Here is a 109,578-nt window from a genome sequence, read left to right on the forward strand (position 1 = left end):
CTTCCTGCACACCTACAACCACCACCGCTGCCACACCGCACTCGGCGGCCACCCACCCATCACCCGCGTGAACAACCCTGCGGGTCAATACACCTAGGACCCAGGCCCGATGCGGGGCGGGCCCCGGGCCCGATCCGTACCGTCCGCTCCCCCGGTAGCGTCCGGCGCATGAAGATCACCAAGCCGGCCCGTGCCCCCGAGCAGCGCAAGCGCGATCTCCTGGTACGTCTGGAGAAGGAGATGGACGTCTGGGTGGCCACGGCCGACACGGACGGGGTGCCGTGCCTGGTCCCGCTGTGGTTCGTATGGCACGGCGAGTGCCTGTGGCTCGCGACCAGGCTGACTACCCCGACGGGTCGCAACCTGCGCGACGGCCGACGGGCGCGGCTGGCGCTCGGGGACACGCTGGACGTCGCCATCGTCGACGGCGACACGGAGATGTACGCCGCCGACGAGGTACCGGCAGCGGCGGCCGAGGCGTTTCTCGCCAAGACGGGCTGGGATCCCCGGGCGGACGAGGCGCCGTACATGTACTTCCGGGTGCGTCCGCGGGTGGTGCAGGCGCGCAACGGCGAGCACGAGATGCGCGGCCGATATCTCGTGCGGGACGGGGTGTGGGTGGTCTGAGGTCGCCGGCGCGGCGGGCGTCCGCAGCCGGGTGTGGGTGGTCCGAGCCGGGCGTACCGCTGCCCGACATTCTTTTCGCGCACGGGAGTTACCTGGGAGTAACCGCCGGTGGTTTGATGTGCGGCGCCACTCAGCCCCTCACCCTCAGGGAGATCCAGTGACGCTCTTCGCCCCGCGCCGCACCCCGGGCGCGGCCGTGCTCGCCCTCGCGCTCGCCACCACCGGGCTCGCGGGTGCGGCGCCGGCCGCCTCGGCCGCTACGGCCGCTACGGCCGCATCGACCTCCTCGACCGCCGGGCAGGTACCGCTCCTGCGGGTGCTGTCGTACAACGTCTTCCTGTTCAGCAAGACCCTTTACCCGAACTGGGGCCAGGACCACCGGGCCGCGGAGATCGCGAAGACGCCGTTCGTGCAGGGCAACGACGTGGTCGTCCTCCAGGAGGCCTTCGACAACTCCTCCTCGGACGTGCTGAAACGAGCCCTCGCAGGCCAGTACCCGTACCAGACCCCGGTGGTCGGGCGGAGCCAGAGCGGCTGGGACGCGACCGGCGGCGCGTACTCGGCGACGACGCCCGAGGACGGCGGGGTCACGGTCCTCAGCAAGTGGCCGGTGCTGCGCAAGGAGCAGTGGGTCTACAAGGACGCGTGCGGGGCGGACTGGTGGTCCAACAAGGGTTTCGCATATGTGGTGTTGAACGTGAACGGCACGAAGGTGCACGTCGTCGGCACGCACGCGCAGTCGACCGACCCGGGCTGTGACGCCGGTGAGGCGGCCGCGGTGCGCAGCCGGCAGTTCAGGGCGATCGACGCGTTCCTGGACGCCAAGAACATCCCGGCGGGCGAGCAGGTCCTGGTCGCCGGTGACATGAACGTCGACTCGCGCACGTCCGAGTACGCCTCGATGCTCGCCGACGGCGGGCTGGTGGGGGCCGACGCGCGCACCGGGCACCCGTACTCATTCGACACCCAGGAGAACTCCATCGCCCGCGACCGCTACCCCGACGACCCGCGCGAGGACCTGGACTACGTTCTCTATCGCGCGGGACACGTCCGTCCCTCGGTCTGGAAGAACGAGGTCGTCAAGGAGCAGAGCGCGCCCTGGACGGTGTCGAGCTGGGGGACGGACTACACGTACACGAACCTCTCGGACCACTATCCGGTGACCGGGTACACGGGCTGAGCGAGGCCGAGGCCGCCGCCCCGGGTTCGGCTCAACCAGCTTGAATTCTTGCCGCGTTGAGCCGGGCCAGCTCGTCTTCGGAGAGGCGCAGGGCGCCTGCGGCGATGTTATCGGCCAGGTGGTCGGGGTTGCCGGTGCCGGGGATGGCGAGGACGTTCGGGCCCTGGTGCAGGGTCCAGGCGATGCGCACCTGGGCGGGGCTTGCGCCGTGCGCCCGGGCGACGGCGAGGACCTCGTCGTCGTGGGTGGTGGTCGCGCCCCGCTCGGCCGTGTCGCCGGCCACGGCGTAGAACGGCACGAAGGCGATGCCCTGTTCGCCGCACCGGCGCAGGAGCTCGTCGGCCTGGGGATCGGGCCGGTCGAGCGCATACCGGTTCTGCACGCTCACCACGGGCGCGATGGCCTGCGCCTCGGCGAGATGCCGTGGCTCCACGGCGGAGATGCCGAGGTGCCGGACCAGGCCCGCCTCGCGCAGCTCGGCCAGCGCGCCGAAGTGCTCGGCGATGGAGTCCTGCCCCATGCGGCGCAGGTACACGAGGTCCAGGTGGTCGCGGCCGAGCTGGCGCAGGTTCTCCTCGACGTGGCCACGGAGTTGGTCGGGGCGGGCCGACGTGCCCCAGTCGCCGTCGTACTCGCGGTGGGGGCCGACCTTGGTGGCGATGACCAGGTCGTCCGGGTACGGCGCCAGGGCGGTGTTGATGAGTTCGTTGGCGGAGCGGAGGGCGGAGAAGTAGAAGGCGGCCGTGTCGATGTGGTCGACGCCCAGGTCGACCGCCTTGCGCAGGACGGCGATCGAACGGTTCCGGTCGCTCGGTGTCCCGTGGTGGAAGGCGGCGCTGCCCGTGAGCCGCATCGCGCCGAAGCCGAGGCGGCTCACGGGCAGGTCGCCGAGCGTGAAGGTACCCGAGGCCTTCGCGGTGATCGTTTCGGAGGTCATCGGCGGAGTCTCGCACACCTCTAGGACCCCGCGGATGGCGTCAGCAGTACAGGTTGCCGCCCGGCGATACACCGAGGATCTGCGTGAAGCGCTGGTAGGCGTTGACGCGGCTCTGCACCTGGGCGGGGTTCTTGCCGTCGCACTCCAGGGAGCCGTTGATGGAGCGGATCGTCTGGCCGAAGCCGGCCTGGTTGACCATGGCGTTGTGCGGGGTCATGGTGCCGGGGCCGCTCTGTGTGTTCCAGTACCACAGGCCGGTCTTCCAGGCGACGGCCGACTCGTTCTGTACCCGCCAGGGGTTGCCCAGAAGGTCGATGCCGAGGGCGTCGCCCGCTGCCTTGTAGTTGAAGTTCCAGCTGAGCTGGATGGGGCCGCGGCCGTAGTAGGCGTCCTGGCCGGCGGGACAGCCGTAGGGCTGGCTGCGGTCGCAGTAGTGGGGGTAGTTGGCGGTGTTCTGCTCGACGATGTGGACCAGGCCGCCGGTCTCATGGTTGACGTTGGCGAGGAAGGCGGCCGCCTCCTGCTTCTTCACGGTGTCGCTGCCGGTGTTGGCGAAGCCGGGGTAGGCACTGAGGGCAGCGGTGAGGCCGCTGTACGTGTAGAAGGGGTTCCGGTTCGGGAACATCTGGTTGAACTGCGACTCGCTGACGACGAACCCGGCGGCGGACGCGCTCGGGGCCGGCTGGAGCAGCAGCGCGGCACTGCCCAGGGCGAGGGAGGACAGCAGAGCGGCTATGCGGCGCCTCGACACAGGATCAACTCCTTTGCGGAGCACGGCCGCACCCGGCCAAGGGCAGGGCGAAGCAGAGCCTTGTGCGCACGCGCCGACGGGGTCGGCCACGGCGTGGGGGCGGCCGTGGTGGGGGGTGTGGAGACACACTCAACCGCTTTGGTCTGTACCAGTCAATGGTGCAGACCAACCAAACTCCAAGTTGACTTGGGAGTGTTGGAGCGGAGGAGGCTTCGGCTCATCGGGCCGCTAGGCCCGCGTACGCGCGGACATCGGCGTCGGGGTTGGGGTCGGGGTCGGGGTCGGGGTCGTCGACCGTGCTCTCCAGCGCCGTGCTGGCGTCGTCGTGCACGGCACGGCGCACCGCTCCGAGTACGGCGGCCTTGCGCATCGGCGTCGGGATCCTTCAGCAACTCGGCGAGAACGGGCTCACCGTGGTCCTGGTCCGGCGCGGCGCCGCCAAGGGCGGTCTCGGCCCCGCGCGGGCCTTGCCAGGCCGGGTCGATGAGCACCACCGAGGCAACGGCGAGGAATTGGCCGGGTACGCCAAGGACCCCAGGACCTCCAGGACAGCGGCGCGCACCAGAACGTCGGCATCACGGATCAGGCCGGACAGGGCAACCGAGGGGTCCTCGCCCGCCGCCGCGGGCCGGCCGAGGTCGATGTGCGAGGCCAGGGCCGCGGTCCCGCTCGCCGCGGCCGCCCGTACTTCAGGCGCCGTGTCCACGGCCACCGCCGACAGGGCTTCGACCGCGTCCACCGAGACCAGGGCGCGTACGGCGGCCAGGCGCGCGTAGGCGTCCGGGGAGGCCAGGCGCCCCGGCGAACAGGGTGGCGTCGCCGAGGCGCGGGGCGCTCAGCACGTCCAGGGCCACGCTGCGGGCCTTCGGATCCGCCACCGCCAGGGCGGACACCAGGGTGGCACGCAACTCCTGTTCCACCGGGAGGACTTCGGCCAGGTCGCGGGCCAGGGCGGGGCCCGCTCCGGGTGGGGCCGTCTCGGTCGGCACCCTGACGGCTTCGAGACGTACGGCGGCGTCCGGATCCTTCAAGTAGGGCTCCAGCGCCTGGAGTTGGGGGTTCCCCCTCGGTGGGCGCGACGAGTTCGAGGAGGAGCCGTTCCCGACTGGATTCCGAGGCACCGCGCGTCGCACCGGCGGATGGTCGACACAGAGCATGCAGGCGTCGATGCACTTCGACTCGTCGACGGTCACGGGCACGTCGGCCCGCTGAGGCACCAAGGGCATGGCTGTCTTCAGCGAGGTACTGCGAGGGGCGAAGGAAACGCTGCGTGGATCGCGGGCTGCCCGCTCATCGCGATGCGCGGCAGGTCGAGGGCATGCCGAACGGTGTTGCGTGACACCTGATGGTCGGCCGCGAGGACGTCCTCGTGCGGCAGGGCCCCCCTGAAACCCCCGGTCAGGATGCGGTGACCGTACCGACGGTTCCCGCTCCGTGGTGTTGCTGCATCATTGCGCCACCCGAGTCCCCGTCTTCCGGCCACTGACCTGCTGTTTCCTATGACCCCGACCAGGTTTCGCCACCCGGTCCGCCACGGGGCCGTCCCGTGCGGACGGTACGCGGACGCTCTACACATAAAGAAGAAATAAGCGCAGAATGGCCCTAGGCGGCGCTTACCGCACACCGCACCAGACGCGGTCAGGCCTGCGAGTCAAAGGAGACGAGTCATGGCCAACGTCTCGCCCACCAGAGGTGACATAACAGCTCACCCTGATGTATCCGAAATGCGGGATCGCTACGCCCGCATGCTCGGCGGTCGTGATGTGGCGCTCGTGGACGGACCGGTGTTCCTGCTCGGTCTGTACTGCGCCGTATCCCCTTGGATACTCCACTACACGACGAGCCAGCCCGCGCTCGTGACCCACAACCTCATCATGGGTATCGCGATCGGCCTGCTGGCCCTCGGATTCACCCGGGCCCCGGAACGCATGTACGGCCTGAGCTGGGCCTTCTGCGCGATGGGCGTGTGGATGATCATCGCGCCGTGGATCGTCGGGGACAGCCCGGACGCCGGCGTCATCGTGAACAACATCGTCGTCGGCGCGCTGGCCGTATGCCTGGGGCTGCTGTGCGCCGGTACGGCGGCGAAGAGCGCCCCGAGGCCGTAGCGGCACACCCGAGAGGAGACCCGTCGGCCGGTCCGCACCCGCGGGCCGGCCTTCCTCCGCCCCCCTCCGCCCCACCCCCGGCAACCCGGTTCAGCGGGTCGGCATCAGCCACGGCTCCCGCGGCAGGACATGGCCGGTCTCCAGCAGCGACTTGAGGTTGGACAGCACGGCCGGCCAACCGGCCGACACGTCCGCCCGGGCGCTCTCGTCCGGCAGGTCCTCATGGGTCACGGTGAGCCGGACGATCTCGGCGTGCCGCTGGATGTCGAAGGTGACCCTGGAGTACTTCTCCTCCCGCCCCTTCTCGTCCGGCGCCACCCAGGTGGTGACCAGACGGTTCGGCCGCTCGCTCTCCACGACGGTGCCGACCACGTCGGCGATGCCCGAACCGTCCGTACGCACGTGGGCCCAGCGGGATCCGGTCCGCCAGTCGGAGACATTGCTGTGGCCCCAGTAGGCGGCGGTCAGGTCGGCGTCGGTGAGTGCGTCCCAGACCTTCTCGGGCGTGCTCTCGATATAGGTGACGTAGACGAATGTGGGCTTGTCGGTCATGGCTTCCTCGGCTCGTCGTTTCACGGCCCCGAGCACCCGCAGGCGCGGGCTCTCGAACTTGTCGATCCAGCGCTCCTGGATCTCGTGGAGCGGAACCGGATTGAGGTAGTGCAGCTTCTCCCGCCCCCGCCGCACCGTGCCGACCAGGTTGGCGGCCTCCAGGACGGCAAGGTGCTGGGTCACCGACTGGCGCGCCATGCCGATACCGGCGCACAGCTCACCCAGCGTCTGCCCGTTGTCCTCGTGCAGCCGGTCCAGCAATCGCCTGCGCGTCTCGTCGGCCAGCGCCTTGAAGACCTTGTCCATCCCGGGACCACTCTCCGCTCGCACACTCAAAGTTATGCAGGTAAATACCTGCATGTCAATCGGTGCGGATTTTCCCTTTTGCGGCGTATACGCCGAACGACTGTTACATGACGTACGGGAACCCTTGACGGGCGGTCCGTAGCTTCGAACGCGTCGGAACGAACCGCCATCGAAGGAACGACTCACTGATGCGTACCCCCCGCCCCCTGCGCTCCGCCCTCGTCGCCGCCGGTGTCATCGCCGCGCTGGGCATCTCGGCCGCCGGCGCCTTCGCCGTCGACGCCTCCACCGCCACGACCGGCACGTCCGCGGGCCGGCCGGGCAAGGCCCAGCGCGTCCATGTGCAGACGGTGAGGCTCGCGGACGACGTCAGCCGGGCGAAGATCTACAAGGCCGGCGAGGACCGCGACCGTTACGAGGCGGAGATCTGGGCGGAGGGCCGGCAGTACGGGGCCCTGTACACCCAGGGCATGGCCGCGCACGCCCAGAACAACGGGCTGCACATCACCCTCCACCCGGACGGCAAGGTCACGTCCTGGGTCGAGCGGGCCAAGCCGAAGCCCAAGGCCGTCGTCAACCGCGTCCTGGTCGGTACACCGACCCTCGCGGACGGGAGGACGACGGCGAAGCTCTACCGGGTGGCCGCCGACCACTACGAGGCCGACATCCTCGCGGACGGCGTACGGCTCGACACCCTCGTCGCCGACGGCCGCGCCGCGCACGGCGAGCACAACGGGCTGCGCGTCGCCCTCCAGCCGGACGGCCGGTTGACGTCCTGGGTCGACGCGGCCCGGTGACCTGACGCCTCCGCACCCAGCCGCAGCACGCGCCGCGTCAGCGCAGGAAGATCTCCAACTCGGCCCGGTGATCGGTCACCCAGGCGTATGCGCCGCGCACCTCGTCCACGACGCCGCGTGCCCGCAACCGCACCATGGCCGGCTCACCGCGCACGGCCCCGGCCTCGATGCCCCGCAGGCAGCGGTCCTGCCACCACAGGATCACGTCGACGATTCCCGCGCCGTCGGCGACCGGCCCGTACGCGTCGCGGACGAGCGCGATCCGCCGGGCCGTCTCGAACACATCGGTGACGCCCGGTCCCAGATCGAGGTACTGCCAGCAGACATGGGCGAGGTCGTGGACGCGTTCGCCGGGTGCGGCCAGGTCCCAGTCGATGAAGGCGGTCGCCCACCAGTCGGCGCCGTCGATCGCGTAGACGGTGTTCTTCGGGGCGAGATCGTTGTGGCACACGACGTCCTGGTCGCCGGCCAGCGGCGTGCCGTGCGTCAGGTCGTGGAAGGCGCGCACGAGTCGGGCCACCCGCACGAGCCCCGCGTCCGTGCGTGCCACGGCCCGCTCCCGCGGGGTGAGAGCCGCACGCCCCTCCAGGTATCCGAACACCTCTCGGCCCTGCTTGTCGTACCCGATGTACGTCGGGGCTCCTTCCCACCCCCGACGCTCGAAGTGCGTGAGCAAGTCCCGCACATATGCGGACCGTTCATGGGGCGTACGCCGCACGGTCGTCCCGACCCGCACGACCTCGTTGACGGTTCCGCCGCCGAGCACCCGCTCCTCCATCCGCACCTCCGCGATCGATCAGCACACGCCAAAACCACTCGCCAAGCATGCCCGTGCCCGGGCACGCTTCCCGCATGGATCATGCGGAGGTACTGCTCATCGGGGGAAGAGCCGGGGTCGGCAAGACCACCGTCGGCTGGGAGGTCTCGGCCCAGCTGCGGGCCGTCCCGGTCGCGCACGCGGTGATCGACGGCGACTTCATGGGAGCCGCCCATCCGGCACCGCCCGGCGATCCGCACCGAGCCGGCATCACGGAGCGGAACCTGGTCGCCGTGTGGGGGAACTACGCCGCGCTCGGATACCGGCGTCTCGTCTACACGAACACCGTGAGCGTGCTCGACGACGCCGCGCCCATGTTCCGCCGGGCCATGGGGGACGGCGTACGTCTCGTGCGCGTCCTGCTCACCGCCACCGACGAGACGGCCGAGCAGCGCCTGACCGGACGCGAGCTCGGCTCCGAGTTGGAGCAGGAGGTGCGCGGCAGTGCGCGCAAGGCGCGGCTTCTTGAGGAGCGGGCGGCCGCGAACGTGGTGCGGGTGGTGACCGACGGGCGCAAGGTGATCGACATCGCCAAGGAGGTGCTGTCCGTCACCGGATGGGCCACCGGTTGAAGCGGAACGGACTGTCCCTCTCTCCTGGGGGAACTCGAACCTGTGCGGGGACAGGAGGAAGAGGGGCGAAATGGAGATCTCCGGCATCATCAGTGCCATAGTGATCGGCATCGTCATCGGTGTGCTCGGACGTCTCGTGGTTCCGGGCCGTCAGCGCATCGGGGTCCTGTGGACCATCCTCGTCGGCATCGTGGCCGCGCTCATCGGTTCGGCCATCGCCGCCGGGCTCGACGTGGGCGACACCGACGGCGTCGACTGGATCGAGTGGCTCATCCAGATCGGCCTCGCCGCGGTCGGCGTCGCCGCACTGGACCGGGCGAAGGCGCGCCGCTGACGCGTTGAAGTGAGGACATGAGAGGACGGCGCGACCGTCATGCCAGTCCCGCGGCGGCCCGCATCGCGGCGAGGCCGTCGCGGGCCGTCGGGTGGGCGGGCGTCCAGCCGAGCTCCCGCTCCGCCTTCGCCGTGGAGACCCGCAGCGTCGACGCCGTCATGGCGTGCGCGTACGACATGGGCCGCATCAGCCACAGCGGTACCGTCATCGGCTTCGGCAGCCCGAACTCCTCGGCCACGCACCGGACATGGTCACCGAAACCCATCGGGACACGGTCGGCGATGTTGTACGCCTGACCGGGGCGCCCGCGTTCGACGGCGGCGACGACCGCGCGGGCCGCGTCCGTGAGCTCGATCCAGGGCAGGACCCGGCCGTGGTCGGCGGGGACCGGCAGTTGCCGCCTGCGCAGCATGGGCAGGAGGGCGTCCGTGCCACCAGGACCGTAGAACAGACCGAAGCGAAGCGCGATGCCCTCCAACCCCGCCGCACCGAAGGCGAGTTGTTCCTTGACGCGCATCCCGGCGAGGTGCCGCTCCAGCTCCGGGGTGCGGCCGTGCGGACCGAAGGGTACGTCCTCGGTGATCACCTGGCCGCCGTGGTCGCCGTAGCCGTATCCGAAGACCATCGACTCGGCGACGAAGCGTCGGGCGCCGGTGGCCCGGGCGGCCTCGATCAGGTGGGCGGTGCCGTCGGTGCGCAGCGCGTCGGTGGCGTACATGTCGCGATGGCGCATGGGCGGCTTGCGCAGCGCGGTCGCGGCGTGGATCACCGTGTCGAAACGGTTGCCGTCAACGGCACGCAGCAGGGCGTCGCGGTTCATCAGGTCGGCCTGGACGTCGTTGCGCGGGCCGCGTCCCAGGCCGGTAACCTTGTGGCCCGCCTCGGTCAGGGCACGGGTGATGTGCCGGCCGAGGACACCTCCGGCGCCCGCGAGCAGGACGCTTTGGCTGTGGCTGCTCTCATGGCTCTCGTTCGTCGTCATACACGTGCGACGGGCCGGAGGAGCGCGGATGTGACATCCCGGTCGGGGACCCTCTTACGGTGTTCTCCCCGCTACGGCGTGTACACGTACGGCGTGGTCGTGGTCAGGGGCTCGAAACCGATCCGCTCCAGGATCGGACGGCTCGTGCTCATGGCGTCGACCTGGAGGTACCGGTAGCCACGGTCCGCGGCGGCTCGGGCACGGTGGGCGACCAGTGCGCGGTAGATGCCGCGGCCCCGCCAGCCCTCGACGGTCCCGCCGCCCCAGAGCCCGGCGAACCGGGTCCCCGGCACCAGTTCCATCCGGGCGGCGCTCACCGGAGTGTCACCGGCCATGGCGACGACCGCGACCACCGTGTCCGGGGCGGCCGTGAGCTGGGCGAGCAGCTGGTGCCGCCACCGGGTGCCGTCCGTCCCGAAGGCCTTCTCATGCACGTCCGCCACGAGATCGACGCCCGCCCGGTCGGTCACGGGAAGGAGGCGGACACCGTCCGGTGGCTCGGCGTCCAGGGTCAGGTCGGCCACCTCGCCGATCATCAGGGTCTCCTCGGGCTCGGACGTGAAACCGGCGTCCCTGAGCCGCCGGCCGAGGTCCACCGGGAGATCATGGCCGTACAGCTTCCACTCGAACTCGCGCCCCAGCCGGGAGAAGTGGGCGATCTGCTCGGCGATGGCCGCGTCGGCGTCCGCCTCGTCCAGGTCGGACCACACGACGCCGTTCCAGCCGTGCACGGAGGACACCTGGCGCACGACACCACCCACCCGCTCCACCAGGGCGTCGGGGCCGTCCGGCCGCGCGCCTTCACGTATGTCCCGGTCGAAGAGGGCGAGTACCGCAGCATGATCCATGGGAGGACTCCATCACCGACCCAGCCGCCGGACAAGCCATTTACGCCCCGGCCGCACCCTCCTCGCCCAGGGCAGCCGTCTGCGGGGAGCAGCTCCTGTTCCTCTTTTCCGCCGTACGTCGGCGAACCTAGGGTGCGTGGGGAAGATCGCGCGCGAGGAGGGCCGTACGCCATGGTCGTGAAGGACGTCGAACTGCCACACCTGCGCCGCAGCGTCGCGCTCGCGGCCGAGGCGCTGGAGGCCGGGGACGAGCCGTTCGGGTCGGTGCTGGTGGGGGCGGACGGCGAGGTCCTCGCCGAGGACCACAACCGTGTGGCCTCGGGCGACCGCACCCGGCATCCCGAGTTCGAGCTGGCCCGCTGGTCGGCCGCCCACCTCACGCCCGAGGAGCGTGCGGCCGCCACGGTGTACACCTCCGGCGAGCACTGTCCGATGTGCGCGGCCGCGCACGCCTGGGTGGGCCTGGGGCGCGTCGTGTACGTCGCCTCGTCGGAGCAGCTGACCGGATGGCTGGCCGAACTGGGCGTGCCGGCCGCGCCGGTCCGGCCGCTGCCGATCCAGCAGGTCGCGCCGGACGTCGTCGTGGAGGGGCCGGTGCCGGAGCTGACTCAGGACGTCCGCGCGCTGCACTTCCGGTTCCACCGGCGCACGGGCTGACCGGCCGACCGGACGGCGTTCGCTGCCCGTTATCCGAGTTCCAGCGTGGTGACGCCGAAGACCCGCTCCCGGGCGTACGGCCGGACCGGGCCCGTGTACATACGGGCGGTTTCGAAGGAGGGGGTGAAGCCGGCTCCCTCGGCGAGCGCGACGCCCGCCGGGTTGTTCTCGGGCACGTCGACGGCAACCGTGCGTCCGGCCGCCTCGGCGGTCAGGGCGGCGAACAGGGCCCGGGCGTCGTCGGCGGTGTCGGCGAAGAGTGGTCCGATGCGCGGGCAGTCGTGGCCGGGGCGGATCACACCGTAGCCGGTGACGCGGTCGCCGCTGCGGCGGACCACGGCGTGGTGTCCGGGGCCGGTGAGCCAGTGCGCGACGAAGCGGGGGCGCTCGGCGTGCGTGCAGGTGGCATCGTAAACGGTGATGTCCTCGACGTCCTCGGACCGTACGACCCGGATGTCCCGCGGCGCCTCGGCGGCGGGCGCGGTTCCGGTGAACCGGACGGTGCGGTGGGCGGACTCGAAGCCCGACCGGCGGTAGTTGTCCTGCTGGGCGACGACTCCGTCGAGGCCGATCGTGCGGTTCCCGGCGTGGGCCAGGGCGGTCTTCCAGGTGGTGAGGCCGTGGCCGCGGCCGCGCAGGTCGGGGCGGACCAGGTAGTGGCCGAGGAAGGCGTAGTCGGTGCCGTGACGGACGACCGAGATCGCCGAGACGACTTCGCCGTCGATCCGGCCGAGGAAGAACCCGTCGGGATCCTGCGCGAAGAACGCCCGGGCGTCGGAGAGCCCCGGGTTCCAGCCCTCGTCGGCGGCCCAGCCCTTGATCACCGACCAGTCGTCGAGGCCGGCACGAGTGACGACAAGGTCTTCGGGGGCCGCAGAGGCCATGGTGCGCTCCATTCCGTTTTTTTTGGGGGGGGCCGCGTGCGCACGGTGATCGACCGTGCGCACAGCATCCTTTCGGATCTCGAGGGCGGGCGTCACGGCGTGATCAAGCCGTTGGGGCGTCCGCCGGGGGCGTGAGTGGACAGGTGGCCACATGCCGAAGGCCCCACCGCCCGCCCGGTGGGGCCTTCCTTGCCGTGCGGGGCGCGGGTCAGCGCACCGCCTGCGGGCGGAAGCGCCGGTACAGGACGGCCCCGCCCAGCACGAGCAGCGTGCCGCCCGCGGCGGCGACGAGGGTCTGGTCCGCCCCCGTGTGCGCGAGCGAGCCCTCGGGTCCGCCGTGCGGGACGAACGCGCGCGGCACCGGGCGCGGGTGTGCCCTGGACGGCGTGGACGGCTTCGGCGCCGGCTTCGTGGTGCGGGATGGGTGGTCTGGGCCGTTGACCGACTCGTTGCCGGTCGCCGGGTTGCCGACACCGACCACGTTCACGCTGTTGCCGCTGACGTTCACCGGCAGGTGAACCGGGAGCTGTACGACGTTGCCGGACGCGAGGCCGGGCGAATCCTTTCCGCGGCCCTCGGCGGATGCCCCGCCGTGCGACGCGGCGCCCGGCTTGCGGCCACCGTCCTCGTTGGCGCAGCTGTTGCCCGCCGCCGGATTGAGCAGCCCCACCACGTTCACGGTGTTCCCGCACACGTTCACGGGGACGTGCACCGGGAGCTGAACGGTGTTGCCGGAGAGCAGCCCCGGCGACTCGGCCGCGGCACCCTCCGCCGCGGAGGCGCCATCTGCCGCGAACGCGGCGGCCACCGGCATCGTCACAGCCATCGCGCCCGAGGCGGCGACGGCGATCACACCGTATCGGGTAACCCGTCTCATAGGTTCCCTGCCCTTCCAGACATGGTCGCGGGCACTCACCCGCACCGGATAAAACGCAGGCGAACCATCCGAGTTATGGCTTATCGGCCATTCACCCCATCGAGCGTCAGGGTTGTCGAACTAGCGGTAAAGACTTCCGACGGCAACGCGAAGGACGGAGGGTAGGGCAGCCCGGGCGATCGTGCACGTCGGGCGGCCCATGAGCTCCGGAGGCGTGCGTTGCGGGGCCCGCTTATCGTGAGCGGGACGCCGTTTCCCGGTCCGCGACGGGCGCCCCTGGAGGCAACGATGCCGGCCCATCTGTCCACGCTGCCCACGCTGCGGCGCTGCGCGGTCGCCGGCGCGGTCGGACTGGCCCTGCTCGGCACCGGGCTGACGGCGGGCGAGGACAGCGCCGAGCCCGATCTGAGCCGCTTCTACGAGCAGAAGATCCGCTGGGCGAAGTGCCCGGGCGAGGGGACGCCGAAGGATCTCCAGTGCGGCAAGGTCACCGTCCCCCTCGACTACGCCGAGCCCGGGGCAGGGACGCTCGATCTGGCGCTCGCCCGCTACCGGGCCACGGGCGAGAAGCGGGGTTCGGTGCTGCTGAACTTCGGCGGGCCGGGCGGCGCCGGCGTCCCCGAATTCGCCACCGGGGGCAAGGACTTCATGGAGCTGACGGACAGCTACGACATCGTGACCTTCGATCCGCGCGGTGTCGGCAGGTCCTCGCCCGTCAGCTGCGGGGACGCCTCCGTGCAGGACGACAGCACGGAGATCGACCGCGATCCGCAGTCCGTCCTCGAGGGGATCAAGAAGGCGGCCGACACCTGTGCCCGCAACTCCGGGCCGGTGCTCCCCTACATAGGCACGATCAACGCCTCGCGCGACATGGACGTGATGCGCGCGGCCGTGGGCGACAAGAAGCTCAACTACCTGGGTTTCTCCTACGGAACGCGGCTCGGCGCCGTGTACGCCGCACAGTTCCCCGACAAGGTCGGCCGGTTGGTCCTCGACGGCGTGGACACCCTGACCGAACCGCTGACCGAGCAGGAACTGGTGGGCGCCCAGGGGCAGCAGAAGGCGCTGGACGAGTTCATCAACTGGTGTGTGAAGGACATCGGGTGCCCGTTCGGGCAGGACGCGCGCGAGGCCCGCAAGAACGTCGTACGACTGGTCGACTCGCTGGACGCGGATCCGGTGCCGTCGGCCTTCGGTGAGCCGTTCACCGGGCAGGACCTGGTCGGCGCCCTCGGGCAGGCGCTCTACAGCAAGGACTTGTGGCCCTCCCTGGAGCGCGCCCTCGCCTCGCTGGTCAACGACGGCGACACCCACGCCATCGAGGCCTTCGCCATGGGCGGAGCCGCGCCCTGGAGCCGCGACGAGACCGAGGACCCCGACGGCGGCCTGGTCGACGAGCAGGACATCCCGCTCGACAACCTGTCCGCGGCGCTGATGGCGATCAACTGCGCGGACGACCCCGACCGCCCCAGCGGCAAGCAGATCATCGGCGGTCTCGACCGGCTGCGCGCCGAGTACGAGGAGGCATCGCCGGTCTTCGGGCCGTACCGGCTCACCGGGGTGCTGCTGTGTTACGGCCGCCCCAAGGGCACTGACTTCATACGCGACGAGGTGAAGGACGTGGACACGCCGAAGATGCTCCTGGTGGGCACGCGCGGCGATCCGGCGACGCCGTACCGCTGGACCGAGGAGACGGCGAAGCGGCTCGGCTCGTCGGCCGTGGTCCTCGACAACAAGGGCAGCGGCCACACCGGGTACGCCTCGTCCAAGTGCGTGCACCGCAAGGTCGACACCTTCCTGCTGTACGGCACGCTCCCCGCCGACGGAAGCTCCTGCGGGCCCGAGGACGACCGCGCACAGGGGCCGGGATCATGAACGGGATTGCCCCTAATGCCCGATCGGCGAATCAGTCCTATCGTGCTGTTATGGAGCACGCACTCAGTCCCACCACTCTCACCGAGCTGCGGCGCCCGCGCCCCTATCCGGCCGTGTCCGTGCTGACGCCCACCCACCGCCGAGAGCCCTACCGGGCCCAGGACCAGGTCCGGCTGCGCAATGTCGTGGCCGAGGCCAAGAAGCAGCTGGAAGCCGATCCCTCGGTCACCCGCGAACGACGGGCGGACGTCGAGCGCCAGCTCGACCAGGCCCTCGCCGAGGTCGATCTCACCTATGCCGAGGACGGCCTGGTGATCTTCGCCGCCCCCGGCGAGCACCAGGTGTGGTCGCTCGCCCGGTCCGTGCCCGAGCGCGTGGTGCTCTCGGACACCTTCCTGACCCGCAACCTCGTCTCCGCGCAGGCCGCCGAGCGGCCCTACTGGGTGCTGTCGGTCTCGGCCGACCGCGTCACCCTGTGGAACGGCAGCCTGGACCGCGTCGCCGCGGCCCGGGTGGGCGGCTTCCCGCTGACACGGGCCGCCGAGAACTTCGACCCCGAGCGCCGGGAGCAGATCGGCGACAACCCGAGCAAGTTCCGCGACGAGGACACCCGCCACTTCCTCAAGGACGCGGACTCCGCCATGAGCTCGATCCTCAGGGCGAACCCGCGGCCGCTGTACGTCACCGGCGAACCGGCGGCGCTGTCGCTGCTGGACGAGATCGGCGGCGTCACCAAGGACGCGGTGCACATTCCGCACGGCGGGCTCGCGCACGGCACCCGCGAGGCGGTGTGGCAGGCGATCCAGCCGCTGATCACCGCCGAGGACCGCCGGAACACCGACGCCGTGGCACGGGAACTCGTATCCGCCCGTGGCCGCAAGGCGTTCGCGGCCGGCGTCGACGAGGTCTGGCGCAGCGCCCGTGAGGGCCGGGTACGGCTGCTGGCCGTGGAGGAGAACTACCGCATCACCGTGCGCGGCGAGGACGGCGACCATCTGATCCCGGCCGAGACCGGCGAGCTCGACGCCCGCGAGGACATCGTGGACGAGATCGTCGAGCAGTGCCTGGAGACCGGAGCCGAGGTCCGTTTCGTCCCCGACGGCACGCTGAACGACGCCCAGGGCATCGCCGGGGTACTGCGGTACTGAAGGCGGTACCGAGGCCGGAGCGACGAGGAGGCACAGCGGCGGCCGGCCCTGTCGCCTCCTCTCCTCACACGCCGCCGAACAGCGCGCTCAGCCCCCGTTCCACGACCGCGCCGAGGTCCTCCTCGCCGGCCGCGACGACCGCGTACGTGCGCAGCAGGAAGCGGTGCAGGCAGGCGGTGTCGAACTGGAGCAGGGCCATGCCGTGGGGCGAGTGCAGCTCCACGACCGTACGTTCCTGGCCGCAGGGCCAGATGTGCACGTCCCCGTCCCCGGCCGGCCCGCGCAGCCCCGCCTCCAGCAGGGTGCGCGCGAAGGTCCAGGTGGCCCCTTCACCATCGAGGGAGACATCGCCCGGGAAGTCGATGTACACCGCCAGCGGGTCCGTTGAGGCGTAGCGCAGCGTGGCGGGAACGGAGAGTTCACGCTCCTCGCCGGTGATGAGACGGGCGCTGGCGGGCTGCTCGAGGGCGATGTCCATGGGCGGTCTCTCCCTGCGGGTCGACGGTCGGACGGTTTTTTGCCGCTGTGCCTTTACGACCCCGCAGATGCCACTTGCATTACATCGAAGCGGACATCATTTTTGTGATCTGCATCACTACCGAGGAGCGCAGCCCCACGAACGCCGCCACCTGCCGCGCCACCCATGGAACACGTGGCCGTCGAACACGCGAATGACCGCCGTGCAATCGCGTCCCTCGACCGCCAAATCGCGTACGCCGCCTACGACTTGACCCGTTCATCGACGTACGCCATTCGCACCGGGCGATCCCTCCATGGAGACTCTGGCATATGCCGGACGCACCACCGTATCGGGTGTTGCCAAATCCCTTACAGCGAGTCGCGGGCTGTGCGACAGTCGTAACGGTCCTTCCGTCAGCCTTGGTCGTACCGTCCCCGCATCGGAGTGCGTCATGCCACCCCATCTCTCTGCGGACCGCCCCGCCGCTCAGCCGCCCGGACGCGGCTCGGTCGACGCGCTCATCACGCAGACGCGACGGCTCAAGGGCGACGTCGACGCCGTGCGGCGGGATGCCCAGAGCGACGGTTCGGATCCTCGGGAACGGTGGCAGCGGGCGCTGTGCGATCTCGCGCTGCACCAGCTCAACGACCTCGACGAGCACCTGGCGCAGCTGCGGGACGGCCCGTCCCCGGCCTCCCCGGAACCGGCGGCCACACCCACCGGGCAGGCAGTACCGCCCGCTCCCCGGCGCGGCTCGTTGCTCAGCCGGGTCGGCAGCGCGGAGTGGAACCTGCTGACGGACGAGGCCAGTTGGTCCGGTGAGCTCTTCGAGATCCTCGGGCGCGATCCCTCAGCTCCCCCGCTCACCCTCGACGAGCTGCCGTCCCTGGTGCTCGACGAGGACCGGCGGCACCTCACGGCGATGGTGACCGACTGCCTGATCGACGCCAAGCCCATCGACGGCGAGTTCCGGATCGTGCGGCCGGGCGGCGAGGTCCGTACGGTGCACATGATGGGCGAGCCCGTGCTCGACACTGACGGCAGCACGGCCTCGATGTGGGCCGTGCTGCGCGACGTCAGCGAACTGCGCCGCAGCCAGCGCACCGTGAGCGAGACCCGTGACTCGCTCCAGCGCCACCGGCACCACGCGCAGAGCGAGCACCGGCTCGCGGTCGAGTTGCAGGAGGCCGTGCTGCCGCCGTGGCGTGGCTCCCTGCGGCTCCCGCGCCAGGGCCCGAGGACACTGGATCTTTCGGCGCACCATCTGCCGTCGTCGACGAGCACGCTGATCGGCGGCAACTGGTACGACGCGCTCGAACTGGCCGACGGCGCAACGCTGTTGAGCGTCGGCGATCTCACGGGGCACGGCGTCGCCGTGGCCTCGGGCATGGCGACCCTGCTGGGCGCCGTACGCGGCATGGCGATGGCCGGCACCCAGCCGGGACAACTGATGTCCTGGCTCAACCAGTTGCTCGACGCCACCGTCCAGCCGGCCCTCGGCAGCGCCGTCTGCTGCCACTACCGGCCGGAGACCCGCACCCTGACCTGGGCGCAGGCCGGACACCCCGCCCCGCTGCTGTTCCGCGACGGGACGGGGCGCAGGCTGAGCGCGCCGGACGGCGTCCTGCTCGGCGCCACCTCGGGTGCCGTCTACGCACAGGCCGAGGAGACCCTTGAGGTGGGCGACCTGCTCCTGCTGCACACCGACGGACTGGTGCCGGGGCACAGCGGGGCGGACTCCGTGAACCCTCTCCTCGGCCTGGCCTCCCGCTTCGGCGCGGCGCACAGCGCACAGGACTGCGTACGGCTGGTCGTGGAGGAGTTCGGTGAGAGCGAGCGCGAGGACAGTGCCTGTGTGCTCGTGGCCAGGGTGACGTCCTAGTACGTCCGCGTATCGGTCAGGCGCACAATCCCCCTATGCCTGTGCGCTGTTGCCACCGCCCGGCTTCCTCGGCTTGGGCAGTGCCGACCGGATCTCCTCCCGCAGTTCGTTGATCCTCGGGTAGCTGGAGTACTCGGCGGTGAGCCGGTACATCTGGCGCAGCCGGTCCCAGGTACGGCCGGACGAGTTCGAGCCCATCGACATCAGGGCCAGCCGTGCGTACCGGTCGGCCTGTTCGGGGTCGTCCGCGATGAAGCAGGCGGACGCCATGGACAGGTTGTCGAAGATCCTTGAACGCTCCTGTGCGTCGACGCGCAACGCCAGGGCCTTCTCCGCGTAGTGCTGGGCGTGAGCGGCCGCGCCCGGCTCGAACTCCGCCAGCGTCCGGTAGGACAGAGCCTGCATGCCGTACAGGTCCGCCTCGTTGAACAGTTGCATCCAGCTCGGTGGGGGCACGTCGCTCTTGTCGGAGACGAAGAGGTCCTCCGCCTGTCCCAGGGTGCGGCGCATGGCCTGGCCCCTGCCCATCGAGGCCTGTGCCCAGGCCTCGATGGTGTGGAACATGGCCCGGGTGCGCGGCAGCACCTCGTCGCCCGAGCCGGACTGGGCGAGCTTCATGAGGTCGAGTGCGTCGTCGGGCCGGCCCAGGTGCACCATCTGGCGAGCCGCTCGGGAGAGCGCCTCCCCGGCGCGGGGCCGGTCGCCGCCCTCTCGGGCCGCGTGGGCGGCGATGACGAAGTACTTCTGTGCCGTGGGTTCCAGGCCGACGTCGTGCGACATCCAGCCCGCGAGCACGGCGAGGTTGGCGGCGACGCCCCACAGGCGCCGCTGGAGATGTTCGGGGTGACGGTAGGCGAGCATGCCGCCCACCTCGTTGAGTTGTCCTACGACCGCCTTGCGCTGGAGCCCGCCGCCGCGGGCCGCGTCCCAGGCCCGGAACACTTCTACCGAGCGCTCCAGTTCCTCGATCTCCTGCGACCCGATCGGGGCGGCCTCGTACCGGTCGAACCCGGCGGGGTCGGCGTGCAGAGGGTCGTCGAACTGAGGGGCGTCGGCCTTGAGGGCCGGGTCGGTGTGCAGCCAGTCGTGCATGGCGCTGCTGAGTGCGGATCCCGCGGCGAGCGCGGCACCCGCGCCCACCAAGCCGCGTCGGTTGAGCATGAGGTCCATTCCCGTGAATTCGGTGAGGACCGCAGCAGTCCGTTCGGGCGCCCACGGCACACCGTCGGGATGCTCCACACTCCCGCCGTCCTGCCGTTTCCCTGCACGCCCGTGCCGGACCAGACCGAGGTCCTCGATGGTCACGACACGGCCGAGACGCTCGGTGAACAGGGCTGCCAGCACCCGCGGCACCGGATCGCGCGGGATCTCTCCCATGTCGATCCACCGCCGCACCCGCGAGGTGTCGGTCGACAGCTGGGGGTGGCCCATGGCCGCCGCCTGCCGGTTGACCAGCCTCGCGAGCTCGCCCTTTGACCAGCCGGCCAGGCCGAACAGGTCCGCCAGGCGGGTGTTGGGTTCTCCGCTCACGTCAAGCCCCCAGGTTCTCGGCTGAGTTGACAGTAGCCCGGTGGGAGGTGCCTCGGGACTATTCGCCAGGGTTCGCCAGGGTGCGCCAGATGGTGTGCCACTGGGCATCGGGTGTCAGGTAGGAATGCGCCACCCCGACCCGGTTCGCCGAGGGACATTCCCCAGGGTGCACCCGGGCGGCCGGATCGGGCAGCGCTTTGTCGTCGCAGGCACACGAAGGGATCTGTCTCTCCCATGTACGCAGCATCGTCCTCCGTGTCCGCCCCGCCCCGGTCGCTGCGTGCCCGCCCGGCGGGCAGCGGCCCTTACCTCGACCCCGCGCGGCCGACGGCCGCCCCCGTGCTCGGCGCGGGCCGGACGCTGCGCGCCGCGGGGCCCGGCACCCAACCGCTCAGCGGGAGACTCGACTTGTCCGGCCCTCAGGGCGCCCAGCTGCGCACCGCCATCGCGTCGGTGCACCGGATCTGCCCGGAGTTCGCTCCGGTGCAGGTGCTGCGCCGCAGCGGGCGGTCCGTCCTTCTGGTCGGCACGACCGGGCGCAGCACGGCCGTCGCCAAGTGTTTACTGGACCACTCCCCAGTGTGGGCCGAGCGGATCCGGCACGAAATAGCGGCATACCGCTCGTTCGTCCGGCACCGCCCTCCGGTGCGCGTGCCGAGGCTGATCGCAGCGGATCCGGACAACTGCACACTCGTCATCGAGCGGATGCCCGGCCGGGTGGCGGCGCTCCAGCGGCATCCGCTGGAGGTCCCGCCGCGTGCGGACATCAGAGCGGCACTCGGCGCGATCTGCCGGCTCAACGCGTGGCGGCCGCCGGCGGGCACGTTCGACGCACCGCTGGACTACGCGACCCGGATCTCCCGGTACCACGAGCTGGGGTTGCTCACCGACCGGGACATGGGTGATCTCCAGAAGCTGCTGCACGGCATCGCGGCGACCGCGGGCCGGCAGGGCATGGGCCAGTTCTGTCACGGCGACGCGCTGCTCTCGAACATCCTGCTCTCACCGGCCGGTCCAGTGCTGGTGGACTGGGAGCACGCGGGCTGGTACCTGCCGGGCTACGACCTGGCGACGCTGTGGTCGGTGCTCGGGGACGCGCCGGTCGCCCGCCGCCAGATCAGTCAGATCGCCCAGTCGGCGGGCCCGGCCTCCCGGGACGCCTTCCTGGTGAACCTGATGCTGGTGCTGACCCGGGAGATCCGTACCTATGAGACGGCCGTGCAGCGTTCGATGCACGAAACGGCCCCGGCGGCACCGGGAATGGCCCACCCGGGTGCTGCGCCGTCCGGCGAGGAACAGCGGCTGCTGCTGAGGCGGCTGCACGACGACTGCCAACTGGCCCGACGGGCCGTGCGTGCGGCGGTCGGCACTCGCTGACGGGGACGATGGTCCGCGGTTCGCCCTGGAGACAGCGGCGTACCGCGGACCTTCGTGTGTCCGGCGGCGGCGCGTTCCTCCAGATGGCCACGAAACTCCCGGGAACGCCGGTTGACAAGGGAAATCGCCTCACCCTTGGCATGATTGACGGATCGTCGGACAGCCGGTACCACAGGGTCACGTCCGGCCCGCACGGCTCAGCGCGCCCGACCGTCCCAGGAGGCTGCATTGCGAGGATCCGTCACCGCCCTGGCCGCTGCGGCACTGCTGTTCCCGCTGCTGGGCGCGGCCCCGTCCGATGCCCGGGGCTCGGGGAACGGCCTTCAGTCGGCCTTCGCCTCCGCGGCCGCCGACTACCACGTGCCGCAGAGCGTCCTGCTCGGCGTCTCCTACCTCCAGTCCCGCTGGGACACGCACGCCGGGGCGCCCAGTGTGACGGGCGGCTACGGCCCGATGCACCTCACCGACGCCCGCACCGCCCTCGCAGAGGCGGCGCCGCACCACAGCGACGGCTCGGAGGACCCGCGCGGCGACAGCGCCCGCCCGCCCCTGCTCCCCGCGGCGAAACTGCCGCGGACCTCGGCGATCCCGGCCCGTCTCAGGACGTTGCCGAAGGCGGCCGCACTGACCGGGCTGAGCGCGAAGCGGCTGCGTACGGACCCGGCGGCGAACGTGGCCGGCGGCGCCGCCCTGCTCGCCGCCGCGCAGCAGGAGCTGGGCGAGCCGCTGAGCTCCGACCCCGCCGACTGGTACGGCGCGGTGGCCCGCTTCTCCGGCGCCGACGACACCGCCACGGCGGCGGCGTACGCGAACGACGTCTACGACGTGCTGCGCTCCGGTCAGGAGCGGCACACGGACGCGGGCGAACTGGTCGCCCTGTCCGCCCAGCCACGCCTCTCCCCCGACACCACGCAATTGCGGCAGGCGGGCCTGCGCACGCTCAGGGCAGGTGAGACCGAGTGCCCGCCGACAGTGGCCTGCGAGTGGATCCCGGCGCCGTACGAGAAGTTCGGGGACGACGACTACGGCAACCACGACCTGGGCGATCGTCCGGCCTCCGCGGACATCGACTACATCGTCGTCCATGACACGGAGGGCGCCTGGGAGGGTGTCCTCACCATGGTGCAGGACCCCACCTATGTGTCGTGGCAATACACACTGCGCTCCACCGACGGTCATGTCGCCCAGCATGTGAAGGCCAAGGACGTGGCCTGGCACGCGGGCAACTGGTACGTCAACGCCAAGTCGATCGGCCTGGAACACGAGGGTTTCCTGGCGAAGCCGGACGCCTGGTACACGGAGGCGATGTACCGGTCCTCGGCCCGTCTGGTGACCTACCTCGCGAAGAAGTACGGCATTCCGCTGGACCGGCAGCACATCCTCGGCCATGACACCGTGCCGGGCGCGACCACGTCGACGATCAGCGGAATGCACACCGACCCGGGCCCGTACTGGGACTGGCGGCACTACTTCGAACTGCTCGGGCGTCCCCTCGCGCCGACCGCCGGCCCGAACGGCGGCCTGGTGACGATCCGCCCCGACTACGCGACCAACCGGCCCCGGTACACGGGCTGCGTCTCCGCGGACCGGGCCTGCGCGGACCACGGCTCCAGCGCGGTACGGCTGTACTCCGGGCCCGGTGAGTCGTATCCGCTGATCAAGGACATCGGCTTGGGCTCGGCCCCGACCACCGGTGTGAACGACCTCTCCTCGCGGGTCTCGACGGGCCAGCAGTACGCGGTCGCCGGCCGGGACGGTGACTGGACGGCGATCTGGTACCTGGGCCAGAAGGCATGGTTCAAGAACTCGAAGAAGAGCCCGGCGGCGGTGGACGCGGCCGGTCGGGTGGTCACGCCGAAGGACGGCCTGAAGAGCGTTCCGGTGTACGGGCGCGCCTACCCCGAGGCCTCCGCCTATCCGGCGGACGTTCCCGTGCAGGCCGTGTCGCCGCTGCCGTACACCTTGCCGGCCGGCCAGCGATACGCGGTCGGCGGCAAGGTGCCGGGCGAGTACTACTACGCGGTGACCTTCGACGAGGCCTCGCACCGGGTCGTCGTCGGCAAGGACCAGTACTACGAGATCCAGTTCGGTCACCGGGTGGCGTATGTGCGGGCGGCGGATGTGCGGGAGCTGGCCTCGGGGGCGTAGCGCGTCAGCCCTGCCTGTCCCAGGTGTACCGCCGCCCGGCGACCGCCCTGAAGGTCAGCTGCCCGTCCGCGAACAGGTCGCTGCGTAGGGTGAGTTCACGCGTGCGTGCCGCCTTCAGGGCGATGCGGGTCGCCCGGCCCTGCGCCCACGCGATGTCGACGGTGGCGCCGCCGCGGGCGCGCAGGCCGCGCACCGAGCCGGTCGGCCAGGCGGCGGGGAGGGCGGGCAGCACCTCGACGACGTCGTACTGGCTCTGTAGGAGCATCTCCAGGATGCCGGAGGTGGCGCCGAAGTTGCCGTCGATCTGGAACGGCGGGTGGGTGTCCCACAGGTTGGGCAGGGTCGAGGACTTGAGCTGCTCGCCGAGCATCTTGTGCGCGTGGTCGCCGTCGCGCAGCCGCGCCCAGAAGTTGATCTTCCAGGCCTTGGACCAGCCGGTGCCGCCGTCGCCGCGTGCGGTGAGGGACACTTTGGCGGCATCCGCCCACTTGCTGCCGGGTTCGATCTGCCGGCCGGGGTGGAGCGCGAACAGGTGCGAGACGTGCCGGTGGGTGTCGGTGGGGTCGTCCAAGTCCTCCTTCCACTCCTGGAGTTGGCTCCAGGAGCCGATGTGCAGGCCGGGGTCGAGGCGGTTCAGGGCCTCCTCGACACGGCGGCGGAAGCCGGGTGTGTCGCCCAGGATCCGGGCGGCTTCGAGGGTGTTGGTGAACAGGTCGTGGACAATCTGCTGCGACATCGCCGCGCCGGCGGTGAAGTCGCCGTGTTCGGGTGAGTAGCTGGGGGTGACGACGAGGGTCCCGTCGCGCGGATCGGTGCGCAGGTTGTCGAGCCAGAACTCGGCGGCCTCCTTCATCACCGGATACGCGGTGGTGCGGAGGTAGTCGGTGGAGCCGCCGAATCGGTAGTGCTCGTACATCTGTTGGGTGAGCCAGGCCGCCGCCTCGGGGAACCAGAACGAGGTCGCCCAGTTGTGCACGCCGGTGAAGCCGTACGGGTTGGTCTCGTTGTGCACGACCCAGCCGCGCGAGCCGAACATCTCCTTCGCGGTACGGCGCCCGGGCTCACGCAGGGCCTCGACGAAGCGGTCGTACGGCGCCGTCGTCTCGGCGAGGTTGGCGGCCTCGGCGGGCCAGTAGTTCATCTGGATGTTGATGTTGGTGTGGTAGTCCGCCGCCCACGGGGGCGTGGTGCTGTGGTTCCAGACGCCCTGGAGATTGGCGGGCAGGGAGCCCGGGCGGGAGGAGGCGATGAGCAGGTAGCGGCCGTACTGGAAGTAGAGGGCTTCCAGGGCGCGGTCCGCCGCGCTGGTGCCGTCGGTGTACGCGGCCAGCAGCCGGTCGGTGGGGACGTCGGCGGGCAGTGACTGGCCGATGTCGAGGCCGACGCGGCCGAACAGGGCCCGGTGGTCGCGGACATGCCGGGCCGACAGCGCCTCGTAGCGGTCGCCGGCTCGCTCCACGGCGCGGCTGACGGCGGCGTGCGGATCCGGACCGCGGTAGTCGGGGTAGGTGTCGGCGTAGTCCGTGCCCGCGGCCAGGACGAACCAGGCGCTGTCGGCGCCGGTCACGGTGATGGTGCCGTCGGTGTGGGAGGTGACGGTGCCGCCCCGAGCGCGCACCCGCACCTGTGCCTCGAAGCGCAGCCCGTTGTCGGCGAGCGCGCCCCGCACGGTCAGGGTGGCGTCGTTCGCGGTGGCGGTGAAGTCGGCGCGGGGCGAGGTGTAGCGCAGGGTGAAGGTGACCCCGCCGGGCCGGTCGGCGCCGAGCCGTCCCACGATCACACCGTCGGGGTGGGAGGCGAAGAACTCCCTTTGGTGGCGGACGCCTTGGTGGGTGTAGGCGACCGACGCGACGGCGTTGTCGAGGTCGAGTTCGCGCCGGTAGTCCGCCGGCGGCGTGGTCGGTGCACCGGGCAGGTCGAGGTGGAGGTCGCCGAAGGTCTGGTAAGCACCGTAGCCCATCCGTGGCTGGCCCAGCCGGGCTGCGACGGACTCGGGGGCGAGGGTGACCCGCGCGTCGAGGTCGTCCTGTACGGCGGTGATCGCGTCGGGGCGGGGTGCGGGCCAGTTGCCGTGGTTGTAGCCCTGTCTGGAGCCGGGGCCGCCGGTCCAGAGGGTCTTCTCGTTGAACTGGAGCTGTTCGGAGGCGAGGGTGCCGAACACCATGGCGCCGAGCGCGCCGTTGCCGATGGGCAGGGCCTCGCGTTCCCAGTCGGCGGCGGGAGTGACGTACCAGAGCACTGACGACTCCCTCGATACATCGGAGGAATCAGCGGCGGCAACCTCGGAGGCCCCAGCCCCCAGAGCGAGCGCACCGGCGCCCGCACCAGCGGCTACCGCTGCTGCCTTCAGTGTCGTCCTGCGAGTGATCTCATGCGGCTCAAGCGACTCATACGACATGACCCCTGACGCTAGAGGTCCGATGACTCTGGCGACAAGGGTCATGACAACATGTGCGGAACCCCGAACGGCCGGGTTCCGGACGGGAGGACTCAGCCCTGCTGGAAGAGCTCCGCGGGCAGCGGCTTGAGGAGGGCGTACAGATCGTCGGTGATGGGGCGGTCCCAGGCGGCGATGGTGACCAGGACGTTGTCGCTGCGGTCGAACTGCACGCAGGAGATCCGGCTCTCGGAGAGCTTCAGGCGACGCACGATCAGCAGGTTGTCGCCCTGCATCACGGGGACGTCCTCGCCGCCGACGACGGTGACCTCCTCGTCGTTCTCCAGAGCCAGCAGCAGCTGAGCGACCTCGAACGGGATCTCGCCCTCGTCGACCTCGCGGGCCGGGGAGCCCTCCGGCAGATTGCCGATGATCATCGCGGGGCCGCGGCCGCCGAAGAGGTCGTAGCGCAGGAAGACACCCTGGCAGCTGCCGTCGGGGGCGGGCAGCAGCCCGGCGCCCAGATTGCCGGGCCAGTCGCCCGGGTCCATGGCCAGTACGTCGAAGTCGGGCCCGGCGGGCGTGGCGCTGCGGCGGCGGAGGAACGACATGTCGCCATGGTACGTGGCCGGGCGCGTTGCATGACGTGTGGGCATGGGTGCGAGGGCTGTTCCCTGGCGCGTGGGCAGGCGGTGCCGTCGGGCTCCGTCGGACCATCGGATGCCGCCCCTGCCTGCCGACGGCCGCGATATTCCGTTGCCCTCCCGCGAAGGACCTCCTACGGTCCCGATCATGCTGCCCCCCGTGGAGACCGACGAGGAATGGGACGCCGTCGTCCCCGACGAGAGCGTGATGCGTCCCGGAGCGGAGGAACTGTGCGCCCGCCTCGGTCTGACCGGCCGCCCGCTGACCCGTTTCCCGGACGGGTCACAGCCGGTCTACGCCGTCGGCGACGAGCATGTCCTCAAGCTCTTCCCCGGCGCCGCCGCCCGGGACGGCGAGGCCGAGGGCCGCGTCCTGTCCCATGTCCAGGGGCGCCTGCCCGTACCGACTCCGCGCGTGCACGACGCCGGCCCGTACGAGAACGGCTGGCGGTACGTCCTGATGTCCCGGCTGCGCGGCGAGAACCTGGCCGGCGCCTGGTCCCGCGTGCCGCACGCCGACCGTGAGCGGCTGGTCGCCGAGATCGGTGAGGCCCTGGCCGTGCTCCACCGTCTCGATCCCGGTCCGCTCGGGGAGTTCCTGGGGCCCGGGGACTGGGGCGCGTTCGTGGACCGGCAGCGTGCCGGGGCGGTGGAGCGGCAGCGCGGGCACGAGCTGTCCGCCCGGTGGCTGGAGCAGATCCCCGAGTTCCTCGCCTCGGTCCGGCTGCCGTGCACCCCGCGCCCTTCCCTGCTGCACACCGAGGTCATGCAGCAGCATTTCCTCGTCGATCCCGACGGCTGGCGGCTGACCGGGCTCTTCGACTTCGAGCCGGCCATGATCGGTGACCGGGCGTACGACTTCGTCGGTGTGGGCCTGTTCGTCACCCGCGGCGATCCGCGCCTCCTGGCCCGCCTCACCCAGGCGTACGGCGCCGCCTTCGACCCGGCAGAGCTGCTCGCGTACACGCTGCTGCACGTGTACAGCAACCTCCCTTGGTATCTGAGGGAGTTGGGCGCGCCTGCCGATGGCACACTGCCGTCGCTGGCCGAGGCCTGGTTCGGCACCGCCTGACGAAGCGCGGGCGCCTACTCGTCCGCCGGCGTGGCCGGCACCACCGCCACCGCACTCGCGGCATGCAGCAGCACCGCGTGGGTCACCGAGCCCATCATGCGGGCGGGCGCCAGGAGACGGCGTCTGTGGCGGCCCACGACGACCAGGTGCGCGCCCCTGGAGGCGGCGACGAGGTGGCCGGCGGCGTCCCCCGGGGCGACGTAGGGCTCGGCGTGCACGTCCGGGTGGCGCTCGCGGTGCGGGGCGAGGAAGCCGTCCGCGAGGGCGCGGGTCTCGGCCTCGACGGCGTCCTGGTCGTGGGACGGCGGCACGACCTGGGCGGTGGCGGCAGTCCAGATGTACAGGGGCCAGGTGTAGGCGGCGACGACCTGGAGCCGGGCGCCGCGCAGAGCGGCCTCGGCGAAGGCGAAGGACAGGGTGGCGTCGTCGGGGCTGTCGACCTGAAGACCGACGACGACCCGCAGCCCCGGTTCGATCGGCCTCTCGTCGTGAACCTCGCGTCCGGGCTTGGGCACCACGACGACCGGGCACCCGGCATCCCGTGCGACGGCCATGCCTGTGGAGCCCAGCAGGAGACTCGCGAAGCCGCCGCGCCCCCGCGAACCGAGGACCAACAGCTGGGCGGCGGTGCCCAGTACGGGCAGTGCCGTGGAGGCCGCGCCCGCGAGGGCCACGAACTCCGTCGCCGGGCGCTCGACCCGCCCGTCCAGATAGCGGCGCACCCGGTCGAGCACCGGGTCGTCCTCCGGTACCGGCCGCCCGGCGGGCAGGACGTCGGGCCTGGCCCAGGCGGCGTACTGCTGCACATGGACCACTCGCAGCGGCGCCTCGCGGACCAGGGCGGCGTCGAAGGCCCAGTCCAGCGCGACGAGGCTGTCGTCGGAACCGTCGACCGCCGCGATGACCGGCAGGGTGCTCATGGGTTCTCGCCTTCCCGGAATACGACCTTCCCCTCCCCGGGGTCAGCCTGGCCCAGGCGTCGGCCCCAGGGGGGTTCTCAAGGTCGCGTGTCCGGAAATACGGGCGGAACACACCCGGATCGGCCCGAAGGCAGGTGTCAGGTCAGGTCGAACTCGCCCTCCCTCGCGCCCGACACGAACGCGCCCCACTCGGCAGGTGTGAAGATCAGGGACGGGCTCTGTGGGCTGCCGCTGTTGCGCATCGCGATGAACCCCTCGACAAAGGCGATCTGGACATCCCCCAGGCCACGGCTGCTCGAGTGCCAATCGGCGTTGCTGAGGTCCAGCTCCGGCTTCTCCCAGCCCGTGAACGGCTGCTGCTGGATGGTGCTCTCGGCCACGTCCGTGCTCCTCCCGATTCGTCGTCCGCGGGCCAGCCTAGCGATCGGTTCGGAGTGCCGACAGGCCACGTGAGGGGGACCTTTGCGGAGCCGTCTCCCCCGCCGTACGGGAGTGTTCTCAGGCGTCCGGGGGCTCGGCGCCCACGAGCCACATCGAGAAGAACTGCGATCCGCCGCCGTAGGCGTGTCCGAGCGCCCTGCGAGCCCCGTCGACCTGGTGCTCCCCGGCCTGTCCGCGCACCTGGAGGGCCGCTTCGGCGAAGCGGATCATGCCGGAGGCGCCGATGGGATTGGTGGACAGGACGCCGCCCGACATGTTGACGGGCAGGTCGCCGTCCAGTTCGGTGGCCCCGGCCTCGGTGAGCTTCCAGCCCTCGCCCTCGGCGGCGAATCCGAGGTTCTCCAGCCACATGGGCTCGTACCAGGAGAACGGCACGTACATCTCGACGGCGTCGATGTCCCGGCGCGGGTCGGCGATGCCGGCCTGTCGGTACACGTCGGCCGCGCAGTCCTTGCCGGCCTGCGGCGACACGGCGTCCTTGCCGGCGAAGAGGGTGGGCTCGCTGCGCATCGCGCCGCCGAGCATCCAGGCGGGCGGCCGAGGCGCACGGGCGGCCCCGGCCCGATCGGTGAGGACCATCGCGCAGGCGCCGTCGGACGACGGGCAGGTCTCCGAGTAGCGGATGGGGTCCCACAGCATGGGCGAGGCCTGGACCTTCTCCAGGGTGATGTCGTGCTCGTGGAGGTGCGCGTAGGGGTTCTTCAGCGCGTTGCGCCGGTCCTTGTACGCCACCAGCGAGCCGATCGTGTCGGGCGCGCCGCTGCGTCGCATGTACGCGCGCACGTGGGGGGCGAAGAAGCCGCCCGCCCCGGCCAGCAGGGGCTGCTGGAAGGGGATCGGGAGGGACAGTCCCCACATGGCGTTCGACTCGGACTGCTTCTCGAAGGCGAGCGTCAGGACGGTGCCGTGGACGCGGGCGGCGACCAGGCCGGCGGCGACGAGGGCGGTGGATCCGCCGACCGAGCCGGCCGTGTGCACCCGGAGCATGGGCTTGCCGACCGCGCCGAGCGCGTCGGCGAGATACAGCTCCGGCATCATCACGCCCTCGAAGAAGTCGGGCGCCTTGCCGATGACGACGGCGTCGATGTCCGCCCAGGTCAGCTCGGCGTCGTCCAGTGCCCTTCGGGCGGCCTCCCGGACGAGCCCGGCGATCGACACGTCCCGTCGCGCCGCGACGTGCTTGGTCTGACCGATGCCTACGACGGCCACGGGCTCCTTGCTCATCGCGGATCCCCTTCGAGTACGGCGACCAGGTTCTGTTGGAGGCAGGGGCCGGACGTGGCGTGTGCGAGCGCCCGGTCGGACTCGCCCCGGTGGACACGGGCTGCGGCCTCACCGATGCGGATGAGCCCGGCGGCCATGACCGGGTTCGCCGCGAGCGCCCCGCCGGACGGGTTGACGCGCACACCGTCGTCGAGCTTCAGCGCCTTGCGCAGGACGACCTCCTGCGAGGTGAACGGCGCGTGCAACTCGGCGGTGTCGACGGGACGTTGGAACACTCCGGCCTTCTCGGCGGCGAGGCGGGTCGAGGGCGAGTCGGTCAGGTCGCGCACGCCTAGCCCGTGGGCCTCGATGCGGTGGTCGATGCCACGGATCCAGGCGGGCCGGTCGCACAGCTCACGGGCCCGGTCCCCCGCCGCGAGGATCACGGCGGCTGCTCCGTCACCGATGGGCGGGCAGTCGCCGGTACGCAGCGGTCGTACGACGTACTCACCCTGGGGAACCGAACCGCGCAGCTGAGCATGGGAGTTGGCGGTGGCGTCGGCGCGGCTGCGGGCGGCGACGGCGGCGAGCGCGGGTTCGTCCGTGTCGCCGGCGTCGATGAGGGCCTGGGCCTGGAGGGCGGCGAGGGCGACGGAGTCGGGCCAGAGGGGGGCGACGTAGTAGGGGTCGAGCTGGCGGGTGAGAACGTCGCGCAGCGGACCCGGCGAGGACTTGCCATAGGAGTAGACGAGCGCTGTGTCGGCGTCCCCGGTCAGCAGTTTGGTCCATGCCTCGTACAGCGCCCACGCGCCGTCCATCTCGACGTGCGACTCGGAGATCGGCGGCCAGGCGCCGACGCCGTCCAGGGCGAGGGTGAAGGAGAAGGCGCGGCCGGCGAGGTAGTCGCTGGAGCCGGAGCAGGTGAAGCCGATGTCGGCAGTCTTCAGGCCGGTCTGGGCGAGCACCTCGTGCAGGACCGGCATCAGCATCTCGACCTCGGAGAGCTCCTCGCTGGTACGCCGGTGCTCGGTCTGCGCGAAGGCGACGACGGCGATCTCGCGGTTCACAGCAGCTCCCTGTAGGTGTCGTAGTCCGCGTCGGGCTCGCCCGTCGGCCGGTAGTGGTCGGGGTAGCGGGCATCTTCCGTCCACACCGGTTCGACCCGCAGGCCCATCCGCACCTGGTCGTAGGGGATGCCGCCGATCCGGCCGTGCAGGGCGAGGCCGGCACCGTCGAGGGCGATGTGGGCGTAGACGTAAGGCACCTCGATGTCGAGGTTCTTCGCCTTGATGTTGACGATGCAGAACGTGGTGACTGTGCCGTGTGGACCTACCTCGACCTGTTCTGATGTGGCGAGGCCACATGTGGGGCACGCACCCCTCGGCGGGACGTACACCTTGCGACAGGACGGACAGCGTTCGCCGACGTTGCGCTGGTCGGCGAGGGCGTTGATGTAGGCGGTCTGGGCGCGGCCGGGCGAGTAGGTGTAGTCGAGTCGCGCGGGGGCGACGATGCCGGTGACCGGGTCCTCGAACTCGCCGGTGTGGCCGGTGCGTTCGGCCTGACCACCGGCGAACGGCTCGAAGCAGGCGATGTCCGTGATGGCGCCGGTGCGCTCCTCGGCCCAGCGGATGCGGACCCGCATGCCGGTGTGCACGGCGTCGGGGCCGGGTGCGTCGAGGGCGTGCAGGAGAGCGGTGTCGGCACCGTCGAGGCGGACCAGGACCCAGGCGAAGGGGGTGTCGAGGGGCTGGTCGCGGCGGGGGGCGTGGTTCCAGGCCCAGGTGGTGACCGTGCCGGTGGAGGCGACTTCGACCAGGTCACGGATCTCCTCGGCGGTGACGGGGTCGTACTCGACGGGCGGAACGAGCGTACGGCCGTCACCGGTCCGCACCCCGAGCACCACACGTTCGCGCAGCCCGGTGAGGAAGGCGCTCTGGACCGGGCCGAGGGAGCGGGTGAAGGGGAACTCGACGACAAGGGGAGCTTTGAGGACTTCGGGCATCGGGGGCGTGCCTCCTTGAGAGGTCGGTGCGAGGAGCGCCGCGTAAGGGGCGCGGGGCTGTGACATTTGCGGCTCCGCCGCGTGGGCGCGACCAGCCACATTCGACCCGCGGCTTTGAACCGGACAGGCCGGCGCAGCGCCTACGCCCGCTTGTAGACAGGCGGTCGCTTCTCCGCAAACGCGCGGGCGCCTTCCTTGGCATCCGCGGTGTCGAAGATCGGCCACCCGCGCTTGAGTTCGGCGGCGAGACCGTCGGTCTCGGACATCTCCGAGCTCTCGTAGACCGACGCCTTGACGGCCTCGACGGCCAGTGGGCCGCACGCGTTGACCTGTCCGGCGATGTCCAGGGCCTTGGCCAACGCGGTGCCGTCCGGGACGACGTGTCCGATCAGGCCGATGCCGGCGGCCTCGCGAGCGCTGTACGGGCGTCCCGTGAGCAGCATTTCCAAGGCGTGGGTGCGCGGGACCTGCCGTTGCAGACGGACCGTGGAGCCGCCGATCGGGAACAGGCCGCGCTTCACCTCGAACAGCCCGAAGGTGGCCGACTCTCCCGCGACCCGGATGTCCGTGCCCTGGAGCATCTCGGTGCCGCCCGCGACGCAGTACCCCTCGACGGCTGCGATCACCGGTTTGCGCGGCCGGTGGTGGCGGAGCATCGCCTTCCAGTGCAGGTCGGGGTCGGCCCTGAGCCTGTCACGGTAGTGCTCGCCCTCCATGCCGTTCCCGGCGAGGGCCTTGAGGTCCATGCCGGCGCAGAAGCAGCCCCCCGCTCCCGTGAACACGATGGAGCGGATCGAGTCGTCGGCGTCGGCCTCGACCCAGCCGTCGTAGAGACCGACCAGCATCGGCAACGAGAGCGCGTTCTTCGCCTCGGGCCTGTTGAGCGTGAGCACCAGTGTGGCGCCCTCGCGCCGCACGGCGAGGTGTTCGGTCCCAGCCATGACCAGTCTCCCCTCTGACAGAACGAGAACAGGTTGCAGGAGGGGCGAAGGCACTTCAAGGGTTTTCTGACAGTCAGTCAGATTCTTTTGCGCGGAGGCTTCACAGTTGTGCCGCCCTTTGCTCTGATGACCGGCGAACCGTTGGTGAACCGTGCCCTGTCGAGGTCAGGAGGAACGGTGGAGTACAACCTTGCCGACCTGTTCGAGTCGGTCGTCGACGCGGTTCCCAACCGCGAGGCGCTCGTGTACATCGACCACCCGGGCACGGGCGCGGAGCGCCGTCTGACCTATGCGCAACTGGACGCGGCCGCCAACCGGATCGCCCACCATCTGATCGACAGCGGGATCCGCCCCGGCGAACACCTCGGGCTCCACCTCTACAACGGCACCGAGTACCTCCAGACGGTACTGGCCTGCCTGAAGGCACGGATCGTGCCGGTAAACGTCAACTACCGTTATGTGGAAGAGGAGTTGGTGTACCTCTACCGGGACGCCGATCTGGTGGCCCTGGTCTTCGAGGCGGAGTTCACGCAGCGGGTGGCGGCGGCGCTGCCGCGAGTGGAGGGGCTACGGCATCTGGTGCGCGTGGGCACCGTGGCTCCCGGTGCGGTGCGCGCGCCGGTCGTGCCCGCCGTGGCCTTCACGGACGCCGAGGCCACCGGGTCGCCCGAGCGTGGGTTCCCGGAGCGGTCGGGCGACGACCAGTTCATCATCTACACCGGCGGCACCACCGGGATGCCCAAGGGCGTGATGTGGCGCCAGGAGGATCTGTTCTTCTCGGGGCTGGGCGGGGGCGCGCCGACCGGTGAGCCGGTGAAGAAGCCGGAGGAACTCGCGGAACGCGTGGCTGCGGGCGGCGACGGCATCACCTTCTTCCCCACCGCCCCGCTGATGCACGGCACGTCCACGCTGACCGCCTTCATCGGCTTCAACTTCGGCCAACGCATCGTGATCCACCGCAAGTTCGCCCCTGAAGAAGTCCTGCGGACGATCGAGAAGGAGAGGGTCACCAGCGTGTCGCTGGTGGGCGACGCGATGCTGCGGCCGCTCGTCGACGCGCTGAACGGGCCGATGAAGGGCACCGACTGCTCGTCGATGTTCAGTGTGTCGTCGTCCGGGGCGATCATGTCCGACACGGTGCGCCGGCAGTTCCAGGAACTGGTCCCGAACGTCATGCTGCTGAACAACTTCGGTTCCTCGGAGTCCGGCTTCAACGGCACGGCGACCGAGGACTCCGGCCCCGAGCGCGGCTTCCGCATCCGCGTCAACTCCCGTACTCAGGTGGTGGATCCGGCAACCCACGAGGTGGTCGCCGCCGGTGAGGTGGGCCGGGTCGCGCAGTGCGGCCATGTGCCGCTCGGCTACTACAACGACCCGGGGAAAACCGCCGAGACCTTCTTCGAGAAGAACGGCCGACGGTGGGTGCTGCTGGGCGACATGGCCACGGTCGACGAGGACGGCGTCGTCACCGTGCTGGGCCGCGGCTCGCAGTGCATCAACACCGGGGGCGAGAAGGTGTACCCGGAGGAGGTCGAGCAAGCACTCAAGTCCCATCCCGACGTGTACGACGCGCTGGTGGCCGGCGTGCCGGACGCGAAGTGGGGGCACCATGTGGCGGCCGTGGTGCAGTTGCGCGCGGGCGCGGTGCGGCCGTCGCTGGCGGACATCCAGACACACTGCCGCTCCCATCTCGCGGGATACAAGATTCCCCGCCAGCTGGTGATCACGGACTCGATCAGGCGCTCGCCCAGCGGCAAGGCGGATTACCGCTGGGCCCGCGAGGTGGCGGCGACTGCGGACGGGTGAATTCCGGGCAGGTCCGATTGAACCTAAGGTGACGTGCGGACGTACTTGTGGTGGCAGGCTCGGTCATCGGGCGCTGTTTGCCATGCCATCGCAAGACCGCACGGGAGGACCTCCGGGTGTCGCAGGAGGCAGCAGAGCAGGTAGCACAGGAGACGACGGAAGAGACAGGGACGGCAGAAACGGCCGAAGAGGCCGGAAGGCCCGAAGAGGCCGAGGCGGCCGACGGATCCAAGGCTGCCCACACCGCGGAGCCGTCCAGCTCCTCCCTCTCCCCCGGCTGGTTCGGCTGGCGCCGCCGCTACCCCCGTACGGCACGAGGCGTCACCATCGGGACGTCCGTCCTGGCCGGGGCCCTCCTGCTCTTCGCGCTCCTCGTGCCGAACCAGCTGGAGCAGCTCGACGCCGAGGCGTTCTTCCGTCTCCCCGCCGAGGGGATCCTGCTCGCGGGCCTGCTGCTGGCGCTGCCGCCGCGGTCACGGCGGCTGATCGCGGTGGTCTCGGGTGCGCTCCTCGGGCTGCTCACCGTGTTGAAGTTCGTCGACATGGGCTTCTACCAGGTGCTGGCCCGCCCCTTCGACCTGGTCCTGGACTGGATCCTGCTCGATGACGCGGCGGAGTTCGTACGGGAGTCCTTCGGCCGGACCGGCCAGGTGCTCGCGGTGGCCGGGGGGATCGTCCTGGTCGTCGCAGTGCTCGTCCTCATGACGCTCGCGATGGTGCGGGTGACGAACCTGATGGTCAGCCACCGTGCCGTCGCCGCCCGCACGACGCTGGTCCTCGGCACCGCGTGGATCACCTGCGTGACGCTGAGCATCCAGATCACCGGCGTCCCGCTGGCCACCAAGGGCAACGCCGATCTGGTCAACAACCGTGTCGAACAGGTACGGGCGGGCCTCAGGGACGGACGCGTCTTCCAGAAGCAGGCCGCCGTGGACGCGTTCGCGAACACACCGCCGGACCAGTTGCTCACCGGGCTGCGCGGCAAGGACGTCCTGTTCACGTTCATCGAGAGCTACGGCCGTGTCGCGATCGACGACCCGGCGATGGCACCGCAGGTCGACGCGGTGCTCAAGGAAGGGGCAAGCAACCTCAAGTCGGCCGGATTCCAGTCGCGCAGCGGCTGGCTGAGGTCGCCGGTGACGGGGGCCGGCAGCTGGCTCGCCCACTCCACCTTCCTGTCCGGGCTGTGGATCAAGAACCAGCAGCGGTACCGGAGTCTGACCACCAGCGACCGCGCGACGCTCAACAGCTACTTCCGCAAGACCGGCGCATGGCGCACGGTCGGCGTCGTCCCGGGTGTGCGGCGGGCCTGGCCGGAGGGCAAGTACTTCGCGCTCGACCACATCTACGACTCCGAGCACCTGGGCTACCAGGGCCCCTACTTCAGCTGGACGCCCGTGCCCGACCAGTTCAGCCTGGAGGCCTTCCAGCGTCTGGAGCACGGCAAGAAGGACCGCGAGCCGATCATGGCGGAGATCATCCTGGCCTCCAGCCACAACCCCTGGTCCCCCATCGCCCGCATGATCGACTGGGACGACCTCGGCGACGGCTCGGTCTTCCATCAGATCAAGAAGGAGGGCACGGACCCCGCGGAGGTCTGGAAGGACCCCGAGCGCGTCCGCACCGAGTACCGCCGCGCCATCGAGTACTCGATCCACAGCCTCACACAGTGGGTCGAGCGCTACGGCACGGACGACACGGTCCTCGTCTTCCTCGGCGACCACCAGCCCGTCCCGACCGTCACCGCCGGCAACACGAGCAAGGACGTCCCCGTCACGATCGTCGCCCGCGACCAGAAGGTCCTCGACAGGATCACCGACTGGCACTGGACGGACGGCCTCAAGCCGGCCGAGAACGCCCCGACCTGGGGCATGGACGAGTTCCGTGACCGTTTCCTGACGGCGTACGGACCGGGAAAGGACTGAGACCGCCGGCACCGAGCGGGTTCGCCCTCACCTCGCCACCGCGTTGTCCTCCTCACGGCGCTCTCACGGGCAGAAAGTCCGGCCCGCCCCCTTGCCTGATCAATCCGCGCCTGGATTACTGATCCCGAAGACCCGGACCGAATGATCGGTCGTCCGGATTGGCGCGGTTGGCGAGGGAAGGGAGAAGTCCCCATGGCGGATGCGACGGAGCTGCTGGACTCGGGGGAACGGCTCGCCCCGGAGGCGCTGCGGGCGTTGCAACTGGAGCGGCTGCGAACCTCGCTGCGGCACGCGTACGACAACGTGCCCTTCTACCGGGACTCCTTCGACAAGGCCGGAGTACGGCCCGAGGACTGCCGTTCGCTCGCCGATCTGGCCCGTTTCCCGTTCACGGCCAAGGCCGACCTGCGGGAGAACTACCCGTACGGGATGTTCGCCGTGCCCCAGGACCGGATCCGCCGAATCCACGCCTCCAGCGGCACCACCGGGCGCCCCACGGTCGTCGGCTACACCGACGCCGACCTCTCCCTGTGGTCCGACATGGTGGCAAGGTCCATCCGGGCGGCGGGCGGGCGGCCTGGCGACAAGGTACATGTGGCGTACGGCTACGGGTTGTTCACGGGTGGGCTGGGCGCACACTATGGGGCCGAACGGCTCGGCTGTACGGTCATCCCCGCGTCCGGCGGCATGACGGCCCGCCAGGTCCAGCTCATCCAGGACCTCAGGCCAGAGATCATCATGGTGACGCCGTCCTACATGCTCACCCTCCTCGACGAGTTCGAACGGCAGGGCGTCGATCCCCGCGGCACCTCCCTGCGCGTGGGCATCTTCGGCGCCGAACCCTGGACCGAGCGGATGCGCCACGAGATCGAGGAGCGGTTCGCGATCGATGCCGTCGACATATACGGCTTGTCCGAGGTGATCGGGCCCGGGGTCGCGCAGGAGAGTGTGGAGACCAAGGACGGACTGCATGTGTGGGAGGACCACTTCTTCCCCGAGATCGTCGACCCGATCACCGGCGAGGTGCTGCCAGACGGCGAGGAGGGCGAACTGGTCTTCACCTCGCTCACCAAGGAGGCCATGCCCGTCATCCGGTACCGCACCCGGGACCTGACGCGCCTGCTGCCGGGGACGGCCCGGGTGTTCCGGCGGATGGAGAAGATCACCGGTCGCAGTGACGACATGGTCATCCTGCGCGGGGTCAATCTCTTCCCCACCCAGATCGAGGAGATCGTGCTCCGGACCCCGGGCGTGGCACCCCACTTCCAGCTGCGCCTGACGAGGGAGGGCCGTCTCGACGCCCTCACCGTGCGCGCGGAGGCCCGCCCCGACGCGTCACCCGAGGTCCGGGACGCCGCGGCCCAGGCCATCGCCGCGGCCGTGAAGGACGGCATCGGGGTGTCGGTCGCCGTGGACATCGTCGAGCCAGAGTCACTGGCACGGTCCGTGGGCAAGATCCGGCGCATCGAGGACCTACGGCCCCACTAGGCCCTGTCGTTTGGATCACCCCGGCGTCGCGGGGCCTAGCCGCCGCCGAGCCGGCCGTCGTCGATCCCGCCCCTACTCAGCTGCGAACCGGTCCCGCAGCTCCCGCTTGAGGATCTTCCCGCTCGCGTTGCGCGGCAGCTCGGTCACGAACACCACCCGCTTCGGCGCCTTGAAGCGGGCGAGCTTCTCGCGCGCGTGCTCGATCAGTTCGGCCTCGCTCACCTCACCGCGCGGGACGACGACCGCGGTGACGGCCTCGATCCACCGCTCGTCGGGCAGGCCGATCACGGCGACCTCGGCGACCGCCTCGTGCGTGTACAGCGCGTCCTCGACCGCGCGTGAAGCGATCATTACGCCACCGGAGTTGATGGCGTCCTTCACCCGGTCGACGATCGTGTAGTAGCCGTGCGCGTCGCGCACCGCGAGGTCGCCGGAGCGGAACCAGCCGTCGCGGAAGGCCTCGGCGGTCTCCTCGGGCTTGTCCCAGTAGCCCTCGCACAGCTGCGGGGAGCGGTAGACGATCTCGCCGGAGGTGCCGTCGGGCACGTCCTCGCCGTTCTCGTCGACGACCCGGGCGTCGACGAAGAGGACGGGACGGCCGCAGGAGTCCATCCGGCCCTTGTGTTCGTCCGGGGCCAGCACCATGGCCAGCGGGCCGATCTCGCTCTGTCCGAAGCAGTTGTAGAAGGCCAGGTCGGGCCATCGCTCACGCAGTCGTTCCAGGACCGGCACCGGCATGATCGAGGCCCCGTAGTACGCCTTGCGCAGCCCGTCGAGCTCGCGGGTCGCGAAGTCGGGGCGATTGGCCAGGCCGATCCACACCGTGGGCGGAGCGAACAGGCTGTCCGCACGGCCCGTCTCGATGAGATCGAAGAGCCGGTCGCCGTCGGGCGACTCCAGGATGACGTTGGTGGCGCCGACGGCCAGATACGGCATGAGGAACACGTGCATCTGTGCCGAGTGGTACAGCGGCAGTGAGTGGACGGGGCGGTCCCCGGCGCTCAGGTCGAGGGCGGCGATCGCGCTCAAGTACTCGTGGACCAGGGCGCGGTGGGTCATCATCGCGCCCTTCGGCAGGGCCGTGGTGCCGGAGGTGTAGAGCAGCTGCACCAGGTCCTCGCTGCGCGCCTCCGGTCCGTCGTGTGCGGGCGCCGCCGCCTGTCGCGCCAGCAGTGAGTCGTCGGCGTCGCGCAGCGGCATCGTAGGGACGCCGTCGGGGAGCCGGCCGGCGAGGGCGGGGTCGGTGAGGATCAGGGAGCTGCCGGACTGACCGAGGATGTAGGCGAGGTCGTCGCCGGTGAGGTTGTGGTTGACGGGGACATGAACGAGGCCCGCGCGGGCGCACGCCAGGAAGGCGATGAGGTACGCACAGGAGTTGTGGCCGTAGGCGGCCACCCGGTCGCCGGGGGTAAGGTCCTGGTCGAGCAGGACGCTCGCCGCGCGGGAGACGGCGTCGTCGAGTTCCTCGTACGTCCACGCGCGTCCGCGGTCCTCGACCGCGATGCGTGCCGGGGTGCGTCGGGCGCTGCGGCGCAGTACTCCGTCAACCGTGCTGCCGTGTGCTGGCGTCATGACACATGATCCTCGGTGTCTCGCAGAGACGGGTCAAGGCAGCGGCCGGACACCCGACCGGGGACACATACCCGTTGGTATGCTCAACGGCTCCTCCCCTGGCGGAAGCTGACGACCAAGGTGCCGGCGGCCCGGCGGCGGAAGATGCCGTTTCTCGGCGGCGGACCTGGTGCGAGGACCATCCGCATACGCGAACGCCGAGTCACTGTGGTCCCGTTCCACATGGGGCGGGACCACATATGAGTGACCTAAGGGATGCGCTGAGAATGCGCCATGCGTCAACGGCCGTTCACCGCATGCTTCTTTTGCTTCCGCATGCTCCCGTGCGCCCCTTTGGAGAAAGGTTTCGGGAAACCAAGAGCCACTTGGACTGGGCAGGACTTGTCTCAAGTGTTCAAGTCCGTGGCACGTTCACCAATTTCCCGTGCCGCGTATGGCAGGAGGATTTCATGAGCCATGCTGTGCCTGAACGAAAGCGTACATGGAGGACAGGAACTGCTCCAGGCATATTCCCCGTCCTCGGCCACGGTATCTCCTTATACCGACAGCCGCTGGCGTTTCTGAATTCTTTGCCCGCGTACGGCGACCTGGTCGAGATACGGCTGGGCCCCCAGCGCGCCTGGATGGTGTGCCATCCCGAGCTGACCCACGAGGTGCTCATGGATCCGCACACCTTCGACAAGGGGGGGCCGCTGTACGACAGGCTCGGGAAGCTGATGGGCGACGGCCTCGTCACCTGCCGACAGCCGACGCATCGGGACAAACGCAGGCTGCTACAGCCTGCCTTCCGCCCTTCCCATGTCGCCCGATACACGGACCTGGTCACCGAGGAGGCCGCGGCGGTGTGCCGCGCGTGGCCGGTCGGTCAGGACGTTGCCGTCACCGAGGCGATGATGGCCCTCACGACACGGGTGACCAGCCGTGTCCTCCTCTCCGATTCCCTGGACGACCGGACCACCGCGCAGGTGCGGGACTGTCTCGGCGCGGTCGTGCGCGGCCTGTTCGTCCGCACGGTCGTACCGATCGACGTCCTGTTCCGCCTCCCCACCCCCGCCAACCGCCGCTATCGCCGCGCGCTCTCCCGCCTGCACGAGATCATCGACACGACGATCACGGAGCGTCGGCGGGGCGCCGACCGCGACGACGTGCTGGGCACACTGCTGAAGGCCGCCAAGAGCGACGGCTCGACGGCCGCGGTCACCGACCAGGAGGTTCATGATCACCTGATCACTCTGCTGCTGACGGGCGTCGAGACCCAGGCACTGGCCCTGACGAGCGCCTTCAGCCTGCTGGCCCGCCATCCGGAGGCGGAGCGGCGTCTGCACGCCGAGCTCGACTCCGTCCTCGCCGGAGGCCGGCGGCCCACTCCCGAGGATCTGCCGCAGCTCGTCTACACCCGGTGCGTCGTCTCCGAGACGCTGCGCCACTCCTCGCCCGGCTGGCTCTTCACTCGCGTCGCCACCAAGGAAACCGAGCTCGCCGGATGCCGTCTGCCCAAGGGTGCCGCCGTCCTGTACAGCCCCCACCTCCTGCACCACGATCCCTCGTCGTTCCCCGACCCCGAGCGTTTCGACCCCGGCCGATGGTTGCCGGGGCGGCCCACCGCCGAAGAGCGCCGCGCGATGATGCCGTTCTCCGCGGGCAACCGCAAATGCCTCGGTGACGAGTTCGCGATGGTGGAGGCCACCCTCGCGCTCGCGACCATCGCCGCCCGCCGGCGCCTGCGTCATCTGCCCGGGTATGTCGACCGGAAGCCGCGCCCCGGGATCACGATGGGGCCGCGTTCCCTGGTCATGACGTGCGCGCCCCGACCTCGTATGCCCTCAGCCGCCCCGCCCGCGCACCGAGTGACCGCCGCCCCGTGCACATCGGACAGTGGAATGGCAGGTGACGACGTTGTCGACGACGCATGAGGAAGTCACCCTCGGCCTACCGGACGCAATGCCGGTCGCCAACCTCCGGGACCTGATCGACACCAACCTCCACATGCCTTTCCCGTTCCGGCGCAACCCTCATGAATCCGAAGCCGCCGTCGGCGTCGACGCATGGCTGAGGGTGTGGGGGCTGACCGACGAACCTGATGTGGCGGCGATGATCGCCCGCACTCGCCCCGCCGAACTCGCGAGCTACACCAGCCCCACCGTGGATTCTGGTGTCCTGCAGATCGTGGCCCACCAGATCGCCTACCAGTTCGTCTTCGACGACCTCGCGGAGGACCTCGGTCGACGTTCTCCGGGCAGGCTGCTGCCCATGCTGTGCGAGAGTGTCGCGATCCTGCGGGACGACCGGCAGCCCAGCACTCCCCTCGGAGCCGCCCTGGCCGATCTCCACCGCCAGGTCCGGGAGAGGTGCACACCCGCACAGGCCGCGCGATGGGCCTGGCAGAGCTGTGAATACGTGCACGGCTTGTTGTACGAAGCCGTGGCCCAGACCCACCCCGTCCTCCTGCGCACCGGGGACTGCACCTCCATTCGGTCGCTGACCGCGGGCGTCGAGCCGTTCTACCCGCTGTACGAAGGCGCCCGGGCACAGGAGCTGACCGCAATCGAGGTGCATCATCCCGTCGTCCGGCGACTGAGCCGGCTGTCGGCCGACGTGGCGGTGTGGACGGCCGACCTGTTCTCGGCGGTGAAGGAACAGCGCGCAGGCGAAATGATCAACCTTGCCCTGGCCCACCAGCGCGAACAACGGTGCTCGCTGCCGGCCGCCGTGCTCCTGGCCATCGAGGAGATCAACAGCACGATCGAGAGGTTCCAAAGGCTCCACGACGGGATCAAACCGGAGTTGAGTCCCGCGGGCATCCGCTATGTGGAGGGCATGATCGGCTGGATCCGCGGGTGCTACGACTGGGCACGCGCCGTGCCTCGGTACTCGGATGTGACGTCGGTGCCCGCCGTGCCGTAGACCTCCCGCCACGCACCGGTATCAGCCCCACCCGGGAGACGTCCATCCGTGTCCACTACCCAGCGGGTGGGCGTTCTCCCACCTACCGTTCACGATTCACCCTATGGTGCTCAATTCAGCCTGCCTCGTCTCCCCGAGGCGTACGCTCGGCTCCTCCGAGCCGAACGACAGAAGGCGGTACGGCACATGGCGATGGAGCCTCGGAACCCGGTCACGGAGCAGCGGACCTTGATCGAGCGCCGACGGGAACTTCAGGCCCTTGAGGCCGCTTTCAAGGAACTGCGACGCACCGCGGACGGTGTGCCGCAGGCAAGGCGCCGGGGACTGCTCGCCTTCAGCGGACCGGCCGGACTCGGCAAGACGGCGCTCATCACGCAAGCCCGTCAACGGGCCATGGCCTCGGGATTCACCGTGCTGTCGGGGAGAGGCGGGGAGAAGGAACAAGGGTCGGCGTTCCGCGTGGTCCGCCAGCTCGTACAGCCCTTGCTGGCGCGGATGGAGGGAGCCGAACTCCGGGCCCTCCTGGGCAGCTGGTACGACGTCATGGCCGCCGTGCTCGGTCTCGAGGCGAGAGGCCCCGCCCCCGCACCCGACCCGACCGGGGTCCGCGAAGGTCTCGACTGGGTCATGACCTGCCTCACCATCAAGAAGGCGCCCGTCGTCCTGCTCCTGGACGACCTGCACTGGGCGGACGCCGAGTCCTTGAACTGGCTCGATTCCTTCGCGTCACGGGTCGATGACCTCCCCCTGCTGATCGTGGTCGCCTACCGGCCCGACGAGCTGCCCTCCGCGGCGGGCGAACTGCGCACCCTCGTCGGACATCACGGCGACCGCCCCCACGACCTCGCGTGCCTCACCGCCGACGGGGTGGCGCAGATCGTCAGAAGCCAGGTCGGTGACGGAGCCGAGGACGTGTTCTGCAAGGAATGCTGGTCGGCCACCGGGGGGAGCCCGTTCGAGACGGTGGAGCTCGCCATCGGCCTCGCCGAGCGGAAACTGAGCGGCAGCGATGACGACCTGCCCGCGATGCGTGAGCTCGCCGCGGCCATCAAGGGCCCGGGGCTGATCGAACGTCTGGAAGGCCTCGACACCGCGACCGTCCGTTTCGCGCACGCCGCCGCCGTGCTGGGGTCGCCCTTCTCACCACAGCTCGCCGCGACCATCGCGGTCCTCGGCGACGAGACCGTCACCGAGGCGACCCAGCAGCTCCGCGCCGCCCGGATCCTCACCGACGGCCACGGCCCGGAGGGTGATCTCGAGTTCGTCCACCCGCTGATCACCACGACGATCTACCGGTCCATCCGCTCCGGCTTCCGGGCCGGTCTGCACAACGCGGCCGCGAACGCCGTCCTGAACGCGGGCTATGGCCCCACCGCCGCCGCCCGGCATCTGCTGGAGGTGCCGTGCGAGGGCAACCCGGAGACGGTCGAGTGTCTGCGCGAGGCCGCTCGCGAGTACCTCGGCGCCGGGGCGACCGAGGCCGCGCGGCGCCTGCTCACCCGTGCGCTGCAGGAGCCGCCCCTCCCGGAGGAGCGCGCCGCGGTCCTGCACGAACTCGCGTGCGCCACGTTCCTGATCGAGCCCACGGCCACGGTGCGGCATCTCCGTCAGGCGCTGGCGGAGCCCGATGTCGAACCCGACCTGCGCGCCTCCATCGTCTATCGGCTGACGACAGCGCTCGCCCACACCGACCGGATGGACGAGGCCGTGACCGTGGCCGCCGAGGAGGCCCGGGAGGCCACGAATCCGCGCGTCAAACTGCGGATGCAGGCCGACCAGTTCGTCTGGAGCACGATGCGCGCCGACGATCCCGACTCCCCCGCGCGTTCCCGGAGACTGGCGAGGCTGGCCGAGCAGTTGCCCGGCCGCAGCCTGGAGGAGCGCTACATCCTGGGGCTGCGGGCCTGGGACGCCGTGTTGCGCGGCGAACCACGGCAGACCGCGCTCGGTTACGCGGAGAAGTCCCTGCGCGGCGGCATGAGCTGGACCGATGAGAACCGTGGCTTCGAGGTGCCCCTTTCGGTAGCCCTGGTGTTCATGTACGGCGACCAGCCGCGCCGGGCCGAGGAGTTGTTCGAAAAGGGCATCGCCGAGTGCGTGGGCAAGGGCTGGCACGGCTCCCACCTGGCCTTCGGCCAGACCATCGCCGGCTATGTGCGCTACCACCGCGGGTGTCTGGCCGAAGCCGAGGACCTGGTCCGGGAAGGCCTGCGCATCGCCGACAAGGTGGAAGGCGTCGTGGCCGCCCAGTGGTACGGCGTCAGCGTCCTGATCCAGACATTGCTGGCCCGTGGGCGCGTCACCGAGGCGCGCGCCCTCGCCGACGACCACCACTTCGGTGAGATGGCTCCGAACGCCATCATCTATCCCGACCCGCGCACCGTGTACGCGGAACTGCTCCTGGCGGAGGGCCGGCACGCGGAAGCATCGACGCTGCTGTCCGCGGTCGGGGACTGGCTGGACGGCCGGGCCTGGCGCAACCCGGCCTGGTGCCCGTGGCAGCTGCGGCTCGCGACCGCGCTCGCCCACACCGCCCCGGACGAGGCGATCCATCACGCCCAGGACGCCGTCAAGCGCGCCCGGGACTTCGGCGCCGCGTCCACCATCGGCCAGGCCCTCCACACCCTCGCCGAGGTGACCGGCGGGCCGGCCGCACTCGACCTGTACGCGGAGGCGATCGACTGCCTGGAACAGTCCCCGGCCTCGTACGAACTCGCTCGCGCCCAAGTCGGCCACGGCTCCGCGCTGTCCCGCCACGGGCGGCTCCAGGAGGCCGCCGACCGGCTCTACCAGGGCCTGGAAGGCGCCGTCCACTGTGGGGCCGAGGCGCTCGCCGCCCGCGCCAGGGAGGAGCTCTCAACGGCCGGGCTGCGCCCGCTGCCCCTGCGCTATGTGCAGGCGGACACGCTCACCGCGCGCGAACGCCGGACGGCCGAACTGGCCGTCGAGGGAAGCCCGGTGGCATCGATCGCAGCGGCTCTGCACCTGACCGAACAGGGCGTACGGCAGCTGCTGTCCAGTGTCTACCGCAAGATCGGCACCGACGCGGCAGGTCTCGCCAGAGCCCTGGAGGCTCCTCCGCGTATGCGTCCCTGACGTCACACGGGCCTGGTGCGCCCCTCCCAGTACGGGTCGCGCAACCGCCGCTTGTACAACTTGCCGTTGGGATCCCGCGGCATCTCGGAAACGAAGTCCACGCTCTTGGGCCGCTTGTACCCGGCGAGCTGCCCCGCGCAGTGGTCGAGGATCGTGGTGGCGAGGCCGGGGCCCGGCTCGTGGCCGGGGGCCGGTTCGACGACGGCTTTGACCTCCTCGCCCCAGTCGTCGTGCGGGATACCGAAGGCGGCGGCGTCGGCGACGGCCGGGTGGGCGAGCAGGACGGACTCGATCTCGGCCGGGTAGATGTTGACCCCGCCCGAGATGATCATGTCGATCTTGCGGTCGCGGAGGAAGAGGTAGCCGTCCTCGTCGAGGTAGCCGAGGTCTCCGACGGTGAAGAAGTCGCCGATGCGGTTCTTCTCCGTCTTGGCCTCGTCCTTGTGGTAGGCGAAGCCTCCGGTGTTCATCTTGAGGTAGACGGTGCCGAGTTCGCCGGGCGGAAGCCGGTTGCCGTCGTCGTCGAAGATCGCGAGTTCGCTGATCGGCCAGGCCTTGCCCACGGTGCCGGGCTTCTTCAGCCAGTCCTCGGCGGTCGCGAAGGCGCCACCGCCCTCGCTGGCGGCGTAGTACTCCTCCACGCAGGGGCCCCACCAGTCGAGCATGGCCCGCTTCACGTGGTCGGGGCAGGGGGCGGCGCCGTGGATGGCGTGCCGCATGGAGGAGACGTCGTAGCGGGCCCGGACGTCCTCGGGGAGGGCGAGGAGGCGGTGGAACTGTGTGGGGACCATATGGGTGTGTGTGCACTTGTGGGTGTCGATGAGGCGGAGCATCTCTTCCGGGGTCCATTTGTCCATCAGCACCAGGCGGTGGCCTATGTGCAGGGACGCGCCCGCGAACTGGAGTACGGCGGTGTGGTACAGCGGCGAGCAGACGAGGTGCACGTTGCCGTCGAACGGCCTGATACCGAAGATGCCGAGGAAGCCGCCGAGGTAGGACTCCTCGGGGGTCTTGCCGGGCAGGGGACGCCGGATGCCGCGCGGGCGGCCGGTGGTGCCCGAGGTGTAGTTCATGACCCAGCCGAGGGTGCGGTCGGCGGGCGCCGACTCGGGTTGTCCGTCGAGGAGTTCGGCGTACGGCCGGAAGCCCTCGACCGTGCCGATCGCGTACCGGTGGGTGCCGGGCAGACCCGCCTCGTCGGCGGCGTGGCGGGCGGGGGCGCCGAAGCGTTCGTGGGCGAGGAGCACCTTGGCGCCGGAGTCTGCGACGATCCAGGCGATCTCGGGGGCGACGAAGTGGTGGTTGACGGGGACCAGGTAGAAGCCGGCCTGGCTGGCGGCGAGGTACGCGGTGAAGAACTCGGGGCTGTTGGGCAGGACGACGGCGAAGGCGTCGCCGCGTCGCATCCCGGCCGCGCGCAGGCCGTGGACGAGGCGGTTGGCGGCGGCGTGCAGTCGGGCGGCGGTCCACTGCTCGCCGTCGGGGGCGACGAGGACCGTGCGGTCGGGGTCGGCCGCTGCCTGGGCCCAGAAGCCCGTGGGGGGTGTGCTCGTCACTGGCCGCTCCTTCCGGCGATGCGGTTGATGCGGTCGACGGACTGCTCGAAGCCGCGGGTGAGGTCGTCGAAGACGGCCTGGACACTGCGTTCGCTGTTCATCCGGCCGACGATCTGGCCGACGGGCGTGCCGAGCAGCGGCTCGACCTCGTACTTCTGGATCCGGGAGACGGCCTCGGCGACCAGGAGGCCCTGGAGTGGCATGGGGAGGGTGCCGGGCCCGTTCGGGTCGTCCCAGGCGTCCGTCCACTCGGTGCGCAGTTGGCGTGCGGGCTTGCCGGTGAGGGCGCGAGAGCGCACTGTGTCGCCGGAGCCTGCGGCGAGCAGTTTGCCGGTCAGTGCGGGGGAATGCAGATCCGCCTCTGTGGTGGTCAGCCATATGGAGCCCAGCCACACGCCTTGGGCGCCGAGGGTGAGTGCCGCCGCCACCTGTTGGCCGCTTCCGATCCCGCCGGCCGCCAGGACGGGCAGCGGGTCCACCGCTTCCACCACCTCGGGCGTGAGCACCATGGAGGCGATGTCACCGGTGTGGCCGCCCGCCTCGTAGCCCTGGGCCACCACGATGTCGATGCCCGCCTCCTGGTGCTTGCGGGCGTGCCGGGCGCTGCCCGCGAGCGCGGCGACGAGCACGCCCCGGTCGTGAGCGCGCTCCACGACATCCGCTGGCGGTGAGCCGAGGGCATTGGCGAGCAGCTTGATCGGGTAGTCGAAGGCGACGTCGAGTTGGGTACGGGCGACCTGTTCCATCCATCCGGTGATCCGCCAGCCGGCCGCTTCGCCCTCGGCCAGCTCGGGCACGCCGTACTTGGCGAGGGTGTCCTTGACGAACTGCCGGTGGCCTTCCGGGATCATCGCCTCGACATCGGCTTCCGTGACGCCCTCGACCTTCTTCGCGGGCATGACGACGTCCAGGCCGTAGGGCCGGCCGTCGACATGTGCCTCGATCCAGTCGAGGTCGCGTTTGAGGTCGTCGGGGGCGGTGTAGCGGACCGCGCCGAGCACTCCGAAGCCGCCGGCCCGGCTGATGGCCGCTGCGACGGCGGGGAACGGCGTGAAGCCGAAGATGGCGTGCTCGACTCCCAGTTTCTTGCTCAGCTCCGTCTGCATGGGCGCAGGATGCCGCAGACCTCCGGACGACGGAAGGCCCTTTCTGATAGTCCGTCAGATCTCTTGGGTCGCTGCCCCGTTGACACGGCCCTCACCTGACACGAAAGTTTCACCACGCAAGGTGATCCCGGAAAGATACTTTCAGCCTGCGCGGCGGGAGGAACCTCGATGACCGATGGCAGAAGCGGACTGAGCAGGCGTCAACTCGCCAAGGAAACACTGGCTCTGGGGGGCGCGTTGGCTTTCGCCCCCTTGCCGGCCGGACCGGCGGCCGCCGCCTCCTCCTCGGACCGCACCACCCTGCGCCCCGGCTCCCCCGAGCGCGCCGGCCTCCTGGCCGCCCCCCTCCTCCGCCTGGTCACCGACGCCGAGAAGTTCCTCGGCCCCTCCCCCGCGCACCCCTGGTACGCGGGAGCCGTCCTGCTCGCCGGGCGGGGCGGCACCGTGGCGCTGCACGAGCCGATCGGGATGGCGGTGCGCTACCAGGCGTACGACGAGAAGACCGACACCGGGGTCGAGTTCCCGGCCGAGCAGCAGATCCCGATGGCCGAGGACACCGTCTTCGATCTGGCCTCGGTGTCCAAGCTGTTCACCTCGGTCCTCGCCGTGCAGCAGATCGAGCGGGGTGCGCTGGGGCTGGAGGCGGCGGTCGCCTCGCATCTCCCGGACTTCGGCCGCGCGGGCAAGCAGGACATCACGATCCGTCAGCTGCTCACGCACACCTCCGGGTTCCGCGCCTGGATCCCGCTGTACACCGCGCCGACGTACGAGGGGAAGCTCGAACTCATCTGGAACGAGGCGCCGCTGAACCCTCCGGGCAGCACGTACCTCTACTCGGACCTGAACCTGATCTCCCTCCAGCTGGTCCTGGAGAAGATCACCGGCCGCCGTCTCGACACCCTCCTCCACGACGAGATCACCGGCCCGCTCGGCATGCGCCGCACCCGCTACAACCCGCCCGCCGCCTGGAAGCCGAGGATCGCGGCCACCGAGGACGCCCGGGGGCCCTGGTCCGGCCTGGACCGGGGGCTCGTGTGGGGCGAGGTGCACGACGAGAACGCCTTCAGCCTCGGCGGAGTCGCCGGCCACGCGGGCGTGTTCTCGAACGCGTGGGACCTCGCGGTCCTCGGTCGGACACTGCTCAACGGCGGGTCCTACGGCAGGCAGCGCATCCTGGAGCAGGAGTCGGTGGACCTGATGTTCACCGACTTCAACACCGCCTTCCCGGGCGACGAGCACGGCCTCGGCTTCGAGCTCTACCAGCACTGGTACATGGGCGCGATGGCCACCCCGCGCACCGCCGGGCACACCGGCTTCACCGGCACCTCCCTCGTGCTGGACCCGACGACCGACTCCTTCCTCGTCGTGCTAGGCAACTCGGTTCATCCGGTGCGCAGTTGGCGATCCGGTTCCGCGCCCCGGGTCGCGGCTGCCGACAACATGGCGCGCGCCGTACCGGTCCGCCCGCGCCACGGCAGAACCGCATGGTTCTCGGGCGTGGCGACCGCCGCCACCGCGACCCTCGCGCTCCCCGCGCTCGACACGTCCGCCGGCGACATATGTCTGCGCTGCGCCCTGTGGTGGGACACCGAGCCCCGGGCGGACCTCCTCGTCCTGGAGTCCACGACGGACGGCGGAGCGACCTGGCAGCCGCTCCCCTTCACGACCACCCGCCACGGCGAGCGCCCGCAGGACCACGCGACCGGCATGGTCACCGGCTGGTCGGGCCGCGTCTGGCACCGTCTCACTGCCCGGCTCCCCGCTCACCGGCAGCTGGTGCTCCGCTGGCGGTACGCCACCGACCGGCTGTACGTGGGCCGCGGGGCGTACGTCGACGGTCTGCGCGTCGAGGCGGCGGACCGCGTCCTGTTCGACGAGGCCCGGCCGGCGGACGCGGCCCGTATCGCGGCGAGCGGCTGGAGCGTCTCTGCCGACTGACCACCCGTCAGCCGACGGGCTGCTCCAGCACCGCCATCGCCGCGTTGTGCCCCGGCACCCCGCTCACCCCTCCCCCACGCACCGCGCCCGCCCCGCACAGCAGCACGTTGGCGTGGGAGGTCTCCACGCCCCAGCGGCCGGTGCCCTCCTGGGCGTACGGCCAGGACAGCTCACGGTGGAAGATGTTGCCGCGGGGCAGGCGCAGGTCGCGGTCCAGGTCCAGCGGCGTCTTCGCCTCGATGCAGGGGCGGCCGTCGGCGTCGGTGGCCAGGCAGTCGGTGATGGGCTCGGCGAGGTGGGCGTCCAGTTGGGCCAGCGTCGACTTCAGCAGTTCGTCGCGTACGGCGTCGTTGTCGCGCTCGAAGAGCCTGGCCGGGGTGTGCAGGCCGAACAGGGTGAGGGTCTGGCAGCCATGGGCGAGGAGGTCGGGGCCGAGGATCGTCGGGTCGGTCAGCGAGTGGCAGTAGATCTCGGACGGCGGCGCGGTGGGGAGTTCCCCGGCTGCGGCCTGGGCGTGGGCGGCGGCCAGTTGGTCGTAGCCCTCGGCGATGTGGAAGGTGCCGGCGAACGCCTCGCGGGGGTCGACGGAGCTGTCGCGCAGCCGGGGCAGGCGCTTGAGCAGCATGTTCACCTTGAGCTGGGCGCCCTCGGCGGGGGTCGGGGGTGTGTCCCCGGTGAGGTCGGCCAGTTCCCGCGGGGAGGCGTTGACCAGGACGTGCCGGGCGGTGGCGACACCCTCGCCGTCGGCGGTGCGGAAGGTGATCTCGGCCGTACGGCCGTCCGTGTCGATCCGTACCGCCTCGTGCCCGGTGGCGAGGACCGCGCCCGCCTGGCGCGCCGCCGTGGCCAGGGCGTCGGTGAGGGCGCCCATGCCGCCGACGGGGACGTCCCAGGCGCCGGTGCCGCCGCCGATCACGTGGTAGAGGAAGCAGCGGTTCTGCTTGAGCGAGGTGTCATGGGCGTCGGTGAACGTGCCGATCAGGGCGTCCGTCAGGACGACGCCCCGCACCAGGTCGTCCGTGAACCGGTCCTCGATCGCGACTCCGATCGGCTCCTCGAAGAGGGTGCGCCAGGCGTCCTCGTCGTCCACCCGGCGGCGCAGTTCCTCGCGGCTCGGCAGTGGTTCGGTGAGCGTCGGGAACACCCGTTGGGCGACCTCGCCGGTCATGGCGTAGAAGCGCTGCCAGGCCGCGTACTCGCGCTCGCCGCCGGTCAGCCGTGCGAAGGCCTCCCGGGTACGCCGTTCGCCGCCGCCCACGAGCAGTCCGGTCGAGCGTCCGTCCCGCTCCACGGGGGTGTAGGAGGAGACGTCGCGCGTACGGACCCGGAAGTCCAGGCCCAGGTCCCGGACGATCTTCTTCGGCAGCAGGCTGACCAGGTACGAGTAACGGGAGAGCCGGGCGTCGACGCCGGCGAACGGCCGCGTGGACACGGCGGCGCCCCCCGTGTGGTCCAGCCGCTCCAGCACCAGCACGGACCGCCCGGCGCGCGCCAGGTAGGCGGCGGCGACCAGGCCGTTGTGGCCCGCGCCGACGATGACGGCGTCGTACGTACGGCTTGCGGGGCTTGACTCGTGTGCAGGCATGGTTCTTCGTAACACGTGATGATCTAGGTCGGCCAGACGTGCGGGCGTGGCGGAGTCAGGGCCCGCCCGCCGCCCGCTGCTGCCGCAGCACCGCTACCCTCCGGTAGAGCTCGACCGCCTCCGCCTCCCGCCCGAGCTGCTGGAGACAGTGGGCCTCGTCGTTGCGGCTGGCGAGGGTGTCGGGGTGGTCGGCACCGAGGACGCGTTCGCGGGCGTCGGCGACTCTGCGGTACTCGGTGAGCGCGTCCGGCCAGCGGCCGAGCCAGCCGAGGCTCACGGCGACCTCGCGGCGGCTGACCAGGGTGTCCGGGTGGTCGGGGCCCAGCACGCGCTCGCGGATCGCGCACACGTCACGGGACTCGGCGAGGGCCTCCTCCCAGCGGCCGAGGCGGCCGAGGTTGACGCCGAGGCCGTGGCGGGCGCGGAGGGTCTCGGGGTGGGCGGAGCCGTGGACGCGGGTGCGGTCGTCGATCAGGTCACGGTAGAGCTGGAGCGCCTCCGCGCTGCGGCCGAGCCGGCCGAGGCTGATGCCGACCTCGTAGCGAGCGGCGAGCGTGTCGGAGTGGTCCGGGCCGAGGGCCTGGGCGCGCGCGTCGGCGACCTCACGGTAGGTTTGCAGGGCCTCGGCCCAGCGCCCCAACTGACCCTGGGCGTAGGCGACTTCGTAGCGGGTGACCAGGGTGTCGGGGTGATGAGGGCCAAGGACGCGGGCGCGGGCGGCGGCGACCTCGTCGGCCATCCGGTACGAGTCCTCCAGGCGGCCGAGTCTGCTGAGGTTGAAGGCTAGGTTGTGGCGGCAGCGCAGGGTGTCGGGGTGGTCGGCGCCCATCGCGCGTTCCCGTGCCGTCAGGACGGACGTGTAGACCTGGTGCGCGTCGAAGTGGCGGCCCAACTGGCCGAGGACGTACGCCATTTCCTGCCGGGCGGCGAGCGTGTCGGGGTGGTCGGGGCCGAGGGCCAGGCTGCGGGCGCGGGCGACGTGTTTGTACTCGCGCAGGGCGTCGGCGGCGCGGCCGGTGCGGCTGAGGGTGAAGGCGAGTTCGTAGCGGCTGGCGAGGGTGTCCGGGTGGTCGGGGCCGAGGAGGTGCTCGCGCTCGGCGGCGACCGCGCGGTGCACCTCGCCCGCCTCGGTCCAGCGGCCGAGCCGGCCCAGGCTCAGCCCTGCGTTGTGCCGCCCGGCCAGCGCGGTGAGTGTCGCCGCGGAGGGGGCGGGGGGTCCGTCGGGGGCGGCGGTCTCCTCGGGCCGGCCGGTGGTGGGCCGTGGTATCCACTCGCCGGTGAGGCCGGCCGCGGCGTCCGGCGGTGTGGTGCGCAGTCCGGCGCCGGTGGCCTTGTGGCCGGTGGTCATGCCGCGGGTCCAGGACGGCAGCCGGGGCGTGCGGGCCACGGGCACCGGGGGCCTGAGGTCGGGCTGCGGGGTCACCACGGTCGGCACGTACGCCGGTGTCGTGCGGCCCAGGCTGATGCGACGGCCCAACTCGCGCCCGTCGTGCGGGCGTTCCTCGGGGCGTTTGGCGAGCAGGTCGAGGATGACCTGCTCCAAGTACTCGGGCAGCTCGGCACGGTGGCTGCGCGGCGGGCGGGGCGGGGTGTCGCGGTGGCCGACGAGGATCGCCCAGGGGTCGTCGAGGTCGAACGGCGGTACCCCGGTGGCGATCTCGTACAGCACACAGCCCAGCGAGTACAGGTCGCTGCGCTGGTCCACCTCGTCCCCGCCGATCTGCTCCGGCGACATGTAGTGCGGGGTGCCCATCGCGATGCCCGTGCCGGTCAGCCGGGAGGTGAAGCCGATGTCGTGGGCGAGGCGGGCTATGCCGAAGTCGCAGATCTTCACCGTGCCGTCGGCGAGCCGCATGATGTTCGCGGGCTTCAGGTCGCGGTGGACGATGCCCTGCTGGTGGGTGTAGGCGAGGGCGGCGGCGACCTGGTCGGCGATCTCGACGACGTCCGGGACGGGCAGCGGATGGTGCTTGTTGTCCTCCAGGAGCTGGCTGAGGTTGTGGCCCTGGAGCAGCTCCATGACCAGGAACAGGATTCCCTCGGACTCCCCGAAGTCGTGGACGACGGTCACACCACGGTGCTGGAGCGCCGCGGCCACCCGGGCCTCGCGGCGAAACCGCTCCCGCAGGACACGCGTGAAGGAGTGGTCGTGCTGCGGTCCCAGCGGCTTGAGGCACTTCACGGCGACATGCCGGCCCAGCGACTCGTCGCGCGCACGCCACACCTCGCCCATACCGCCGCGCCCGATCAGGTCCAGAAGCCGGTACCGGCCCTGGATCAGCCTGCTGTCCCCCATCTCCCGCGCTCGCCCCCCGTTGTGGTCCGCCCCGCCCTCCCGGCTCGTCCAGTATGGCGAGCTATCGTCCGAGTTTGTACGGTGCCGGGCGGGAGCCGGGGCCGAGCCTGGCCATGGCGCGCAGGATGTGTTTGGGCGGGAGTTGCCAGCGCAGACGTGCGGGAACACAGCGCAGCAGGGTGCCTGTGGCACGCAACTGGCGGGTGACGGTGGCGGGTTTCGGGGCCGGTCTGCCGTACAGCTCGTGGGCGTACGGCGGCAGTGCGGCGTATGCCAGGTGCGCCACGCGCCGCCAGAGCACCTCGCGCGCCGGGACGAGCAGGGGGTGCGTCGGTGGGCGGAGCAGGAAGTCGTCCACCGCGCGTGCCTCGGGTCCGCAGGCGAGCTCGGGGCGCACCTTCTCGAAGTACGCCGCCATCTCGTCCTGGTTCGCCGGTACGGCGTCCGGATCCAGGCCCACCAGGCGGGCGCTGACCCGGTGTTCGCCGATGTAGCGGTCGGCCTGCGCGTCGGTGAGACGGAAGCCGGAGCGGCGTGCGACCTGAAGGTAGGAGTCGATCTCGGCGCAGTGCACCCACAGCAGCAGTTCGGGTTCGTCGACGCCGTAACGCTCCCCGGTGTCCGGGTCGGTGGCGCTCAGCATGCTGTGGATCTTCCGCACGCGCGCGCCCGCCTTCTCGGCGGCCTCGGTGGTGCCGTACGAGATCGTCCCCACGAAGTCGGCGGTGCGCAGGAGGCGGCCCCAGGCGTCGTGCCGGAAGTCGCTGTTCTGCGTGACGCCGCGTACGGCACGCGGATGGAGGGCCTGGAAGTAGAGCGCTCGGATTCCGGCGACCCACATCATGGGGTCGCCGTGCATCTGCCAGGTCACGGAGTGCGGGGTGAACAGCCCGGGATCGCCCATGCCCGCAGGTGTGACCACAGCTGCCAGGTGTCTCTTCAGCATTGGTTTGACCTGCGCTTTTGCCAAGCATCCTCAGTAGCACGGGGAGCAGCCTGCCGAGGGTTCCTGGCACATTGGTACAGATCCATGGCCGCCTCCTTCGGTAACCCGCAAGCGCACATCCCCAACCACGACGTCACCCCGGTTCCTTCCCAGAGTGCCGCTGGATGATTCCCTTGAGACCGTGCCCTCGGACCGACGCAGCCGCTGAGGTGAGCTGACTCAGCTCGTTACGTCTCCTTGAGACCTCAAGGGCCCGTTGTACTGACCGCTGGCCACGTCGCTCGCGCCCCGAGGCGATGAGACGCGTTACGAAGATCCAAGGTCCCTTAAGTTGATCTTCGTTACCATCCGATCCTGTCGAGGCCGAGGCGCTGAAGGTTCGACTCGACGATCTGCACCGGGCGAAGATCCGGCTCGCTGACGAGGTGCTCGTTGTGAATGTGCGCCTGAGTTCCCCGTCGCGCCGCTCCCCGCGGGCGGTGCCCCCGGTCCTGCGGAGTGCGTCGACGGCCCTCCGTCCCCCTCAAGGGTGAACAGCGAGGAAGTCTCAGAATTCATGAGCTTCTATCCGGCAGCCTGAGATTCCGCTCGGTATGGCGAAGTTGAGAGGGCGGGATGTCGCTCGCTGTCGTTGCACCAATCCGATCTCGACCGCTGTTGGAGTCGCCGCAGAACATAGCGGACTTTCGAGCAGGACCTGCTGTCTGAGTTGGTGCTCGCCTGGGCTGCGGCCGGGATCGCCGACGAGACGATCTCCGGCGACGTTGATGCGCTGATGGAGGTGCGCGGCTGGTGTGGCCGTCCGCTCTGGGAGCTGATCCCTACTGACCTCGACCGGTTCTTCGGCGAGGACCAGCGACGGCTGGCCACGCTGACGAAGGTCCGCAAGGCGCAGTCCCTGGCGACGTACTTCGAGTTCCTGGAGGTGCGGCATCAGGCCGATATCCACGCTGCGACTGGCGTGCTGGTGCAGTGCCCGGTCGATGAGATCAATCGCCCACGAGGCAAGACCAACTTGCGGGTGCGGATCCCGCCGCCGGCCGCGGACGTCGATCGGCTCTTCGCCGGATGGCGCGACGATCTACATTCGGCTCGGAAGTACGCGCCGTGTTTCCGTAATTACACCGCATGCCGCCTGGCCAGCCTCATTGGCCTGCGGGTCTCGGAACTGTGCCTGCTCGAAGTCCACGACATCCGCTGGGACCTGGGCACCTTCGGCAAGGTGCTGCTGCGCGGCAAGGGCAGCCGCGGTCAGAAGAAGGAGCGCCTGGTCCCGCTCATCAACGGTTCTCGTGAACTCCTCGAATGGTGGCTCCAGGGCCCGCGGTGGGAGTTCGACGGGCACCTCGATGAGCCCGGTGCACCGCTGTTTCCCTCCGAGCGCCGCGATCCCGGTGGCCGCTGCCAGCGCGTGAGCACCAGCGCGATTCGGCGCGATGGTGGAGGCAGTGGAGCGCCACCTGCCTCGCTGGTCCGGCCGTGCTGCTCCGCACGCGCTCCGGCGCTTCGCCGCGTCCGATCTGTACGCACAGGGCATGAACGTCGTCGCTATCCAGAAGCTGCTCGGTCATCGCTGGATCAACACCACGATGATCTACGTGCACGTCAACAAGACCCACATCGAGAACGCCTGAACTCCCGCCAGCCAGCGGCCCGCGTCTCGCTTCACCGGATAGCCCAGGACAGGAGCCGTCATGAAGTGGAACCTGCGGCTGGCCGCCGCGCAGCGCGACATCTGGGAATCCTCGCAGCTGCACTCGATGCTCGCCGACGCGGGCCTGACGATCAGCGCGGGGAAGATGTCCAATCTGTGGTCCGGGCAGCCGGTCACCATCCGTCTGGACGACCTCGACATCATCTGCGAGGTCCTGGGCTGCCAACCCAACGACCTTCTGGCCCCGGAGCCCGAGAAGGCCCTCGCTCGGCGTCCCGCAAGCACTTCCGCCCCGGCGGCGGTCGCGGGCGAGCACCCTAGGATCGAACGTCGGGCCGGTCGGCCGGAACCACCGCTGTGAACCTGCGGCCCCGGCCGTGCAAGCAGTGCGGCGACAAGGTCGCGGACTGGCCGGACCGCGCGGTTGCTCGCAGGACCTGACCGTCTTGCGGTGGCTTCGGCCGCCGCCCACCCCGCACCCCCTGCGCAGGCATCCCGTGGACACACGGACGCACTCCAACGATGCAGCGCTGGCACAACCTGATGAACCCTCACATCCACGACTTGGCAGCGGGCTCAGCCCGTTGTGCGTCGGATCGCTACGCCCGGGCGGGGTCGGCCGCTGACTCCTCGGCCGACGACAACTCCCGGCGCCGGAAAGTGCCCGCGGCCAGAGTCAACGGGGCGATCAACAACACGAGCACCGCGACAGCGCCGAGCGCGACCGGCAGGCTGGTCAGCTCGGCGATGCCGCCCACCATCGGAGGGCCTAGCAAGAACCCGCTGTAGGCAATGGTGGTCGCGAACGCGACCTCGCGCTCACCACCGCCCCCATCGGCCCGTCGCCCGGCCGCGCCACTCAACTCCATGACGACGGGAGACGCGTACGCCAAACCGACACCAGCGACAGCGAAGCCGGCGAAGGTGAGAGCCGGCGACGGCGCCATGACCGCGGTGACCAGCCCCAGCCCACCGATCACCGCACCCCCGATGAGCATCCGTGGTGCGCCCCAACGACGCTGAATCGCCTCACCGCACAAGCGGGTGCACGCCATCGTGATCGAGAAGAACGAGTAGATCAGAGCGCCGGTCGCCTCACTGAGACCGCGTTCCTGCACCCCGAACAGCGCCGACCAGTCCGCGGTCGCTCCTTCGGCTATCGAGGCGCACAGTGCCACGCCGCCGAGCAGCCAAAGCACCGGTCGCCTGGACGGCGCCAACCCGGCGTGCCCGCTCTTTGCGGGCACCCTGAGGAGTTCCTCGACGGGAATCCAGCGGGCGATACCGACGGTGACGCCGCCGCAGATCACAGCGACGATGACGAAATGGCGGCTCGGCGCCAGTCCCTGTGCGGCCGCGACCGCGGCGCCGACCGAACCAGCCAGCGTGCCGAAACTGAAGGCCGCGTGGAACAACGGCATGATCGCCCGGCCGGTCCGCCGGGTCGCTGTCACGCCGGCCACGTTCATCGCCACGTCCATCACGCCGACCATCGCGCCGAGTGCGATCAGCAGCAGGCCGAGCGTCGCGGGCGACCTCGCAAGTCCCAGAGCCGGAAGCATTGCGGACCCGGCAACGCCGGACACCGTCATCGCGACGCGAGCGCCGAACGCCGCGCACAGCCGACCGGCGAGAAGCGAAGCGGCGATCATACCTACGCTGGCACCGAGCAGGGACAGCCCCAGCGCACCCTCGTCCGCACCGATCTGCGCGGCCAGCGCCGGCACCCGAGGGGCCCACGAGCCAAGCAGTGCGCCGTTGAGGACGAACGCACCGAGTACGGCGACGATTCCCGGGTTCCGCCCGCCGGCTCGGTCCGGATGGGTTCCAGTCATTGTCAACTCCGTCCCGGCCCGTTCCTCGTCGAGCCATGATCGGCCCGGCACCGTGGCACACCTGCGGAGATCTGAGTGGATCACGCCGATGGAACCGAGCGTATGTGCGCCGGAACACCCGTCAACCTCGTCGACAAGTTCGCGCCAAGAAGATGGCCGATTCATCAAGTACGCGCAGAACCAGCCGACACCCCGTCAAAATCTTTACAAGAAACGAGGAGATGTCGCCCCCAACGGATCCCTCCGAGGAGTAGCAATGGTCGAGCGAAACCAGCCCCTGGATCTGACCGAATCCCGACTGTTACTCGAAAGGGCAGTTCGCGTCGACGCCACCCAGGCCTACTCCGGCTATGTACTCGACCGCGACCGCCTGGTGGACGGTGAATACCCGCTGTACGGAGAGCGAGCATCCGGTGCGTACGTATGGGATGTCGACGGGAATCGGTATCTGGACTTCATTCTGGCCTACGGCACCATCATCCTCGGACACGCCGATCCGGTGGTGTCCGAGGCGGTCATCCGCGAGATCCGCGACGGGTTCGCCATAACCCTCCGAAAGAAAGTCCAGGTGGAACTCGCCGAGTTGCTCATCTCGGTGGTACCGCACGCCGATCGTGTGTTCCTGCTCAAGAGCGGCTCGGACGCCACGAGCGCGGCGGTGCGGCTGAGCCGAGCGCACACCGGACGCGAGCGGGTGATTCGCTGGGGATACAACGGCTGGCACGACTGGTGCGCAAACCGTCCGGCGGGCGTGCCCCAGTCCGCCCAGCAGACGGTCAGCACGTTCAAGTACAACGACCTGGCCAGTCTGGAGCAGGAATTCCGCCGCTATCCCGGCGAGGTCGCCTGCCTGCTGATGATGCCGTTCGAGGAGGAACCCCCTTCCGACGGCTTTCTCGCCGCGGCCGCCGATCTGGCTCGGCAACACGGCACCCTGTTCGTGCTCGACGAGATGCGCTCTGGTTTCCGGGTCTCGCTGGGCGGCGCGCAAGAGCGGTACGGGGTACAGGCGGACATCGTGACCTTCAGCAAAGCGATGGCCAACGGATATCCCATATCGGCGGTCGTGGGTCGCGAGGAAGTCATGCGCGCCGTTGGCGAAGTGCACATCGGGTCGACCTTCCACGTGAACGGTGCGGAAATGGCCGGTGCCGTCGCGACGATCACTCAACTTCGTGATTCCGACGCGTTGAAACGTATCGAGGAGTTGGGTGCGATCTTGCAGCGCGGCCTGGCCGAGCAGATTGCCCGATCCGCACTCGACGCCCAAGTGCTGGGAGTGCCGCAAATGCCCTTCATGCGTTTTCGGTACACCGACGACGCTGCGCAACGAAGGATTCAGGACGCCTTCTACACCGAAACCACACGTTGTGGGGTCTTGTTCCACCCCAACCACCACTGGTACATCAGTGCCGCGATGACCCATGACGACATCGATGCCGCTCTCGACGCCACCGCACAAGGATTCCGGGCGGCGGAGATCGCCGCAAGCCGCGATTGAGGACGTGTCGAAGAGGTGCGTCTGCGATGAGGCATCGGTCAGCGGTCAGCGGTCAGCGGTCAGCGGTCAGCCTATTTGTCCTGTTCGACCTCAGTGAGCCCTGGTCAGGCCCGCCGGGAGTCGCCCCGCCGACCACCGGCGGATGCTTGCGCGATGACGGTTTCGTGCTCGGCGTGACCACCGGACGACGCCCTGCGGCTGGCTGGAAGATGTGAAGACTCACCTACGGCGGCGCCTTCACTGGTGCGCCGATCGAGAGGTACGTGGCCGGCAAAGAGCTCTCGGGCAGGGCGTCGCACAGTAGGGCCGAGCGCGCGTGCTTATTCTCTGCGAGAGGCAGATGCCGCTCAAACCGGACCCGGACGACGGGTTGCACGGCTTGAGGGAAGCGGTCCCCGACCTGCTGGTGCCTCCAGAGGACCAGGGGCCCTTCCTTCCCCGGCCAACCCGCCTGCACTCACCGGGGGGGCAACCATCCGACCGCGCCGCACGGCGGGACCAGCGGCAACGCCGTCCTGCTCAACTCACGACAGTGCTACGTCGTGCACCAGAGCGCGCCACAGGCCCACTGACCGGACTACCTCACACTCCGCTCCCCTGTCCGAGGCCGAGATCATCGCCTCCGAAACCATTGCCCCGCGCCCGCAGGCGTACATCGCCGGGAAGCACTCCTGTCAACCACCGTCATCGAAGTGCCCTTCACTCCCAGCACCAGAGGAGCTCCACCATGCAGCTTGAGACCACATGGAACCTCGCCACCTACGACATATCGGACGGCACTGTCCTGGGACTCGAACCACTTCGCTGGCTCAGCGTGGGCAAGATCGCGGTCGTGTGCTTACGCGGGCTGCTAGAGGCTGGGGAGTTGGACGCAGCCCGCCGACAGGCCCATGAACTACTGGGCCGCACCTCGGCCGTGAACCACACCAACGGTTCCCAGACCACCGTCGGCCCTTCCCTGACCGCCCACCTCCACGATCCGCACACGTACTTCGACATCGCCACCCGCGCCAACGAGCGCATGGCCCGTGCAGGTTTCGACCTACCGGCCCGCGTCCGCGCCGCGCTGTGCCGGACATTCGGGCTCGCCGCCCTGGAACCGGCGAGCGGGCCCGACGGCCGACCGTACGGCGAGGCTGTCATCCGGCTGCACACCGACGGCGTGCGAAACCCCCTGCACAACGACCACATCGCCCGCGACGCGACGGGCACGGCCTGGACCGTGGCCGACGTGGTGGGCCAACTCAGCTGCGTCGTCTCCCTCCAGGAGTGCGACTGGGGCGGCGAACTGGTCACCTACCGGAAACCGTGGGAACCGGGCGACGAGCGGTGGAAGGTCCCGGGCGGTCCGGGCTACCACAGCGAGGTCGTCGCCACCGCCCCGCGGCAAGTCTTCCAGCCGCAGACACAAGACGTCTATCTCATCAATCCGACCTACTACCACGAGATCGAAAAGCCTCACGGTCCCACGCGAACCACGCTGGGCTTCTTCATCGGCTTCACGGACGACACCCTTCACCGCGCCGTGGCGTGGGGATGACGTGGGGCACACTTCGGCCCTGGTATTTTCCGGTGGCGCGATGGCGCCCCCCACAGCGTCCTCGAGCAGGGTCATCGCCAACGACAGGCCGATCGAGCTTCCCGACCGAGCCGGGATACCGCTTGCCCATGGCGCTCCCGTCCTTGCGGCAGCTGTTCGCGGACGGTCAGGCTGGCCTAGTACTGCAACGGTGCATGTCGTGACTGCTGGCCAGGACGGTCATTGGTCTGGTCACCTGCGTCGGCTTCCTGCGCCGGGCCGCAGCCTTCTTCGCCACGTCCGGCATCGACCGCATCAAGCCGGTGATGACCGACAACGCCCGGCCCTACCGCAAGAGCTTCGCCTGGCAACAGGCCCTGGCGACCCCGGCGCGGCCGGCGAACTCACCCCCGCCTACCGGCCACAGACCGACGGCAAAGTCGAACGCTTCAACCGCACCCTGCTCGACGAATGGGCCTACCAACGGCCCTACACAAGCAACACTGAACCCACCGACGCCCTGACAGACTTCCTGCACACCTACAACCACCACCGCTGCCACACCCGTACTCGGCGGCCGGCCACCCATCACCCGCGTCAACAACCCTGCGGGGCAATACACCTAGGGCCTGTCTGATGTCGTGATCAATCTTGCCGATCCGGGTCCGTGGGGCAGGCGGAACTGGTAGGAAGACGCTTGTGACGCGCGGCAACTAACCGATGAGCAGTGGAAGTTGACCGAGCCGTTGCTGCCGATAGGCGAGTACGGCCCCGTACCCCGAGCGGCTCAGGGATCAGTTCGAGGTAGTGATCTGGCGGTTCAGGACAGGCGCGCAGTGGCGTGTGATTCGGGTGAGTTCGGGGGCCCTGGCCGACCGTCTACGGGCGCTTCCGGGTCTGGCACAACGCCGGTGTCTTCTCCGCCCTGCTGGAGGGCCTGATCGCCGAAGCCGCCCGCCGGGGCGAGACAGACTTATCTCTGGTCAGCGCGGACTCCACGACGGGCCGTGCTCACCGCGACGCCGCCGGGATGATCGTCGGCAAAGACGTCATGGAGGCTCTCGAGTAAGCCGCCGAGCAGGAACAGGCCCGGCAAAAAAAAGGGGTGACGAGGCGGAACAGAACGGTCAGGACGGCGAGGGTGAGCCCGAGCGGGCCGAACGCCGACGCGTCCGCCGCCGACGCAGGATCCGGCTGAAGCAAGCCCTGCCCGTAAGCTCCTGCGGCGATCCGACCAGCAAGATTCACCTCGCTGCCGACCGCAAGCGCCGCCCTCTGTCGTTCGTCCTGACAGCCGGGCAGGCCGCAGACGGCCCTCAGTTCGTTCACGTCCTGAAGAAGATCCGCGTCCGTCTACCGGTCGGCCGGCCCCGCACCCGTCCGGACGGGGTCGCCGCACGACAAGGCCTACTCCTCCCGCGCCAATCGCTCCCACCTGCGAAAACGTCGCATCCGAGCGATCACCCCGGAGAAGAAGGACCAGGCCGCCAACTGCAAGAAGAAGGGCAGCCGGGCGGCTGTCCCGTCACCTTCGATGCCGATCTCTACCGTGACCGCAACACCGTCAAGCGACTGATCAACCGGCTGAAGGACTGGCGCGACATGGCCACCCGCTTCGACAAGAAGGACATGCCGGCCCTGTCTCCGGGGGGTGCCCCTATGCCCTTCGTCAAGCGAGTCGGGGGCTCCTCGGTTCGTGGAAGGTTCCGTCGCGGAGCATGGCGAACAGGACGCTGATGCGGTGGCGGGCGAGGCGGAGGAGGGCCTGGGTGTGGGTTTTGCCGCGGGCTCGGCAGCGGTCGTAGTAGGTCCGGGAGGCGGGATCGTGGAGGGCTGCGAATGCGGAGAGGAACATCGCTCGTTTCAGCTGCCGGTTGCCGCCTCTGGGGGGGGCGTGCTCGCCATGGATTGACGTGCCGGACTCCCGGGTTGCCGGGGCGAGGCCGGCGTAGGAGGCCAGGTGGGCGGCGGTGGGAAAGCTGCTGCCGTCGCCGACGGTGGCCAGGAGGACTGCGGCGGTCCTGACTCCGATGCCGGGCATCGAGGTCAGGACCTGGGAAAGAGGGTGGGCCTCCAGCAGTGCCTCGATCCGGGTTTCCAGGGCCCGGCGTTGTTCGTGAACGGCGGCCGGCGACTTCGCCAGCGACGGGACGATCACGTCGAGGGTGCCGGTGCCCGGGACGACGACGGTCTGCTCGTCGAGTGCGGTGAAGATGTCGTCGACCAGCCGCTCGGCCATGCGCGGCGCTCGGGGCCGGACGACCTCGACCAGCTTGCGGCGGCCCGCTTTGCGGAGTGCTTGCGGGGATCTGTAGCGCTCGAGGAGCCAGGTCACTGCCGGATGGTCCAGGCGCGGGCCGAGGACGCGCCCCTACGCCATGTCGAAGGCCGGCGTCGAGCAGTTCGGCCGCGCCCTGCGCGCCGAACTCGGCATCCACGGCGCCAGCGCCGGGGTGCTCTACCCCGGCTGGGTCCACACGCCCATCGCTGGAGCAGCCTTCGGAAGCAACGACACCACCACCCGCATGCGCGAGATCGCCTTCCCGTCCCTGCTCGGCAAGGCCATCGCCCCCACGCGCGTCGCGGACGCCGTCGTCCGCGGCATCGAGAACCGCTCGGCCCGTGTCATGGTCCCCCGCAGGTGGGTACCGTTTTCGGCCCTGCGCGGCGTCCTTAACCCCGTCACCGATCTCATCGCCGAACGCCACCCCGAACTGCGCCGACTCCTGCGCCGACTCGAGGAATCCGCCGGCCCCACAGGCAAGTCCCCGCAGACCGACTCACCTAGGTAGGCTGTCATGCCCCGTTACGACCTGGCCGGGCGCACCGTCGTCCTCACTGGCTCCACCGGCGGCCTGGGCGCCGCCCTCGCCCGGGCCCTGCGCGGGCGCGGCGCCAACCTCGCGCTGCTCGACCTCAGCCTCGCGGCCACCACGGCCCAAGCCCAGGACCTGGGAGACGAAACGGTCGCCCGTGGCTGGCACGCCGATGTACGCGACCTCGTCGGCCTGCAGCAAGCCATGGACGAGGCCGCCACGCACTTCGGGCGCCTCGACATCGTCATCGCAGGCGCCGGGATCGACACCATGGCCCCGATGGCGACCATCGACCCGTCGGCCTACGAACGTGTCATCGACGTCAACCTCAACGGGGTCTGGCGCACCTTCCGCGCGGCTCTGCCCCACGTCGAGGCCCAACGCGGCTATCTCCTCGCGATCTCCTCCATGGCCGCCTTCGTGCACTCGCCGCTCCAGATCTCCTACACCGCGAGCAAGGCCGGCGTGTGGGCGATGTGCGACAGCCTTCGCCTGGAGGTTCGCCACCTGGGTGTCGGTGTCGGCAGCGCCCACCCCACGTTCTTCCGCACTCCGATGATGGACGACGTGACCGCGGACCCGGCCGGGCACGCCCTCTGGGGAGGCAACTCCAAGGGGTTGTGGAAGATGGTGCCGCTGGAGAAGGTCATCGCCGGTATCGTCCGCGGCATCGAGCGCCGTGCGGACCGCGTCGTCGTCCCCAGGTCCCTCACCCTGACCGCGAACGCTCCCGGTCTGTTCCGGCCGATACTCGAACGTGTCGGTTTCCGCCCTCAGACGGTCCAGCGCGCCCTCGGCCTCGCCTCGGCGTCGGGCTGGCACGACTCGGCGGTGCATGAGCGCCACCAGGCCGGTTCCCGCTGAATTCCGGGCTGAAGAAAGCGGCCCAGGGGGTCCGGCCGTTCGAGCACCTCGTAAAGTAGCGGAGACCATGACAAGCAAGGTCACACGCACGACACGTCGGGCCGCCGCAACCCGTGCGGCCATCGTCGACGCCGCCGAGGAGCTGCTGGCCTCCGGGGGCCCCGCCGCGGTCACCTTGGAGGGCATCGCCGAACGCGCGGATGTCGCCGTGCAGACGGTGTACAACCGGGTGGGCGGCCGCGCGGCCGTTCTCATCGCGGTTGCCGAGCGGGCACTCGAGGACAACCGGACCTACATGGACGACGCCTACGCTGCCCCGGGCACCCCGGTGGAACGCATCAGGGCCGCCTCGGCCGCGTACGTCCGCTTCGCCGCCGAGCGCCCACACCAGTTCCGCCTGCTGGCCGAGCCGCCGGACGAACCCGCGGCCCTGGAACGGGTCGCCGCGCTCGTCGACGAGCAGAACGCCAAACTCGCCGCCGCCCTGGCCGACGGGGTGGCCGACGGCTCGCTCGCCGCCGACCTCGACCCCGTCACCACCGCCACCGCGTTGTGGGCCGCCATGAACGGCGTTCTCGGCCTCTCCTGGCGCGCGGACCGACTCCGCGCTGACGCCTCCCATTTGACGGAACTCGTCGCAGCTGTGGAAAGGGTGGTTCTCCGCGGACTGCTCGCCCGCTGAAGTCCGTCCGGGGCCGCGCCCTCCATGAACCGGATCCGAAGAGACGGCGGCCTTCTCGCCCGCTGCCGGTCACCCCTGTCATCGTCCTTTGCCAGAACACGCCGTCCGCCGTCGTCGTCCCGGTCATCTGCAGCGGGTTGCACAGCAGACCGAGGCTCAGGAAACGTGCAGACCACGGGCGATTACGGGCACGGGGCGTGTGCGAGGCGATGGACCTGGACCCGGCTCCTAACAACATCAACAACGTCCGTTTGAAGCTCAAGCGCCTGACCGGGCGCAACATCCTGACCGAGCCAGAACCGAGGCTGTTCACCCTGCCCCGTCCGTAGCCGTCAGGCGAGGGCGACTTCACCCACAACGACGAAACGAACATCAGCTCACATCCCGCGCTCTCACACAGGCCCTCGCTGACGGTCGACTCCAACCCCGCCACAGACTTCCCGTCGATGTGCCCACGCAGGTCAGCCGCTGCCTGGCGATTCGACAGGTCCGCCACGAACTGCAGCTGGGGTCAGCTTCTTGGCAGGTTTGCGAAGAGTGAATCGACTCGTGAGGTCCGCCACGGAAAGGCCCGTGTACCCGGCCTCACGCAGGCCAGCTAAGGACTGTCCCGCAAAGATCTTGGCTCCGAGTACGGAGCAGCCTGAAGAGCGGGTGAGGTGGCTAGGGAGTGGGCGAAGTCGGCGAGTGCGCAAAAGTCGTTCTCCCGTAGGCCGATCCGCGGGTTGACGTGGTGCAGGAGCCCGGGGCCTTGGTGGTGGGCGGTCATGTACGTCTGATCCAGCTCGCTCTGCTCGTCGTCCACCCAGGCGAAAGGACGGCCGTTGGCGTAGTTCACCAACGGTCCGGTCTTCCAGTGGACTCCATCAGGGCGTTCTTGGAGCAGGGCGTCGCCGAAGTCGACGAAGGGTAGTTCCGGAAGGCCGAGGACCGGTGCGATCCACCGGTTGGCGTCATCCATCCATGTGGTGGCCCAGCACAACTCGAAGCCGAGCCGCAGCAGGCTTCGTCCGTGCTCCGGGTTGAGCCAGACACGTAGGGGGCGTCGTCGGGACGAGAGGACCCTGTCGTCCTCATGGGCGTCGTTCCGGGGAACTCTGAGTGTGGTGTAGCCGTCGGGGCGCCTCTCCGGCTGGGCCGCGTAAGGGTTGAGCGGTCCGTCCACGTCGAGGAACAGCAGCGGTTGGTTCACGGTTTCCCCCGGGTCTTGCTCACTGTGGACTGCCCCGATCAGCGTAGCTGTGGGATTGTCTCAGCGTGGGGTCGTCCTGAGTGATGATCACGCTGTGACCAGTGTGATCACGGCATCGGAGCCGTCCTGGATAACCCCGTTCGCGGGGCTGAGCCCGCGCTGCTTCGGCAAGCTGCTGACCACGCTGCGGCGTGATGGAGCAGATCTGGTCCACCGAGGCCGGCCGTGGAACCCGCCGCTGGAGGACCGGGTGTTGCTGGTCACCGCCTATTGGCGTACCAATCTGACGTTGAGGCAGCTCGCTCCGCTGTTTGGCGTCTCGAAGTCCACGGCTGGCCGAGTCGTCAACCACCTCGGCACCCTGGTCCCCACCCGAGACCACACCATCGCCGAGCGATCGAAGAACTCCCGGTATTCCACCAACCATCAGGTCGTCATCGACGCAGACACCCGCCTGGTCGTCGTGGTCGGCCGACCGCTCGCCGGGAACCGCAACGGCTGCAATGCAGGGGCGGAGTCCGGTGCCAAAGCTGCCGTCGGCAAGACCCTCACGATCGCCGACGGCGGCTACCCGGGAACCGGACTCGTCATCCCGCACCGTCGCGACCGCGGGAAGACCGAGATCCCAGCTTGGAAAGAAGACCACAACAGGACCCACAAACAGGTCCGAGCCCCTGTCGAGCACGTCTTCGCCCGCATGAAGACCTGGAAGATCCTCCGCGACTGCCGCCTCAAAGGCGACGGCGTCCACCACGCCGTGCTCGGCATCGCCCGGATGCACAACCTCGCCCTCGCCGGATAGGTCGCAGGTGGCACGATGGCCCGCTATGCCCGAGGCACTCCAAGATCCTTACGGACCCCCCTCAGGGCACGGTGAAGAGGACCTTGTTCTCGTCCACGGCGGGGTCCGCCTGCTTGAGCCTGGCCCTGATGCTGGATCCGAGCTGGAGATCCAGGCCGTTGGTCGAGACGACCTTGGCCAGCACGGCGGGGTCGGCCAGGAACACTTTGCCCTCGCGCGGCCTGCCCCGCTCCGCGTCGGTGTCGATGACCGTGGCGTCGAACACCTCGCCCACGCGGTCCTTGAGCACCGCGGCCTCGGCCAGGTCCACGGTCTGCCGGTCCGCCAGGCCGCCCTTCCCCCGTGCCGTGTCGCACGGGATGCAGGACAGGGCGTCGAGCACCCAGTTCGGCGGGGCCTTGTCCGCGCACGCCATGACGCACAGCTCACCGGTGTACCGGTCGACCAGGCGCCGCAGCGGAGCCGTGCAATGGGTGTACGGGGCCGCGATCGCTGCGTGCATCGTGTACGCCGGCTTCTGGTTGTCGCGGAAGACGGTGTACTCCGCCTTGAGCATCGTGCTCGTGGCCTCGGCGAGGAAGGCCATGTGCTGCTGGTTCTGGGGATCGAGCCTGCGTACCAGCGTGGCGTACGAGATGCCGGGCCGCCAGACGATGCCCAGGGCCTTCGCGATGTCGTGCAGGCGCTTGATCACGTTCTGATCGGCCTGCTCCTTCTGGGTCCGCAGGATGCCGGTACCCGTGTCGAGCATGATCTGGGCCGCGGACATCCCGGTCATGAGGGAGATCTGCTCGTTCCAGCCCTCGACCGGCAGCGTCGCCACGTAGCGCAGCCGGAACGATCCGTCCTCGAGGGTGACCTCCTGGTCCGGCAGATTCACCGAGATGCCGCCGCGCGCGATTTCGACGGCCTCCCGCAGCTCGCCGATCTCGCGCAGCAGGGCGAGGGACTCCTCCGCCGTGCCGTTCTCGATGGCCTGCTGGGCGCCGGCGTAGTCGAGCTGGGCCCGACTTCGGATCACGGCCCGGCTCACGGACGAGTCGGTCAGATTGCCGTGGGCGTCGAGGTCGTGCTGCCACAACAGGGCGGGGCGGTCCTTGTTCGGCAGCAGGCTGGCCGCGCCCTCGGAGAGGACGGGCGGGTGCAGGGGCACCTTGAGGTCGGGGAAGTACAGCGTTTCGATCCTGTCGTGCGCCTCGATGTCCAGAGGGCTGCCCGCCCTGACGAAGGTCGCCACGTCCGCGATGGCGTAGTACACGCGGTAGCCGCCACCGGGCCGCCGTTCCAGGTGCATGGCCTGGTCGAGGTCCTTCGAGGTCGGCGGATCGATCGTGAAGAACGGCAGGTGGGTGGCGTCCTTGTCGGGCAAGCGCGCCTCACCCGCGGCCTTGTCGGCCGCTTTGAGTACACGCTTGGGGAAGCTCAGGGGGACCTTCAGCTCCGCGCGGAGTTCCTCCAGCGCGGTGCGCAGAGCGTCCTGGGCCTCGGCAGACATGTGCATCGGGCGGCGTTGCATGCCCCGAGCGTAGGGCGGCGTTCACGAATCGGCGCGGCGAGCGGGGCCGGGCGGCGGAGGGGGCCGGGCCGACGGCGGTCGCGCGGGAGGGGACATCGCCGGAGGGCGCGCGACGACAGCTACGGCGCCTCGCCGCGTTGTCGGATCGCCCGAACGTGCCCAGTATGAGGACGCCCCTCCGCCACCCTGTACCGCTACGTCCGCGAGGCGATCGACGTTCTGGCCGCGCTTGCACCGACACTCGACGAAGCGATGGCGACGGCCCGTACGAAGGCGTACGTGATTCTGGACGGCACCGTGCTGCCGATCGACCGGATCGCCGCCGACCGGCCCTACTGCTCCGGGAAGAAGCGGCATCACGGCATGTATGTGCAGGTGCTGACCGATCCCTGCGGGCGGCTGCTGTGGGCGTCGCCCGCGCTGCCCGGAGCGACGCACGACCTGATGGCGGCCCGCAACGTCCCGGTCCCGTTCAAAGGGCGCCGCCTCAAACGGTGGCAGCACCGTCACAACACCACCCCCACGCCAAGATCCGCTGCATCGGCGAGCAAGCCATGGCGGCTCTCAAGGGCTGGCGCCTGCTGCGCAAGGTACGCAGCAGCACCAACCACATCACCACGATCGTGAAGGCCGTCCTCGCCCTTCACCTCGCTGCCGCGTCAGGATGAGAACCCCTCACTGAATCGCCGGCCCGTGCCCGCAGTTCGCTGCGGATCGCAGCGTGGAGCGCATGCTCCACCTGGACGATGTGAGAAAACGCGTCTTACTTGTCGCCGCCAGTCGACAGGCGCACGGGTGACGACAAACGACGGCCGCATGACCGGCTTCACGAAAATGTTGGAAGAGCCAGTTTTCCACGGCCGCCGTCAGCGCGCACTCTCTATTGTGATTCTCGCGACCTCGCGACCTCGCGACCTCGCGACCTAAGCATGCAGCTGAAAGGCCGCCAATCATGAACCTGTTTCGCGTTGCTGAACCCGTTAGCTCTATCGAAGCGCCTCGGCCTTTGCGTGATCGGCGCGCGCAAGATCGATTACCGTGCGCTCGGTCTCGCGCAGCAGCGCCGATATCTCCTCGGTGTTGAGGTATTCGTCGTCCGCTTCGAGCGAGAGGCTGAGCCGGTCCACGTAGCGCCCCCCCAGGTGGATCATCGCCTGGACCCGGAGCGGGCCGGCGCCGATGGGGCGTGAATCGTGGTACTCGAGGGGCGTCGGATGCGCGTCCTCATCGTGGCGCAGGAACGCGTCGGCGAGTTCGGGGCGCGCCGTGCGCGGGCTGGATTTGTCGGCGAGCGAGCTTAAGTCGTTGAAGCTGATCCAGGAGTCGGCGCCTACCTGCTCGATCAGCGCCTGCATGACGTCCGGGTCATACGGGGAACGGCGCGCGGCTGCGAAGATCGCCCGGTCCACGCTGCGGATCTCGGCCACCGCGTCGGCGGCGTCGCCCGCCACCGCGATATAGATCGGCTGGGAGCGGTGGCCCACATAGGCTTGGGTCGCGGGCGTCCACCGGTTCCCGCATTCGATCTTAAACACCGCGCGCGACGCGTCCAGCACCCGGTGCATGGCCGTGGCCGCGGCGACCATCGTGATCGCGCCCGAGGTGAACAGGCCGAGCCTGCCCCCCAGGTAATCGTGCGCCGACTGGAAGGAGTCCGTGCTCAGATGCGCGCCCCGGACCATCGGGACCGCCGGCGCGTGGCGCGGGGTGCGTAGCGGATTGTCCGCCGCGGCCAGGATGGCCGGGCGCATCAGGTCCCGCGCCCGCTCGCTGCGGGCGCGGGCGAGCGCGCCGCTCTCCTCGGCCGCCGCGGCGATCGGATCGAGCGCGACCGGCTCCGGCGTGCGCCCGGACACGATCCGCCGTAGGTCCTCAATCAGCAGCTGGGCGCCTGCCCCGTCCAGGTTCACGTGCGACACGACGATCCCGAACATGTACGCGCTCGCGCCGCACACGCCGAGGATGAACCGGACCGGCAAGTCCAATTCGAGGTCGAAGCGCCGGGACGCCGAGGCGTCCCAGTGCGCCGATAACGCCTGCTCGCACCGCTCCGGATCGTCCTCGGCGACGATGTCCACACCGATCCGCCCGCCCGCGTCGACGATCTGCTCCACGACACCGCCGGATGCGTCGAGCCGGAACCGGGTGCGCAACGCGACGTGCCGTTCGATCAGGGTGCGTATGCAGTCGAGCGCGTGCTGCACCGTCACCGGACCGTCCGCGCCGGCCGGTATATGGAAACGGAACCGTAGGTTCCAGTCGTCCACCGGGCCGAACCGCTGAATCTCGGCCCTGATATGCCGCTGGCCCCAGGTCGCGGCGAACGTGCCGCCACGCTCCGCCTGGAAGACGAGCTCATGTCGCGTGATAGCAGACTTCTGACTCACTCACGTACCTCTCGTTCCTCGACACACGGCATCCTCACCGAAGCATGGCCAGCAGGCGCAGGTGATCGGTGTCGCGCACATCCAGCAACTGCCGATAGAAGCAGCCCACCCCGCCTCGGGTCGCTTCAGCGGTTGAAGGCGAAGTCGAACAGGGGCTCGTCCGCTATGGCCGCCCGGCCGGCGCGGCGGGCCGAGTTGAACCAGTCGCTCGATCCATGGCTTGGGATTCCCCCTCGGCCCGCCACCGGTCGATCGGATCGTCGCAGGTGACGTCCTCGCCGAACTCCCGGCGGTGGTGCTCCAGGTGCGGGTGCCCAGATTCGGCGACGAACCCCTGGATCACGCGCTGCAACTCCTCCGGCGCCACCTGCTGACACGATCAGTACCACTCGGCGAAGCCATAGAAGGAGTGCGCCGGGCGGGCGAAGGCGGGCACCGAGTACGGGCCCCGGGCGACCATGATTGCGAACCTGGCCTCGCGCCACCTCGCCGCGGCGGTGTGCTCGGCAAGCGACTCGGCCGTGGGCAGGTAGCCGGGCACCCGGCCGGCCGGGCTCATGACTGCACCGGTACCGTCGAGCTCGAAGGAGCCTCCGGACGGCCCGTCGTCCCAATCGTGGCCAGTCGCACGATGACGCGCGCCCTCGGCCAGCGACTGCCACATCGAATACCCCTGATTCGACGGCGAAGCCGAGACGCAGCAACGCCCGTGCGGTCTCCAGTTCGAGACCACGCTCCGCGCCGATCACCAGGGCGGTCCGCAGGGCTCCCTCCCTTCCGGGAAACAGGGCTGGACACCAACGCCAATCATCGGATGACTCAAGAACTTTAGCCAACACGGCAATCGTCCTGTCAATAGCCAATACAGCAATCGGCCTGTCAAAGAATGGTTCGGTCTCCAGGCCGTGCAGAGTCAGTTCGCAGAACGCGTCGTTTTCGACCTTCATTGGTGAAGCTCCAAACCTTCTGTCGAGCGACTCTTCTTTCTGATTTTGTCCCTTTCCTTGCCCAGTAGCTGGAGCAAGGGGCCTGTCATGAAGGTCGTGACCAGCGCCATGAGTACGAGCACGACGTACAGCTGCTCGCCGATCAGCCCGGCGGACCTGCCGATGTCCAAGACGATGAGCTCGGTCAGTCCACGGGTGTTCACCATGACGGCGACCAGCGCCGACTGCCGGGCATCCAGAGCGTGCAGGCGGGCCATCCCGTAGGCGGGCGCGGTCTTGCCGACGACCGCGACCAGCAGAATCACACCCAGCACAGCCAGGCCGTCCGCGCCCAGCGTTCCGATGTCGACGGACAGGCCGGTCGTGACGAAGAACAGCGGCAGCAACATCCGGGACGTCTGTTCCACCGGCTTCAGCACCAGAACGTTCGGCGCGCCGTCCCGCCGCGGCATGGCCAGACCGGCGAGGAATCCCCCGAAAACGGCATGGAGTCCGAGGGACTCGGTGACCCACGCACTCCCCAGAGCGAGGACCAGTGCGACCGGCACGGGGTCGCTCATGACGGCGGCAGGCCGTTCCAGCCACCAGCGCAGCACCGGCCGTACAACGGCGAAGAGGAATGCGGAAAAGACCGCCAGCAAGGCGAGCACGGTCGGCCAGGGCCAGCGGGTGGTCTGTCCGGCATCGCTGAGTACCGCTATCAGTACCAGCCAGGCTGCCACGTCCATGAAACCGGCCGCCGCGATCGCCACCGTTCCCGCCGGTGTGCCGGCGGCGCCGCGTTCGCGCACGATGGCCGCCAGCACGGGCAGGGCGGTGATCGAGACCGCCACCGCCATGAACATCGCGAACGAGCCCTGGTCCGCGTGGACGGGGTCCACGGCGGAGAAAAGCCGTCCGCACCACTCGACGACCGCGACGGCCAGGGCCATCGGGACCAGCAACGCGGCCACCGCGATACTCACCGCGGCGCGTCCGGCCCTGAACGTACGGAAGTCGATCTCGTAGCCCGCCGCGAACATGAACAGGACGACCGCTGTCTGAGCCAGCATCGCCAGGAACGGCCGTGCTTCGGCGGGGAACAGATAGGTGGACGGATCGCCCGGAAGCCGGCCGAGCAGGGTCGGCCCCAAGGCTATGCCCGCGAAGATCTGGCCGATGACGGCGGGCTGCCCGAGACGCCGGGCGAGGCCGCCGCACAGCCAGGACACCAGTACGACGAGTGCCACGTCCCCGAGGACGGTCGCGATGAGATGGCTCATACGGACCTACGCACCCTCTGCTCGTCGGCCTCTGCGAGGAACTCCAGGGCGACGGCGGTCAGACCGTCTCCGGCTCTGAAGACGGAGAGGTGGTCACCGTGCGGCGCGACATGCATCCTCGACCGGGCAAGGGCGGTGGCCACCGCGTGTGACCCCGCCGGATGGGCTGTCTGATCGTCCTCGCTGGTGACGACGAGCGTCGGAGCCTTGACCGCAGGCAGGGCGTCACGGACGTCCTCTGCCATCAGGGCGCCGTTGAGAAGGGAGTAGCGGTAGAACGTCTCCGCGTCCCGAAAGGGATGGAGCACCAGGTCGGCGAGGTCCGGCGGCAGCTCGGCGGTCGTGTTCCGGGGCACCGCCGCGTGCACCATCGCCGCGCTCTGCCTGCTCTCCGCGGCGATGTCCATGAGCGCGCGGAGATTGCGCTGATGGCTGGTCTTCGGGGCATCCGTGCCGAGTTCGAAGTCTCCGTGCCACAAACTCATCGACGCCACACGGTCGGCGTGTTCCGCCGCCACGCGCAGCGCGAGAACCGCGCCACCGCACAGACCCATCAAGTGCGCGCGCGGTATCCGGTGGTGGTCCAGGACCGCCAAGAGGTCGCCGACCTGGTCCGCGGCCCCGTGCCCCATCCGGTCGAATGTCGCGGCGTCCTCGCCGGTGCCGTGCGGTCCGCCGAAGAGGCCGCGGGTCTCCCAGGTCACGACATGGTGGTCACGCGCCAGCAGTCCCAGCCACGCATCGCACAGTGCGGCCGGCATTCCGCACGCCGACACGATGAGTACGGCAGGACGACCGGGGTCACCGGCCGACCTCATCCGCAGCGTCGCGCCGTCCTGCGTGGTCACGTGTGTCGTGTCGGTGGCGTTTCCCTCGTGGGCAGTCATGGTGTGGTCCCTTGCCTCCAGGCGCGGCAGATCCGGCCGGCCTTCGCCGATCGCGGGCAGACGGCCCGCCGGCTCCTCGGATGTACCGGTTCAGGCGCGGCGCTTGAAAGCGTGGCCGCGGGTGGTCTCCGTCGCCAGACGGTTGTGGCCGTAGCGGTCCTCTCCACTGACCAGGACGGCCCCGTACCGCTCCAGGCTGACGCTGCCGCCGTACTCCTCCACCACGTCCGTGTCCGGATAGACCCGCACCGACGTGGGAACGTAACGGCCCGCGAAGCCGAGCCTCATCTCCTGTGTGCGGCCGGCGTGCGGGAGTGAGGCGTGCATCAGCGTGGACCAGAACAGGATGGCCTCGCCCGGACGCATCACCATCGGGACCGCCTGGGACTCGTCCGGTTCCCAGTCCGGGTCCTTCTGTAGTTCCCGATAGTCGTAGCCGAAGAATCCGCGGCGGACGCCCTTCTTCGTCTCGTGGTTGATGCGGTCCGGGTCGTAGTGCATCCGTTTCGTCTCGTCGTAGAACATGGTCTGATGCGTGCCGGGGATGAACTGCAAACAGCCGGTTTCCTCGTTGGCCTCGGTGAACGCCGTCCAGACGGTGATCGTGCCGCCGAAGTCCTCCGTGCCCTCGGGCCACAGGATCTGCGGCTTCCCCGAGGCGTTTGCGAACGTGTCCGCCTGGTGCCAGTCCGTTCCCTCGTCGCCCGGGTACTTGGGGAAGAACTCACTGCGCCAGCACAGGACGTCGGGGCCGAGCACGCTGCTGACCCGGTCCGCGATCTGCGGCCTGGTGATGTGGTCGGCGAGCACGGCGGAATCCAGATGACGGTCGTAGTTGGAGATGTTCGTGTTGCCGGACTCCGCTGCGTGTCCCTGATATACCGCCATGCTGCGATCCATGAGCTGGATGCGCTCCCTGCGCCAGATCCGGCGCATCTCCTCGACCTCGTACACCTTGAAAGGGCCGATGAAGCCCTGCTCGTGGAACTGCTTCAGCTCCTCGGGGCTCAGGGCGAACGAACGGTCGGCAGTCGGTGTGAGGCTCATGCGGATACTCCTTCTGTCGCCGGTGCGTGAGTGGTGACGGCAAGGGACTCGACGGCGGCGGCCAGCCGCCGGACGGACGCGATGTCTCCGAGCGAGGCGAGATCGACGCTCGCGCCGAACTCGCGCTGCATCTCCGCGAGGATTCGCGCAAAGGCCAGGGATGTCGCGCCGGCCTCGAAGAGGTCCTGGTCCGGTCGGATGTCGGACCGTTCCAGCACCTCCTCGACGATGCGGGCGACCGCGGTCTCCGCCGCGTTCGCCCCGCCGGCCGGCTGGTCGTCCGGCTGGTCGTCCGTTGCGGCCACGAGGGGCGGTGCGCCCACGGGCTCGTCGAGCAGGTGGGCGTCGAGAGCTGTGCGGTCGGTCTTTCCCTGCGGAGTCAGTGGCACTTCGGCCAGCAGCCGGTACACGGCGGGCCTCAGGTACAGCGGCAGCGATGTCCGTGCGTGCTCGGCCAGGCGTCCCGTCAGCTGTGCCGCATCGGCGGTCGGTGCGGGCAGCACATAGGCGGCCAGTCGCACGTCTCCCTCGTAGTCGCGCGCGACGACCACCGCCGAGGACACCTCCGGGTGACCGGCGAGGCAGTGTTCCACCTCACCGGGCTCTATGCGGTAGCCGCGTACCTTGATCTGGTCATCGGCCCTTCCGAGATAGAGCAGTTCTCCGTCGGCGCTCAGGGCCGCTCTGTCCCCTGACCGGTACCAGCGGCGCCCTGCCTCCGCCACGAACCGCTCGGCGGTCAGCTCGGGGCGGTTGAGATAGCCGCGCGTCACCCCGGGACCGCTGACCTGTATCTCACCGGGAGTTCCGGTCCCGACGACCCGGCCTTCTTCGTCCACCAGCCTCACGCGCATGTCCGGCAGCGGGACGCCGATCGGGCTGACCTCGGGCTGCCGCAGGTCGGCCGCGCGGATGCGCCGTGCCGTCACATGCACTGTCGTCTCCGTGATGCCGTACATGTTGACCAGCTCGGGACGGTCGTCGCCATGTCGCTCGATCCAGGGGCGCAGCGCGGAGACGTCCAGCCGTTCGCCGCCGAACACCACCAGCCGCAGGGCGAGCCTCGTCGTGTCGGGCCTCGACCCCTCGGCCGCGATCAGGGCCCGGAAAGCGGAAGGCGTCTGACTGAGGACGGTGACGCCCTCGGCCTCCAGGAGTTCCAGCAGTCGCTCCGGCGTCCGGACGGCCTCCTGCGAGACGATCACCAGGCGCCCACCGTGCAGCAGCGCGCCCCAGATCTCCCAGACGGAGAAGTCGAAGCCCACCGAGTGGAAGAGCGTCCACACGTCGTCGGCCCCGAAGGCGAAGCGGTCCGCGGTCGTCGTGAACAGCCGCACCACATTGCCATGCTCGACCACGACCCCTTTGGGTACCCCGGTGGATCCGGAGGTGTGGATCACATAGGCCGGTCCGATCTCCTGGCCGTCGTCGGGGGTTTCACGGCGGGCCCCGGCCCTTTCCTCTTCGGCGACCGTCTTGTCGTCGACCGTCTCTTCGTCGACTCGGACGACGCGCACGTCTCGGTCCGCGAACCAGGATGCGGTCCGTGTGCCGGCCACGACCGTGCGCAGCCCCGTGTCCTCCATGAGCAGGTCGAGCCGGGCCGCGGGGTGATCCGGATCGAGCGGCACATAGGCCCCGCCCGCCTTGAGGATCCCCACGAGCCCCACGATCAGGTCGACGCCACGCTCCAGGCACAGGCCGACGAAGTCTCCCCCGCCCACGCCCTGCGCCCGCAGCCGGGCTGCCAGCGCCTGTGCATGCGAGTCGAGTTCGCCGTAGGTGAGGGAGGTTCCGCCGGGCTCGGTGACCGCGACGCGATGAGGTGCGTGCCGGGCGATATCAGAGAATATTTCATGCAGCAATCCGCTTTGCGGCGTGGACGGAGACATGGCTGGTGGCACTGGGAACATCCTTTCTTGGGACGGTCCGGCTTCAGGTGCGACTTCAGGTGCGTCGTCAGGAGTGAGGGCCGTCGCCCACGCGTAGGCCGAGAAGGGCGCGGAGGGATTGCCAACGCCTCGCCGTGAATCCGGTCGCCGGTCTGGTGACATGGCCCACCTCCGCCGCGACCTGACAGAGGTGGCGAGCGGCTGACCGGCAGTCGGCCAGTCCCGTTTTCCTTCAGGAACCCGATGTCCATGGCGAGTTCATCGGGAATCCGGTGAAAAACCAACCGCCGTGCCTCGTCCGCCACGGCATCGAACGGCGCATCGAAATCGTGGATACGCGTTGCCATGACCACTTGCGACACGATCTGCTCGATTTTCGAGGGTGCCGATGCTCCCAGCGCCGACGCCAGATGGTGGCTCAGCGAGAAATCACAGCCTCCTTCATGGCCCGTTTCCGGGGCCTGGGCCTGCGCGAGGGGCCTCGTCCATCGGCGCATCGCTGCCATCTGCGACGACGGCAGTCCCAGTGCCGCGGCCGTGTTCTCCAAGTCGAGCGGATCGAATGCGACGTTCTCGCCCGCTCCCGTACAGGGAAGTCCCACGTCGAGAAGGACAGCCAGCAACGCTTCGCTGATCCCGTACACGCGGCGCGCGTCAACCGGCGACGCCGAGAAAGTGCGGTACTTGTCCGGGATTTGCCGTGCTCTGCTGACCACATCTCGCGCCAGGGCTTTCATCGGTGCCTCCTCACTTGGACGCGTTATCCGTCGGTCGCGCGAGTCAGGCCATCGACGAGGAGTCACTGCCCAACAGTTCGGCCACCGTGTTCCACAGCATTTCCGGGGTGGCGAAGAGCCCTGGTTCCACCACGTCGTCGGGGATCGATATCCCGTACGTCTCCTCAATTCCCAGCATCAGTTGCACCATGGCCAGGGAATCCAGTCCATAGTCGGCGGTACGCATGTCGGGCAGGAGCGGCTCGTCGGGCTCCAGCAGTCGCAACGCCGCACGCATCAGGTCTTCGAACCGGTGGTCCCAGGGGGGAATCATGTCTGCCTCGCCTCTCATCGGGCAGCGAGTGCCCGGTAGTTGATCTTTCCGTTGTGCATCACGGGCATCTCCCGCAATCTCACCCAGTGCGCTGGCAGGACCAGCGCGAGTCTGCTGTCGATGAACTTCTGGAGCGACTTCGCCGACACCTCCTCGGCGGCCACATAGTGGATCCGAAGACGCTGGGTCTCCTGTTCCAACTCGGCGGTCACCGCGCAGTGCACCAGGGCCGGGTGCTGCCTCAGCACCGCTTCGATCTCGTCCAGTTCGATCCGCATGCCCCTGACTTTGACCTGCCGGTCCGCCCTGCCGAGGCAATAGGCGAGGCCGTCCTCGACGCGTGCCAGATCGCCGGTGCGGTAAAGCCGCAGCGTGGGGGAGCCGGGATCGATCTCGTCGTAGAAGAAGACGGGCGGGCGTCCGTCCTGGGCCTCGACGTATCCCCCGCCGACCGGCAGCCCCCCGACGAACAGTTCTCCTGTCTCGCCGGGGCGGGCCGGGCGCCAGCTCTCTCCCTGCTCGACCAGAACGTGGAGCGTCGTGTTCGCGATGGGCCGCCCCACGGGCAGCCGCGAACGCCGGGTGTCCTCCCGTCGCACTACATGCTGAGCCACATCGTCGGAGCATTCGCTCATTCCGTAGGCGTTCATGAGGCGGGCGTTCGCCAAGGCGTCGAGCACACGGGCCGCGAGGCGCGGACGCAGCTCCTCCCCCGTCGCGATCATCCAGCGCAGCTCTGGGAGCGGGTCGTCATGTCCCCGGCGACGGAGATCGTCGACGACGAGATCAATCATGGTGGGGACCAACTGGGCGACGGTGACGTGGTGTTCGCCGAGGGCCCTGAGCAGGAGTCGGGGATGCGTCGTGTCGAAGTCGTCGATGACGGCCACCGTCGCACCCACGGTGAGCGCCGCCAGCATCTGCCAGATCGACACGACATACGTCGGCGGCGCGCTGAAGGCGACCACGTCGTCGGAGGTGAGCGCCAGGGCCTCGCCCATGTGCCGGAGGTGATTGATCAGGCCGCGGTGTTCGACGACCGCGCCCTTGGGTGTTCCCGAACTGCCCGAGGTGTAGATGACGTACCGGGCCTGGTGGTCTGTCCAGCGGGGCGGGGTCCATGGCAGCGGTGACGGCTCGTGCCCGGCTGCCTCCGCGGTCCACAGCAGTTCGATCCGTGTGCCGGCCGCGGCCTTGAGCAGCGCGGGTGCGAAGTCCTGAGGCTCCGCCTCGGAGCCCTCCTCTTGCCCGGCCTCGTGCGCCAGCACGTACGCGCACCTGGTCTGGGCGAAGATCTGGGACAGACGCTCTGCCGGCCACCGGTGATCCACCGGGACATACGTGGCACCGAGGCTCTCCAGGGCCAGGAACGCGACCGGATGATCCAGGCTCCGTGGTCCCGACACCGCGACACGATCGCCCGGGGCACAGCCCCGCTCCAACAGGAGCGAACGCAACCAGGCCACTTTGTCCCGGAGTTGGCCGTACGTCGTCCTTCCGCCGCTGTCGGCAAAGGCCACACGGTCGGGGTCGTGGTCGGCCAGATCGTTCACGGTGTCGCAGACCGACGCCGGCCCCGGCACGCCTTCGCGCTCTGTCAGGGCGAGTCCGGCCGCCTCCGCGAGCGCGTGGGAAGACATGCCGAGTTTTGGCAGGGCGGATTCCGGTGCGGGTTCGGTTCCCAGATGCCATGGGCGCATCGAGATGGATCTCCCCTCTCAGGTCTGCTCAGTCGAGGACCGTCTCCGAAAGCGACGTGGCGTACGCGTCGACAAAGGCGTCGATGAAAGCGGGGCTGTAGCAGTTCGCGTCGTACCCGATCCCGCCGGTCAGTCCCGCTCGCGTCAGGTGGAGGCGGAACTTGATCCCGGGGGCCGCGGCGCCCGGCCGTTCGCGTTCGTTCGCCTCTGCCTCGACGTGCGGTTCGAGGACGGCGTCCCCGAGGAAGATCCGTTCGTCGGCAGGCGGTTCCTGGTCGAAAATGAACATGACGTCGACGGAGGCCGGCGAGAATCCGGTCTCCCGCCAGATCCGCTGAGCACAGATCTCCTGATGCTCGTAGGCGTCGAGGAGGGCGGAACGGACCACGCGCACGAGCGGCCCGGGCCCGTCGTCCGGCGGCACGGAGACGGCGATTACCGCGAAATTCAGGACACAGCCCACGAGTTCCGCGACTTCGGGTGCGCCCCGGCGGTTGAACAGGGTGATCACCGCGGCATCCGGCCGCTGGGCACAGCGGCCCAGCAGTCTCATGAAAGCGGCCAGGGCGATCATGTGCGGAGTCGCCCGGAACTTCTTGGCCGATGCCACCAGGGCGGCGCCCACCTCCTCCGGCAGGGTGAATCGGCGGGTGCACCGTCTGTGCGGTGGAGGCACCTCTCCCGTCGGCAGGTCGCCGGGGATCCCGACAGGACGTACCTCGCGCAGCACCGGGCGCCAGTACGCGATCTCCGCGGCCGCCTTCGGCCCGCGGGCGACCCGCTGTTCCCGCGCGACCCAGTCGCGCATCTGCGGTGGCGGCGCGTCCACCGGTTCCGGGCCGCCGCGCAGGACGCGCGCGTACTCCCGTGCCAGGTCCCGCCACAGAACGTCCACCGACCAGCCGTCCGCGACCACGTGGTGGAGGGTCAGCGCGAGAACGAAGTCGTTCTCCGCCCGTCGCACGACACCGAGCCGCATCAGCGGGTCGCGCGCGAGGTCGAGGGGACGGCCGTGCTCGCGGGCCAACACCTCACGCAGGGCGGCGGGCCGCTCGGGCTCCGGTACGTCGCTGATGTCCTGTGTCCAGACGACCGGTTCCCGGGGGCGGCTGTGGATGATCTGGACCGGCTTGCCCGCCACCCTGCCGAAGTTGGTCCGCAGCGACTCGTGGCGCTGGGCGACCGCTCTGGCCGCCGCACCGAGTGCCTGCGCGTCGAGCCTGCCGCGAAGGCTCACCGCCACGGGCATCACCAGAGCGGGATCCGCCGAGAGCCGTTCGCTGGCCCACCAGTGCCGTTGCAGGTCCGACATGGGGGCGAGGATGTCGGTGTCGGTGGCGATCGGGTCCAAGGCGGCCACCCCTATCGTTCCTGGGCCGGCTGTGCGGGCTGCGCCGCACAGACCTGCGCCATGTCGCCTATGACCGGGTGGTCGAAGATCTGCCGCACGGAGAGTTCGAGGCCGAGGGTCCGCTGGACCTTGATGGACAAATGTGCCGCGTGCAGTGATCCGCCGCCGAGTTCGAAAAAGTCGTCGTCCGTCCCGAGCCGCGCCTCGGGCACGTGGAGGACCTCGGACAGCAGTCCGATGAGCGCTCTCGCCGTTGCGGTCTCGGTGGGTCCGGACGCACCCCGGTCGCCGTCCGGCGCTTCCTCGGGACGGGCCAGGAGGCCGATCCCGAGATCGTCGAACTCGCCGACCCGGGCTTGCGGATCCGTGACGATCCGGTCGAGCACCAGGGGGAGGGCGGACGCCAGCTTCTCCATCACGGCTTGTTCGAACAGGCTGCCGGCATAGGTGAGCCTGGTGGTCAGTTCGCCGTCTTCGCAGGAGGCCGTCAGCGCCAGCGGGTAGTGCGGGGTGTTCTCGCCTCCGGGGGTGATCCGCAGGCCGTGGTCGTGCTGACGTGGCCGTCGGGGCGTTCCGGGGAAGTTCTGGAACGCGTATCCCGTGTCGCACAGTTCCCGCAGTCCGCACAGCCGCTGGATGGCGCCCAGCCCCATGAACTCGTGCCGCACGAGCCGGGCCTGCTCGCTCTGTAGGCGTCCGCACAGGTGCCCCACGGTCTCGGCGGGGTCGAGGCGGACTCTCGCCGGTACCGTGTTCGCGAACATTCCGATCATGCGGTCGCTGCCGGGGAGTTCGGCGGGCCGGCCACCGACCGTCCTGCCGATGACGATGTCGTCGCTGTCGCGGAGCCGGCCCAGCACCATCGTCCAGGCCGTCTGGACGAGCGTGTTGAGCGTCAAGGAGCCCTCGCGTGCCCAGGCACGCAGCCGCTCGGTGGCGTGCCGGTCCATCCGGCGCCTCAGGTGGCGGGCGTCGAGCGCCGTGTTGCCGACCGCCCCGGGCGCCAGACGGGCGACGGGGCGGTAGCCCGACAGGTGATCGCGCCAGGCCCGCTCGGCCGCCGCCCGGTCCTGTCCCGCCAGCCACGAGCCGTACGCCCGGTAGGGGTTGGGCAGGGCGGTCACTTCCGCGGGAGTGAGGGAACGGCCGTACGCCTCGACGACCTCCTCCAGCAGCAAGGCGCCCGACCAGCCGTCCAGGAGGATGTGATGGTACGTCAGGGCCAGCACATGGCGTTCGGTCCCGAGCCTGACCAGCACGCAGCGCAGCAAGGGCGGCTTGGCGAGCTCGTGCCGGCTGCGCTGCTCACCGGCGAGCAGCGCAGCCAGCTCGCTCTCGCGCCGCTCCTCGGCCACCCCGGTGAGGTCCACGGTGGTCACCGTCTGCGGCGCGGCTCTGCCCACGACCTGCACGAGCTGTCCCGTGCCCTGGCGCATCCAGAACCCCGAACGCAGCGCGGGATGCCGGGCGATCACGGCCGTCGCCGCGTCGGCCAGCCGGTCGGGGTCGAGAGCCCCCTCGAACTCCAGGGTGTCCTGGAGCATGTAGGAGCCCTCCTCCCCCTCTCGGTACAGCCACTCGAAGTAGAGCCCCTCCTGGAGGGGAGTGACGGGAAGGATGTCCTCGATGTCGGAATGGGACACGGCTAACCCCTCATCTCCGCGGCGATGTCGTCGAGTTCCTCCTGGCTCGGCAGCGTCATGTCCGCCGAAGGCTCCACGGCCGCAGGGGGCCCGGCCGCCCGCGCCACAGCGGCCAGCCGGCCCACCGTTCCGGACTCGAAGACGTCCTCGATGCCGATCTCCAAGCCGGCCTCGCGGGCCCGGGTGACCAGGCGCAGCATGGTGACACTGTCCCCGCCCAGGGCGATGAAGCTGTCGTCGGGTCCGACGGACCCGACGCCCAGGATCTCGGCGAACAGCCGTCGCAGCATTTGTGCTTCGGCGGTGTCTTCCTCCGGTACGAGACCTTCTGCGCCCATCAGCGGCTCCCATGCTGTCGACGGATCACGAGGAAGAGACACCCCCGGAACGGCCGTGCCACGAGTTCCAGAGGCCGGTATACGCTCCGCCCGCGGCCACGAGTTCGTCATGGCTGCCGAGTTCGGTGAGACGGCCGTCCTCCATCACCGCTACGCGGTCGGCGTCCTGGGCGGTGTGGAGGCGGTGGGCGACGGCGATGACCGTCCTTCCGTCCAGCACTGCCGCCAGGGTGCGCTCCGTACGCCGCGCGCTGCGCGGGTCGAGCAGCGCCGTCGCTTCGTCGAGGATCAGTGTGTGCGGGTCGGCCAGGAGCACTCGGGCCAGGCTCAGTTGTTGTGCCTGCGCTCCGTCGAGGTGGTGCCCGCCGTCGCCGAGTTCCGTGTCCAGGCCGTCGGGCAGATGCACGGCCCAGTCGCAGCCGACCGCCGCGAGCGCCTCGGCGAGTTCGGCGTCCGTCGCCGTGGGCGCCGCCAGGGACAGGTTGTCACGCAGGGTCCCCATGAACACGTGCTGTTCCTGAGTGACCAGGACGACCTGGCGGCGCAGCAGCTCCGGCGGCAGCGCGGACAGCGAGACCCCGCCGACGCGCACCGACCCGCTGTCCGGCACGTCGATGCCGGCGAGGAGTCTGCTCAAGGTGCTCTTGCCCGCTCCGGACGGCCCCACCAGGACAAGCCGTTCACCGGGCCGTACGGTCAGGTCGACGTCCCGTACGACGTCGTGCGCACCGTCGTAGGAATAGCGCACGCGCGTCAGCTCGATACGGTCGTCGACCGGCTCCACGCCGGGCGCCGTGGGGGCGGTCTCCCCCTGGGCGTCGAGCAGCACGCCGATGCCCTCCACGCGGGCGAACGAGGCCTCGCTGCGCTGCAAAGATTCCAGCCACTGCAAGAGTGTGTCCAGCGGCTGGGAGAGCTGGCGCAGCCACAGGACGGAGGCGGTCAGCGCGCCGAGGCTGACCACGTCGTGCTGGTACAGCACGCCGCCGGCCAGGAGGACGCCGACCACCGGGATGACGTAGGAGACGTCGACGGCCGGGAAGAGGACCGAGCGCAGGTACAACGTCCGCATGCGCGTCCGGTAGCAGGTGTCGATCCGTTCGAGGCAGTGCGCGATCTGCTGTTGTTCCAGCCTGAACGCCTCGATGGTGCGTGTTCCGGCAGCGGCACCGGACAGATGTTCGGCCAGGGCCGAATTGGCCTCCCCCTCCGCCAGATAGGCGGGGTGGGCACGGCGCAGGTACCAGCGCACGGCAACGGCGATCCCGGCGAAACCGACGACCCCGCAGACCCCGAGCAGCGGGCTGGCCAGGAAGACCACGCCGAGGATGAGCGGTACCTGGATCGAGGCGATGAAGACGTCCGGCCCGGCGTCACGCATGGCCGTTCCGACCGCACCGATGTCGGCGGTACCGCGGACCGCCAGGTCGCCGGTGCCGACCCGCTCCACCACGGGGACGGGGAGGGCGAGGATCCGGTCGACGAACCGCTCACGCACGCGGGCCAGTGTGCGTTCGCCGAAGCGATATCCCACCCCGCGCGCGTAGCGGACGAGGAGCAGCTGGGCGAGCGAGGAGGCCAGGATCAGTGCTGCCAGCCGGTCCACCGTGCCGACTCCCGCGCCACCGCGCACCTCGTCGATGATCCGGCCGAGAAGCCACGGCCCGACCAGGCCCGCTCCTACCGCCAGCGCGTTGAGGAGCACCATGGCGACAAAGGCCGTTCGGTCCTGGCGTACGAGTTCGGCGGCAGCACGAAGAATCCGCGGCCGGCCGGCTATGAGAGGTCCTCGGTCCGTTGAGGTCGCCGCGTGGTTCATCGCACGTTCTCCTGTGCCGTGTGGCCGGGAGCGTCGCTCCTGGCGTCGTCGGCAGGCTCGTCAAGGCCCCTGGAGACGAGGCGCCGGTAGTCGGGGTGTGTGGCCAGGAGCCGGCTGTGGGGCCCGGTGGCGGCCAGCCGTCCGTCGACGAGGAAGCAGACGACGTCCGCCCGGTCCAGCAGCAGCGGTGAGGTGGTGGTCACCACTGTCGTACGCCCTTCCCGGTGGGCGTACAGCCGTGCCGCGACGGCCGCCTCGGTGTGCGCATCGACCGCGGAGGTGGGCTCCAGGGCCATCAGCACCTCCGGTGCGGCGAGCAGTGCGCGTGCCAGCCGGACGCGCTGGCGCTGGCCTCCTGAGAGATTGCGCCCCCCTGCCTGGACGAGGGAGTCGTATCCGTCGGGAAGGCCCTGCACGATGTCGCGGGCCATCGCGGAGTCGACCGCGCGGTCCACACGGTCGGGATCCCGCTTCGAGCGACCGCTGACGACGTCGGACAACGTGCCGGGGAACAGGGCGGCCTCGTTCTCGGCGACCAGGATGCGTTCGCGGACCTGGCGCAGCGCGATCCGCGCCAGAGGGACACCGCCCCAGGTGGCGTCCGACTCGGCGAAGCGGCCGAGACGTTCCACCACGGCCACGGAGTCCGCGGAACGCGCGCTGACCAGAGCGGTGAACTGCCCGGGCCTCACCTCCACGCCCGAGGCGGGATCGTGCAGTACGGCGTCCTCCCCGGGGGCGTCGAGTCCGGCTTCGGGATCGGCCGTGTACGGTTCCAGGGCCAGGAAGCGGATGAGCCGACGCCCCGCCACCACGCCGTGGTTCAGGTCGTACGCCCCCTCAATGAAGGACGACACCGGGACCACGAGCACCGCCGCATAGCCGTAGACCGAGACGAGTTCGCCCGCGCTGATGCTGCCCTCGGCGACCAGCCGCGCCGCCACCCACGTCACCGCGGCGAGGAACACGGCGGGCAGTCCGACGCCGAGCGCTTGGACCCAGCTGGTCATGGCACCGACGCGGTAGCCCTCGGCCTGCAACGTCCGCGAGTGGCTGCGGTAGCGCTCGGCGTAGGCGTCCTTGCCCCCGATGCCGTTGAGTACGCGCAGCCCTTCCGTCATGTCGATCAGGCGGGAGGTGAGTCGCCCGGAGTGCTCCCGGTAGGTCCACTCCGCTCCTCGCAGCCGGCCCAGCAGCGGGCCGACCAGGACGACCAGTACCGGCACTCCGAGCAGGACGAGCAAGGCCAGCAGCGGGGAGATGGTGAACAGCAGGACGGCTACGACGGCGTAGGCGACCACGGCGCCGAAGCCCGGGCCGGTGATGGTGAGGACATTCGCGATCAGCGCGATGTCGCCGAAGCCGATGGTGAACACCTCGCCCGACGAGACGCGTCGGGGCAGCATGGCGCCGAGCCGGGTGACGTGCTCCGTCACGATGCGCACGGAACGGAACGCCGCGTCCATGCGGATCCTCGTCATCGTGCGGTGCCGCATGATGGAGAACCAGGCGTTGAGCAGGCCGACGGCCAGTATGGCGCCGCTCCAGTTGACGAGTGCCGTGGTGTCACCGGCGGTCAGTCCGTCGTCGATGGCCCGTGAGAGCAGGTAGGGCGGCAGCATCAGCCCGACCATCCAGCTGCTGCCCAGCAGCGCACCGCACGCCACCCGCTTCGACTGGCTGGCAACCAGCCACCACATGTACCGCAGTGGCCCGCGGATGTCCGGAGTTCCCGGATGCGCCGCGGGGTCGGTCAGAGCGCCGGCCGCACCGGCGGGACGGCCAAGTGGCCGGGCCTGCGCCTTCGTTTCGGTCCTCAACCTCGGTCTTCCCCTTCGATCGAAATCTGCGAATAATGCTTGCCGTTCGATCTACGCACGCCGGCCTCAGTACTGGCGCCGGGGAGAGAGGAGACATCGGCATGACGCGAAGCAAGCGGTGTGTCTGCGTCGACTTCTGACGGTTCAAGGCCCCCGATGTCGCGGCGCGGATCGAGTCGCAGTCCGCGCAGCGACTCGGGGGGATTTTCCGCCAGGGTCATCAGCCCGCCCTCGATCGAGGCGGCCAGGGCCGCCGGCAGGTTGCCGGGCAGGAATTCGGTGCTGCCGCCCACGCCGATGAAGAGCCCGCTCTCCACCGCCGCGACGAGATGGAAGTTGGGGCCGATCCGTTGCTTGGACGTGCGCCAGGCGACGGTGGTCCGCGCGGGAGAGTCGGCCGACGGTTCGCCGTCGCCCTGACCGAGAAAGTTGTAATGGGAGGAGAAGTAGGTCGGGTCCGTCTCCTGGTGCCCGCCCTCGTTCAGCTCGTCCCTGAGGACGTCCACATCGAAACAGCCGTGCAGATAGGCGTTCATACAGGCGTGGTACGTGGTGCGCAGAAACATGTCCGGTGACATGTCGTCGTCGATCCGTATCGGCAGCGGGACGCATTGGTTCAGCGAACTCACCAGCGATGCCCATGGTTCGTGAAGCCGGTTCGCGGTCATGAGCCCCAGCGTGATCCGCTCACGCTGTTTGAGCCTGGCGAGTGCGAGGCCGCCCACGGCGAGCAGTATCGACTGAACCGACACACCGGTGCGCCGCGAGACGGTCTGGGCGGCGCTCAGCCCCTCCCTGCTGTAGATCGTGGCGCGCCGGCGTGTGCTGGTGTCCCCGTGGTGCCGGTCCGCCGGCTCGAAGGAGCCCCAGTTGCGGGCCCAGTGGCTCGCGGCACGCGCGATCTCGGGGTCGGTTCGCTGGGAGAGCGCCAGGTCCACGGGGCTCGCCTGCGGCCCCAGAACGTCTCCGTCGACGAGTCGGCGGAACTGGTGCAACAGGACGTGCAGGGCGCCGTTGTCCGCGGCGATGTGATGGATGACGGTGACCAGGTACAGCGGAATCCCCTGGTGTACCGCCACGAAGGCGCGCCAGGGCGGTCCTTCGTGAATGTCGACCGGCTCCGCCGCCCATTCGGCGGCCACCGCCCTCGTGGCCGCCTCGGTCGCTTCCGCCACTTCGACCGAGGGGACGCGAACCGCGTGAGGCGCGCGGACCACTTGAACAGGCCTGCCGTTGTCCGTGACATACGTGGTGCGCAACGACTCGTGCAGGGCGACCAGGCGCTGCCAGGCGTCCACGACGTGCACCACTTCGGCGCCCGGCGGCACGTCCCATAGACTCACCAGGTTCGCGACCGCCTGGCCGGTGGGTCCGTACGACTCCAGGGAGCGCAGTACGGACAGTTGGCCGCAGGTGACCGGGCCGGTCCGTTCGACGTTCACGAGATGCCTCCTCCGGCCAGGGCTCGGCTCATGGCCTCCAACACCCCCGCCTGCTGGGTGGTCAGGAAGAAATGCCCGCCCTCGAAGACCTGGACGTCGCACGGGCCCGTGGTGAGATCCGCCCACCCCTTGAGGTGCTCCACATCGACCCGTGGGTCCGCGCTGCCCCCGAACACCGTCACAGGGCATGTCAGTGGATCGCTCGGACGGTGGACGTAGCTGGTGAAGAGCGAAAGGTCGGCCCGGAAGGCGGGAAGGACGAACGACAGGAACTCGGGGTTGTCGAGCAGCTCCCGCGGGGTTCCCTCCAGGCGGACCAGTTCCTGGACCAGTTCGGTGTCGGAGAGGTCGGCCGTACCCCGTGTGCGCGACTCGTGGAACTGCGGCGCGCGGCAACCGGAGACGAAGACCCGAAACGGTTCGATCCCCTGTTCGCCGCGCAGCCGACGGCACAGCTCCCAGCAGATGATGGCTCCCATGCTGTGCCCGAAGAAGGCGAAGGGCCGGTCCAGGAAAGGGAGCAGTCCGGGAGCGAGCGCTGTCAGGAGCTCGTCGAGATCATCGACCGGCTGGTCTGGCAAACGGTCCTCGCGGCCCGGGAGCTGGACCGCCAGCGCCTCGACTCCTTCCGGCAGCCCCGGCCCCCAGCCGCGGAAGACCGTGGCGCCGGCTCCCGCGTAGGGAAAGCAGAACAGGCGCGCCTGGGCCGGAGCGGTTCGGCCGGGTACCGGACGTAACCAGGTTCGGCTGTCCTGCCGGGGAAATGACTGCATGTGATGTTCCGTTCTCACAAGGCCAAGGACGGAGTCGAACGAGCCCCGGAGACAGCGAACTGTCCGAGCAGGATCTGCTGAATCTGTGTGGTGCCCTCGATGATCTCCATCACCTTGGCGTCCCGGTAGTGCCGCTGTACGGGCGACTCGGCACCGGAGCGGAACAACCGGTGATTTTCTTGCTGTCCCGGGGTGAGATGGTTCAGCATCATAAGAGCGCCTCTGTGTTCCGTGCGCGACCGGTCAAGTTGGCCAGCACCACCTGGTCCGCCGAAATTCGCTGCTCCCTCGCCTCGACGCGGAGCGCGGCGATGGTCGCCGCAGCCGAATAGCAGACGTCCGCCCCCTCGATTTCCAGGAGCATCCTTCGAGCTTCCTCCATCCCCCGCTGGCTTACGGACACAATGCTGCCCCCGGTGGCGTGCGCGATGTCTCGCATATACGGGTAGCTCGCCCGTCCGTCCCCCAGCAGGATGGCTCGCGCGAGGCCTCTGGGGCGACTTATGACATCGTGGTCGGTGAGTTCGGTGCGCCCGTCCTGCCAGGCTTTCGCCATGGGGGCGCACGTGTCCTGCTGCACCATCAAAAAGCGAGGCATCGAGCCGATCCTGCCGGTGGCGAGATACTCCTTCGCCCCCTTGCGAGCGGCCATCATCCCCATTCCGCTGCTGATGGCCTGCACGATGACATCCGGTTCTTGCGGCATGGTGTCGAACGCTTCCAAGTAGGCGATTTTCACCCCTTCTCTGCGCGCCCAGTTGAAGAACCCTCCCTCCCAGGCGATCTCGCGCTCCGCGGCGAACTTCTGGGCCTCTCGACTGGCATCCGAGTAGCCGCCGACCACCGTGTTCAGGGAAATCTGATCACCGGGTTCGAGCTGGTGGTCCGCCGTGAAGTCGCTCCCGCAGAAGAAGTGCGCGCGCATCGACTGGTCCCGCAGCACGGCCCGGGCCAGCGCCGTCGCACTGTTGCCGGTGCTCGACGCCACCCACTCCTTGATCCCGAACTGGCGGAACACAGCGAGGACCACCGAGGCGAGCCGATCTTTCGTGGTACCCGTCGGCTGCCGCGACTCGTCCTTCAACCACAGACGGGGCAACCCGATCGCCGCACCCAGCTCAGGCGCCGGCCGACAAGGAGTGCGGACACTCAGACCAGAATCCAGGAAGCCGGGCGCGACGACCGGCAGAAAGTCCAAATACGCAATCTCTGGCTGATCACTGTCCCTGAGACGTGCATTCCTCAGGTCAATACTGCACTCCAAGGCTCCCATACATTCTGGACATCTATGTCTAAATTCCGGCCCACATCGCCAGCCACAACAAACGCACGTGAGGTGAAATTTCGACGACAGATCCGCACCGACGCCTAAGGCATGTAACCGCACTTCCCTTTCGCCTCCTTCCTTTTCCGCTCCGCACCATACATGCCGTCGGGCCGCCGACACAGACCTCGCATCATTCTGAATAGGCAGGGCTGCACGGCGCGGACACGAGCAATACCCCCTGCTCCTCTGCCAACTTTGCCAGCATGTCAGCGCCCTCGATGTTCAGCGTCATTGACTTCTCCGAGTAGACATGCTTTCCAGCAAATAGCATGCTCTGGGTCACATCGACGTGGCTTCCAGGATTCGCGACATTGACCACGGCTCGACGGATTGATCGGCCAGGAGCGCCGCCATTTCGGGATAGCCGGCACGCCGTGGTAGCGGGTGCAGACCTCTTACCTGTCAGCATTGTGGTCAAAAACTCCGAGTCCCCGTAAGTCTGTCCCGTAACGGCTGGTCATGGGTGAGATGATCTCGAGTGACTGGTGTAATCACAGCGTCGGAGCCGTCCGGACACGTCTGTTCTCCGGGCTCGGCCCGCGCTGCTTCAGCAGGTTGGTGACCGCGGTGCGCGGCGAGACCGCGGGTGACGGACACCAGGAGTGACCGTGAAGCCTTTCAGTGCAGGAATGCATCCTGCTGGTCGCAGCATGCGCGCGCACGAACTTGATGGTGCACCAGCACACTCTCTGGTCGGCGCCTCGAAGTCGTCGGCCGGCCGAACCGTCGACCATCTCGGACTGCTACTCGCGCGCCAGCCGTGCCAGCGGCTCCGCCAGGGCGCCGTGATCATCATGGACGACACCCTGGTGCCCACCCGGGACCGCTCGCTTGCCGAGTAGTGGACGAACTACCGCTATTCCACGGCGCATCAGATGGTCGTCGACGCCTGAAGGCGCATGGTCACAGGGCTTGGCCGGCCGCCGCCCGGCAACCAGCAGGGCTCCTGCGGCCCAATCGGCGCCAGGGAGACGGTGGCCACACCATGACCATCGCCGACAGCGGCTACCAGGGCACCGGACTCGTAGTCGCGCACCGCCGAAGGAACGAAGTTCAGAAAATCCCGGCCTGGAAAGAGGAACATGACCACTCCGACAAGAGAGATCGCGCCCGTACATCTGGAGTCCCTGTTGAGCACCCCGCTCAACAGCAGGGAGCCCGGTGGATTCTCGAAACTACGCAATTAGGTTTGGAGCGAATAGAAGACAAGATGGCAGAACTTCATGGCAGAACTTCGCCAAGGGGCACCTCACAGAAGAGAGGTTGTTCGTGATCTCGTCGACAAGTCTTCGAAGCGCTTCGACTGGAAGGCTGGCACGACACCGAACAGGAGTCAATAGATAGCTAGTGCTGGGCTCCTCATTGGATGTACACGTATCGGCGTCGTAGTTCGCGGGCGGCGGGGCTGGCCGGCCCCAGGTCCAGGGCCGAACGCGGGCGTTGAGCTGCCGTGTGGCCAGGGCGGTTGCGGAGGATGCGCCACCAGCCGGGGGTGGTCCTCCAGCCAGGTCCGGGTGGACAGGCTGTTGTGGGAGGACAGATTGTCGGTGACGATCCCAGAACTCGCCGGTCGGGTTGGCGTCCTCGACCTGCTGGAGGAACTGCTGGCAGAAGACGCTGCTTCGGGACGACGCGGTCATGGTGATCTGCTGGCCGTCCCGCACGCGCAAGGCTCCGTAGACCCAGGTCTTCTGCGGGCCGCGGCTGTAGTCGATCTCGGACTTGATCCGGTGCCCGCCCGGTGACCAGCCCGGTGCAGACGGGAAGGCGCGCGGGATCACCGGCCCCAGCTCGTCGGCGCAGATGACCGTCACGCCCTCGGGCGGCTGGGCGTACAGGCCGATGATCCGCGTCCTTTTCCCACGAAGTCCAGGTCCTTCGAGCCGGTCCAGGAACGGGTACGGCGCCAGCGCACGCCCTCGGCCAGCAGGATCCTGCGGACCTGGGAGCGGCCGACCTCAATGCCCAACTGCCGGGCCCGGGCGGCCAACGAGTCCCGCGTCCACTCAGCCGGCCCGGGCTGGTCCGCAGCCCACAGGTCGCCGCCGGGCTGGACCTCCAGCCTTCCGGGCGGCACCTGTTTGACCAGGGCGATGATCCGGGACCGCTCGGCTTCGGTGATCCGCCGCTTACGTCCCTGCCCGCCCAGATCCTCCAGCCCATGCAGCCCGGAGTGGTTGAAACGGTGCAGCCAACGCCGCTCCGTCTTCCGGCCCCATCCCAGCTCGTCCGCGATAGCGGGCACCCGCAGGCCGGCCCAGCTCAGCTCGACCATCCGGGCCCGCAGCACCGCGCCCCGGGGCGCCTTGCGCGCCCGCGACAGCCGGCGCACCACTGCCCGCTCATCCTCATCACCGCCTGGCCGTGCTCGTGACACCAACGCCCAGCACCCGCCCCCGAGCACCCGAACCACCCCGCCACCAGCACATACACCCAGTAAAGAGGAATCCAGCACTAGTACTGCAACGGTGGTTGGCGTGACTGATGGCCAGGTCGGCCGGTTCCGCGTTCTGCGATGCGAAAGAAGCTTCGCTGGGGTTGACGCTCGAGGGGGACGGGTGTCATGGTCACGTAGTCCTCGAAGCGCTTCGACTACTCCATCTCCAAGGCATGGTTTAGAAGTGGATCAAGGTCATCCCGTGATCGCTCCTCGTAGTTCGTGGAAATTCGACAGACGCGCAGTGGGCGGCGCTGGAGTCATCGCCGCCGTAAGGCGGCAAGCCCGGTCCGCAACCGGTATGCAGCAAGCGGCAGTTGGTCACCGCCAAATAATTCCGCCACCAGTAACGTGACGGTCCTTGGCCCAGAACCCCGGCCCCTCCACCAGTCCGAAAGCCCGCGCGAATACGCAGAGGCTGATCACCTGAAACTCGCCCGCAGGAAACAGCCTGGTGACGCTTGCACCGAGCCCGAGCAACCACAGACTCGGACGCCGCAGGCTGGGCTGATCGCGAAGATCCATCTGGTAGTCAATCAGGAGCAGGGACGGGCGCCGGTGTTGATGCCGCCGGCAGCCCGGTGCTCGCCGACGTTGCAAATCGGTCTGGCCACCGCAGCATTCCCGCGCGAAGCACCACGCGGCAGAGCGCGGTGCCGACGCCGACGCCACAGCGCGGGCCCGACCCCCACAACAAACCCTTCGTCACCTAAAGGTCGGCTGCCCTCCTCAGCCGCTGAGAATGACGATTCCCAATGATTCAAAGCACCCGGAGGACTGTTCGGAGTACTGGCATCGGCCGGTCAACGAACCGCTGACGTTGGCGCCACTGCCCGGACATGCCGTCAGGAAGGAGTTCGGGAAAGTCAGCAAGTGTGAAGAGCCGCCCCGTCCGCATGGCCAGTTTTTCCCTGGGCTCGCCCCAGTTCGGCAACGGGAATGACACGGGCGTCGCTCATTCGACGCATAGCCACAACACTGGGGGTACAGGTGTCAGAAATAGGATTTCGGCCTCTCACGCCGATCATCGGCGCGGAGGTGGCAGGCGTCGATCTCGCTGTCGATCTGCGGCCGGCCACCGTGGCATGCCTGCGCGAGGGCCTGCTCCGCCACAAGGTCCTCGTTTTCCGCGATCAGCCGATGGACGACGCGCGCCAGGTAGCACTCACCGACGCCTTCGGTGGCGCCACCGCCGCCCACCCCGTCACAAACGGTCTGCCCGACGCTCCTGCCGTGTTGCGCACCGTACTGTCGGAGGATCGCCCCGGTCTGGCCGCGTCGGAGGCCGGCCCTGGCTTTCCGCTGGGCGCGACCGCTCCGAGGCGTATCCGCACCGAGTGGCATGTCGACAGCACATTCGTGGCCAATCCCAATGCCATCACCATCCTGCGCGGCGTGGAGATTCCCCCGGCAGGCGGCGACACACTCTTCGCCGACCTGGAAGCCCTCTACAGCGGCCTGTCGTCTTCGCTCCGGGGATACCTCGACACCTTGCAGGCCATACACTCCCGACACGATCCCTCGCCGTCGCCCCGCTTCGACGGCAAGCCGGCCGGCCCCTTCGTCGCTCTCCATCCTCTGGTGCGGGTCCATCCCGAGACCGGGGTGCGGAGCCTGCTCGTCAGCACCATGTTTCTGCAGGCGATTCGCGGTCTCAACTCCCGCGAAAGCACCGCCCTGCTGGATTTCCTCCTGGACGAACTCGCCGGGCGCGACGAGATTCATGCCCGGGTTCGCTGGGAGCAGGACACTCTCGTCATGTGGGACAACCGTGCCGTGGCACACGCCGGGCCGGTGGACGGCCTCATGTTCAAGGAGGAGCGAATCGTCCATCGCACCACGGTCGTGGGCGACCTGCCCTGCGGGCCCAACGGCTTCGTCTCCAAGGCTCTCAAGGGAGGATTGTTCGAAGCACTGGCCATGGCTGAGCGAATAGCCTGAACATCACATGCTGGCCGAATTTTTTGGGCACGCCAACGCCGTCTACTCGTGGAGGCCTGGATTCGAGGCAGGCCGCGGGGGCAGGAGACCGGGTCTTGAAGCCACCCATCCAGCGTAAATAGCATCTTCCAATTCGGCAGGCCACGAGCACAGGAAGGGCCCAGGAAGACAGAATGTCAAACGACCTGTCAGACGACTTGATGTCGGTGATTTCCGAAGTATTCGCCCCCCGTGAAGTCTCGCTCGACGACACTTTTGACAGCCTCGAGGCCACCTCCGTGTCGCTGCTTCGTCTGATGGTCTCCATCCGGAGCAGTTTTAATGTCACTCTGGACGTCGTCGATATGTTCACTGTGGACAACATCGGTGATCTGGTTCAGCTCGTGGAAGAGCGCATGGCCCAGGACGGAATCGCTACGACGTGACCTCTTCACCCACAGCAGAATCAGGCTCAGGTAGTCAGCGAGCGGGCGCTGCTCAAGTGTTTTCGCCGCACGGCCTTGAGCCGCCGTACCTGGATGCCGAAACCAGTGACGCCCGTTCCCCGGGCGCGTGGTGGCAGCAGCGGATCAAGCCGGGGGATCGCGGAGGGCGCTGACCGGCGTGCGGCGGGGCGTGGAGCGATGGCGTGGGCAGTGGCGTGGTCACGGTCCTCTCGGTCATGGCTGCCAGGATCAGCGCGGCACATCGCCCGCGGTGAAGCCTGCTCGGCCGTTCCATGCCCTGACACCCCCGCGCGCCACGACCTGGGGTCCGCCTGCTCGTCCGATATCACGAATTCAAGTTCAGAGCAGCCACTGCCTACCCACCTAGGGGGAAACCGTGACCGCGCGCCCAGACACCAAGTACTTCCTGTCGAGCTACATTTCTCCGCTGGACAGTCTGTCCGTCATAGCGACACGCCATGACCAGAATATTGCGTTGTGGCGCTGTTGCGACTCGCGAGTCGAACTGGTCCGGGTGTGGGAACTCGAGCGTATCAGCGGGCAGAAGCACCACTACTGGCCTCTCTTCACCACAGACCGGTACAACCAGGTGCTGGCCGAGCTGCTCGCGGCCGAGGGGCTGTCCCTGGATGATGTGAGCGCATCATGGGGTACGCCCGGCCTGCCCCATCACTCCGAACTTCAACTGCCTGCCGGCAGCGAGGACTTTCCGGTCCACAGCCTTGCCCACCTCTACAGCGGCCTGCTTCTCGACTCCGACGTGTTCCGGAGTGAGACCATCGTCGGACTGGCGGTTGACGGCCGGCCCGACTTCGGCCTCGACCAGGCGAGCAAGAAGTACTGGTACGCGGGCTGTGTGTCCAACAGGGGTAACGTCAACTTCACTCCCGTCGAGTCACCGGCCCCCATCTACGACGCCGCGTCAGCCATGTTCTCCAAAGAGCCCGGCACCCTGATGGCGCTGGCATCGGCCTGCCCCACTGAAATTGCCTTCGACACCGAGACGGCAGTGCATAAGCTGGAGCTGTTCGGAGGCCGACGTATACCACTCGTCGAGACGCTTCCGTTTGTTCAAGCCGCCATAGGGGCGGCTGAGTCCCAACTGCCGTCTCTGGAACTGGACGGCCGCTTCACCGCGCAGGAACACCTTCAGTCCGCGGTCATGAAGATTGTCCAGACGGCTTGCGAGCTCGTCATGCTGCGAAACATCGACCGGCTGCTCAGCTCGGGAGGCGTGGACCCACGTGAGGCATATCTTTCCTTGAGCGGAGGATTCGCCCTCAACTGCCCGACCAACTCCTTCCTCCTGCGCCACTATGGCTTCAAGGGACTTCTCACCCCTCCCAGCGCCAACGACTCCGGGCAGTCCCTCGGGATCGGCCTCCTGGGATTCCTTGGAACGGGCCAACTCCCTGACGGTGACTTTCATCTCAGGACTCCCTATTACGGTTCCCCACTCACCGATCTCGAGAGCGCTTTGCAACACTTCGACAGTTTCGTCGAAGACGTCCAGGACTTCACGGACGACCAGTTCGTCGAGGATCTCATCCGTGGACCCATGGTATGGGCAGACGGGGAGGCCGAAATCGGCCCGAGAGCGTTGGGGCATCGAAGCATCCTCGCCGATCCTCGTTCCCTCCGGTCGAAAGACCTGCTGAACGAGTGGAAGACCCGACAGTGGTGGCGCCCCGTCGCTCCGATTGTTCTGGAGGAGTACGCCGGCGAATGGTTCGAGGATTCCTGGCCCTCGCCCTACATGCTCGAGACGACGTACGTCCGTGAGGACAAGCGCGATCTGGTGCCCGCCATTCTTCACCTCGACGCTTCGGCTCGGCGTCAGACCCTGGCCCCCGGGACCAACCCCCTGCTTTACCGTGCGATAGAGGCGTTCCGGCTGAACACGGGGATTCCCATAGTGTGCAACACCTCTCTGAACGAGAAGGGCGAACCGATAGTCGACACAGCGGAACAGGCCCTGAGCTTCGCCATACGCAAGGGCATCGCCATCGCCTATATCGCTGGCCGCCGGGTGCAGTTGCGCACGGACATCCGCGCTCAGGACCTGGTCCCCGCACACCGGCACGCTCGCCGGAAGAACCTCTTCGCGGGCCAGGAGAAAGCGCGTGACACGATCTGGGACTCCTGGCTCGAGTCGGGCTACAGCACCGCGGCCATGGTCCTGTTGTCACGCTCTCCCGAACTGCGCGATCAGAATCTGGCGACGCCTGCGATGGTCAACCAGCTGGCCGAGGTCGCGAGCTCCCGGGACGAGAGCGGCACACTGGCCGTCGCCGCGGCGAAACACTCCCGAATGTTCGGACCGACTGCCGAATTCGACCCCGGCTCCCCCGAGGGGGCGATGTTCTGAACTCTCAGCGGGTGCACTGACGGCATACGACATGCTCCACCTCGCCGGGTTCCTGCACCAAGCGATCCGCACAGTCGTGGCCTCCGGCAGGACAGGTGACGTGTGTCCTCGCCCCCACCTTCTCAAGGCAGCCTCATGACACTCCCCCACTCCCCAACGCCAGCGGCCGACCCGGAAGATGGCGGGCGCCTCGCCGAGCTGTCCGGCGTGCTGCGGCAGTTGGTTCAGGCCGGTGGCGTGATGCTCCCGGCGGCGGCCTACGCCTTCTGCCTGGTGCTGCTGTACCGGTACGGCGGGCAGTCCGCGCTCGTGGTCGGGGTGTCCAACGGTGCCGGGGTGACCACCCCGGTCCGAGCCGAGGTGGGCGGGAGTTTCCGGGCCCTGGTCCGGCTGGCGGGTGCCAGGCCGGCGGAGGCCGAGCAGGCCCGTAGCGACACGCCCATGCGCCCCTGGCCGGGCTTCTCCTGCCGGTCCGCACCACGTTGTCTTCAGCCTCCGAGCCGCATCGGCCGCGTCCCGTGGCCTCCAGGAGACCCCCACCTGGATCGGGCCTCCGTGCCGCGCCCACGCGCGCGGCCGGTACAGCACCGCAGCAGACCTCCACGGCGGGGCGGCGCCCAGCCGCGCCCCGCCGTGGGAAAGGCCAACTCCGCACCCGACCCCGCGAGGCAGCTTCACACATGACGCCCACGCCCTCACCACCGCCTGGATTACCGCCGATGTCCCCCGAGCACACCGGACAGTCCTTGTCACACGTAGTCTTAGCCGCACGTCTCACGGGTGAGCTGGATCTCGGAGGTTTCGACACGGCCCTGCGCGCCGCGATGGACCGTCACCTGGCGCACCCGGCACGGCTCAGCACCATCGACGGACGACCTGCGCAGATTCCGGCGACTGACTGCTGGGTGGCGCTGGCACGTCATGATCTGAGAGGGCTCGGCGACTCGGCCCGGGCACAGCGTCTCGGCACGCTGACCGAGCAGACCCTGGCCGAACCCCTCGATCTCAGCGAGGGGCCACTGGCCCGCGGCCTGCTGATCCGCTGTACCGAGGACGAGCACGAAGTAGTGCTGGTCTTGCACCGACTCGCTGCCGATCCCGCCTCGGCCGCACGCCTCCTGCAGGCAGCACTGCTCCCCGACGCGACGGCGGACAACGGCGCCGATCCCGCTCTGCGCGCTTCGGCCCGGTTGCCGGAGCCCCTCCCTCTCGGCACCGGCGTCGACGGTCCGCCGCCTTCGTGGCCGGGGAAGCCCCGGCCCGGGCCCACTGAACTCCCCCTGGACCGGCCCAGGCCCACCGAGCGTGATCTGACCGCCGACGCGGTGCCGTTCGGGGTCTCCGCCGACACCACGGCAGGACTGCGCCGACTGGCGCGGGAGTGCGGTGGCAGCCTCGCGACGGTGACGCTCGCCCTGTATGTGGTGCTCCTGCACCGGTACGGCCAGTCCGCTCCGGTGGTCGACGTGACGGCGCCCGGCCGGCCCGGGCGGGAGGCCACGACGGTGAGGGGCCTCGAACAGATCGTGCCCGTCTCCTTCGAGGTGACCGGCGAGCTGAGCTTCCGGCAGTTGGTCCGGACGGTGGCACGCGCCACGGCGGGGGCGTGCGAGAGCGTGGCGGCCGACCCGTGCGAAGGGCCGGCGGGCTCGCCCGACACCGGCTCCTCGCCACGCTGGCCGGCGTTCTCCCACCGCCGTGCCGCTCGCCTGTCCGCCCCGGCGGGGCTCACCTGTGAAGTCCTCCCCGTCCACGACCGTCGCATCGCCGGGGACATCGCCCTGCGTCTGTCGGGCGAGGAGGAGGGGCTGAGCGGACACCTTCTGGTCGCGCGCGACGTCTTCGACGAGGGCACCGCGCGCCGGGCGGTCGCCCACTATCTGCGTCTGGCGGACGGCGCCGCCGCCGACCCCGACATGCCGGTGCGCTCTCTCCCCCTGCTGACCGCCGGGGAGGAGGAGACGATCAGGTCGTGGAACCGCAGCACGACCAAAGTGCCGGACCTGACGTTCCCGCAGGTGTTCGAGGCCTGGGTGGCGCGCAGCCCGGCTGCGCCGGCGGTCAGGGCCGAGGACGTGTGTCTCAGCTACGAGGAACTCAACAAGCGTGCCAATCAGTTGTCCTCGCTCCTCGATGAACACGGGGTGGGACCCGAGGCGACCGTCGGGCTCTGTCTGGAACGCGGTGCCGAGCTGGCCGTCGCGGTCCTCGGGGTCCTCAAGGCCGGCGGAACGTATGTACCGGTGGATCCCAACGACCCCCCGGCACGGCAGGAGGCCGTCCTCGACGACGCCGGTGCCCGGATCGTCGTGACGCATTCCGGCGGGTTGCCGCCGGGATCCGGCGACGGGCGGCACGTCGTCGAGCTCGACGGCGACTGGACCGTGCTGGACGGACGCCCGGCGCACAACCCGCCGGCCGGACGGCAGCAGCCGTCGGGCGCCGCTTATCTGCTGTACACCTCCGGGTCCACCGGCCGCCCCAAAGGGGTGGTGATCGAGCACCGGCAGCTGATGAGCTACGTCTGCGCGGCCACCGAGCGACTGAGGATCGAGGAGCCGCTCAGCTTCGCGATGGTTCAGCCGTTGACCGTGGACTCCAGTGTCACCTCTTTCGCGCTCCCCCTGTGCACCGGCGGGGAGATACACATGATCACGCGCGAACGCGCCTTGGACGCCGGCAAGTTCGCCGAGTGGTGCCGGCAATGGCCCGTCGACTGCCTGAAGATCGCCCCGTCGCATCTGCGTGCTCTGCATGCCTCCGCGCACTTCACCGCGCTGCTGCCCCGGCGGCTCCTCGTCGTCGGCGGTGAGGCGTCCGAGTGGAGATGGCTGCGGGAGCTGCAACGACTGGCCCCCCATTGCAGGGTCTTCAACCACTACGGTCCGACGGAGACGACCGTGGGCGTGCTGACGCTGGCCGTCTCCGATCACCCGGACGCCGAATGGGCCACCGCCCCGATCGGGGTCCCCCTGCCCAACACCCAGGCCCATGTGGTCGACGGCACCGGCGGACCGGTGCCGTTCGGGGTCGCCGGGGAACTCCTCATCGGTGGCGGGAACGTCGGCCGCGGATACCATCGCGCGGACGACCTCACCGCCGCGTCCTTCGTCCCCGACGCCCTCGGGGGACGACCCGGCAGCCGTCTGTACCGCACCGGCGACATCGTGCGGCGGCTGCCCGACGGCATCATCGAGTTCCTCGGCCGCCGCGACGACCAGATCAAGATCCGCGGTTTACGCGTGGCGCTCGGCGAGATCGACGCCGCGCTCACCAGCTGCGCCGCAGTCCGGCAGGCCGTGACCGTCGTCAGGGAGGACCCTCCCGGGGACCGGCGGATCGTCTCCTACGTCGAGTGCGTCGAGGAATACCCAGGGCCGGGCGGCACCCCGGCACTCGACGTGGACGCCGTGGAGCGGCATCTCAGGGACCGGCTGCCGCCGCACATGATGCCGCAGGCACTGGTGCCGCTGGCGAAGCTGCCGCTGTCCAAGCACGGCAAGGTCGACCGCCGGCAGCTGCCGCCTCCCCCCGCCCGGCCCGCGCCGTCCGCGCCCACCCCCGCGAGGAACAGGCTGGAACAAAGCGTCCTGGAGGCCTGGCAGGGGATCTTCCCGAACGACGAGGTGGGAACGGAACAGAACTTCTTCGACCTCGGTGGCCACTCCCTGCTTCTCGTCGAGCTTCAGCACCGGCTACGGCAGACCACGGGCAAGGACATAGGCCTGCTCGACCTGTTCCAGCACACCACCGTGCGCGCCCAGGCCGAGTTCTTCGCGCGGCGGCGAGAGCCCTCGGCCGCTCCTTCGGCCAGACGCGAGGAAGCGCAGCGCAACGCCCTCCTGAAACGCCGCCAACAACAGCTTCGAGTCAAGCGAGGCCAGCATGAGTGAGGACGTCTTCCAGTCCCCCGAGGGTGCCGAGGACAGCCTGGACATCGCGGTCGTCGGCATGGCGGGCCGGTTCCCCGGCGCCGACACGGTAGAGGTCTACTGGAGCAACCTGCGGGCCGGCGTCTGCTCGGTCACCCGGTTCGACGACGCCGAACTGTCCGCCCGTGGGGTCGACACGGGCACCTTGCGCCACCCCGACTTCGTCAGGCACGGCTATGTGCTGGAGGGTGCCCGCACCTTCGACGCGACGTTCTTCGGCTACTCGCCGCGCGAGGCGGAACTCATGGATCCGCAGCACCGGGTCATGCTGGAGTGCGCCTGGGCGGCCATGGAGAGTTCCGGCCACGACCCCGGGCGGTACGAGGGTGCGATCGGGGTCTTCGCGGGCGCCGGGCACAACACCTACCAGCTCCACAACATCGCCACCCAGCCCCGTGCCGCCGAACTGCTGGGCGAGAAGCAGGTGGTGATCGGCAACCGCTCCGACTACCTGAGCAGCCGAATCTCCTACAAGCTCGGGCTGGAGGGCCCGAGCGTCAACGTCCAGTCGGCCTGCTCGACATCACTCGTCGCCGTCGCCGAGGCGTGCCAGTCGCTGCTCGCCTACCAGTGCGACATGGCCCTCGCCGGCGGCGTCGCGGTCGACGACACACGGCGCAACGGCTACCTCTACCGCCCGGACGGCATGCTCTCTCCGGACGGTTACTGCCGTACGTTCGACGCACGGGCCCAGGGCACGGTCGGAGGCGACGGCGTCGGGATGGTCGTCCTGAAACGTCTCAAGGACGCGATCGCCGACAACGACCACATCCATGCGGTGATCAAGGGGAGCGCCGTGAACAACGACGGCGCCAGAAGGGCCGGATTCAGCGCGCCGAGCGCTCGCGCCCAGTCCGACGCCATCCTCACCGCGCTGGCCGACGCGGATGTCGCGCCGGAGACGATCGGGTACATCGAGCTCCACGGCACGGCCACCCCCCTCGGGGACCCCATCGAGTACCAGGCGCTCGCCGCCGTGTTCGACGGGGTCCCCGCCGGCACCTGCGCGGTGGGGTCGGTGAAGACCAACATCGGGCATCTCGACTCCGCGGCGGGTGTCGCGGGGTTGATCAAGGCAGTGCTTGCGGTCGAGCACGGTCAGATACCCCCGTCGCTTCACTACGAGACCCCGAACCAGCGGATCGACCTGGAAGCCGGCCCGTTCTACGTCAACACCGAGCTGATCCCGTGGCCGCAGCGGGAAGGCCCACGCCGGGCCGGGGTCAGTTCCTTCGGGCTCGGCGGTACCAACGCCCATGTCGTGCTGGAGCAGGCTTTGCGGCCCCGGCCGCCCGCCGAGGAGGCCGACAACGGCGCCGAGCACCTGCTCGTGTGGTCCGCGAAGAGCGCGGAGGCGCTGGAGTCGGCCACCGACCTGCTCCACGACCACCTGCGCACCCACCCCGAACACTCCTTGGCCGAGGTCGCGTTCACTCTCAGGGAGGGCCGCAAGCACTTCCCCCATCGGCGGATGCTGGTGAGCACGAGCAGGCAGGACGCCCTGGACGCCCTTGCCGCCCGTGACGACGGCCGGCTCCTGACCGCCGTAGCCCCCGCTCTTCCGGACCGCCCGGTGGCCTTCGTGATCGCGGGGTTCGGCAGTCAGTTCCCCGGCATGGCCCGCGAACTCCACGATCGGGAACCCGTGTTCCGGGCGGCGCTCGACCGGTGCGCGCACCTCCTCGATCCCCTGCTCGGCCAGGACATCCGCCCGTCGCTCCTCGATCACTCCGCGCCACCGGGGGCGGCCGCCGGGCGGCCGCAGGGCGATCTGCGCGGCCTTCTGCAACAGCCCGAGCTCAGCGAGCACCCGCTCGACCAGCCTCTGCTCGGCTATCCGGCGGTGTTCGCCCTGGAGTACGCCCTGACCGAGCTCTGGGCCCATTGGGGCGTCATGCCCGATGCCATGATCGGCCACAGCCTCGGCGAGTACGTCGCGGCGTGCGTCGCCGGTGTCTTCTCCCTCCCCGATGCCCTGCGCCTCGTGGTGGAACGCGCGCGTCTGATCATGCGGCAGCCCGAGGGCGCGATGCTCGCCGTGCCGCTGAGCGAGGACGCCGTGGCCCGCTACACGGACGACGAGGTGTGCGTCGCCGCGGTCAACGGCCATCGCACCTGTGTGCTGTCCGGCACGGTGCGGGGCATAGAGCGCGTCAGCGGCGGACTGGCCGCGGAGGGCATCGTCTCCCGCCGTCTGCCCACCCGGTTCGCCTTCCACTCCCCGCTGATGGACGCCGCGGTCGAGCCCTACGGGGAGGTGGTCCGCTCGGTACGGCTGAACCGTCCGGCCACACCGTTCGTGTCCGGCCTGACCGGCACCTGGATCACCGACGAGGAAGCCACCAGCCCCGACTACTGGGCACACCACATGCGGCGCACCGTCCGCTTCGCCGACGGCATCGCGACGATCTGGTCCATACCGGACGTCGCCGTCGTCGAAGTCGGCCCCGCTCCCGCCCACACCTCGGACGTCCTCCAGCATCCGGCTGCCGCGACATCCGCCGACCGGGTGGTGATCCCCTCGTTGCCGAGGGCGCTGCACGGGGAGAGTGATCGCGCGTCACTGCTCAGCGCCGCGGGACGGCTCTGGCTCGCCGGCCGCCGTCACCCGTTCCCGCCCTCCCCGTCGGCCAGGCGCGTTCCCCTGCCCACCTACCCCTTCGAACGCCGGACCTACTGGCTGGAACCCGGCTCCCGGGAGTCCGGTGACGACACCGCGCGGCAACGGCACGGCTCCTTGTCCCAGTGGTTCTACGGCCAGTCCTGGCACCGGCTCCCCGCCACTGCCCCGGCCGCCGAAGGGGACCTCGCGGCCCAGCGGTGGCTGATCTTCGTGGACGGCGCCGGTGTCGGTCGCGGTCTCGCGGCCCGTCTGCGGGAACTCGGTGCGAGCGTCCGCTCGGTGACCTCCGGTGGTGAGTGGGGCGACAGCGGCGACGGCGAGTACGTTCTCGATCCCGCGCAGGTCTCCCATTTCACCAAGCTGGCCGCGGCTCTGCGCGCCCAGGGCGGTATCCCGGAACGCGTCGTCCACTGCTGGAGCGTCGGGGACGACGCGCACCGCGCGGTGGAACCCGGTGATGTCCAGAGCCTGCTGCGGCGTGCCTTCGACAGCCTGGTCCACTGGGCCCAGGCCACGGAGACGGAACTGATGGCGGAGGCCCAGCGCTGGGACGTGGTGTCCACCGAGGTGCACTCGGTCGTGGGCGACGAGGAACTCTGCCCGCCCAAGGCCGCGGCCCTGGGTGCCTGCAAGGTTCTGGCGCAGGAGTACCCGTCGCTCGACTGCGTCCACCTGGACCTGCGCCTGGACGGCGCGCGAGATCCCGCGGCCGTGGCCGGACACCTGCTGGGCGAATTGGCCCGGCCGGCCGCCGACCGCGTACTCGCCCTGCGCGGAAGCCACTGCTGGCGGCCCGCGTACGTCACGACGCCGCTTGCCTCCCGTACGGCCTCGCCGGTCAGGAAGGACGGGGTGTACCTGATCACTGGCGGCCTGGGCAGGATCGGCCTGGTCGTGGCGCGTGCCCTCGCCGAGCGCGACCGCGTGCGGCTGGTCCTGCTCGGCAGGACGGGACTGCCGCCCAGGGAAACCTGGGACGAGGAGCATCATCCGGCAGCCGTCAGGGACTCGATCCGTGCGGTGCGCGCGGTGGAGGAACTCGGCTCCCGGGTGATGGTGGTCTCCGCCGACGTCACCGATCCGGCGGCCATGATGCAGGCCAAGCAACGGATTCTTGAGGAGTTCGGCCCCGTCAACGGGGTCGTCCACTGCGCCGGAACCACCGGGTCGGCCGCGCACCGGGCCGTCTCCGAACTGGGCCCCGAGGAGAGCCTGTGGCACTTCGGCCCGAAGCTCTACGGCACTCAGGTCCTGCACGAGGTGCTCCAGGATCAGCAGTTGGACATCGCGATCATCTGCTCGTCCATCGCCGCGCTGCTCGGCGGGCTGGGTTTCGCGGCCTACACCGGGGCCAACGCCGCCCTGGACGCGTTCGCCCAGCTGCGTCATGGCCCGGGCCGGCCATGGACGAGTGTCGACTGGGAGGCCTGGTTCTTCTCCGATGACCGGGACCGCACCGAACTGGGCGTTGCGGTAAGGGAGTTGGCCTTGACTCCGGACGAAGGCCGCCAGGTCTTCGACGCCCTGCTCGACGCCGTGCCGCAGCCCCAGGTGATCGTCTCCACCGGTGATCTGCACTGGCGCCACGCGTTGTGGTCGGCGCCCGTGGCGGACGCCCCCGCCACGACGGTCCGCCGGCATGAACGCCCCAATCTCCGCAACCCCTTCGTCGCACCGGTCAGTGCGACGGAATGCCGGATAGCGGAGATCTGGCAGGAGACCCTCGGCGTCGAGAGCGTCGGGGTGAACGACAACTTCTTCGAACTCGGGGGGAGTTCGCTGCTGGGTCTCCAGGTCGTACACCGGCTGCGGCAGGACCTGGGCGCGTCCGTGCCGCTGACCGTCGTCTACGTGGGGCCGACCGTGCGCACACTCAGCGCCCTGGTCGACGGTGTCAGGGAGGAAGGATGAAGGGCCTCGACGGCGGTGTGGCGATCGTCGGGATGGCGGGGCGCTTTCCCGGTGCCGCGAATCTGGACGAGTACTGGCGCAACCTGCGCGACGGTGTCGAGTCGATCGTCGCTCTGACCGACGAGGAACTCACCGCGGCGGGAGTACCACCGGAAACCTTCAACCGGCCCGACTTCGTCAAGGCCGGACCACGCTTCCAGGACGCCGGCCTCTTCGACGCCGAGTTCTTCGGATACACCGCCCGCGAAGCCCAGCTCATGGACCCCCAGCACCGCCTCTTCCTGGAGACCGCCTGGCAGGCACTGGAGAACGCCGGCTACGACTCCGCACAGTACGACGGCACCATCGGCGTCTACGCCGGCGCCGGAACGAACCGGTACGTACAGCGTGTCTACGCTCGGCACGACCTCGCTGAGACGGTGGGCCTCACCCAGATCCTGCTCGGCAACGAACTGGGGTTTCTCGCCACCCGGGTGTCCTACAAGCTGGGGCTGACAGGACCCAGTGTCTCCCTGCGCACAGCGTGTTCGACGTCGCTGGTCGCCGTGCACACCGCCTGCCGGAGCCTGGCGGCCGGCGACTGCGACATGGCGCTGTCCGGCGGCGTCCATGTCGATCCGGCTCAGGGGGCTGGTTATCTCCATCAGGAGGGTTCGTTCCTCTCACCGGACGGCCATGTCCGTCCGTTCGACGCGCAGGCGCGCGGGACGGTCTTCGGCAGCGGTGTGGGGGTGGTCGTGCTGAAGCGGCTGGAGGACGCCCTCGCCGACGGGGACACCATCCACGCCGTCATCAAGGGCTCCGCCGTGAACAACGACGGGTCCATCAAGGTCGGGTTCACCGCTCCCAGCGTGTCGGGGCAGGCCGAGGCCATCGGCGCGGCCCTCGCGGACGCCGGTCTCACGCCGGAAGACATCGGATACGTGGAGGCGCACGGCACAGGGACGTCGTTGGGAGATCCGATCGAGGTTCAGGCGTTGGAGCAGGCGTTCGGCGGACGAGGCGACTGCGTCCTGGGCACCGTCAAGGGAAACATCGGACACCTCGACGCCGCAGCAGGCATCGCCGGCCTCATCAAAACCGTCCTCGCCCTCAAACACCACCTCCTGCCCTCCACCCTCAACCACCACACCCCCAACCCCGACACCAACCTCCACCAGACCCCCTTCCACATCACCACCAACCCCACCCCCTGGCCACCCACCACCACACCACGCCGAGCCGGCATCAGCGCCTTCGGCTTCGGCGGCACCAACGCCCACCTCATCATCGAAGAACCACCCACCACCCCCGACACCACACCCATCTCCGACACCTACACCGACACAGACACAGACACCGACACCGACACCGACACCGACACCGACACCACTGACATCCCCCACACCTCCCGCATCCCTGACCTCCCCCACACCCTCATCCTCTCCGCCCGCACCCCCCAAGCCCTCGAACAAGCAACAGACAACCTCGCCCACCACCTGCGCACCCACCAACCCAACCTCACCCACACCGCCTACACCCTCGCCCACGGCCGCCACGCCTTCCCCTACCGCCGCACCGTCACCGGCACCACCCCCGACACCATCGCCACCGCCCTCGAAACCCGCGACCCCCACCACACCACCACCCACCACACCCCCTACGACACACCACCCCTCGTCTTCCTCTACACCGGCCAAGGCTCCCAACACCCCCACATGGCCCACGGCCTCTACCAACACCACCCCGCCTTCCGCCACGCCATCGACGAATGCACCACCCACCTCACCCCCCTCATCCACACCGACATCCGCGACATCCTCTGGAACAACAACCACACCCACCTCCTCAACCAAACCCAATGGGCCCAACCCGCCCTCTTCACCCTCCAATACGCCCTCACCCAACTCTGGAAACACTGGGGCATCACCCCCCACACCCTCATCGGCCACAGCCTCGGCGAATGGACCGCCGCCACCACCGCCGGCATCTTCACCCTCCCCGACGCCCTCTCCCTCATCACCCTCCGCGCCCGCCTCATGCAAAACCAACCCCCCGGCACCATGCTCCACGTCCTCGCCGACCGCGACAGCGTCCAAGCCGCCCTCCCCCCACACACCTCCCTCGCCGCCCACAACGGCCCCCACGACTGCGTCATCTCCGGCCCACCCCACGCCATCCACCAATTCACCACCCACGCCCACCAACGCGGCTGGACCACCCACACCCTCAACACCCACCACGCCTTCCACTCCCCCCTCATGGACCCCCTCCTCGACGAATTCACCAACGCCGTCGCCAACACCCCCAAAACACCCCCCACCACCCCCCTCATCTCCAACACCACCGGCAAACCCCTCACCCCCCAACAAGCCACCATCCCCCACTACTGGGCCCAACACATC

General features: G+C 69.4%; 86 protein-coding genes and 5 pseudogenes. 39 read left to right on the top strand and 52 right to left on the bottom strand.

Features of this window, described 5'->3' with window-relative positions:
- Positions 1-168: 168 nt before the first annotated feature.
- Both KUM44_RS15060 and sph read left to right on the top strand, forming a co-directional pair.
- Positions 169-627 (top strand): pyridoxamine 5'-phosphate oxidase family protein, encoded by a 459-nt coding sequence (locus KUM44_RS15060; RefSeq protein WP_217208380.1) that lies wholly within the window; start codon positions 169-171, stop codon positions 625-627.
- A gap of 157 nt (positions 628-784) precedes the next feature.
- A complete protein-coding gene (gene sph, locus KUM44_RS15065; RefSeq protein WP_217208381.1) occupies positions 785-1,807 on the top strand; it encodes a sphingomyelin phosphodiesterase in 1,023 nt (340 codons plus the stop codon).
- A gap of 31 nt (positions 1,808-1,838) precedes the next feature.
- Here the strand turns inward: sph and KUM44_RS15070 are convergent, their stop codons facing one another.
- The 6 genes and pseudogenes from KUM44_RS15070 to KUM44_RS15095 form a co-directional block, all read right to left on the bottom strand.
- Positions 1,839-2,744 carry an oxidoreductase gene (locus tag KUM44_RS15070; RefSeq protein ID WP_217208382.1) on the bottom strand — a complete coding sequence of 302 codons (906 nt, stop codon included), beginning with the start codon at positions 2,742-2,744 and terminating at the stop codon, positions 1,839-1,841.
- Positions 2,745-2,784: 40 nt separating this feature from the next.
- Positions 2,785-3,495 carry a chitinase gene (locus KUM44_RS15075; RefSeq protein WP_217208383.1) on the bottom strand — a complete coding sequence of 237 codons (711 nt, stop codon included), beginning with the start codon at positions 3,493-3,495 and terminating at the stop codon, positions 2,785-2,787.
- Positions 3,496-3,712: 217 nt separating this feature from the next.
- On the bottom strand, positions 3,713-3,865 hold the full coding sequence (locus KUM44_RS15080; protein ID WP_217208384.1) for a hypothetical protein: 153 nt from the start codon (positions 3,863-3,865) through the stop codon (positions 3,713-3,715).
- A 15-nt stretch (positions 3,866-3,880) separates the two neighbouring features.
- Positions 3,881-4,234, bottom strand: coding sequence for a hypothetical protein (locus KUM44_RS15085; protein WP_217208463.1), 354 nt, complete (start codon positions 4,232-4,234; stop codon positions 3,881-3,883).
- Positions 4,185-4,526 (bottom strand): hypothetical protein, encoded by a 342-nt coding sequence (locus KUM44_RS15090; protein WP_217208464.1) that lies wholly within the window; start codon positions 4,524-4,526, stop codon positions 4,185-4,187. The genes KUM44_RS15085 and KUM44_RS15090 overlap by 50 nt, the downstream gene beginning before the upstream one ends.
- A gap of 99 nt (positions 4,527-4,625) precedes the next feature.
- Positions 4,626-4,721, bottom strand: a pseudogene (locus tag KUM44_RS15095) (4Fe-4S ferredoxin); the annotation flags it as partial.
- Between the two features lie 441 nt (positions 4,722-5,162).
- On the opposite strand from KUM44_RS15095, the gene KUM44_RS15100 reads away from it, so the two are divergent.
- On the top strand, positions 5,163-5,603 hold the full coding sequence (locus KUM44_RS15100) for an SPW repeat protein (protein WP_217208385.1): 441 nt from the start codon (positions 5,163-5,165) through the stop codon (positions 5,601-5,603).
- A gap of 90 nt (positions 5,604-5,693) precedes the next feature.
- Here KUM44_RS15100 and KUM44_RS15105 read toward each other — a convergent pair whose 3' ends face one another.
- Complete coding sequence (locus KUM44_RS15105) at positions 5,694-6,461, bottom strand: metalloregulator ArsR/SmtB family transcription factor (protein ID WP_217208386.1); 768 nt, start codon at positions 6,459-6,461, stop codon at positions 5,694-5,696.
- A 188-nt stretch (positions 6,462-6,649) separates the two neighbouring features.
- Here KUM44_RS15105 and KUM44_RS15110 point away from each other — a divergent pair, with 188 nt between their 5' ends.
- Positions 6,650-7,258, top strand: a complete 609-nt coding sequence (locus KUM44_RS15110; RefSeq protein ID WP_217208387.1) for a hypothetical protein — start codon at positions 6,650-6,652, stop codon at positions 7,256-7,258.
- Between the two features lie 37 nt (positions 7,259-7,295).
- On the opposite strand, the gene KUM44_RS15115 is transcribed toward KUM44_RS15110, so the two are convergent.
- On the bottom strand, positions 7,296-8,036 hold the full coding sequence (locus KUM44_RS15115) for a phosphotransferase (RefSeq protein WP_217208388.1): 741 nt from the start codon (positions 8,034-8,036) through the stop codon (positions 7,296-7,298).
- A gap of 74 nt (positions 8,037-8,110) precedes the next feature.
- Here KUM44_RS15115 and KUM44_RS15120 point away from each other — a divergent pair, with 74 nt between their 5' ends.
- Complete coding sequence (locus KUM44_RS15120; protein WP_217208389.1) at positions 8,111-8,647, top strand: hypothetical protein; 537 nt, start codon at positions 8,111-8,113, stop codon at positions 8,645-8,647.
- A gap of 70 nt (positions 8,648-8,717) precedes the next feature.
- Positions 8,718-8,981 (top strand): GlsB/YeaQ/YmgE family stress response membrane protein, encoded by a 264-nt coding sequence (locus KUM44_RS15125; protein ID WP_062717064.1) that lies wholly within the window; start codon positions 8,718-8,720, stop codon positions 8,979-8,981.
- 37 nt (positions 8,982-9,018) lie between these two features.
- On the opposite strand, the gene KUM44_RS15130 is transcribed toward KUM44_RS15125, so the two are convergent.
- On the bottom strand, positions 9,019-9,963 hold the full coding sequence (locus KUM44_RS15130) for an NAD(P)-dependent oxidoreductase (RefSeq protein WP_217208390.1): 945 nt from the start codon (positions 9,961-9,963) through the stop codon (positions 9,019-9,021).
- A gap of 71 nt (positions 9,964-10,034) precedes the next feature.
- Positions 10,035-10,811, bottom strand: a complete 777-nt coding sequence (locus KUM44_RS15135) for a GNAT family N-acetyltransferase (protein ID WP_217208391.1) — start codon at positions 10,809-10,811, stop codon at positions 10,035-10,037.
- Between the two features lie 171 nt (positions 10,812-10,982).
- Here KUM44_RS15135 and KUM44_RS15140 point away from each other — a divergent pair, with 171 nt between their 5' ends.
- Positions 10,983-11,468: a nucleoside deaminase gene (locus KUM44_RS15140; RefSeq protein ID WP_217208392.1), complete on the top strand. Its 486-nt coding sequence runs from the start codon at positions 10,983-10,985 to the stop codon at positions 11,466-11,468.
- 29 nt (positions 11,469-11,497) lie between these two features.
- On the opposite strand, the gene KUM44_RS15145 is transcribed toward KUM44_RS15140, so the two are convergent.
- Both KUM44_RS15145 and KUM44_RS15150 read right to left on the bottom strand, forming a co-directional pair.
- Positions 11,498-12,352, bottom strand: coding sequence for a GNAT family N-acetyltransferase (locus KUM44_RS15145; protein ID WP_217208393.1), 855 nt, complete (start codon positions 12,350-12,352; stop codon positions 11,498-11,500).
- A 208-nt stretch (positions 12,353-12,560) separates the two neighbouring features.
- Positions 12,561-13,229, bottom strand: coding sequence for a chaplin (locus KUM44_RS15150; protein WP_217208394.1), 669 nt, complete (start codon positions 13,227-13,229; stop codon positions 12,561-12,563).
- A 288-nt stretch (positions 13,230-13,517) separates the two neighbouring features.
- Here KUM44_RS15150 and KUM44_RS15155 point away from each other — a divergent pair, with 288 nt between their 5' ends.
- The gene (locus KUM44_RS15155; protein WP_217208395.1) at positions 13,518-15,104 is read left to right on the top strand and encodes an alpha/beta hydrolase; all 1,587 of its coding nucleotides are present in this window, start codon (positions 13,518-13,520) and stop codon (positions 15,102-15,104) included.
- A gap of 50 nt (positions 15,105-15,154) precedes the next feature.
- Complete coding sequence (locus tag KUM44_RS15160) at positions 15,155-16,252, top strand: chemotaxis protein (protein WP_217208396.1); 1,098 nt, start codon at positions 15,155-15,157, stop codon at positions 16,250-16,252.
- A gap of 64 nt (positions 16,253-16,316) precedes the next feature.
- Here KUM44_RS15160 and KUM44_RS15165 read toward each other — a convergent pair whose 3' ends face one another.
- Positions 16,317-16,730 carry an SsgA family sporulation/cell division regulator gene (locus KUM44_RS15165; protein WP_217208397.1) on the bottom strand — a complete coding sequence of 138 codons (414 nt, stop codon included), beginning with the start codon at positions 16,728-16,730 and terminating at the stop codon, positions 16,317-16,319.
- 433 nt (positions 16,731-17,163) lie between these two features.
- Between KUM44_RS15165 and KUM44_RS15170 the strand changes: the two genes are divergently transcribed.
- Positions 17,164-18,594: a PP2C family protein-serine/threonine phosphatase gene (locus tag KUM44_RS15170; protein ID WP_217208398.1), complete on the top strand. Its 1,431-nt coding sequence runs from the start codon at positions 17,164-17,166 to the stop codon at positions 18,592-18,594.
- A 33-nt stretch (positions 18,595-18,627) separates the two neighbouring features.
- Here the strand turns inward: KUM44_RS15170 and KUM44_RS15175 are convergent, their stop codons facing one another.
- Complete coding sequence (locus KUM44_RS15175) at positions 18,628-20,124, bottom strand: hypothetical protein (RefSeq protein WP_217208399.1); 1,497 nt, start codon at positions 20,122-20,124, stop codon at positions 18,628-18,630.
- 234 nt (positions 20,125-20,358) lie between these two features.
- Here KUM44_RS15175 and KUM44_RS15180 point away from each other — a divergent pair, with 234 nt between their 5' ends.
- Both KUM44_RS15180 and KUM44_RS15185 read left to right on the top strand, forming a co-directional pair.
- Positions 20,359-21,501, top strand: coding sequence for an aminoglycoside phosphotransferase family protein (locus tag KUM44_RS15180; protein WP_217208400.1), 1,143 nt, complete (start codon positions 20,359-20,361; stop codon positions 21,499-21,501).
- A gap of 228 nt (positions 21,502-21,729) precedes the next feature.
- Positions 21,730-23,649 carry an N-acetylmuramoyl-L-alanine amidase gene (locus tag KUM44_RS15185; RefSeq protein WP_254389553.1) on the top strand — a complete coding sequence of 640 codons (1,920 nt, stop codon included), beginning with the start codon at positions 21,730-21,732 and terminating at the stop codon, positions 23,647-23,649.
- Between the two features lie 4 nt (positions 23,650-23,653).
- Here the strand turns inward: KUM44_RS15185 and KUM44_RS15190 are convergent, their stop codons facing one another.
- On the bottom strand, positions 23,654-25,888 hold the full coding sequence (locus KUM44_RS15190; protein WP_217208401.1) for a glycoside hydrolase N-terminal domain-containing protein: 2,235 nt from the start codon (positions 25,886-25,888) through the stop codon (positions 23,654-23,656).
- Between the two features lie 251 nt (positions 25,889-26,139).
- On the bottom strand, positions 26,140-26,637 hold the full coding sequence (locus KUM44_RS15195) for a hypothetical protein (protein ID WP_217208402.1): 498 nt from the start codon (positions 26,635-26,637) through the stop codon (positions 26,140-26,142).
- Between the two features lie 181 nt (positions 26,638-26,818).
- Between KUM44_RS15195 and KUM44_RS15200 the strand changes: the two genes are divergently transcribed.
- Positions 26,819-27,742, top strand: a complete 924-nt coding sequence (locus tag KUM44_RS15200; protein ID WP_217208403.1) for an aminoglycoside phosphotransferase family protein — start codon at positions 26,819-26,821, stop codon at positions 27,740-27,742.
- A 14-nt stretch (positions 27,743-27,756) separates the two neighbouring features.
- Here the strand turns inward: KUM44_RS15200 and KUM44_RS15205 are convergent, their stop codons facing one another.
- From KUM44_RS15205 to KUM44_RS15230, 6 genes are all read right to left on the bottom strand, one after another.
- On the bottom strand, positions 27,757-28,662 hold the full coding sequence (locus KUM44_RS15205; RefSeq protein WP_217208404.1) for a universal stress protein: 906 nt from the start codon (positions 28,660-28,662) through the stop codon (positions 27,757-27,759).
- A 137-nt stretch (positions 28,663-28,799) separates the two neighbouring features.
- A complete protein-coding gene (locus tag KUM44_RS15210; RefSeq protein ID WP_217208405.1) occupies positions 28,800-29,042 on the bottom strand; it encodes a DUF397 domain-containing protein in 243 nt (80 codons plus the stop codon).
- A 118-nt stretch (positions 29,043-29,160) separates the two neighbouring features.
- Positions 29,161-30,327 (bottom strand): thiolase domain-containing protein, encoded by a 1,167-nt coding sequence (locus KUM44_RS15215; protein ID WP_217208406.1) that lies wholly within the window; start codon positions 30,325-30,327, stop codon positions 29,161-29,163.
- Positions 30,324-31,373 carry a thiolase domain-containing protein gene (locus KUM44_RS15220; RefSeq protein WP_217208407.1) on the bottom strand — a complete coding sequence of 350 codons (1,050 nt, stop codon included), beginning with the start codon at positions 31,371-31,373 and terminating at the stop codon, positions 30,324-30,326. The genes KUM44_RS15215 and KUM44_RS15220 overlap by 4 nt, the downstream gene beginning before the upstream one ends.
- Positions 31,370-32,311, bottom strand: a complete 942-nt coding sequence (locus KUM44_RS15225; RefSeq protein ID WP_217208408.1) for a Zn-ribbon domain-containing OB-fold protein — start codon at positions 32,309-32,311, stop codon at positions 31,370-31,372. Before KUM44_RS15225 ends, KUM44_RS15220 begins: the two co-directional genes overlap by 4 nt.
- A gap of 140 nt (positions 32,312-32,451) precedes the next feature.
- On the bottom strand, positions 32,452-33,252 hold the full coding sequence (locus KUM44_RS15230; protein WP_217208409.1) for a crotonase/enoyl-CoA hydratase family protein: 801 nt from the start codon (positions 33,250-33,252) through the stop codon (positions 32,452-32,454).
- Positions 33,253-33,429: 177 nt separating this feature from the next.
- On the opposite strand from KUM44_RS15230, the gene KUM44_RS15235 reads away from it, so the two are divergent.
- The 3 genes from KUM44_RS15235 (at position 33,430) to paaK (ending at position 38,471) form a co-directional block, all read left to right on the top strand.
- Entirely contained in the window at positions 33,430-35,058 is a 1,629-nt protein-coding gene (locus tag KUM44_RS15235; RefSeq protein ID WP_217208410.1) for an acyl-CoA synthetase, read from the top strand.
- A 116-nt stretch (positions 35,059-35,174) separates the two neighbouring features.
- On the top strand, positions 35,175-36,983 hold the full coding sequence (locus KUM44_RS15240; protein ID WP_217208411.1) for a sulfatase: 1,809 nt from the start codon (positions 35,175-35,177) through the stop codon (positions 36,981-36,983).
- A 192-nt stretch (positions 36,984-37,175) separates the two neighbouring features.
- Positions 37,176-38,471 carry a phenylacetate--CoA ligase PaaK gene (paaK, locus tag KUM44_RS15245; RefSeq protein ID WP_217208412.1) on the top strand — a complete coding sequence of 432 codons (1,296 nt, stop codon included), beginning with the start codon at positions 37,176-37,178 and terminating at the stop codon, positions 38,469-38,471.
- Positions 38,472-38,543: 72 nt separating this feature from the next.
- Here paaK and KUM44_RS15250 read toward each other — a convergent pair whose 3' ends face one another.
- Positions 38,544-40,043: an acyl-CoA synthetase gene (locus KUM44_RS15250; RefSeq protein WP_217208413.1), complete on the bottom strand. Its 1,500-nt coding sequence runs from the start codon at positions 40,041-40,043 to the stop codon at positions 38,544-38,546.
- A gap of 449 nt (positions 40,044-40,492) precedes the next feature.
- Here KUM44_RS15250 and KUM44_RS15255 point away from each other — a divergent pair, with 449 nt between their 5' ends.
- From KUM44_RS15255 to KUM44_RS15265, 3 genes are all read left to right on the top strand, one after another.
- On the top strand, positions 40,493-41,956 hold the full coding sequence (locus KUM44_RS15255; RefSeq protein ID WP_217208414.1) for a cytochrome P450: 1,464 nt from the start codon (positions 40,493-40,495) through the stop codon (positions 41,954-41,956).
- Entirely contained in the window at positions 41,931-42,947 is a 1,017-nt protein-coding gene (locus tag KUM44_RS15260) for a (-)-alpha-amorphene synthase (RefSeq protein ID WP_308402616.1), read from the top strand. The genes KUM44_RS15255 and KUM44_RS15260 overlap by 26 nt, the downstream gene beginning before the upstream one ends.
- Positions 42,948-43,133: 186 nt before the next feature.
- The gene (locus KUM44_RS15265; RefSeq protein ID WP_217208415.1) at positions 43,134-46,043 is read left to right on the top strand and encodes an AAA family ATPase; all 2,910 of its coding nucleotides are present in this window, start codon (positions 43,134-43,136) and stop codon (positions 46,041-46,043) included.
- 2 nt (positions 46,044-46,045) lie between these two features.
- On the opposite strand, the gene KUM44_RS15270 is transcribed toward KUM44_RS15265, so the two are convergent.
- Together KUM44_RS15270 and KUM44_RS15275 are read right to left on the bottom strand one after the other, a co-directional pair.
- Positions 46,046-47,599, bottom strand: a complete 1,554-nt coding sequence (locus KUM44_RS15270; RefSeq protein WP_217208416.1) for an acyl-CoA synthetase — start codon at positions 47,597-47,599, stop codon at positions 46,046-46,048.
- Positions 47,596-48,705, bottom strand: coding sequence for a nitronate monooxygenase family protein (locus tag KUM44_RS15275; RefSeq protein WP_217208417.1), 1,110 nt, complete (start codon positions 48,703-48,705; stop codon positions 47,596-47,598). Before KUM44_RS15275 ends, KUM44_RS15270 begins: the two co-directional genes overlap by 4 nt.
- A gap of 168 nt (positions 48,706-48,873) precedes the next feature.
- Here KUM44_RS15275 and KUM44_RS15280 point away from each other — a divergent pair, with 168 nt between their 5' ends.
- Positions 48,874-50,643, top strand: coding sequence for a serine hydrolase domain-containing protein (locus KUM44_RS15280; protein ID WP_217208418.1), 1,770 nt, complete (start codon positions 48,874-48,876; stop codon positions 50,641-50,643).
- Positions 50,644-50,650: 7 nt separating this feature from the next.
- Here the strand turns inward: KUM44_RS15280 and KUM44_RS15285 are convergent, their stop codons facing one another.
- The 3 genes from KUM44_RS15285 to KUM44_RS15295 form a co-directional block, all read right to left on the bottom strand.
- A complete protein-coding gene (locus KUM44_RS15285; protein ID WP_217208419.1) occupies positions 50,651-52,228 on the bottom strand; it encodes an NAD(P)/FAD-dependent oxidoreductase in 1,578 nt (525 codons plus the stop codon).
- Between the two features lie 55 nt (positions 52,229-52,283).
- On the bottom strand, positions 52,284-54,524 hold the full coding sequence (locus KUM44_RS15290) for a tetratricopeptide repeat protein (RefSeq protein WP_217208420.1): 2,241 nt from the start codon (positions 54,522-54,524) through the stop codon (positions 52,284-52,286).
- A gap of 61 nt (positions 54,525-54,585) precedes the next feature.
- On the bottom strand, positions 54,586-55,428 hold the full coding sequence (locus tag KUM44_RS15295; protein ID WP_217208460.1) for an oxygenase MpaB family protein: 843 nt from the start codon (positions 55,426-55,428) through the stop codon (positions 54,586-54,588).
- 1,490 nt (positions 55,429-56,918) lie between these two features.
- Between KUM44_RS15295 and KUM44_RS45385 the strand changes: the two genes are divergently transcribed.
- On the top strand, positions 56,919-57,104 hold the full coding sequence (locus KUM44_RS45385; protein ID WP_308402617.1) for a tyrosine-type recombinase/integrase: 186 nt from the start codon (positions 56,919-56,921) through the stop codon (positions 57,102-57,104).
- Between the two features lie 60 nt (positions 57,105-57,164).
- Positions 57,165-57,485, top strand: a complete 321-nt coding sequence (locus KUM44_RS15305; protein WP_217208421.1) for a helix-turn-helix transcriptional regulator — start codon at positions 57,165-57,167, stop codon at positions 57,483-57,485.
- A 238-nt stretch (positions 57,486-57,723) separates the two neighbouring features.
- On the opposite strand, the gene KUM44_RS15310 is transcribed toward KUM44_RS15305, so the two are convergent.
- Positions 57,724-59,124: an MFS transporter gene (locus tag KUM44_RS15310; protein WP_308402618.1), complete on the bottom strand. Its 1,401-nt coding sequence runs from the start codon at positions 59,122-59,124 to the stop codon at positions 57,724-57,726.
- 91 nt (positions 59,125-59,215) lie between these two features.
- Here KUM44_RS15310 and KUM44_RS15315 point away from each other — a divergent pair, with 91 nt between their 5' ends.
- The 4 genes and pseudogenes from KUM44_RS15315 to KUM44_RS45390 form a co-directional block, all read left to right on the top strand.
- Positions 59,216-60,460: an aspartate aminotransferase family protein gene (locus KUM44_RS15315; protein ID WP_217208423.1), complete on the top strand. Its 1,245-nt coding sequence runs from the start codon at positions 59,216-59,218 to the stop codon at positions 60,458-60,460.
- A gap of 727 nt (positions 60,461-61,187) precedes the next feature.
- On the top strand, positions 61,188-62,000 hold the full coding sequence (locus tag KUM44_RS15320) for a hypothetical protein (protein ID WP_217208424.1): 813 nt from the start codon (positions 61,188-61,190) through the stop codon (positions 61,998-62,000).
- Positions 62,001-62,233: 233 nt separating this feature from the next.
- Positions 62,234-62,605, top strand: a pseudogene (locus KUM44_RS15325) (integrase core domain-containing protein); the annotation flags it as partial.
- Positions 62,606-62,713: 108 nt separating this feature from the next.
- A pseudogene (locus tag KUM44_RS45390) lies at positions 62,714-63,602 on the top strand (transposase); the annotation flags it as partial.
- 46 nt (positions 63,603-63,648) lie between these two features.
- Here KUM44_RS45390 and KUM44_RS15335 read toward each other — a convergent pair.
- Positions 63,649-64,347: pseudogene (locus tag KUM44_RS15335) on the bottom strand (transposase); the annotation flags it as partial.
- Positions 64,348-64,357: 10 nt separating this feature from the next.
- Here KUM44_RS15335 and KUM44_RS15340 point away from each other — a divergent pair.
- The 3 genes from KUM44_RS15340 (at position 64,358) to KUM44_RS15350 (ending at position 66,341) form a co-directional block, all read left to right on the top strand.
- Positions 64,358-64,771 (top strand): hypothetical protein, encoded by a 414-nt coding sequence (locus tag KUM44_RS15340; protein ID WP_217208426.1) that lies wholly within the window; start codon positions 64,358-64,360, stop codon positions 64,769-64,771.
- A 6-nt stretch (positions 64,772-64,777) separates the two neighbouring features.
- Positions 64,778-65,659, top strand: coding sequence for an SDR family NAD(P)-dependent oxidoreductase (locus KUM44_RS15345; protein WP_217208427.1), 882 nt, complete (start codon positions 64,778-64,780; stop codon positions 65,657-65,659).
- Between the two features lie 67 nt (positions 65,660-65,726).
- Positions 65,727-66,341 (top strand): TetR/AcrR family transcriptional regulator, encoded by a 615-nt coding sequence (locus KUM44_RS15350; RefSeq protein ID WP_217208428.1) that lies wholly within the window; start codon positions 65,727-65,729, stop codon positions 66,339-66,341.
- A 598-nt stretch (positions 66,342-66,939) separates the two neighbouring features.
- On the opposite strand, the gene KUM44_RS15355 is transcribed toward KUM44_RS15350, so the two are convergent.
- Positions 66,940-67,533: a hypothetical protein gene (locus tag KUM44_RS15355; RefSeq protein WP_217208429.1), complete on the bottom strand. Its 594-nt coding sequence runs from the start codon at positions 67,531-67,533 to the stop codon at positions 66,940-66,942.
- A gap of 94 nt (positions 67,534-67,627) precedes the next feature.
- Here KUM44_RS15355 and KUM44_RS15360 point away from each other — a divergent pair, with 94 nt between their 5' ends.
- The gene (locus KUM44_RS15360; protein ID WP_217208430.1) at positions 67,628-68,335 is read left to right on the top strand and encodes a transposase; all 708 of its coding nucleotides are present in this window, start codon (positions 67,628-67,630) and stop codon (positions 68,333-68,335) included.
- 61 nt (positions 68,336-68,396) lie between these two features.
- On the opposite strand, the gene KUM44_RS15365 is transcribed toward KUM44_RS15360, so the two are convergent.
- The gene (locus KUM44_RS15365; protein ID WP_217208431.1) at positions 68,397-69,851 is read right to left on the bottom strand and encodes an RNB domain-containing ribonuclease; all 1,455 of its coding nucleotides are present in this window, start codon (positions 69,849-69,851) and stop codon (positions 68,397-68,399) included.
- A gap of 168 nt (positions 69,852-70,019) precedes the next feature.
- On the opposite strand from KUM44_RS15365, the pseudogene KUM44_RS15370 reads away from it, so the two are divergent.
- Positions 70,020-70,519, top strand: a pseudogene (locus KUM44_RS15370) (transposase family protein); the annotation flags it as partial.
- Between the two features lie 318 nt (positions 70,520-70,837).
- Here KUM44_RS15370 and KUM44_RS15375 read toward each other — a convergent pair.
- From KUM44_RS15375 to KUM44_RS47560, 18 genes are all read right to left on the bottom strand, one after another.
- The gene (locus KUM44_RS15375) at positions 70,838-72,238 is read right to left on the bottom strand and encodes a hypothetical protein (RefSeq protein ID WP_217208432.1); all 1,401 of its coding nucleotides are present in this window, start codon (positions 72,236-72,238) and stop codon (positions 70,838-70,840) included.
- 379 nt (positions 72,239-72,617) lie between these two features.
- A complete protein-coding gene (locus KUM44_RS15380; protein WP_217208433.1) occupies positions 72,618-72,797 on the bottom strand; it encodes a hypothetical protein in 180 nt (59 codons plus the stop codon).
- Positions 72,798-73,181: 384 nt separating this feature from the next.
- Positions 73,182-74,447, bottom strand: a complete 1,266-nt coding sequence (locus tag KUM44_RS15385; RefSeq protein WP_217208434.1) for a cation:proton antiporter — start codon at positions 74,445-74,447, stop codon at positions 73,182-73,184.
- Entirely contained in the window at positions 74,444-75,334 is an 891-nt protein-coding gene (locus KUM44_RS15390) for an alpha/beta fold hydrolase (RefSeq protein WP_217208435.1), read from the bottom strand. Before KUM44_RS15390 ends, KUM44_RS15385 begins: the two co-directional genes overlap by 4 nt.
- Positions 75,335-75,424: 90 nt before the next feature.
- The gene (locus KUM44_RS15395) at positions 75,425-76,381 is read right to left on the bottom strand and encodes a chlorinating enzyme (RefSeq protein ID WP_217208436.1); all 957 of its coding nucleotides are present in this window, start codon (positions 76,379-76,381) and stop codon (positions 75,425-75,427) included.
- Positions 76,378-78,246: an amino acid adenylation domain-containing protein gene (locus KUM44_RS15400; RefSeq protein ID WP_217208437.1), complete on the bottom strand. Its 1,869-nt coding sequence runs from the start codon at positions 78,244-78,246 to the stop codon at positions 76,378-76,380. The genes KUM44_RS15395 and KUM44_RS15400 overlap by 4 nt, the downstream gene beginning before the upstream one ends.
- Before the next feature lie 807 nt (positions 78,247-79,053).
- Positions 79,054-79,323, bottom strand: coding sequence for a phosphopantetheine-binding protein (locus KUM44_RS15405; RefSeq protein WP_217208438.1), 270 nt, complete (start codon positions 79,321-79,323; stop codon positions 79,054-79,056).
- Positions 79,324-79,337: 14 nt separating this feature from the next.
- Positions 79,338-80,963 (bottom strand): amino acid adenylation domain-containing protein, encoded by a 1,626-nt coding sequence (locus KUM44_RS15410; RefSeq protein ID WP_217208439.1) that lies wholly within the window; start codon positions 80,961-80,963, stop codon positions 79,338-79,340.
- An 88-nt stretch (positions 80,964-81,051) separates the two neighbouring features.
- Positions 81,052-82,383, bottom strand: coding sequence for a condensation domain-containing protein (locus KUM44_RS15415; protein WP_217208440.1), 1,332 nt, complete (start codon positions 82,381-82,383; stop codon positions 81,052-81,054).
- 2 nt (positions 82,384-82,385) lie between these two features.
- On the bottom strand, positions 82,386-84,017 hold the full coding sequence (locus KUM44_RS15420) for a condensation domain-containing protein (RefSeq protein ID WP_217208441.1): 1,632 nt from the start codon (positions 84,015-84,017) through the stop codon (positions 82,386-82,388).
- Between the two features lie 2 nt (positions 84,018-84,019).
- Entirely contained in the window at positions 84,020-84,355 is a 336-nt protein-coding gene (locus tag KUM44_RS15425; protein WP_254389558.1) for a phosphopantetheine-binding protein, read from the bottom strand.
- Positions 84,356-84,380: 25 nt separating this feature from the next.
- Complete coding sequence (locus KUM44_RS15430; RefSeq protein WP_217208443.1) at positions 84,381-86,174, bottom strand: ABC transporter ATP-binding protein; 1,794 nt, start codon at positions 86,172-86,174, stop codon at positions 84,381-84,383.
- Entirely contained in the window at positions 86,171-87,931 is a 1,761-nt protein-coding gene (locus KUM44_RS15435) for an ABC transporter transmembrane domain-containing protein (RefSeq protein ID WP_374202042.1), read from the bottom strand. Before KUM44_RS15435 ends, KUM44_RS15430 begins: the two co-directional genes overlap by 4 nt.
- Before the next feature lie 59 nt (positions 87,932-87,990).
- Entirely contained in the window at positions 87,991-89,436 is a 1,446-nt protein-coding gene (locus KUM44_RS15440; RefSeq protein ID WP_217208444.1) for a condensation domain-containing protein, read from the bottom strand.
- Positions 89,433-90,209, bottom strand: coding sequence for a thioesterase II family protein (locus KUM44_RS15445; protein ID WP_217208445.1), 777 nt, complete (start codon positions 90,207-90,209; stop codon positions 89,433-89,435). The genes KUM44_RS15440 and KUM44_RS15445 overlap by 4 nt, the downstream gene beginning before the upstream one ends.
- Positions 90,210-90,223: 14 nt before the next feature.
- A complete protein-coding gene (locus tag KUM44_RS15450; RefSeq protein ID WP_254389571.1) occupies positions 90,224-90,376 on the bottom strand; it encodes an acyl-CoA dehydrogenase family protein in 153 nt (50 codons plus the stop codon).
- Positions 90,377-90,417: 41 nt separating this feature from the next.
- Entirely contained in the window at positions 90,418-91,407 is a 990-nt protein-coding gene (locus KUM44_RS15455) for a pyridoxal-phosphate dependent enzyme (RefSeq protein WP_217208447.1), read from the bottom strand.
- Between the two features lie 259 nt (positions 91,408-91,666).
- The gene (locus KUM44_RS47560) at positions 91,667-91,945 is read right to left on the bottom strand and encodes a Gfo/Idh/MocA family oxidoreductase (protein WP_374202041.1); all 279 of its coding nucleotides are present in this window, start codon (positions 91,943-91,945) and stop codon (positions 91,667-91,669) included.
- Between the two features lie 199 nt (positions 91,946-92,144).
- Between KUM44_RS47560 and KUM44_RS15465 the strand changes: the two genes are divergently transcribed.
- On the top strand, positions 92,145-92,378 hold the full coding sequence (locus tag KUM44_RS15465) for a hypothetical protein (RefSeq protein ID WP_217208449.1): 234 nt from the start codon (positions 92,145-92,147) through the stop codon (positions 92,376-92,378).
- A 29-nt stretch (positions 92,379-92,407) separates the two neighbouring features.
- Here KUM44_RS15465 and KUM44_RS15470 read toward each other — a convergent pair whose 3' ends face one another.
- Both KUM44_RS15470 and KUM44_RS15475 read right to left on the bottom strand, forming a co-directional pair.
- On the bottom strand, positions 92,408-92,620 hold the full coding sequence (locus KUM44_RS15470) for a hypothetical protein (protein WP_217208450.1): 213 nt from the start codon (positions 92,618-92,620) through the stop codon (positions 92,408-92,410).
- A 726-nt stretch (positions 92,621-93,346) separates the two neighbouring features.
- A complete protein-coding gene (locus KUM44_RS15475; protein WP_308402620.1) occupies positions 93,347-93,871 on the bottom strand; it encodes a helix-turn-helix domain-containing protein in 525 nt (174 codons plus the stop codon).
- A 1,092-nt stretch (positions 93,872-94,963) separates the two neighbouring features.
- Between KUM44_RS15475 and KUM44_RS15480 the strand changes: the two genes are divergently transcribed.
- The 7 genes from KUM44_RS15480 to KUM44_RS15510 all read left to right on the top strand — a co-directional run.
- Positions 94,964-95,914 (top strand): TauD/TfdA family dioxygenase, encoded by a 951-nt coding sequence (locus tag KUM44_RS15480; RefSeq protein ID WP_217208451.1) that lies wholly within the window; start codon positions 94,964-94,966, stop codon positions 95,912-95,914.
- A gap of 173 nt (positions 95,915-96,087) precedes the next feature.
- Positions 96,088-96,339: an acyl carrier protein gene (locus KUM44_RS15485; protein ID WP_217208452.1), complete on the top strand. Its 252-nt coding sequence runs from the start codon at positions 96,088-96,090 to the stop codon at positions 96,337-96,339.
- Positions 96,340-96,736: 397 nt separating this feature from the next.
- On the top strand, positions 96,737-98,728 hold the full coding sequence (locus tag KUM44_RS47175) for a nodulation protein NodU (RefSeq protein WP_217208453.1): 1,992 nt from the start codon (positions 96,737-96,739) through the stop codon (positions 98,726-98,728).
- 135 nt (positions 98,729-98,863) lie between these two features.
- Positions 98,864-99,412, top strand: coding sequence for a hypothetical protein (locus KUM44_RS15495; protein ID WP_217208454.1), 549 nt, complete (start codon positions 98,864-98,866; stop codon positions 99,410-99,412).
- A gap of 62 nt (positions 99,413-99,474) precedes the next feature.
- A complete protein-coding gene (locus tag KUM44_RS15500; protein ID WP_217208455.1) occupies positions 99,475-102,621 on the top strand; it encodes a non-ribosomal peptide synthetase in 3,147 nt (1,048 codons plus the stop codon).
- Positions 102,614-107,194, top strand: a complete 4,581-nt coding sequence (locus KUM44_RS15505; protein ID WP_217208456.1) for a type I polyketide synthase — start codon at positions 102,614-102,616, stop codon at positions 107,192-107,194. Before KUM44_RS15500 ends, KUM44_RS15505 begins: the two co-directional genes overlap by 8 nt.
- Positions 107,191-109,578 (top strand): type I polyketide synthase (locus KUM44_RS15510; RefSeq protein WP_217208457.1); only part of this gene is annotated, 2,388 nt, incomplete at its 3' end. The genes KUM44_RS15505 and KUM44_RS15510, both read left to right, overlap by 4 nt.

The organism is Streptomyces sp. AC550_RSS872 (assembly GCF_019049285.1).
GTDB lineage: Bacteria > Actinomycetota > Actinomycetes > Streptomycetales > Streptomycetaceae > Streptomyces.

Coding starts and splice junctions, on each gene's coding strand:
- KUM44_RS15060 (WP_217208380.1), top strand. CDS start 169: ATGAAGATCACCAAGCCGGCCCGTGCCCCCGAGCAGCGCAAGCGCGAT.
- KUM44_RS15070 (WP_217208382.1), bottom strand. CDS start 2,744: ATGACCTCCGAAACGATCACCGCGAAGGCCTCGGGTACCTTCACGCTC.
- KUM44_RS15080 (WP_217208384.1), bottom strand. CDS start 3,865: ATGCGCAAGGCCGCCGTACTCGGAGCGGTGCGCCGTGCCGTGCACGAC.
- KUM44_RS15100 (WP_217208385.1), top strand. CDS start 5,163: ATGGCCAACGTCTCGCCCACCAGAGGTGACATAACAGCTCACCCTGAT.
- KUM44_RS15105 (WP_217208386.1), bottom strand. CDS start 6,461: ATGGACAAGGTCTTCAAGGCGCTGGCCGACGAGACGCGCAGGCGATTG.
- KUM44_RS15110 (WP_217208387.1), top strand. CDS start 6,650: ATGCGTACCCCCCGCCCCCTGCGCTCCGCCCTCGTCGCCGCCGGTGTC.
- KUM44_RS15115 (WP_217208388.1), bottom strand. CDS start 8,036: ATGGAGGAGCGGGTGCTCGGCGGCGGAACCGTCAACGAGGTCGTGCGG.
- KUM44_RS15120 (WP_217208389.1), top strand. CDS start 8,111: ATGGATCATGCGGAGGTACTGCTCATCGGGGGAAGAGCCGGGGTCGGC.
- KUM44_RS15125 (WP_062717064.1), top strand. CDS start 8,718: ATGGAGATCTCCGGCATCATCAGTGCCATAGTGATCGGCATCGTCATC.
- KUM44_RS15130 (WP_217208390.1), bottom strand. CDS start 9,963: ATGACGACGAACGAGAGCCATGAGAGCAGCCACAGCCAAAGCGTCCTG.
- KUM44_RS15135 (WP_217208391.1), bottom strand. CDS start 10,811: ATGGATCATGCTGCGGTACTCGCCCTCTTCGACCGGGACATACGTGAA.
- KUM44_RS15140 (WP_217208392.1), top strand. CDS start 10,983: ATGGTCGTGAAGGACGTCGAACTGCCACACCTGCGCCGCAGCGTCGCG.
- KUM44_RS15145 (WP_217208393.1), bottom strand. CDS start 12,352: ATGGCCTCTGCGGCCCCCGAAGACCTTGTCGTCACTCGTGCCGGCCTC.
- KUM44_RS15150 (WP_217208394.1), bottom strand. CDS start 13,229: ATGAGACGGGTTACCCGATACGGTGTGATCGCCGTCGCCGCCTCGGGC.
- KUM44_RS15155 (WP_217208395.1), top strand. CDS start 13,518: ATGCCGGCCCATCTGTCCACGCTGCCCACGCTGCGGCGCTGCGCGGTC.
- KUM44_RS15160 (WP_217208396.1), top strand. CDS start 15,155: ATGGAGCACGCACTCAGTCCCACCACTCTCACCGAGCTGCGGCGCCCG.
- KUM44_RS15165 (WP_217208397.1), bottom strand. CDS start 16,730: ATGGACATCGCCCTCGAGCAGCCCGCCAGCGCCCGTCTCATCACCGGC.
- KUM44_RS15170 (WP_217208398.1), top strand. CDS start 17,164: ATGCCACCCCATCTCTCTGCGGACCGCCCCGCCGCTCAGCCGCCCGGA.
- KUM44_RS15180 (WP_217208400.1), top strand. CDS start 20,359: ATGTACGCAGCATCGTCCTCCGTGTCCGCCCCGCCCCGGTCGCTGCGT.
- KUM44_RS15195 (WP_217208402.1), bottom strand. CDS start 26,637: ATGTCGTTCCTCCGCCGCCGCAGCGCCACGCCCGCCGGGCCCGACTTC.
- KUM44_RS15200 (WP_217208403.1), top strand. CDS start 26,819: ATGCTGCCCCCCGTGGAGACCGACGAGGAATGGGACGCCGTCGTCCCC.
- KUM44_RS15205 (WP_217208404.1), bottom strand. CDS start 28,662: ATGAGCACCCTGCCGGTCATCGCGGCGGTCGACGGTTCCGACGACAGC.
- KUM44_RS15215 (WP_217208406.1), bottom strand. CDS start 30,327: ATGAGCAAGGAGCCCGTGGCCGTCGTAGGCATCGGTCAGACCAAGCAC.
- KUM44_RS15225 (WP_217208408.1), bottom strand. CDS start 32,311: ATGCCCGAAGTCCTCAAAGCTCCCCTTGTCGTCGAGTTCCCCTTCACC.
- KUM44_RS15230 (WP_217208409.1), bottom strand. CDS start 33,252: ATGGCTGGGACCGAACACCTCGCCGTGCGGCGCGAGGGCGCCACACTG.
- paaK (WP_217208412.1), top strand. CDS start 37,176: ATGGCGGATGCGACGGAGCTGCTGGACTCGGGGGAACGGCTCGCCCCG.
- KUM44_RS15250 (WP_217208413.1), bottom strand. CDS start 40,043: ATGACGCCAGCACACGGCAGCACGGTTGACGGAGTACTGCGCCGCAGC.
- KUM44_RS15255 (WP_217208414.1), top strand. CDS start 40,493: ATGAGCCATGCTGTGCCTGAACGAAAGCGTACATGGAGGACAGGAACT.
- KUM44_RS15265 (WP_217208415.1), top strand. CDS start 43,134: ATGGCGATGGAGCCTCGGAACCCGGTCACGGAGCAGCGGACCTTGATC.
- KUM44_RS15275 (WP_217208417.1), bottom strand. CDS start 48,705: ATGCAGACGGAGCTGAGCAAGAAACTGGGAGTCGAGCACGCCATCTTC.
- KUM44_RS15280 (WP_217208418.1), top strand. CDS start 48,874: ATGACCGATGGCAGAAGCGGACTGAGCAGGCGTCAACTCGCCAAGGAA.
- KUM44_RS15285 (WP_217208419.1), bottom strand. CDS start 52,228: ATGCCTGCACACGAGTCAAGCCCCGCAAGCCGTACGTACGACGCCGTC.
- KUM44_RS15290 (WP_217208420.1), bottom strand. CDS start 54,524: ATGGGGGACAGCAGGCTGATCCAGGGCCGGTACCGGCTTCTGGACCTG.
- KUM44_RS15295 (WP_217208460.1), bottom strand. CDS start 55,428: ATGGGCGATCCCGGGCTGTTCACCCCGCACTCCGTGACCTGGCAGATG.
- KUM44_RS15305 (WP_217208421.1), top strand. CDS start 57,165: ATGAAGTGGAACCTGCGGCTGGCCGCCGCGCAGCGCGACATCTGGGAA.
- KUM44_RS15310 (WP_308402618.1), bottom strand. CDS start 59,124: ATGAATCGGCCATCTTCTTGGCGCGAACTTGTCGACGAGGTTGACGGG.
- KUM44_RS15315 (WP_217208423.1), top strand. CDS start 59,216: ATGGTCGAGCGAAACCAGCCCCTGGATCTGACCGAATCCCGACTGTTA.
- KUM44_RS15320 (WP_217208424.1), top strand. CDS start 61,188: ATGCAGCTTGAGACCACATGGAACCTCGCCACCTACGACATATCGGAC.
- KUM44_RS15340 (WP_217208426.1), top strand. CDS start 64,358: ATGTCGAAGGCCGGCGTCGAGCAGTTCGGCCGCGCCCTGCGCGCCGAA.
- KUM44_RS15345 (WP_217208427.1), top strand. CDS start 64,778: ATGCCCCGTTACGACCTGGCCGGGCGCACCGTCGTCCTCACTGGCTCC.
- KUM44_RS15350 (WP_217208428.1), top strand. CDS start 65,727: ATGACAAGCAAGGTCACACGCACGACACGTCGGGCCGCCGCAACCCGT.
- KUM44_RS15365 (WP_217208431.1), bottom strand. CDS start 69,851: ATGCAACGCCGCCCGATGCACATGTCTGCCGAGGCCCAGGACGCTCTG.
- KUM44_RS15380 (WP_217208433.1), bottom strand. CDS start 72,797: ATGAGCCCGGCCGGCCGGGTGCCCGGCTACCTGCCCACGGCCGAGTCG.
- KUM44_RS15385 (WP_217208434.1), bottom strand. CDS start 74,447: ATGAGCCATCTCATCGCGACCGTCCTCGGGGACGTGGCACTCGTCGTA.
- KUM44_RS15390 (WP_217208435.1), bottom strand. CDS start 75,334: ATGACTGCCCACGAGGGAAACGCCACCGACACGACACACGTGACCACG.
- KUM44_RS15395 (WP_217208436.1), bottom strand. CDS start 76,381: ATGAGCCTCACACCGACTGCCGACCGTTCGTTCGCCCTGAGCCCCGAG.
- KUM44_RS15405 (WP_217208438.1), bottom strand. CDS start 79,323: ATGATTCCCCCCTGGGACCACCGGTTCGAAGACCTGATGCGTGCGGCG.
- KUM44_RS15410 (WP_217208439.1), bottom strand. CDS start 80,963: ATGTCTTCCCACGCGCTCGCGGAGGCGGCCGGACTCGCCCTGACAGAG.
- KUM44_RS15425 (WP_254389558.1), bottom strand. CDS start 84,355: ATGGGCGCAGAAGGTCTCGTACCGGAGGAAGACACCGCCGAAGCACAA.
- KUM44_RS15430 (WP_217208443.1), bottom strand. CDS start 86,174: ATGAACCACGCGGCGACCTCAACGGACCGAGGACCTCTCATAGCCGGC.
- KUM44_RS15445 (WP_217208445.1), bottom strand. CDS start 90,209: ATGCAGTCATTTCCCCGGCAGGACAGCCGAACCTGGTTACGTCCGGTA.
- KUM44_RS47560 (WP_374202041.1), bottom strand. CDS start 91,945: ATGCTGACAGGTAAGAGGTCTGCACCCGCTACCACGGCGTGCCGGCTA.
- KUM44_RS15470 (WP_217208450.1), bottom strand. CDS start 92,620: ATGTTCCTCTTTCCAGGCCGGGATTTTCTGAACTTCGTTCCTTCGGCG.
- KUM44_RS15485 (WP_217208452.1), top strand. CDS start 96,088: ATGTCAAACGACCTGTCAGACGACTTGATGTCGGTGATTTCCGAAGTA.
- KUM44_RS15495 (WP_217208454.1), top strand. CDS start 98,864: ATGACACTCCCCCACTCCCCAACGCCAGCGGCCGACCCGGAAGATGGC.
- KUM44_RS15505 (WP_217208456.1), top strand. CDS start 102,614: ATGAGTGAGGACGTCTTCCAGTCCCCCGAGGGTGCCGAGGACAGCCTG.